This is a genomic window from Nonomuraea sp. NPDC050394 (assembly GCF_044459065.1).
GTDB lineage: Bacteria > Actinomycetota > Actinomycetes > Streptosporangiales > Streptosporangiaceae > Nonomuraea.
Window position 1 is genome coordinate 1,062,293 of record NZ_JBITIO010000001.1, and the last position, 114,000, is coordinate 1,176,292.

General features: G+C 71.8%; 99 protein-coding genes and 1 pseudogene (2 of these 100 only partly in view). 58 read left to right on the forward strand and 42 right to left on the reverse strand.

All coding sequences use genetic code 11. The features are described 5' to 3' along the window. A protein-coding gene (locus tag ACIBKY_RS05360) for a saccharopine dehydrogenase family protein (protein ID WP_397094589.1) crosses the window boundary here: on the forward strand, window positions 1-1,129 show its 3' portion. Its footprint begins 47 nt before the window's first position; the window shows 1,129 of its 1,176 coding nt (coding positions 48-1,176); its start codon lies beyond the left edge, outside the window; its stop codon occupies window positions 1,127-1,129. Here the strand turns inward: ACIBKY_RS05360 and ACIBKY_RS05365 are convergent. The 6 genes from ACIBKY_RS05365 to ACIBKY_RS05390 form a co-directional block, all read right to left on the reverse strand. Continuing rightward, the gene (locus ACIBKY_RS05365; protein ID WP_397094590.1) at window positions 1,116-1,958 is read right to left on the reverse strand and encodes a PaaX family transcriptional regulator C-terminal domain-containing protein; all 843 of its coding nucleotides are present in this window, start codon (window positions 1,956-1,958) and stop codon (window positions 1,116-1,118) included. The genes ACIBKY_RS05360 and ACIBKY_RS05365 overlap by 14 nt on opposite strands. Before the next feature lie 42 nt (window positions 1,959-2,000). After that, a complete protein-coding gene (locus tag ACIBKY_RS05370; RefSeq protein ID WP_397094592.1) occupies window positions 2,001-3,437 on the reverse strand; it encodes a flavin-containing monooxygenase in 1,437 nt (478 codons plus the stop codon). Between the two features lie 27 nt (window positions 3,438-3,464). Next, window positions 3,465-4,256, reverse strand: a complete 792-nt coding sequence (locus ACIBKY_RS05375) for an SAM-dependent methyltransferase (RefSeq protein WP_397094594.1) — start codon at window positions 4,254-4,256, stop codon at window positions 3,465-3,467. A 53-nt stretch (window positions 4,257-4,309) separates the two neighbouring features. Continuing rightward, window positions 4,310-4,954 carry a GPP34 family phosphoprotein gene (locus tag ACIBKY_RS05380; RefSeq protein WP_397094596.1) on the reverse strand — a complete coding sequence of 215 codons (645 nt, stop codon included), beginning with the start codon at window positions 4,952-4,954 and terminating at the stop codon, window positions 4,310-4,312. Further along, window positions 4,951-6,336, reverse strand: a complete 1,386-nt coding sequence (locus ACIBKY_RS05385; RefSeq protein ID WP_397094598.1) for an APC family permease — start codon at window positions 6,334-6,336, stop codon at window positions 4,951-4,953. Before ACIBKY_RS05385 ends, ACIBKY_RS05380 begins: the two co-directional genes overlap by 4 nt. A gap of 112 nt (window positions 6,337-6,448) precedes the next feature. Continuing rightward, window positions 6,449-7,762 (reverse strand): M14 family zinc carboxypeptidase, encoded by a 1,314-nt coding sequence (locus ACIBKY_RS05390; protein ID WP_397094599.1) that lies wholly within the window; start codon window positions 7,760-7,762, stop codon window positions 6,449-6,451. 75 nt (window positions 7,763-7,837) lie between these two features. Between ACIBKY_RS05390 and ACIBKY_RS05395 the strand changes: the two genes are divergently transcribed. The 3 genes from ACIBKY_RS05395 to ACIBKY_RS05405 are packed head-to-tail and all read left to right on the forward strand — an operon-like array spanning window position 7,838 to window position 10,785. Next, the gene (locus ACIBKY_RS05395; protein ID WP_397094601.1) at window positions 7,838-8,449 is read left to right on the forward strand and encodes a TetR/AcrR family transcriptional regulator; all 612 of its coding nucleotides are present in this window, start codon (window positions 7,838-7,840) and stop codon (window positions 8,447-8,449) included. Between the two features lie 27 nt (window positions 8,450-8,476). After that, window positions 8,477-9,901, forward strand: coding sequence for an MFS transporter (locus ACIBKY_RS05400; protein ID WP_397094602.1), 1,425 nt, complete (start codon window positions 8,477-8,479; stop codon window positions 9,899-9,901). 35 nt (window positions 9,902-9,936) lie between these two features. Beyond that, entirely contained in the window at window positions 9,937-10,785 is an 849-nt protein-coding gene (locus tag ACIBKY_RS05405; RefSeq protein WP_397094603.1) for a M55 family metallopeptidase, read from the forward strand. On the opposite strand, the gene ACIBKY_RS05410 is transcribed toward ACIBKY_RS05405, so the two are convergent. From ACIBKY_RS05410 to ACIBKY_RS05440, 7 genes are all read right to left on the reverse strand, one after another. After that, on the reverse strand, window positions 10,751-11,554 hold the full coding sequence (locus ACIBKY_RS05410; RefSeq protein ID WP_397094604.1) for an ABC transporter ATP-binding protein: 804 nt from the start codon (window positions 11,552-11,554) through the stop codon (window positions 10,751-10,753). The two genes, ACIBKY_RS05405 and ACIBKY_RS05410, sit on opposite strands and share 35 nt — an antisense overlap. After that, the gene (locus tag ACIBKY_RS05415; protein ID WP_397094606.1) at window positions 11,551-12,570 is read right to left on the reverse strand and encodes a FecCD family ABC transporter permease; all 1,020 of its coding nucleotides are present in this window, start codon (window positions 12,568-12,570) and stop codon (window positions 11,551-11,553) included. Before ACIBKY_RS05415 ends, ACIBKY_RS05410 begins: the two co-directional genes overlap by 4 nt. Then, window positions 12,567-13,571, reverse strand: coding sequence for a FecCD family ABC transporter permease (locus ACIBKY_RS05420; protein WP_397094607.1), 1,005 nt, complete (start codon window positions 13,569-13,571; stop codon window positions 12,567-12,569). The genes ACIBKY_RS05415 and ACIBKY_RS05420 overlap by 4 nt, the downstream gene beginning before the upstream one ends. Further along, entirely contained in the window at window positions 13,568-14,560 is a 993-nt protein-coding gene (locus tag ACIBKY_RS05425) for an ABC transporter substrate-binding protein (protein ID WP_397094608.1), read from the reverse strand. Before ACIBKY_RS05425 ends, ACIBKY_RS05420 begins: the two co-directional genes overlap by 4 nt. A 25-nt stretch (window positions 14,561-14,585) precedes the next feature. Further along, window positions 14,586-15,413: a siderophore-interacting protein gene (locus ACIBKY_RS05430; RefSeq protein WP_397094609.1), complete on the reverse strand. Its 828-nt coding sequence runs from the start codon at window positions 15,411-15,413 to the stop codon at window positions 14,586-14,588. Window positions 15,414-15,517: 104 nt separating this feature from the next. Beyond that, window positions 15,518-17,371 carry a trypsin-like peptidase domain-containing protein gene (locus tag ACIBKY_RS05435; RefSeq protein WP_397094611.1) on the reverse strand — a complete coding sequence of 618 codons (1,854 nt, stop codon included), beginning with the start codon at window positions 17,369-17,371 and terminating at the stop codon, window positions 15,518-15,520. Between the two features lie 103 nt (window positions 17,372-17,474). Then, on the reverse strand, window positions 17,475-18,761 hold the full coding sequence (locus tag ACIBKY_RS05440) for a C39 family peptidase (RefSeq protein WP_397094613.1): 1,287 nt from the start codon (window positions 18,759-18,761) through the stop codon (window positions 17,475-17,477). A gap of 217 nt (window positions 18,762-18,978) precedes the next feature. Here ACIBKY_RS05440 and ACIBKY_RS05445 point away from each other — a divergent pair, with 217 nt between their 5' ends. From ACIBKY_RS05445 to ACIBKY_RS05475, 7 genes are read left to right on the forward strand one after another with little or no spacing between them, the layout of a single operon-like run. Beyond that, a complete protein-coding gene (locus ACIBKY_RS05445; protein ID WP_397094615.1) occupies window positions 18,979-20,577 on the forward strand; it encodes an amidohydrolase in 1,599 nt (532 codons plus the stop codon). Window positions 20,578-20,592: 15 nt separating this feature from the next. Next, window positions 20,593-22,098: an ABC transporter substrate-binding protein gene (locus ACIBKY_RS05450; protein ID WP_397094617.1), complete on the forward strand. Its 1,506-nt coding sequence runs from the start codon at window positions 20,593-20,595 to the stop codon at window positions 22,096-22,098. After that, window positions 22,091-23,032, forward strand: coding sequence for an ABC transporter permease (locus ACIBKY_RS05455; RefSeq protein ID WP_397094619.1), 942 nt, complete (start codon window positions 22,091-22,093; stop codon window positions 23,030-23,032). Before ACIBKY_RS05450 ends, ACIBKY_RS05455 begins: the two co-directional genes overlap by 8 nt. Next, window positions 23,029-24,684: a dipeptide/oligopeptide/nickel ABC transporter permease/ATP-binding protein gene (locus ACIBKY_RS05460; protein WP_397094620.1), complete on the forward strand. Its 1,656-nt coding sequence runs from the start codon at window positions 23,029-23,031 to the stop codon at window positions 24,682-24,684. The genes ACIBKY_RS05455 and ACIBKY_RS05460 overlap by 4 nt, the downstream gene beginning before the upstream one ends. Continuing rightward, window positions 24,677-25,519 (forward strand): ATP-binding cassette domain-containing protein, encoded by an 843-nt coding sequence (locus ACIBKY_RS05465; RefSeq protein ID WP_397094622.1) that lies wholly within the window; start codon window positions 24,677-24,679, stop codon window positions 25,517-25,519. Before ACIBKY_RS05460 ends, ACIBKY_RS05465 begins: the two co-directional genes overlap by 8 nt. After that, the gene (locus tag ACIBKY_RS05470; protein ID WP_397094623.1) at window positions 25,516-26,823 is read left to right on the forward strand and encodes an amidohydrolase family protein; all 1,308 of its coding nucleotides are present in this window, start codon (window positions 25,516-25,518) and stop codon (window positions 26,821-26,823) included. The genes ACIBKY_RS05465 and ACIBKY_RS05470 overlap by 4 nt, the downstream gene beginning before the upstream one ends. Beyond that, the gene (locus tag ACIBKY_RS05475) at window positions 26,823-27,815 is read left to right on the forward strand and encodes an amidohydrolase family protein (RefSeq protein WP_397094625.1); all 993 of its coding nucleotides are present in this window, start codon (window positions 26,823-26,825) and stop codon (window positions 27,813-27,815) included. Before ACIBKY_RS05470 ends, ACIBKY_RS05475 begins: the two co-directional genes overlap by 1 nt. On the opposite strand, the gene ACIBKY_RS05480 is transcribed toward ACIBKY_RS05475, so the two are convergent. Together ACIBKY_RS05480 and ACIBKY_RS05485 are read right to left on the reverse strand one after the other, a co-directional pair. Beyond that, window positions 27,733-28,761 carry an NAD(P)H-dependent flavin oxidoreductase gene (locus ACIBKY_RS05480; RefSeq protein ID WP_397094627.1) on the reverse strand — a complete coding sequence of 343 codons (1,029 nt, stop codon included), beginning with the start codon at window positions 28,759-28,761 and terminating at the stop codon, window positions 27,733-27,735. The genes ACIBKY_RS05475 and ACIBKY_RS05480 overlap by 83 nt on opposite strands. 1 nt (window position 28,762) lies before the next feature. Beyond that, window positions 28,763-29,362, reverse strand: coding sequence for a flavodoxin family protein (locus ACIBKY_RS05485; RefSeq protein ID WP_397094629.1), 600 nt, complete (start codon window positions 29,360-29,362; stop codon window positions 28,763-28,765). A 50-nt stretch (window positions 29,363-29,412) separates the two neighbouring features. Between ACIBKY_RS05485 and ACIBKY_RS05490 the strand changes: the two genes are divergently transcribed. Continuing rightward, window positions 29,413-29,973 (forward strand): TetR/AcrR family transcriptional regulator, encoded by a 561-nt coding sequence (locus tag ACIBKY_RS05490; RefSeq protein ID WP_397094630.1) that lies wholly within the window; start codon window positions 29,413-29,415, stop codon window positions 29,971-29,973. 1 nt (window position 29,974) lies between these two features. On the opposite strand, the gene ACIBKY_RS05495 is transcribed toward ACIBKY_RS05490, so the two are convergent. Continuing rightward, a complete protein-coding gene (locus ACIBKY_RS05495) occupies window positions 29,975-30,751 on the reverse strand; it encodes an alpha/beta fold hydrolase (protein ID WP_397094631.1) in 777 nt (258 codons plus the stop codon). A 57-nt stretch (window positions 30,752-30,808) separates the two neighbouring features. Here ACIBKY_RS05495 and ACIBKY_RS05500 point away from each other — a divergent pair, with 57 nt between their 5' ends. Then, window positions 30,809-31,264 (forward strand): MarR family winged helix-turn-helix transcriptional regulator, encoded by a 456-nt coding sequence (locus ACIBKY_RS05500; protein WP_397094633.1) that lies wholly within the window; start codon window positions 30,809-30,811, stop codon window positions 31,262-31,264. Between the two features lie 184 nt (window positions 31,265-31,448). Here ACIBKY_RS05500 and ACIBKY_RS05505 read toward each other — a convergent pair whose 3' ends face one another. Next, window positions 31,449-32,972 carry a beta-N-acetylhexosaminidase gene (locus ACIBKY_RS05505; RefSeq protein ID WP_397094634.1) on the reverse strand — a complete coding sequence of 508 codons (1,524 nt, stop codon included), beginning with the start codon at window positions 32,970-32,972 and terminating at the stop codon, window positions 31,449-31,451. Window positions 32,973-33,068: 96 nt separating this feature from the next. Here ACIBKY_RS05505 and ACIBKY_RS05510 point away from each other — a divergent pair, with 96 nt between their 5' ends. Continuing rightward, a complete protein-coding gene (locus tag ACIBKY_RS05510; RefSeq protein ID WP_397094636.1) occupies window positions 33,069-33,416 on the forward strand; it encodes a DUF1801 domain-containing protein in 348 nt (115 codons plus the stop codon). 61 nt (window positions 33,417-33,477) lie between these two features. Next, window positions 33,478-34,104 (forward strand): S1 family peptidase, encoded by a 627-nt coding sequence (locus ACIBKY_RS05515; RefSeq protein WP_397094637.1) that lies wholly within the window; start codon window positions 33,478-33,480, stop codon window positions 34,102-34,104. On the opposite strand, the gene ACIBKY_RS05520 is transcribed toward ACIBKY_RS05515, so the two are convergent. The 3 genes from ACIBKY_RS05520 to ACIBKY_RS05530 form a co-directional block, all read right to left on the reverse strand. Beyond that, window positions 34,058-34,882 carry an ion transporter gene (locus ACIBKY_RS05520; protein ID WP_397094638.1) on the reverse strand — a complete coding sequence of 275 codons (825 nt, stop codon included), beginning with the start codon at window positions 34,880-34,882 and terminating at the stop codon, window positions 34,058-34,060. The two genes, ACIBKY_RS05515 and ACIBKY_RS05520, sit on opposite strands and share 47 nt — an antisense overlap. 150 nt (window positions 34,883-35,032) lie before the next feature. Continuing rightward, entirely contained in the window at window positions 35,033-36,223 is a 1,191-nt protein-coding gene (locus ACIBKY_RS05525; RefSeq protein ID WP_397094639.1) for an FAD-dependent oxidoreductase, read from the reverse strand. Between the two features lie 6 nt (window positions 36,224-36,229). Continuing rightward, entirely contained in the window at window positions 36,230-36,781 is a 552-nt protein-coding gene (locus ACIBKY_RS05530; RefSeq protein WP_397094640.1) for a TetR/AcrR family transcriptional regulator, read from the reverse strand. Between the two features lie 193 nt (window positions 36,782-36,974). Here ACIBKY_RS05530 and ACIBKY_RS05535 point away from each other — a divergent pair, with 193 nt between their 5' ends. From ACIBKY_RS05535 to ACIBKY_RS05565, 7 genes are all read left to right on the forward strand, one after another. Beyond that, the gene (locus tag ACIBKY_RS05535) at window positions 36,975-37,814 is read left to right on the forward strand and encodes a geranyl diphosphate 2-C-methyltransferase (protein WP_397094641.1); all 840 of its coding nucleotides are present in this window, start codon (window positions 36,975-36,977) and stop codon (window positions 37,812-37,814) included. A 24-nt stretch (window positions 37,815-37,838) separates the two neighbouring features. Continuing rightward, complete coding sequence (locus ACIBKY_RS05540; RefSeq protein ID WP_397094643.1) at window positions 37,839-38,984, forward strand: family 2 encapsulin nanocompartment cargo protein terpene cyclase; 1,146 nt, start codon at window positions 37,839-37,841, stop codon at window positions 38,982-38,984. Between the two features lie 153 nt (window positions 38,985-39,137). Then, window positions 39,138-39,713, forward strand: a complete 576-nt coding sequence (locus tag ACIBKY_RS05545) for a biotin transporter BioY (protein ID WP_397094644.1) — start codon at window positions 39,138-39,140, stop codon at window positions 39,711-39,713. Continuing rightward, window positions 39,704-40,927, forward strand: a complete 1,224-nt coding sequence (locus ACIBKY_RS05550) for a class I adenylate-forming enzyme family protein (protein ID WP_397094646.1) — start codon at window positions 39,704-39,706, stop codon at window positions 40,925-40,927. Before ACIBKY_RS05545 ends, ACIBKY_RS05550 begins: the two co-directional genes overlap by 10 nt. Continuing rightward, window positions 40,924-42,045 (forward strand): thiolase family protein, encoded by a 1,122-nt coding sequence (locus ACIBKY_RS05555; RefSeq protein ID WP_397094648.1) that lies wholly within the window; start codon window positions 40,924-40,926, stop codon window positions 42,043-42,045. The genes ACIBKY_RS05550 and ACIBKY_RS05555 overlap by 4 nt, the downstream gene beginning before the upstream one ends. After that, window positions 42,046-42,720 (forward strand): energy-coupling factor ABC transporter ATP-binding protein, encoded by a 675-nt coding sequence (locus ACIBKY_RS05560; protein WP_397094649.1) that lies wholly within the window; start codon window positions 42,046-42,048, stop codon window positions 42,718-42,720. Beyond that, window positions 42,717-43,268: an energy-coupling factor transporter transmembrane component T family protein gene (locus ACIBKY_RS05565; protein WP_397094651.1), complete on the forward strand. Its 552-nt coding sequence runs from the start codon at window positions 42,717-42,719 to the stop codon at window positions 43,266-43,268. The genes ACIBKY_RS05560 and ACIBKY_RS05565 overlap by 4 nt, the downstream gene beginning before the upstream one ends. Window positions 43,269-43,272: 4 nt before the next feature. On the opposite strand, the gene ACIBKY_RS05570 is transcribed toward ACIBKY_RS05565, so the two are convergent. The 3 genes from ACIBKY_RS05570 to ACIBKY_RS05580 form a co-directional block, all read right to left on the reverse strand. Beyond that, on the reverse strand, window positions 43,273-44,610 hold the full coding sequence (locus tag ACIBKY_RS05570) for a sensor histidine kinase (RefSeq protein WP_397094652.1): 1,338 nt from the start codon (window positions 44,608-44,610) through the stop codon (window positions 43,273-43,275). Window positions 44,611-44,679: 69 nt separating this feature from the next. Then, window positions 44,680-45,222 carry a dihydrofolate reductase family protein gene (locus ACIBKY_RS05575; RefSeq protein ID WP_397094654.1) on the reverse strand — a complete coding sequence of 181 codons (543 nt, stop codon included), beginning with the start codon at window positions 45,220-45,222 and terminating at the stop codon, window positions 44,680-44,682. 98 nt (window positions 45,223-45,320) lie between these two features. Then, window positions 45,321-46,124, reverse strand: a complete 804-nt coding sequence (locus ACIBKY_RS05580) for an alpha/beta fold hydrolase (protein ID WP_397094655.1) — start codon at window positions 46,122-46,124, stop codon at window positions 45,321-45,323. Window positions 46,125-46,198: 74 nt separating this feature from the next. On the opposite strand from ACIBKY_RS05580, the gene ACIBKY_RS05585 reads away from it, so the two are divergent. Next, on the forward strand, window positions 46,199-46,831 hold the full coding sequence (locus ACIBKY_RS05585) for a TetR/AcrR family transcriptional regulator (RefSeq protein ID WP_397094656.1): 633 nt from the start codon (window positions 46,199-46,201) through the stop codon (window positions 46,829-46,831). Window positions 46,832-46,867: 36 nt separating this feature from the next. Here the strand turns inward: ACIBKY_RS05585 and ACIBKY_RS05590 are convergent, their stop codons facing one another. After that, window positions 46,868-47,674, reverse strand: coding sequence for a family 1 encapsulin nanocompartment shell protein (locus ACIBKY_RS05590; RefSeq protein WP_397094658.1), 807 nt, complete (start codon window positions 47,672-47,674; stop codon window positions 46,868-46,870). Continuing rightward, a complete protein-coding gene (locus tag ACIBKY_RS05595; protein WP_397094659.1) occupies window positions 47,671-48,660 on the reverse strand; it encodes a Dyp-type peroxidase in 990 nt (329 codons plus the stop codon). The genes ACIBKY_RS05590 and ACIBKY_RS05595 overlap by 4 nt, the downstream gene beginning before the upstream one ends. A gap of 100 nt (window positions 48,661-48,760) precedes the next feature. On the opposite strand from ACIBKY_RS05595, the gene ACIBKY_RS05600 reads away from it, so the two are divergent. The 6 genes from ACIBKY_RS05600 (at window position 48,761) to ACIBKY_RS05625 (ending at window position 55,089) form a co-directional block, all read left to right on the forward strand. Next, window positions 48,761-50,143 (forward strand): MFS transporter, encoded by a 1,383-nt coding sequence (locus ACIBKY_RS05600; RefSeq protein WP_397094661.1) that lies wholly within the window; start codon window positions 48,761-48,763, stop codon window positions 50,141-50,143. A gap of 240 nt (window positions 50,144-50,383) precedes the next feature. Beyond that, window positions 50,384-51,295, forward strand: a complete 912-nt coding sequence (locus ACIBKY_RS05605; protein ID WP_397094662.1) for a hypothetical protein — start codon at window positions 50,384-50,386, stop codon at window positions 51,293-51,295. Next, window positions 51,292-52,383: a low-specificity L-threonine aldolase gene (ltaE, locus tag ACIBKY_RS05610; RefSeq protein ID WP_397094664.1), complete on the forward strand. Its 1,092-nt coding sequence runs from the start codon at window positions 51,292-51,294 to the stop codon at window positions 52,381-52,383. Before ACIBKY_RS05605 ends, ltaE begins: the two co-directional genes overlap by 4 nt. Continuing rightward, on the forward strand, window positions 52,352-53,242 hold the full coding sequence (locus ACIBKY_RS05615; protein ID WP_184975563.1) for a cupin-like domain-containing protein: 891 nt from the start codon (window positions 52,352-52,354) through the stop codon (window positions 53,240-53,242). The genes ltaE and ACIBKY_RS05615 overlap by 32 nt, the downstream gene beginning before the upstream one ends. A gap of 25 nt (window positions 53,243-53,267) precedes the next feature. After that, window positions 53,268-53,786, forward strand: coding sequence for a CGNR zinc finger domain-containing protein (locus ACIBKY_RS05620; RefSeq protein WP_397094666.1), 519 nt, complete (start codon window positions 53,268-53,270; stop codon window positions 53,784-53,786). Between the two features lie 7 nt (window positions 53,787-53,793). After that, a complete protein-coding gene (locus ACIBKY_RS05625) occupies window positions 53,794-55,089 on the forward strand; it encodes a pyridoxal phosphate-dependent aminotransferase (protein WP_397094667.1) in 1,296 nt (431 codons plus the stop codon). 117 nt (window positions 55,090-55,206) lie between these two features. Here the strand turns inward: ACIBKY_RS05625 and ACIBKY_RS05630 are convergent, their stop codons facing one another. The 3 genes from ACIBKY_RS05630 to ACIBKY_RS05640 all read right to left on the reverse strand — a co-directional run bounded on the left by ACIBKY_RS05630 (window position 55,207) and on the right by ACIBKY_RS05640 (window position 56,726). Then, on the reverse strand, window positions 55,207-55,620 hold the full coding sequence (locus tag ACIBKY_RS05630) for a hypothetical protein (protein WP_397094669.1): 414 nt from the start codon (window positions 55,618-55,620) through the stop codon (window positions 55,207-55,209). Next, window positions 55,595-56,296: a hypothetical protein gene (locus ACIBKY_RS05635; RefSeq protein ID WP_397094670.1), complete on the reverse strand. Its 702-nt coding sequence runs from the start codon at window positions 56,294-56,296 to the stop codon at window positions 55,595-55,597. The genes ACIBKY_RS05630 and ACIBKY_RS05635 overlap by 26 nt, the downstream gene beginning before the upstream one ends. Before the next feature lie 202 nt (window positions 56,297-56,498). After that, window positions 56,499-56,726 carry a hypothetical protein gene (locus ACIBKY_RS05640; protein ID WP_397094672.1) on the reverse strand — a complete coding sequence of 76 codons (228 nt, stop codon included), beginning with the start codon at window positions 56,724-56,726 and terminating at the stop codon, window positions 56,499-56,501. A 122-nt stretch (window positions 56,727-56,848) separates the two neighbouring features. Here ACIBKY_RS05640 and ACIBKY_RS05645 point away from each other — a divergent pair, with 122 nt between their 5' ends. Further along, complete coding sequence (locus ACIBKY_RS05645) at window positions 56,849-57,994, forward strand: helix-turn-helix domain-containing protein (protein ID WP_397094674.1); 1,146 nt, start codon at window positions 56,849-56,851, stop codon at window positions 57,992-57,994. Between the two features lie 307 nt (window positions 57,995-58,301). Beyond that, complete coding sequence (locus tag ACIBKY_RS05650) at window positions 58,302-58,796, forward strand: hypothetical protein (RefSeq protein ID WP_397094675.1); 495 nt, start codon at window positions 58,302-58,304, stop codon at window positions 58,794-58,796. 2 nt (window positions 58,797-58,798) lie between these two features. On the opposite strand, the gene ACIBKY_RS05655 is transcribed toward ACIBKY_RS05650, so the two are convergent. From ACIBKY_RS05655 to rplK, 4 genes are all read right to left on the reverse strand, one after another. Beyond that, complete coding sequence (locus tag ACIBKY_RS05655; protein WP_397094677.1) at window positions 58,799-59,416, reverse strand: dihydrofolate reductase family protein; 618 nt, start codon at window positions 59,414-59,416, stop codon at window positions 58,799-58,801. Next, entirely contained in the window at window positions 59,413-60,624 is a 1,212-nt protein-coding gene (locus ACIBKY_RS05660) for an RNA polymerase sigma factor (protein WP_397094678.1), read from the reverse strand. Before ACIBKY_RS05660 ends, ACIBKY_RS05655 begins: the two co-directional genes overlap by 4 nt. A gap of 6 nt (window positions 60,625-60,630) precedes the next feature. Then, window positions 60,631-60,987: a YciI family protein gene (locus tag ACIBKY_RS05665; protein ID WP_397094679.1), complete on the reverse strand. Its 357-nt coding sequence runs from the start codon at window positions 60,985-60,987 to the stop codon at window positions 60,631-60,633. 245 nt (window positions 60,988-61,232) lie between these two features. Then, window positions 61,233-61,658, reverse strand: a complete 426-nt coding sequence (rplK, locus tag ACIBKY_RS05670) for a 50S ribosomal protein L11 (RefSeq protein WP_397094681.1) — start codon at window positions 61,656-61,658, stop codon at window positions 61,233-61,235. A gap of 45 nt (window positions 61,659-61,703) precedes the next feature. Here rplK and ACIBKY_RS05675 point away from each other — a divergent pair, with 45 nt between their 5' ends. Next, window positions 61,704-62,591, forward strand: coding sequence for a MerR family transcriptional regulator (locus tag ACIBKY_RS05675; protein ID WP_397094682.1), 888 nt, complete (start codon window positions 61,704-61,706; stop codon window positions 62,589-62,591). Between the two features lie 31 nt (window positions 62,592-62,622). Here ACIBKY_RS05675 and ACIBKY_RS05680 read toward each other — a convergent pair whose 3' ends face one another. Next, complete coding sequence (locus tag ACIBKY_RS05680) at window positions 62,623-63,789, reverse strand: MFS transporter (RefSeq protein ID WP_397094684.1); 1,167 nt, start codon at window positions 63,787-63,789, stop codon at window positions 62,623-62,625. Window positions 63,790-63,893: 104 nt separating this feature from the next. Here ACIBKY_RS05680 and ACIBKY_RS05685 point away from each other — a divergent pair, with 104 nt between their 5' ends. The 13 genes from ACIBKY_RS05685 (at window position 63,894) to ACIBKY_RS05745 (ending at window position 89,204) form a co-directional block, all read left to right on the forward strand. Beyond that, window positions 63,894-64,910: a cysteine synthase family protein gene (locus tag ACIBKY_RS05685; RefSeq protein WP_397094685.1), complete on the forward strand. Its 1,017-nt coding sequence runs from the start codon at window positions 63,894-63,896 to the stop codon at window positions 64,908-64,910. After that, a complete protein-coding gene (gene argH / locus ACIBKY_RS05690) occupies window positions 64,907-66,298 on the forward strand; it encodes an argininosuccinate lyase (protein WP_397094686.1) in 1,392 nt (463 codons plus the stop codon). The genes ACIBKY_RS05685 and argH overlap by 4 nt, the downstream gene beginning before the upstream one ends. After that, complete coding sequence (locus ACIBKY_RS05695) at window positions 66,295-67,491, forward strand: ATP-grasp domain-containing protein (protein WP_397094687.1); 1,197 nt, start codon at window positions 66,295-66,297, stop codon at window positions 67,489-67,491. The genes argH and ACIBKY_RS05695 overlap by 4 nt, the downstream gene beginning before the upstream one ends. A gap of 69 nt (window positions 67,492-67,560) precedes the next feature. After that, a complete protein-coding gene (locus ACIBKY_RS05700; protein WP_397094689.1) occupies window positions 67,561-70,536 on the forward strand; it encodes an amino acid adenylation domain-containing protein in 2,976 nt (991 codons plus the stop codon). Then, window positions 70,533-70,775: a phosphopantetheine-binding protein gene (locus ACIBKY_RS05705; protein ID WP_397094691.1), complete on the forward strand. Its 243-nt coding sequence runs from the start codon at window positions 70,533-70,535 to the stop codon at window positions 70,773-70,775. The genes ACIBKY_RS05700 and ACIBKY_RS05705 overlap by 4 nt, the downstream gene beginning before the upstream one ends. A gap of 3 nt (window positions 70,776-70,778) precedes the next feature. Next, window positions 70,779-71,015 carry a phosphopantetheine-binding protein gene (locus ACIBKY_RS05710; RefSeq protein WP_397094692.1) on the forward strand — a complete coding sequence of 79 codons (237 nt, stop codon included), beginning with the start codon at window positions 70,779-70,781 and terminating at the stop codon, window positions 71,013-71,015. Continuing rightward, a complete protein-coding gene (locus tag ACIBKY_RS05715) occupies window positions 71,012-72,172 on the forward strand; it encodes an acyl-CoA dehydrogenase family protein (protein WP_397094694.1) in 1,161 nt (386 codons plus the stop codon). Before ACIBKY_RS05710 ends, ACIBKY_RS05715 begins: the two co-directional genes overlap by 4 nt. Before the next feature lie 2 nt (window positions 72,173-72,174). After that, entirely contained in the window at window positions 72,175-72,900 is a 726-nt protein-coding gene (locus ACIBKY_RS05720) for a thioesterase II family protein (RefSeq protein WP_397094695.1), read from the forward strand. Continuing rightward, a complete protein-coding gene (locus tag ACIBKY_RS05725; protein WP_397094696.1) occupies window positions 72,897-74,258 on the forward strand; it encodes an AMP-binding protein in 1,362 nt (453 codons plus the stop codon). Before ACIBKY_RS05720 ends, ACIBKY_RS05725 begins: the two co-directional genes overlap by 4 nt. Continuing rightward, complete coding sequence (locus tag ACIBKY_RS05730) at window positions 74,255-77,353, forward strand: amino acid adenylation domain-containing protein (protein WP_397094697.1); 3,099 nt, start codon at window positions 74,255-74,257, stop codon at window positions 77,351-77,353. Before ACIBKY_RS05725 ends, ACIBKY_RS05730 begins: the two co-directional genes overlap by 4 nt. Before the next feature lie 11 nt (window positions 77,354-77,364). After that, window positions 77,365-77,532, forward strand: coding sequence for an MbtH family NRPS accessory protein (locus tag ACIBKY_RS05735; protein ID WP_184966286.1), 168 nt, complete (start codon window positions 77,365-77,367; stop codon window positions 77,530-77,532). A gap of 18 nt (window positions 77,533-77,550) precedes the next feature. Beyond that, window positions 77,551-86,106, forward strand: a complete 8,556-nt coding sequence (locus ACIBKY_RS05740; RefSeq protein WP_397094699.1) for an amino acid adenylation domain-containing protein — start codon at window positions 77,551-77,553, stop codon at window positions 86,104-86,106. A gap of 194 nt (window positions 86,107-86,300) precedes the next feature. Further along, window positions 86,301-89,204 (forward strand): BTAD domain-containing putative transcriptional regulator, encoded by a 2,904-nt coding sequence (locus ACIBKY_RS05745; protein ID WP_397094701.1) that lies wholly within the window; start codon window positions 86,301-86,303, stop codon window positions 89,202-89,204. A gap of 405 nt (window positions 89,205-89,609) precedes the next feature. Here ACIBKY_RS05745 and ACIBKY_RS05750 read toward each other — a convergent pair whose 3' ends face one another. From ACIBKY_RS05750 to ACIBKY_RS05760, 3 genes are all read right to left on the reverse strand, one after another. Continuing rightward, on the reverse strand, window positions 89,610-90,218 hold the full coding sequence (locus ACIBKY_RS05750; RefSeq protein WP_397094703.1) for a cysteine hydrolase family protein: 609 nt from the start codon (window positions 90,216-90,218) through the stop codon (window positions 89,610-89,612). 188 nt (window positions 90,219-90,406) lie between these two features. Then, a complete protein-coding gene (locus tag ACIBKY_RS05755) occupies window positions 90,407-91,390 on the reverse strand; it encodes a GlxA family transcriptional regulator (protein ID WP_397094704.1) in 984 nt (327 codons plus the stop codon). A 136-nt stretch (window positions 91,391-91,526) separates the two neighbouring features. After that, the gene (locus tag ACIBKY_RS05760; RefSeq protein WP_397094705.1) at window positions 91,527-92,660 is read right to left on the reverse strand and encodes a serine hydrolase domain-containing protein; all 1,134 of its coding nucleotides are present in this window, start codon (window positions 92,658-92,660) and stop codon (window positions 91,527-91,529) included. Between the two features lie 200 nt (window positions 92,661-92,860). On the opposite strand from ACIBKY_RS05760, the gene ACIBKY_RS05765 reads away from it, so the two are divergent. Then, window positions 92,861-93,643 (forward strand): helix-turn-helix domain-containing protein, encoded by a 783-nt coding sequence (locus tag ACIBKY_RS05765; protein ID WP_397094707.1) that lies wholly within the window; start codon window positions 92,861-92,863, stop codon window positions 93,641-93,643. An 18-nt stretch (window positions 93,644-93,661) separates the two neighbouring features. Here the strand turns inward: ACIBKY_RS05765 and ACIBKY_RS05770 are convergent, their stop codons facing one another. Beyond that, on the reverse strand, window positions 93,662-94,939 hold the full coding sequence (locus ACIBKY_RS05770; protein ID WP_397094709.1) for a D-arabinono-1,4-lactone oxidase: 1,278 nt from the start codon (window positions 94,937-94,939) through the stop codon (window positions 93,662-93,664). A 175-nt stretch (window positions 94,940-95,114) separates the two neighbouring features. Here ACIBKY_RS05770 and ACIBKY_RS05775 point away from each other — a divergent pair. Next, window positions 95,115-95,410, forward strand: a pseudogene (locus tag ACIBKY_RS05775) (aldo/keto reductase); the annotation flags it as partial. 1 nt (window position 95,411) lies between these two features. On the opposite strand, the gene ACIBKY_RS05780 reads toward ACIBKY_RS05775, so the two are convergent. Then, window positions 95,412-95,888, reverse strand: coding sequence for an NUDIX hydrolase (locus tag ACIBKY_RS05780; RefSeq protein WP_397094711.1), 477 nt, complete (start codon window positions 95,886-95,888; stop codon window positions 95,412-95,414). Continuing rightward, entirely contained in the window at window positions 95,860-96,492 is a 633-nt protein-coding gene (locus tag ACIBKY_RS05785; protein ID WP_397094712.1) for a TetR/AcrR family transcriptional regulator, read from the reverse strand. Before ACIBKY_RS05785 ends, ACIBKY_RS05780 begins: the two co-directional genes overlap by 29 nt. 154 nt (window positions 96,493-96,646) lie before the next feature. Here ACIBKY_RS05785 and ACIBKY_RS05790 point away from each other — a divergent pair, with 154 nt between their 5' ends. The 4 genes from ACIBKY_RS05790 to ACIBKY_RS05805 are packed head-to-tail and all read left to right on the forward strand — an operon-like array spanning window position 96,647 to window position 102,149. Beyond that, window positions 96,647-99,736 carry a bifunctional cytochrome P450/NADPH--P450 reductase gene (locus ACIBKY_RS05790; protein ID WP_397094713.1) on the forward strand — a complete coding sequence of 1,030 codons (3,090 nt, stop codon included), beginning with the start codon at window positions 96,647-96,649 and terminating at the stop codon, window positions 99,734-99,736. A 52-nt stretch (window positions 99,737-99,788) separates the two neighbouring features. Continuing rightward, window positions 99,789-100,463, forward strand: a complete 675-nt coding sequence (locus tag ACIBKY_RS05795) for a response regulator transcription factor (protein ID WP_397094714.1) — start codon at window positions 99,789-99,791, stop codon at window positions 100,461-100,463. After that, window positions 100,460-101,773 (forward strand): ATP-binding protein, encoded by a 1,314-nt coding sequence (locus tag ACIBKY_RS05800; protein ID WP_397094715.1) that lies wholly within the window; start codon window positions 100,460-100,462, stop codon window positions 101,771-101,773. Before ACIBKY_RS05795 ends, ACIBKY_RS05800 begins: the two co-directional genes overlap by 4 nt. Further along, window positions 101,757-102,149 (forward strand): VOC family protein, encoded by a 393-nt coding sequence (locus tag ACIBKY_RS05805; protein ID WP_397094716.1) that lies wholly within the window; start codon window positions 101,757-101,759, stop codon window positions 102,147-102,149. The genes ACIBKY_RS05800 and ACIBKY_RS05805 overlap by 17 nt, the downstream gene beginning before the upstream one ends. Here ACIBKY_RS05805 and ACIBKY_RS05810 read toward each other — a convergent pair. Beyond that, window positions 102,126-103,418 (reverse strand): sulfatase, encoded by a 1,293-nt coding sequence (locus ACIBKY_RS05810; RefSeq protein ID WP_397094718.1) that lies wholly within the window; start codon window positions 103,416-103,418, stop codon window positions 102,126-102,128. The genes ACIBKY_RS05805 and ACIBKY_RS05810 overlap by 24 nt on opposite strands. Before the next feature lie 105 nt (window positions 103,419-103,523). Here ACIBKY_RS05810 and ACIBKY_RS05815 point away from each other — a divergent pair, with 105 nt between their 5' ends. After that, window positions 103,524-104,321, forward strand: a complete 798-nt coding sequence (locus tag ACIBKY_RS05815) for an NAD(P)H-binding protein (RefSeq protein ID WP_397094720.1) — start codon at window positions 103,524-103,526, stop codon at window positions 104,319-104,321. A gap of 70 nt (window positions 104,322-104,391) precedes the next feature. Then, on the forward strand, window positions 104,392-104,550 hold the full coding sequence (locus tag ACIBKY_RS05820; protein WP_397094722.1) for a hypothetical protein: 159 nt from the start codon (window positions 104,392-104,394) through the stop codon (window positions 104,548-104,550). Here the strand turns inward: ACIBKY_RS05820 and ispG are convergent. Then, a complete protein-coding gene (ispG, locus tag ACIBKY_RS05825) occupies window positions 104,544-105,638 on the reverse strand; it encodes a flavodoxin-dependent (E)-4-hydroxy-3-methylbut-2-enyl-diphosphate synthase (protein WP_397094723.1) in 1,095 nt (364 codons plus the stop codon). The two genes, ACIBKY_RS05820 and ispG, sit on opposite strands and share 7 nt — an antisense overlap. Then, window positions 105,635-107,371, reverse strand: coding sequence for a 1-deoxy-D-xylulose-5-phosphate synthase (locus ACIBKY_RS05830; RefSeq protein WP_397094724.1), 1,737 nt, complete (start codon window positions 107,369-107,371; stop codon window positions 105,635-105,637). The genes ispG and ACIBKY_RS05830 overlap by 4 nt, the downstream gene beginning before the upstream one ends. 164 nt (window positions 107,372-107,535) lie before the next feature. Between ACIBKY_RS05830 and ACIBKY_RS05835 the strand changes: the two genes are divergently transcribed. The 5 genes in view from ACIBKY_RS05835 to ACIBKY_RS05855 are tightly spaced (each overlapping or abutting the next) and all read left to right on the forward strand, a layout consistent with a single transcriptional unit that may run on beyond the window. Further along, window positions 107,536-108,591 carry a polyprenyl synthetase family protein gene (locus tag ACIBKY_RS05835; RefSeq protein WP_397094726.1) on the forward strand — a complete coding sequence of 352 codons (1,056 nt, stop codon included), beginning with the start codon at window positions 107,536-107,538 and terminating at the stop codon, window positions 108,589-108,591. After that, a complete protein-coding gene (locus ACIBKY_RS05840; RefSeq protein WP_397094727.1) occupies window positions 108,588-109,541 on the forward strand; it encodes a 4-hydroxy-3-methylbut-2-enyl diphosphate reductase in 954 nt (317 codons plus the stop codon). Before ACIBKY_RS05835 ends, ACIBKY_RS05840 begins: the two co-directional genes overlap by 4 nt. Further along, on the forward strand, window positions 109,538-110,926 hold the full coding sequence (locus ACIBKY_RS05845) for a family 2B encapsulin nanocompartment shell protein (RefSeq protein ID WP_397094729.1): 1,389 nt from the start codon (window positions 109,538-109,540) through the stop codon (window positions 110,924-110,926). The genes ACIBKY_RS05840 and ACIBKY_RS05845 overlap by 4 nt, the downstream gene beginning before the upstream one ends. Then, window positions 110,926-113,076 (forward strand): germacradienol/geosmin synthase, encoded by a 2,151-nt coding sequence (locus ACIBKY_RS05850; RefSeq protein ID WP_397094730.1) that lies wholly within the window; start codon window positions 110,926-110,928, stop codon window positions 113,074-113,076. Before ACIBKY_RS05845 ends, ACIBKY_RS05850 begins: the two co-directional genes overlap by 1 nt. Beyond that, window positions 113,073-114,000, forward strand: partial view of a family 2B encapsulin nanocompartment shell protein gene (locus ACIBKY_RS05855; RefSeq protein WP_397094731.1) — the 5' portion only. Its footprint extends 401 nt past the window's final position; 928 of the gene's 1,329 nt are visible here — the first part of the coding sequence; its start codon is at window positions 113,073-113,075; the stop codon falls past the right edge of the window. The genes ACIBKY_RS05850 and ACIBKY_RS05855 overlap by 4 nt, the downstream gene beginning before the upstream one ends.

Here is a 114,000-nt window from a genome sequence, read left to right on the forward strand (position 1 = left end):
CGCGGTACGCGTGGCAGCGGGTCTCGCCGGGGTGCGGGAGATCGTCGTCGCCGACCGCGACCTGGACGCGGCACACCGGCTGGTCAAGGAGCTCGACGGCGTCCCGGCACGGCTCAGCGCCCGGCAGGTGGACGTCACCGACGCGGACGGGCTGGCCGCCGCTCTGGAAGAGGCCGACGTCGTGCTCAACACGGTCGGGCCCTACTACCGCTTCGGCCCGGCCGTCCTGCGGGCGGCGATCCTCGCCCGCACCCACTACCTCGACATCTGCGACGACTGGGAACCCACCCTGGAGATGCTCGAGTTCGACGGGCGGGCCCGCGCCGCGGGCGTGCGCGCGGTGATCGGCATGGGCGCCAGTCCCGGGGTCAGCAACCTGCTCGCGGCCCGCGCCGTGGCGGATCTCGACACCGTGACGGACCTCTACACCGCCTGGCCCGTCGACGTCCCCGGCTCCGGCGCCGAGCAGACCGAGCTGAGCGGGCCCGACGGCCGGCCGATCGCGGCCGCGGTGCACTGGATGCAGCAGATCAGCGGCACGGTCGCCGTGGTCAGCGGCGGGCAGGTCGTCCAGCGGCCGCCCATGCGGCCGGTCACGCTCGACCTGCCCGGCGGCCGGCAGGGCACCGCCTACACCGTCGGCCATCCCGAGCCCGTGACGCTGGCGCGCAGCTACCCCCTGACGGGGGAGTCGGCCAGCCTCATGGTCGTCACGCCGGGCACCGCGGCCTACCTGGACGTGCTGCGCACCGACCTCGACGAGGGCCGGCTCACCAACGAGAGCGCCGCCGCCGCCCTGGCCAAGCCCACCACGCGGCGGGCCATGCGGGCGGCCATGCGGGCGTTCGGCTTCAAGGCGCCGGGCTCGCTGCCGGCGTTCTTCGCCGCCGCCGTGGGCACGGCGGACGGACGGCCGCGTACCGTGCTGGCCCATCTGGCCGGTGCCGAGACGCTGATGACGGGCATGGACGAGGCCACCGGCCTGCCGGCCGCGCTGGGCCTGGCCCAGCTGCTCGACGTGGAGCGCGTGCCGGCGGGCGTGCACCCGCCGGAGACCGCGATCGACGGCGAGCGGTTCTTCGCCGACCTGGCCGGGCACACCGCGTCCGTCCGGGTCATCGTGGAGTGAGCGTGCCGTAGAGCTTGAACAGGCGGATGCCGGAGCCGATCTGCTGGTCCAGCAGCTTCCAGCAGGTCGCGGTCAGCTCGCGGGCCTGCGCTCCGGGCCAGGGCCGCGGCAGCAGTTCCGGAGGCAGGAGCGGGTCGTCCTCCATCGCGCGGGTGAACTCCGCGGCCAGCTCCACCGCGATGGTCAGCCGTTCCTGGGGGGTGAGCGGGTTCGCGCCGCGCAGCAGATCGAGCCGCGGCCGGGCGACCGCGGCGAGGCGGTCGTAGCGCCCGGCGATCTCCTCCAGCGGCCACAGGTCGCGGGCGAGGGCGACCGGGTCGTCCTGCCCGCCCCTGCGCAGGTCACGGGTGGTCAGGAAGGTGACGTGGCCGAGGACGCCCAGGCGGCGGGCGTGCTCCTCGACGTAGGGCTCCCACGCGTTGGCGCTGAGGTAGAGGCCGCCGTGCACGGGCGCCCCGCCGAGCGCGGTGATCGCCGCGCGCAGCGCGTCCCTGCCCGTCCTCGCACTCTCCGGTACGGCGAAGCCCACCAGATGCCAGGTGCCGTCCCAGGGCGCGAGCCCGGCGTCCTGCCGGTAGGCGTGGGCGACGAACTCGACGTCGAGCCCCATCGCCCGCTCGGCGCTGCCGGTGGCCCGCAGGATCGCCTTGCGCCCGCGGCCCTCCTGGACGAAGCGCTCCTCCGCGACCAGCCGCTTGATGCACAGGCGCACCTGCTGATCGGTCATGCCCAGTTGTTCCGCGGTGGCGTAGAGCTCACCCGCGTCGACGGTGAGGTCGGTGCGGACGAGCGCCTCGACGAGCATCCGGGTGGGGACGTGGACGTCCAATGCGGTGGCCCTCCAGGGGTGTGTGAGCGGGAAGAGTTTACGTCACCCGAAGATCATGCCCTTGCGGACGTCGAGGAACGCGAACTTCGCGAGGTCGGCCAGGTAGTTCTGGGTGACCAGCCACGGGTCGCGCTCGCCCTGCTGCGGGAACAGGTGCGCGGCACGCTGGACGTAGCCGGCGGTCAGGCCGAGCAGGGGCCGCCGGGCGCCGTCGCGCGGGAAGGCGGGCATCGCCGTGCTCAGGCCGTGCCGGCGCATGTGGGCGAGCAGCCGTACGACGTAGCGGGAGGACAGGTCGGTACGCAGCGTCCACGACGCGTTGGTGTAGCCGACGCAGAAAGCCAGGTTGGGCACGCCGCCGAGCATCAGCCCCCGGTAGGCGGTGGTGGCGGCGAGGTCGACCGGCTCGCCGTCCACCGCCAGCGCGATGCCGCCGAGGGGGATCAGCGACAGCCCGGTCGCGGAGACGACGACGTCGGCCGCCAGCTCCTTGCCCGACTCCAGCGCGATGCCGTCCTTGGTGAACCGGGCGATGCGGCCGGTGACCACCGACGCCCGCCCGGCGGTCACGTCGCGGAAGAGGTCACCGTTGGGCACGACGCACAGCCGCTGGTCCCACGGCTGGTAGCCGGGCGTGAAGTGCCGGTCGGCGTAGGCCGGGTCGGGCAGGAACCTGAGGAGCCCCCGGCGCAGATACCGCTTGGTCCGCTCCGGGTAGCGTCTGCTCAGCCAGTAGGTGAGCTGGCCGCGCAGCACGTTCTTGGCGCGGACGAGCGTGTGCGCGAGCCGCGCGGGCAGCAGGCGGCGCAGCGCGTCGGCGGTCCGGTCGACGTCGGGCAGCGCGCTCATGTACGTCGGGGAGCGCTGGAGCATCGTGACGTGCGCCGCCTTCCCGGCCAGCGCGGGCACGAGCGTGACGGCCGTGGCCCCGCTGCCGATCACCACGACCCGGCTGCCGGTGACGTCGAGGTCCTCCGGCCAGAACTGCGGATGCGCGAACCGGCCGCCGAAGTGCTCCACGCCGTCGAAGTCCGGCTGGTGGCCCTGCTCGTAGTCGTAGTAGCCGGCGCAGATGTAGAGGAACGCGCACGTCCAGACCCCGTCACCGGTCCGCACCGTCCACCGGCCGCGCTCGCCGGACCAGGCGGCGGAGACGACCTTGGTCCCGTAGCGGATGTGCCGGTCGATGCCGTGCTCGCGGGCGGTGTCCTCGATGTAGCGGCGGATGCTGTCGCCGTCGGCCAGCGACTTCCTGCCGCGCCACGGCTGGAAGGGGTAGCTGAGCGTGAACATGTCCGAGTCGGAGCGGACGCCGGGATAGCGGAACAGGTCCCACGTGCCACCGGGGCGGTCCCGGGCTTCGAGCACCGCGTACGTCCAGCCGCGCTCGCGCTGGAGGCGCCACGCGGCGCCGATGCCGGACAGGCCCGCTCCGATGATCAGCACGTCCACGTCTATCACATCAGAAACGGTCGTCATGAAAACGACCGTATCATGGGCGAACGTTCAAGGCTTTCGCGCCACCGCCCCATGCGCGTCGATGAACGGCGCCGCCTCGTCGTGCCACTGCGAGATGGGGGCCAGTCCCGGCTCCACCATCTCCAGGCCCTCGAAGCAGGCGGCCAGCTCCTCGAGCGAGCGTAGGTAGTAGGGGACCGCGCCGCTCTCCGCCAGCTTGTCGCTGCCCTCCGCCACGGCCTCGCCGGTGGCGGTGCCGTCCCACAGCACGAGGTAACTGCCCGAGGGCACACTGTCCATGACCCGGCCGACGATCGAGCGCATGAGCTCGAAGTCCTCGACGTACCCCAGCACGCCCATGAACATCACCGCGATGGGCTTGGTGAAGTCGAGCACGTTGTGGGCGTCGGAGACGATCAGCTCCGGCTCGTGGTAGTCGCCGTCCACGTACGCGGTGACGCCCTCCGGGGTGGTGTTGCGCAGCAGGGCGCGGGCGTGCACGAGCACCAGCGGGTCGTTGTCGACGTAGACGATGCGCGAGGCCGGATTGATCGACTGGGCGACCTCGTGGGTGTTCTGCATGGTCGGCAGGCCGGTGCCGATGTCGAGGAACTGGGAGATCCCGGCCTCGCCCGCCAGGTGGCCGACGGCGCGCACCAGGAACCCGCGTGACTGCACGGCCATCTTCACGATGTCCGGATACACCTGGGCCACCGCGTCGCCGGCGGCCCGGTCGGCCTCGAAGTTGTCCTTGCCTCCCATCCAGTAGTTCCAGATGCGGGCCGCGTGCGGGACGTCGGGCTGGATCTTCGCGGCGAGGTCGGAACGCTCGTGGTTCATGGGCGGGCTTCCTGTGAGGGGTTTCGCGTGAAGTGATCGTACGGCGGTGCCGCTCAGCGGTACACGGCCACGGCCGCCTCGCCGATCAGCGCCTCGAACAGGCCGACGAGCTCCTTCACCTGAGGCGAGTGCTCGTTGACGATGGTCCGCAGGGTCGTGGTCAGCTGGGCCGGCGACTGGCCGATGTAGAGCTCGGTGTGCACCTGCAGCGCCAGCACGAGGCCGCAGAGCGCGGCGCCGCGCGCGTCCATCTCCCGCCAGCCGCTCACCGCCGAGCGCACGTCGGTCGAGGCGCGCACGATCGAGGCCATGTCGGCCCGGTAGCGCGTGTACGGCAGCATGCCCAGCCGGCGCCCGGTCACCTCCGTCAGCAGGCCGGCGCGTACCAGTTGCCGCCTGGCCCGGTCATAGCTGTCGGCCGCGACCGTCTTGGCCCAAGTCACCGCGTCCTGCTCCGGCCGCTCGCGCAGGAACGCCCCCGCGTACGCGTCGACGACCGGGTCGCCGGTGGGGGTGCGGTCGGCGACCACCACGGCGCGGCCCTTGAGCCGGATCCGCCCGTACAGGGCCAGGTCGATCAGCACCGCCCCGGCCAGCCCGAGGGAGATGGAGGAGCGGTGGATGAGCGGCTTGCCGTTCTCGTGGTGGCACACGATGAAGAGGTCCTGGTAGAGCGGCGGCGGGACCTCCGCGCTCACACCGGCTCCTTCGTCAGCGCGCTCGGCCGCAGGGTGGGCGGACGGCCGAGCAGGTAGAGGGCGCCGAGGACCACGCCGCCCACCACGAACCAGATCAGGCCGACGACCTGCGCCATCACGTTGGCGTGGATCACCACGAAGACGAGCACGCCCAGCCCGACCAGCGGCGCGATCAGGTGCGCCCACATGTTCCTGGACCGGCCGCGGATCGTGTAGTGCACGATCACCGACAGGTGCAGGACGATGAAGGCCACCAGCGCGCCCATGTTGATCAAGCTGCTGAGGAAGTCGACACCGTCCGGACGGGTGGCCATCCACAGCCCGAGGCCCACGGAGAGCGCCGAGATGAGCAGGATGGCGTTGGCGGGCACGGCGTTCTTGACCGAGATCCTGGCCAGGAACGAGGGGAGCTGCCGGTCGCGGGCCATGGCGTAGAGCAGCCGGGAGACCGCGACCTGCGCGACCAGGGTGTTGGCGATGCCCCACGAGATGGCGGTGGCCGTCGAGGTGACCTGCCTCAGCCACTCGCCGCCCGCCACCTCGGCCGAGTCGTAGAAGGCGGTGCCGCTGGCGCTGGTCAGAAGACCCTGCGGATCGGGTACGAGCAGCGCCGCCACCCAGACCTGGGTGATGAACAGCACCCCGGCCAGCAGCAGCGCGATGCGCATCGCCCGGCCCACCTGCGCGGAGCCGCCGGTGGACTCCTCGACGAGCATGCTGATCCCGTCGAAGCCGAGGAACGACAGCACCGCCACCGACACCGCGGCGAACACGATCGGCCAGGAGAAGGTGTCCGGGTTGAACAGCGGCGCCAGGCTGAACCCGCGCCCGTACCCCTGCATGAGGGCCCAGACCCCGGCGGCGAGGAACAGGGCGAGCACGGCCAGCTCAGCGACGATCATCACCTTGGTGATGGTGATCGTCATGCGGATGCCCCGCAGGTTGATGGCGGTGTTGACGGCGACGAAGAAGATCAGCCAGGCCCAGACGGGGACGCCGGGCAGGGTGGAGTTCATGGCGATCGAGGCGACCAGGTAGAGCAGGCTGGGCACCAGCAGGTAGTCCAGCAGGATCGCCCATCCGGTCATGAACCCGACGGGCGGGGCGATGCCGCGGCCGGCGTAGTTGTAGACCGATCCGGACAGCGGGAACGCCCGTACCATCTGGGCGTAGGACATGGCGGTGAACAGCAGCGCGACCACGCCGACCAGGTACGCCATGACCGGCATGCCGCCCGATCGCGAGTAGACGAGGCCGAAGATGGCGAACGGTGCGATGGGCACCATCATGACCAGGCCGTAGAAGACCAGGTCGGCGAGCCCTACCCCGCGGCGTAACTCCTGCTGGTAACCGAAACGGTCGATGCCGGCCTGGGGGTCCACAACAGCCTCCTCGCTGCTGGTCTTACGTAGTTGTGTGATCCTTCCGTAGCGCTGGGTCGCCACGCAAGGCGAATCGACCCGGTTTGCCCTCACAGAACCTCGACAACCTCGGTCATCCGGGGTGCTTGGCGGCCTCCGCGGCCAGCAGCGCGGCGCCGAGTTGAACGGCGACCAGCGTGCGGATCGGGATCGGGGTGGCGGTGAACCCGTTGTCGGCCTCCGCGCACCAGGAGTCGAAGAGCTCCCGCATCCGGGCCCGCTCGGCGCGGATGGCCGGGGTCGGGTTGCCCGCCGCGAGCTCGGCGTCCAGCAGCCGCAGCATGGTGCCGCCGTAGCGCAGCCGCATGCTGTGCTTGAGCTGCTCGTTGCCGACGACCTCGGCGACCGTGGCCGGCCGGTCGGCGCCGGGGAAGCCCTCCCACTCGGAGACGAAGGCGTCGTGGGTGGCGAGGAAGTCCTCCAGGGCACGCCGGAACGGCGAGGCCACCGTCAGGTCGTCCTTGACGGCTGCCATGGACTTTCCCAGTGCGGCGATCAGCTCCCGCTGTCCGGCGAGGAAGCCCGCGATGGAGTCGCTGTACACCTGTTCGGTCGGTGTCTGGTCGGAGACCGCCGGATCGGCCCAGTAGGGCAGCTCGGTCACGAGGTGCAGCGCGCCGAACCGGTCCGCGTAGTCGGCGCTGCCGCCGCCGGTGCCGTAGATCGGGCCCAGCTCGGCGCCGCGCGGGGTGATGTAGGCGGCCGGGCCGATCTGCCTGGCGCTCGGGATCTCCGGCGGGCCCATGTGCAGCGGCAGGCCCTGGCCGGAGGCGATGGCGGCGAGCTTTCCGGCCAGGCCGGGGACCTCGCGGCTGAGGTAGTAGAAGGCGCCCTGGAGCTCGCCGTTGTGCAGGGAGTAGACGAAGGCCGGCTTCACCTCGTCCATCAGCCGCATCAGCGCCTCGGTCTCCGGCAGCGTGCGGTCGAAGGTGTAGCCGTCGCCGGTCAGCGGGAACGTCCATTCGACCTGGTCGGCCTCACATGGGCGGTAGAAGTGCTCGGCGTACGCCCGCCGGTCGCCGGGCCGCGCGTACCAGCCTTCGTTGAGCCGGGCGCCGTCCGGGTCGACGCAGGGGATGAGGTGCCAGCGGTAGCCGAACTCCTCGCGCAGCCAGGCGTCGTCGATGAGCCGGCGCAGCAGGTTGCTCACGGTGAGGGAGCCGATGGGCTCGTTGGGGTGGGGGCCGCCGATGATGACCGCGTCGCGGGGGCCGGCGCCGATCGTGGCCACGCGGAGCGGTTCGCCCAGGCGGGAGGTGCCGATGTGGCGCAGCCGTACCAGGTCGGGGTGGGTGGCGGCGAGGTGGTCGAGCTCGGCGTGCATCTGGTCCACGGACGGGAAAGCGGCGTGGTCGGGCACCTGGTTCATGTACGCGTCGACGTTCATGCACGCAAAGATAATCTGGATTATCCTAATAATCTAGATTATCGTTTCGCTCGACTCGACTCCGGGAGACTCGACATGCGACTGACCAGGGCGGAAAGCAAGGCCGCGAACAAGCGCGCGCTGATCGACGCCGCACGGGAGGTCGTCGGCAGGGACGGCGCGCGGGCGAAACTGGAGGAGATCGCGCAGCTCGCCGGGCTCACGACCGGCGCCGTCTACTCGCTGTTCGGCGGGAAGGACGGGCTGATGGTCGCGATGATCGACGACTACACCGGCCCGCTCGACCGGCGGCCGGTCGAGCGGATCCCGCCGGACCGCCCGCTCGAGGACGTCGTGGACGTCATCGCCCGGCAGTTCTGGCGGATGTCGGCCGATCCGCAGGCCGCGGGACTGCTGCTGTTCGAGGTCCGCGTGCTGGAGCTCGTGCTGAACGACGCGAACCTGCTGGCCAAGCTCAACGCCGCGGTCAACACCTCCGAGGGCGACCTGGTACGCCACCTCGCCGGCCGTGAGCACGACGGCGTGCCCGTCACGGCGGAGCAGGCCGTACGCCTGGCCCGCGCACTCAAGGCGCTGCTGTCCGGGCTCGGTCAGGCCGTCATCCTCGGCGTCCACGACAGCTCGGAGGAGTTCTTCGCCGGCGCCGCGCGCTCCCTGGTGACCTCCAGGGTGCTCGGCCCGGCATAGCCAGGCCACCCCCCGAAAGGCAGGACCATGTCCAGATCCGGCTTCGGCATCATCGGCCCTCCGGTGCTGTTCATCGGCATCTTCCAGCTGCTGGAGACGATGCTCTCGCCCGCGCTCCCGCTCATCCAGAGGGAGCTGTCCGCCTCACCCGGCGAGATCGCGTGGATCTTCACCGGCGGGCTGATCAGCTCGGCGATCAGCACGCCGATCTCCGGCCGCCTGGCCGACATGTACGACAAGCGGACCGTCCTGCTCATCCTGATGGCGATCACCAGCGCCGGCGCCCTCATCTCGGGCCTGGCGCCCAACGTGCAGGTGCTGATCGCCGGCCAGGCCGTACAGGGCGTCTGGCTGGGCGTGCTGCCGCTGACCGTCGGGCTGTTCCGCGACACCCTCACACCCGAGCAGGGCGCCACCGGCAACGGCCTGGTCATCGGCACGGCCGCGCTCGCCGGCGCGATCGGCCTGATCCTTTCCGGGCCGCTCATCGCCGCGCTCGGTTACCGGAGCCTGTTCTTCCTGACCCTGGGCGGCGCGCTGGCGGCCGCGATCTGGGCCTGGATCGCCGTGCCCGCCACGGCCCGCGCCGCCCGCGGCCGCGTCGACTGGCCGGGCGGGCTGCTGCTCGGCGGCGGGATCGCCCTGCTCATGCTGGGCCTGACCACCTCGTCGAGCTGGGGCTGGACCGATCCGGTCGCGCTCGCCCTGTTCGCCGCCGCGGCCCTGACGCTGGGGCTGTGGGCGTTCGCCGAGCTGCGCAGCGAGGACCCGCTCGTGGACCTGCGCCTGCTGGCCGGGCGTTCTTCCGCCGGAGTGACCGCGATGGGGTTCGTGTTCGGCTTCGCCTCCTTCGGGCTGATGGTCGCGCTGCCGATGATGCTGGCGCTGCCCGCGGACACCGGCTACGGCATGGGCGCCGACACCCTGGGGATCGGGCTCTACATGTTCCCGCTGGGTGTGGCGGGCACCGTGATCGCGCCGCTGGTCGGGCCGATGACGCGGCTGCTCGGGCGGCGTCCCGTGCTGGTGCTCGGCGCCGTCCTGGTCTCCGTGGGCACGGCCATGCTCGCCTTCTGGCACGGCTCCCCGTGGGAGATCGTCGCCGGGGTGACCGTCACCGGGCTGGGCGGCGGCATCGGGCTCACCGCGGTGCTCAACGTCGTGGCCGCCGACGTGCCCGGGGAACGGGCGGCCGGCGTCAGCGGCGTGGTCTTCGTCGCCAAGAGCATCGGTGGCACCTTCGGGGCGCAGGTGGGCGCCATGGTGCTGGCCGGTGGCAGTGTGGCCGGGATCCCTGCCGAGAGCGGCTTCGTGTCCACCTACCTGCTGTCCGCGCTGCTCGGGCTGCTCGCCGTGGGCGCCGCCTTCGTGATCCCCGGTGCTGTTCGGTACGCCGAAGCCGCGCGCGAAGGTTCGGCCAACGCGCCAAAGCCCGCCACCTCCCAGGAATGACACGCTGCGACAGCGGCCAACGAAAGGAGCAGTCAGTGCGGGTCTACATCTCCATCGACATGGAGGGCATTTCCGGCATCGCGACCATGGACCAGATCGTCCGCGGCGGCCACGGCTATCCCCGCTCGCAGCGCCTGATGACCGCCGAGGCCAACGCCGCGATCGAGGGCGCGTTCGAGGCGGGCGCCGACAGCGTCCTGATCAACGACAGCCACGGCACCATGGACAACCTGCTGCACGAGGAGCTCGACCCCCGCGCCCGGCTGATCTTCGGCACGCCCAAGCTGGACTGCATGGCCGAGGGCATCTCGGCCGAGCACGACGTGGCCATGTTCCTCGGCTACCACGCCGCCGCCGGCTCGCCGGGTGTGCTCTCCCACACCTACTCCTCACACTTCTACGAGGTGCGGCTCAACGGCAGCCTGGTCTCGGAGGCCGAGGTCAACGCGCTGCAGGCGGCCGCGGTCGGCGTCCCGATCGGGTTGCTCACCGGTGACGACGTCATCTGCGGCGTCGCGGAGAAGGCCTTCCCCGGCGTACGCACCGTCGCGGTCAAGGTGGCGCACGGGCACACCGCGGCCGACAGCCTGTCCCCGTCCGAAGCCAGGCGGCAGATCCGGGAGGCGGCGGCGGCGACCGTACGCGGGGCGGGAGACCTGGCGCCGCTCCGCATGCCCGACGTGCTGGAACTGGAGATCGACATGCCGAGCACGCCCGCGGCGGAGCTGGGCGCGCTGATCCCGGGCGTGCGCAGGATCGCCGACAAGACGCTCGCCGGCACCTTCACCACGCCCGCCGAACTGCTCGGCTGCGTGAGCGTCTGCTACCACCTCGCCGCCGACGCGATGATCAGCCGGATGGCCCTGTTCGGCCGTCGAGCGTAGGCACGACCATCGGCGTGCCGGTCACCGGGTCCGGCACGACCACGGCGGGCAGGTCGAAGACGTCCTTGATCAGCGCGGCGTCCACCACGTCGGCCGCCGCGCCCTCGGCGACGACCCGCCCGTCCTTCATCGCGATCAGATGGTCGGCGAACCGGCACGCCTGGTTGATGTCGTGCAGCACGGCGACGACCGTGCGGCCCTCGTCCCGCAGCCGCGAGAGCAGCGCCAGCAGCCGGTACTGGTGCGCGATGTCCAGAAACGAGGTCGGCTCGTCGAGCAGCAGGTACGGCGTGCGCTGCGCGAGCACCATGGCCACCCACACCCGCTGCCGCTGCCCGCCCGACAACTCGTTCACCGGCCGGTCGGCCAGGCCGTCCACGCCCGCGGTCGTCATGGCCTCGCTGACCGCGCTCTCGTCCTCCGCCGACCACAGCGACAACATCGGCTGGTGCGGGAAGCGCCCGCGCCCGATGAGCTGCCTGACCCTGATGTCCTCCGGCGCCAGCGGATCCTGGGGCAGGAACCCGAGCGAGCGCGCCAGCGCCTTGGCCGCGTAGGACCCGACGTCCCGCTCATCGAGCAGCACGTTTCCTTCGGCCGGGCGCAGCAGCCGCACGAGCGCCCGCAGCAGGGTCGACTTCCCGCACGCGTTGGCGCCCACGATCGCGGTGAACGCGCCGTCGGGGACGTCCAGGCTCAACCGGGTCGAGACCACCCGGTCGGCGTAGCGCAGCTCCAGGTTCTGGGCCCGCAGACGCACCTCGGTCACGTTCGCCTCACCTCCTTGGCCAGCAGCCAGATCAGATAGCAGCCGCCGATCGCGGTGGTGACGACACCGACCGGCAGGGATTCGGGGGCCAGCAGCATCTGCGCGGCCAGGTCGGCGCCCTGCAGCAGGACGGCGCCGGTGAGCGCGGCCGGCAGGAGCGGAACCCCGGCCGCTCCCGCCAGCCGGCGCCCGATCTGGGGAGCGGCCAGCGCGATGAACACGATCGGCCCGGCCACCGAGGTGACCGTCGCGGTGCACCCGACGCCGACCAGCACCAGGAGCAGCCGCAGCCGGCCCAGCCCGACGCCGGTGGCGCTCGCGACCGCCTCGCCCAGCGCCGCCTGGTGCATCGTGTGCGACCAGGCCGCCATCAGCGCAAGCAGCACCCCGATGATCGCGAAGGGAACCGGCAGGTCGGCCCAGTCGACGCCGTTCAGCGAACCCGAGCTCCAGCCCACGGCCGCGATGGCGACCTCCAGCTCGGCGCGCAACACGATCCACGAGTTGAAGGCGGTCACGATCGCGCTGACCGCGATCCCGATCACGACCAGGCGCAGCCCCGACAGCCCGCCGCCCGATGACAGCAGGTAGATCATGGCGGCCACGGCCAGCCCGCCGATCACCGAGCTCGTCGCGAGCACGACGGAGCCGCCGGAGAACACGGTGAGCGCGACCAGCGCGCCGGTGTAGGCGCCGGCGTCGAGGCCGATCACGTCGGGACTGCCCATGGGGTTGCGGGTGAGGTTCTGGAAGATCGCCCCGGCCACGCCGAGCGCCAGGCCGAAGACCATGCCGGCCAGCACCCGGGGCAGCCGCCAGTCCCTGATCACCACCACGGACTCGCCCTGCCCGCCGAGCGCGGCCAGCACCTCGCCGGGCGTCGCCCACGAGGCGCCGTAGCACAGGCCGAGCAGCCCGGCCCCGAGCATCAGGGCGGCCAGCGCCGCCGACAGCGCCAGCGTCCGGCGCTCGACCCGGACCGACCGCCCGGCCGCGCGCAGCACGACGACGCTCACAGCGTCCCCGCCCCGTAGCGCCGCACAGCCCAGATGAGCACCGGGCCGCCGAGGAAGGCGGTCACGATCGCCACCGGCACCTCGCCCGTCGGCAGCAGCACCCGCGAACCCATGTCGGAGACCAGCAGCAGGATCGGCCCGAGCAATGCCGAGTACGCGGTCAGCCACGGGACAGAACCCCTGGCCAGCGGGCGGACCACATGCGGCACGATCAGGCCGACGAACAGGATCGGCCCGGCCGCGGCGGTGGCCGCCCCGGCCAGCACGGTGATGCACAGGAGCGCGGCCAGCCGTACCCGGGTGACGCTCGCGCCGAGGGTGCGCGCGACCGTCTCGCCGAGCGCGACCGCGTTGAGCGGACGGCTGAGCAGCAGCGCCCCGGCGACGGCGAGGACGATCAGCACCAGCGTGAGCGCGAACGGGTCCTTCTCTCGGCCGGCCAGCGAGCCGATCGACCAGAACCGGAAGTGGTCGAAGACGTCGGGCAGCATCAGCCGCAGTCCGAGCGACAGCCCGGCCAGCACCGCGCTCAGCGCGACGCCGGTGAGCACGAGGCGCAGCGGCGACGCGCGCCCCACCGAGTACACCAGCACCGCGGCCAGCGCCGCGCCGCCGCCGGACAGGACGAGCTCCGAGGCGGGCGTGGTGGCCAGGCCGAGCGCGGTGCCCACGGTCATCGCGAAGCCGGCCCCGGCGGTGACGCCGAGGACGCCCGGCTCGGCGAGCGGGTTGCGCGACAACGTCTGGATGAGCACGCCCGCCACCGCCAGCGCGGCGCCGACGCCCACGCCGAGCAGCGCGCGGGGCAGCCGGACGTCGCGCACGATCGAGTGGTCGGGCGAGCCGTCGAAGGCGAACAGCGCGCGCACCACCTCGGCGGGCGCGACGGCGTGGGCGCCGATGCCGACGCTGACGACGGCGACCAGCGCGAGCAGGGCCACCCCGGCGACGAGCACCGCGCCGCGCCCGGTGAGCGTCCCGGCGCGTGCGGCGAGCGTCATTGCGCGGCCAGCGGCGCCAGCGACTTGTCGAGCGCGTCCAGGGTGAGCAGCGCCTGGCCGTAGGTGGCGGCCTCGGTGTAGCGGACGGCGAAGGCCTTGCCCGCCTTCACCGCGGGCAGCTTCTTCCACAGCTCGGAGTCGAGCACGTACTGGACGGCCTGCAGCGGCGCGCCGTCCGGGCCGACCGAGTAGGTGACCGCTTCGGCCTCGGCGAGCGCCGTGGGCAGTTCCTCGATCGAGGGGTACTCGCTCACGTCCTTGCTGCCGCCGCCCTTCACCTTCACCTGGCCGTAGTAGGCGGCGCCGATGTCGTTGGCGATGTTGGTGCCCCACGACTTGTCGAACTCGCGCTGGAAGGTGCCCTTGCCGACCTCTCCGTACGCGCCGACGTGGGCGAGCTTCAGCCCCGGCAGGACCTTCTCGTACTTCTTCCTGAGCTCGGCGGCCTTGGCCTCGTAGGTCGTCTTGGCGGTGTCGAAGCCCTCCAGCGCGCCCGCGGCGTCGGCCTGGCGCTGCGACAGCTCCCGCCAGGCCGAGGGGACCGTCGGCCCGATCGCCACGACGGGCGCGATCGACTGCAGGCGCTTGAGGTCGACGTCGGCCAGCACCGGCGTCGGCACGCCGATGACGATGAGGTCGGGCTTGGCGTTGGCGATCGCCTCGTAGTTGGTCTCGGCCGCGGTGTCCCCGGCGACCTTCGGCAGCTTGTCGTAGGCGGCGCGGGTCTTGGCGTCCATGAGCGGCACGCCCCGCTTCCACGTCGAGATTCCCGTGAGCGGCGCCCCCGCCTCGATCAGCACGGGTACGGCATAGCCGGTCGCGACCACGCGCTGCGGGTCGGCGGGGATGGTGATGTCGCCGTTGGCGGCCTTGAAGACGCGGGTGGCGGTCTTGGCGGCGGGCGGCTGGCTCCCGGTGTTCGACGCGCAGCCCGCGGTGGCCACGGCGAGTACGAGCATGACGGAGCCGAGCGTGCGGCCAGTAGACATGGGGGTTTCCTTATAGGTGGGTGGATCAGTGCTCGTGGTCGTCGTAGTCGGCGGCGCCGCGTTTCCAGTAGCCGGTGATGTCCTGGTCGTCGGCGCCGAGCTTGAGGTGGTCGCGGACCCAGCGGCGCAGCGGCTTCAGCGTCTCGGCCTCGCCCGCCATCCAGGCGAAGACCCGCTCGCCCTCGGGCACCGCCACCTCCTGGACGGCCCGCGCGAGGTCGCCGTTGCGCAGCCAGCGGACCTCGACGCCCGCAGGCGCGGTCAGCTCGATCTCCTCGCCGGCGTCGGCGACCTCGATGAAGGCCCATCCGGCGGCGGTTCCCGGCAGTTCCTCCAGCCAGCGGGCGATCGCGGGCAGCGCCGTGAGGTCGCCGGCGAGCAGGTACCGGTCGTAGGAGTGGGGCACGATCAGCCCGCCGGGCGGGCCGGCGACGTGGGCGGTCGCGCCGGGGGCGGCGTTCCGCGCCCAGTCGGCGGCCACGCCCCTGCCGTGCAGGGCGAAGTCGAGGTCGAGTTCGCCGGCCGCCCGGTCGTAGCGGCGCACCGTGTACTTGCGGGTGGTGGGGAACGGGCGCGGCCAGCTCAGCATGAGCCCGTCGGGCTCTGGCAGCCGCAGGGAGCCGTCGGTCTCGGGGAAGATCAGGCGTACGTGCTCGTCGGGGGAGTGGGCCTCGAACCCGGCCAGGCCGGGGCCGCCCAGGGTCACCCGGATGAGCCCGCTGCCGACCATGGCGGTGCGCAGGACCTCGACCTCGCGGATCCGGATCGGGTAGGCCACCTTGCGGGCGATCGTTCCCGCCCTGACCTCCGCGATACTCTCCAGGTACCGCTCACGGTCATCGATCCGCTTCACGAGTTCCGTCCCTTCTGGGTGATTTAGGCAAGGCTAACCTAATCACATGGAAGGGAAGGGCCGCGCCCGGGGGCAGGCCGGGCGCGGCCGTCGAGCGGGATCGGTCAGGGAGCGTCGTAGCCGAGGGAGTAGGCGCCGGCGCCGCTGTAGGCGTGGACGCGGTAGCGGTAGTACCCGGCGGTGCCGGTGTACGTGAGCGTCTCGTCCGGGCCCGAGGTGGCGCCCTGGGCGACGGCGGCCCAGCTGGAGCCGTTCCACTTCTGCAGGTACAGGTCGTAGTCGGTGCCCGCGGGACCGTCCAGGCAGGCGCGGTGGGGGCCGGTCGTCGTCGTCTGGAAGTACTGGCCGTCAGGCTGGTACTGGCTGGCGCCGCTGGTCAGCGACCCGGTCTTGTTCGTCTCGTAGCCCGGACACCCCGTCGGCGGACCGCTGCCGAGCGTCAGGGTGAACGTCGCCGAGCGGGTCACCGAGGCGCCCGTGCCCACGACGGTGATCGTGTAGCTGCCCGTCGGCGCCTGCGCGGTGGTGGAGAGCGTCAACGTCGAGGACGCGCCGGCCTGGATGACCGAGGGCGAGAACGACGCGGTGACGCCCGACGGCTGGCCGGCGGCCGTGAGCGTGATCTGCTGCGCGCTGCCTCCGGTCACCGCGCTGGACACGGTCGAGGTGGCCGTCTGGCCCGGCTGTACGGTGGCCGAGGACGGGGAGAGGGCCAGCGAGAAGTCGTTGCCTCCGGTGGGCGGGTTGTTGTCGATCATGCCGGAGATCTCGTTGTAGACCTCGGTGATCCTGGTGCCCCAGTTGGGGCAGCCGCCCAGGTGGTGCAGGGCGATCACCTTGTGGCTGGAGGCGGCCAGCACCGGCGAGCCGGAGTTGCCGCCGGAGGTGTCGCAGCGGTAGCCGGTGTTGACGCCGGAGGACACCACGTCGATCTTGCAGGTGGCGCCGCCCTGGGTCTCCTCGAACAACGACAGCCGCTTGGGCCGCGCGTCGCCGTGGCCGGGGATGTAGATCCGCTCGCCGGCCACGGGCGGGCGCGGGTCGAGGTACAGCGTTCCGAACTGCTGGATGGCGGCGAAGTCGGCGACGCTGAAGAGGGTGTAGTCGAGGGCGTTGAGCACGCTGGTCTTGAGGAACTGCCCGCCGGCCACCTTGGTGCCGGCCCGCGGGTCGTTGCCGCCGCAGGTCGCGCACTGGTAGTCGAACTGGAACTCGCTGGCGGCCAGGTCGGCGGCGTTCTCCATGCAGTGGTTGTTGGTCAGCATGCGGTTGGTGTTGCCGACCCGCCACGCGGTGCAGTGGCCCAGGCCGTCGAGGAGCTGGCGGGCGACCGCGTTGCCCCTGGCGTACTCGGTGGGGTGGCTGTCGCGGTAGCAGACGACGTCGCGCCGGGCGTCGGTGCCGCAGACCGAGAAGCTCTTGGGTGTGCGCGCGGCGGCTTCGTCGCCGGTGAAGCCGCGGTAGTAGCGGTCGATGACGGCGCCGTAGCCCTGCCGGGTGAGCCGCGCGGCCGAGCGCCGGCCGGTGGTGTGCAGGGTGATCACGGCCGTGTCGCCGTCGATGGACAGGGCGGCGAAGCCCGGCGTGCCGTGGACGGTGTGCCCGGAGCCGCGGGTGCCGCCGCCGAGCGTCGGGTCGCCGTAGTAGGTGTGGACCTCACGGCGGTCGGGGCCGGCGACGGTGACGTAGTCGCCGGGGACGAGCTTGAGCGCGGCGAAATGGACCTTGATGTAGCTCGACCCGGGCCGCCTGATCTGGGTCGAGCGCTCCGTCGCGCCGTAGCGCAACGTGAGGTCGGCAGCGTGCTGCTCGCCGGCGGGGGTGACCGGGTCTGCCTGCTGCGGGGCCGGTGGTGGAGTGGTCGCTGCCTGCTGCTGGGGTACGGCTGCCGCGGCCGGAGCGGCCGTCGCGAGGATCGCGGCCAAGGCCACGATCGCAGTCCAGGGCTTGTGACTCATGCCAATGACACCTCCGCCTGGGGGGAAGACGGTTGGCCGAGGCTAACCCCGCATGTGCTACGTACCGGTATCCGTCATCGGTACTGAACCTGCGTCCGGCCGGTCACCAGTTGGCGGGCAGGCCGGGGGTGCGGGCGGGCAGGCGGTGGCCGGGCGGGCGGATCACGTAGACGACGCCCGCGCTGCTGGAGCTGCGTAGCCAGACGTTCTCGAAGGCGGCACGGGGGTAGACCCGGCGCGCGTCGTCGTTCGTCGGCGCGTTGGCCGGGTCGTTGACGATCACGTCGCCGGCCCGGGTGAAGCCGATGACGACGAACAGGTGACCGTCGGTCCCGTACCCGGCGCCGGGCAGCTCTTCCTTCTTGAACGACTGCGAGGTGATCACCGGGATCCCGGCCTTGATGAACCGCTCAAGCTCCGTCAGCGACCGCAGCCGGGTGACGAACCCGTCGAGCCCGTACCGCCCCGCGTAGGCGGTGTTGAACGGCCAGTTCCCCGCCCCCTCGTAGGCCAGGTCGTAGACGTACCGGGCGGCGTAGTCGACCTCGGGGCTCGGGTCGCCCGGATCGACCCAGGCCAGGTCGGCGGCGCTCGGTCCCTTGCGCCAGTAGCCCAGCACCATCGCGGTCGAGGTGGGGCTGCACCACGCCTGGCCGCCGCCGTCCCACTCGGGGTAGTGGCCGAGGTGGATGCCCTGCGAGCGCCGCGGCACCTTGAGCTCGACGCCCCACGCCCCGCCGCCGGGGCTGACGGGCACGCTCGCCCGGTACGGCACCGCCGACGCCATCGCCCCCAGGGTCCGCACGACGGGCCCGCCCGTCTGGCCGGGTTTGCGGTGCAACGTGACCCGGAGCTGGTAGGAGTCGACCGGCCGGCCCTTCGCGGCGGCGAACGTGTCGACGTTGACGGTGCCGTCCGCGTCGGCCTGGCCGGGTACGGAGGTGCGGCGGATGTCGGCGTCGCCGTAGGCCCAGCGGCCGAGGACGTACCACTTGGTGTCGGGTGACGTGCCGCGCAGTTCGATCTGGATCCAGGTGCCCGCGGGGGTGCCGGCGGTCCAGGAGCCGATCAGCTCGGTGGCGCCGAATCCGACCCGGGTGTCGCGGCTGGTCCAGCGGGCGTACTCCCAGCTCGCGCCGCCGTACTCGATCACGCCGGCGGGTGCGGCGAAGGTCAGGGCGGCGCCGGTGGCGACGCCCTCGGAGGTGCCCGCGCGAAGGGCCGCCCGCTGGTAGACCACCGGGGGAGGTTGCGCGCCCGTGCCCGCGCCCGCGCCCGTGCCGGCGGCCGCGTGGAGCGGCGCGGGGATCGGGGCCAGGAACAGGGTCAGGAGCAGGGTCAGGAGCAGGGTCAGGAGCAGGGTCACCGGCAGCACGGCCAGCTTGCGCATTGGGCCTCACCTCAGGCGGAAGGTAACACCGCAAATACCGCGTTCGCATCGGATGAGTTACGTATGCGATGGAGATTGCGCAATCGATTTCGCTGAAGAAACGCACTGTCGGAAGGGGGTAACAGTCAGATTTTCGGCTACTTTAGAGCAAACGATTGACATCCTCTCGCTTCACATGGACACTCAGCCGCAACGTCGGTGTGAAGGGACCTCCGAGTTGGCTGCTTCGGACCTGCTGTTGATGAACGCCCTGGTGACCACGCTCGCCGAGGACGGAAGGACGCCTGCCGAGGCCTCCGCCGTGCTCATCAGGGACGGACGCGTGACATACGTCGGAGAGGACGCGGTCGCCAGAACGATGGCCGGCCCGGCGGTCCCCGTGATCGACGCCGGGCGGCGCAGGGTGGTGCCCGGCCTTATCGACGGGCACACCCACTTCGTCCGCGCCGGACTGACCTGGAACGACGAGGTCCGGTGGGGCGGCGAGCCCACCCTCGCCGGAGCCCTGGAACGGATCGCCGAGGCCGCCGCGGTCCGCCCGCCCGGCACCTGGATCAAGGTCATCGGCGGCTGGCATCCCGGGCAGTTCGCCGAGCGCAGGGCGCCCACGCGCGAGGAACTGGACCGCGCCGCCCCCGACCATCCCGTCTTCGTCCAGCTGGGCTACTCGTGGGGCCTGCTCGGCACCGCCGCCCTGCGCGAGGTGGACCTGGGCAAGGCGGCCGCCGAGGGTCTCGACGCCGGCGCCGTCGACCCGGCCGGCGTGCTGCGCGGCATGGCGGCGATGCGCTGGCTGTACTGGCAGCTGCCCGTACCCTCCCCGGAGGAGCAGGTGGCCTCCACGGCCGCCGCCTCCCTCGCCTTCAGCGCCGCCGGGATCACCGGGCTCATCGACGGCGGCGGCGCCAACACCGGCCCCGACGTGTACGCCGCCCTCTACGAGACCTGGCGGCGCGGGCTGCTCACCGTCCGGGTGCGCACCACCGTGCACGCCTCGCGCCCGCATGCCGAGCCGGAGGAACTGCCCGGCTACCTGCGCTATCTCGCGCCGGGCTTCGGCGACGACATGCTCAGGGTCCTCGGCATGGGCGAGATCATCCACTACAACGTGCACGACGGCTTCTCCCGCAGCCCCGACCTGTCGGAAGGCTCGCTCGAAGCCCTGTACACGACCTTCGCCGACTGCGCCCGCCGCCGCTGGCCGGTCCAGATCCACGCCATCAGGGCCGACACCATCGAGGCGATCGTGGGCCTGTGGGAGCGGCTGGACGCCGAGATCCCGCTCGCGCCGCTGCGCTGGGCGATCGTGCACGGCGAGGGCATGAGCCGGGCGACGGTCGGGCGGGTGGCCAGGCTCGGCGTCGGCGTGCTCGTGCCGGCCATGCTCAGGTTCGAGGGCGAGGAGCTGATCGAGGCGTGGGGTGAGGAGGCGGTGCGCCAGGCGCCGCCGTTGCGGGCCCTGCTCGACGCGGGCGTGCCGGTCGGCGGGGGGACCGACGCGATGCGGGTGGCCTCCTACCGGCCCTTCACCGCCATGCACTGGTACGTCTCCGGCCGCGAGATCGGCGGAAGGCGGATCAGGGCGGCGGACAACCTGCTCACCCGTGCCGAGGCGCTGCGCATCTGCACCGGCGGCAGCGCCTGGTTCAGCTTCGAGGAACACCAGCGCGGACGGCTGGAGCCGGGCCTGCGCGGCGACCTGGTGGTGCTCGACAAGGACTACTTCACCGTGCCAGAGGACGAGATCCCCGGAATCGGCGCCGAGCTGACCGTGGTCGGCGGCGTCGCGGTCTGGGCCGGTCCCGCGTTCCGTTAGAGAAGGAGAGCCGTCATGTCCCACCGCAAGCTCGTCGCGGCGGCACTCGTGGCCGCGGCGATCACCGCGTGCTCGGCCCAGAACACCGGCCCGTCCACCGCTCCCGCCGCGGCGGCCGGAGGAACGCTCAGGTTCGGCGTGGGCTTCACGCTCGACGACTGGGAGCCGTTCAACAAGCCGAACAACACCTACGTCTCCGCCGTCTTCGAGCAGCTCGTCGAACAGGCGCCGGACGGCATCGAACTGCTGCCCAGGCTCGCGACCTCGTGGAAGGCGACGGGCGAGCAGGTGGAGTTCACGCTCAGGACCGGTGTCGTCTTCCACGACGGCACGCCGTTCGACGCGCAGGCCGTCAAGGCCAACCTGGAGCGGATCCGCGACAGCATGACCGAGTTCGCGACGATCATGAAGCCGGTCGAGGAGATCCTCACCCCCGACGCCTCGCACGTGGTGCTCAAGCTGAAGCGCCCCGCCCCGGCGCTGCCCGCGCAGCTGGCCAGGACGGGCGGCTACATGCTGAGCCCCAAGACCATCAAGGACGGCACGTTCAAGACCCGGCCCGCCGGAACCGGCCCGTGGAAGTACAACGCCGCCCAGTCGATCCGCGACTCCAAGGTCGTGCTCGACTTCTTCGACAAGTACTACGAGCCGGACAAGGTCGGCCCGCGCCGCCTGGAGATCCACACGATCGCCGACGACGACAGCGGCTACAACGCGCTGGTCACCGGCCAGGTGGACGTCGTCTCGGTGGCCGCGCAGTACAAGAAGCGCGCCGAGACCCAGGGCCTGAAGTCGCTGTGGTACCCCGGCCTGCGCTACCACTTCCTGTTCTTCGACCGCAAGGACACCTTCGCCGACCCCCGCGTACGGCAGGCCGTCTGCCATTCCCTGGACACCAAGGCCCTGCTCGACGGCCAGTTCGAGGGCCTGGGCGAGAGCTACCCGCAGCGCTTCAGCGAGGGCCAGCCCGGCTACAACCCCCAGGTACGCGGCTACACCCGTGACGTGACCAAGGCCCGCGCCCTGCTGGCGGACAGCGGCAAGAAGGACGTGAGCTTCACCTTCCCCGTCTTCCCCGGCACCGAGCTGCTGGGCGAGCTCGTCCGCAGCCAGCTGGCCGAATCCGGGATCACGGTCAAGGTGGAGAAGATGTCGATCCCGCAGTACTTCTCCACCTTCGACCGGTACCCCGCGGCGTACAACACCAGCAACAGCGAGAGCACCGGCCCACTCGACTACTACGCCTACAGGTTCGCCCCGGACGGCGGCGGCAACCCCTACAAGACCGGCTCCCCGGAGCTGGAGAAGCTGGCCGAGCAGGCGCTGTCCGGCGGCACGGACGCCGAGCGGGAGGACCTGTACCGGCGGATGACCCAGATCATCCACGACCAGGCACTTGACTGCGGCTTCTTCAGCCGTCCGATCACCTTCATCTGGGACCCGCGCAAGGTGGACAACATCGTGCCGACCCGGTTCGAGCCGTCGGTCTTCCGCTACAAGGAAGCCCGCATCCATGCGTAAGCTCATCCTCTCCCGGCTGGCCGCCCTGCCACCGATGCTGCTGCTGGTGTCGGTCGTGGTGTTCCTGCTGACCCGGGTCGGGGTCGACCCGACCCGGCAGATGCTGGGCGAAGGGGCGAGCGAGGCGCAGCGGGCGCTGCTGCGCCATCAGCTGGGCTACGACCGGCCGCTGGTGGTGCAGTTCGGGTCGTGGCTGGGCCAGGTGTTCAGGGGCGATCTCGGAACCTCGTTCTTCACCCAGCAGCCGATCGTGTCCAGTCTCGCCGAGCGGCTGCCGGTCACGCTGGCGATGGTGGCCGGCGGCACGCTGCTGGCGATCGCCGTCGGCGTGCCCGCGGGCGTCTGGGGCGCGCTGCGCGCGGGCTCGGCGATCGACCGGCTGATCACCGCGGTCACCTCCGCAGGGCTGGCCATGCCCGGGTTCTGGCTGGCGCTGCTGCTCATGCTCTTCTTCGCGGTGGAGCTGCGCTGGTTCCCGGTGCTCGGGTTCACCCGGTTCGCCGACGGGCCCGGCATGTGGGCGTACGGGCTGGTGCTGCCGTGCGTGGCGCTGGGGCTGCACTCGGCCGCGGTGATCGCCCGGCAGACCAGGGGCGCCATGGCCGAGACGCTGCGCGCGCCGTACGTGCGGGCGCTGCGCGCGGTCGGCACGCCACGCCGCAGGATCGTCTACCGCTACGCGTTGCGCAACTCCATGGTGCCGATCCTGACCGCGGTGGGCCACGAGGTCGTCGTGCTGCTCGCGGTCAGCTTCGTGGTCGAGCGCGTCTTCGCCATCCCCGGCACGGGCACGCTGATCCTGGACGCGGTGGTGCGCAACGACGTGCCCGTGCTGCAGGGCGGGATCGTGCTGGTCGCCTGCCTCGTGGTGCTGATCAACCTGGCCGTCGACATCGGCTACGGGCTGCTCGACCCGAAGGCGAGGCCGCAGTGAGCGCCCTGTCCCGGCTGCTCCGGCAGCCCGCCACGCTCGTCTGCCTGGCGTTTCTGCTGCTCCTGGTCCTGGCCGCGGTGGCCGCGCCGTGGCTGGCGCCGTACGACCCGTCGGCCGTGAACGTCACGGGCAGGCTGGAAGGGCCGGGCGCCGTGCACTGGCTGGGCACCGACGAGCTGGGCCGCGACCAGCTCTCCCGGCTCATCTACGGCACCAGGATCGCGCTGCGCGCCTCGGTGCAGGCGGTGGGCCTGGCCCTCCTGCTCGGCGTGCCCGCAGGGCTGGTCATCGGCTACTTCGGCGGCTGGTGGGACCGGGTGGCCATGCGCGTGGTGGACGCGGTCAGCTCCATCCCGGCGCTGCTGCTGGCGTTCGGCGTCATCGCGCTGCTCGGGCGCGGCCTGACCAACGCGATGCTGGGCGTCAGCGTCATCTTCGCCATCCAGTTGCTCCGGCTGACCCGCGGCATGGTGCTGGCCGAGCGCGAGCTGCCGTACGTGGACGCGGCCCGCGTGCTCGGGCTGTCCGCCCCGCGCATCATGTTCGGCCAGATCCTGCCCAACGTGGCCGGGCCGCTGATCGTGCAGTCCTCCATCTACCTCGGCTTCGCGCAGCTCTTCGAGGCCATGCTCAGCTTCCTTGGGCTCGGCGTGGACGTCGGCGACGCCTCGTGGGGGCAGATGCTGGACCGCTCGCGGGCCTACGTGGGCGACCAGCCGTGGCTGCCGGTCTTCCCCGGCCTCGCCATCATGCTCACGGTGCTGGCGTTCAACCTGATCGGGGACGGCCTGCGCGAGGCCATGAGCGGGGCGCGGGCACCGGCGCCCTCCTGGAAGCCGCCGCCGGTCCGGGTCGTGCCCGCCGTACCCACGCGGGCGCTGCTCTCGGTGCGCTCGCTGAGCGTCGCCTTCCCCGGAGCGGCCACCGTGGTCGAGGACGTGAGCTTCGACATCGCGCAAGGTGAGGTCTTCGGCCTCGTCGGCGAGTCGGGCTCGGGCAAGACGATGACCGCGCTCGCGCTGGCCGGCCTCCTGCCACCTCCGGGCGCGGTGACCGAAGGCAGCGTACGGCTGGCCGGCCGCGAGCTCCTCGGCCTGCCCGACAACGAGCTCGCCACCCTGCGCGGCCCGGAGATCGGCATGATCTTCCAGGACCCGCAGTCCGCGCTGTCACCGGTGCACACCATCGGCAGGCAGCTCATCGAGCCGCTGCGCACCCACGAGGGCCTGTCCCGCAAGGCCGCCCTCGACCGGGCCGCCGAGCTGCTCACCCTGGTCGGCGTGCCGGACGCCCGCCGCAGGCTCGGCGACCACCCCCACCAGTTCTCCGGCGGCATGGCCCAGCGCGTGGTCATCGCCAGGGCGCTGGCCGCGGGCCCCCGGCTCCTCATCGCCGACGAGCCCACCACGGCGCTCGACGTGACCGTGCAGTGCCAGGTGCTCGACCTCCTGCTCGACCTGCGCGAACGGTTCGGCATGACGATCCTGCTCATCACCCACGACCTGGGCGTGGTGGCCGACGTGTGCGACCGGGTCGCGGTCATGCGCGCGGGCAGGATCGTGGAGCAGGCGCCGGTCGGGGGACTGTTCACCGCGCCGGAACACCCCTACACCGCCGCCCTGCTGGCCGCCTCCGGAGGTGCCCATGCCTGACCGGCCGCTCCTGCGGGTGGAGAACCTGCGGGTGAGCTACGAGACGGGCCGCACCCTGTGGACGGCCCGCCGCTTCGACGCGGTGAAGGACGTCAGCTTCTCCGTCGCCGCAGGGGAGACGTTCGGCCTGGTCGGCGAGTCGGGCAGCGGCAAGAGCACCACGGGCAGGGCGGTGCTCAGACTGGTGCGCCCGGCCGCCGGGACGATCGAGTTCGACGGCCACGACCTGGGCGCGTTCGGCGCGCGTACGCCCCGCTGGTACCGGCAGGCCGTCCAGGTCGTCTTCCAGGACCCGCTGGCCTCCCTCAACCCCCGGCACCAGGTGGCCAAGACGCTGACACTTGCCCTGCGCGCGGGCAACGACGGCGGCACCGGCGGCGTGGACGAGCTCCTCGACCAGGTCGGGCTGGCCCGCGAACTCGGCCGACGCTACCCGGCGGAGCTGTCCGGCGGCCAGCGCCAGCGGGTGGCGATCGCGCGGGCGCTGGCCGTACGGCCCCGCCTGGTCATCTGCGACGAGGCCGTCAGCGCCCTCGACGTCTCCACCCAGAGCCAGATCATCGAACTGCTGCTCAAGCTGCAGCGCGAACTCTCGCTGAGCCTGCTGTTCATCTCCCACGACCTGGCGGTGGTCCGGCGGATCAGCCACCAGGTCGGCGTGATGCACCTGGGCAGCCTGGTTGAGCAGGGCGGCGCGGAAGAGGTCTACCGGCGGCCCCGCCACCCGTACACCCGCATGTTGCTGGAATCGGCGCCGGTGCCCGACCCCGTCGTCCAGCGGGAGCGGCGCGCCCGCAGGCGCGCGCCGCGCGAACTCACGGAAGAGGAAGCATGACGATCCTGATCAGGGGCGGACACCTGCTGACCATGGACGACGCCATCGGCGACGTGCCCGGCGGCGACCTGCTCATCGACGGCTCGACCATCGTCTCCGCGGGGCCGGCCGACCCCGCCGCGCAGGCGGAGGAGGTGATCGACGCGACCGGGATGATCGTGCTGCCCGGCTTCGTGGACACCCACATCCACCTGTGGCAGACGGTGCTGCGCGGGCTGGCCTCGGAGCTGTGGCACGGCGAGTACTTCACCTCGGTGCTGCCCTACCGCTCCAGGTTCCGCCCGGAGGACGTGTACGCGGGCGGCTTCGCCGGCGGCAGGGAACTGCTCGGCAACGGGGTCACCACCGCGCTCGACTTCTGCCACTGCATCGCGACGCCGCGGCACTCCGACATGGCCGTTGCCGGGCTGATCGACTCCGGCATCCGCGGTGTGCACGGCTACAGCCTGCGTGACAAGCCGCCCGGCCACTTCACCTCCCACGACCAGCGGCTCGCGGACGCCGTACGTGTGCAGGAAGCCATCGGGCACGACCGGGTCTCGCTCATGCTGGCGCTCAGCGACCTGGAGACCGTCGACCTCGCGACCAGCGCCAAGGAGGTGGCCTTCGCCCGGGAGCGGGGGCTGCGGATGACGATCCACTCCAACTACGCGGGGCAGATCACCGCGATGCACGAGGCGGGGCTGCTCGGGCCCGACCTCGTGCCGGTGCACGGCAACGTCGTCACCGACGAGGAGATCAGGATGCTGGCCGACGCCGACGCCACCCTGTCCTCCACCCCGGCGGTCGAGATCGGCCTCGGCTCCTCGTTCTCGATCGTGCGCAGGGCCGTGAAGCTCGGGCTGCGGGTCGGCTGGGGCTGCGACATCGTCACCTACACCGACGCCGACCTGCTCGGCCAGATGCGCCTCGGCTACCAGCTCACCTGCTACCTCGACAGCGAGGAGGAGCGCTCGCAGGGCCGCGACGGGCGCCGCCGTCCCGGCGTCCCGACGCTGACGGCGCGCGAGGTGCTGCGGATGGCCACCGTGAACGGCGCGCGGGCCCTCGGCCTGTCCGCCCGGATCGGCAGCCTCACCCCCGGCAAGGAGGCCGACGTCATCCTGGTGAAGGGGGGCTCGCTGGCCGACCCGGCCGCCCACGTGCTCATGCAGTGCAACGGACGGGACGTGGACACCGTCCTGGTGGCGGGTGAGGTGCGCAAGCGGGGCGGGCGGCACGTCGGGCTCGACCCGGAACGGCCCGGCGTGCTGGTCGACGCCGCCCGCGCGCACGTGCTCGCCGAGTTCCCCAGCCACGACTGATGCGCGTCGACTTCCACGCCCACCTGTGGACCGACGACTACCTCGACCTGCTCGACTCCTACGGCCGCGCCGCCACGGCCGTCCAGCGCGGCACGGGAGCCGGCACGTCCCGTGCCGAAATGGCCGCGCGCCTCTCGCTCATGGACGCGGCCGGCATCGACGTGCAGGTGTTGTCGGCGACCCCGCAGGCCGCCGACTTCGCCGATCCGGCCCACGCGCTGACCGCCGCCCGCCACGTCAACGACCTGTACGCCAGGACCGTGCGGCAGTGGCCGGACCGCTTCGCCATGCTGGCCGCCCTCCCGCTCCCGCACGCCGGCCTGGCCGCGGCCGAGCTGGAGCGGGCCATGGACGAGCTGGGCGCGGTGGGCGTCGCGATCAACTCCGCCGCGCTCGGGCACGCCTCGCTCCTTCCCGTGTACGCCGAGCTCGACCGGCGCGGCGCCGTCCTGTTCGTGCACCCGGCGGGGGAGTTCGCGGCCGACCCCAGGCTGAGGTGGGCGGTCGGCGCGCCGGTCGAGGACACGGTGGCGGCCATGCGGCTCATCGTCGACGGCGTCCCGCTCCGCCATCCGGGGATGCGCATCGTCGTCCCGCACCTCGGCGGGGCGCTGGCGATGCTGGCCGAGCGGGCCGACCACCAGGTGTCCGGGCTGCCGGAGCCGCCCAGCGTCACGGCCCGCCGGATGTTCTACGACACCGTCTCCCACGGCCACGTGCCGGCCCTGCGCGCTGCCGCGCGGACGTTCGGCGCCGACCGGCTGGTCCTGGGGACGGACTTCCCGTTCCTGAAGGGGAAGCTGTTCACCGGCGCGGTCTCCTACCTGGCGGAGGGGCTGAACGCGCAGGAGGTGGAGCAGGTCACCCGGCGGACCCCGTCGAGCTTGCTGAGGCGCGGCCGAGCCGGGCTCAGTCCGTGGTCAGGGCGGTCAGGACTTCGCGAGCCCTTGCCGGGCGGGCCAGCGGGGCCGCCTGGCCCGCCCACAGGTTGACCAGGCCGGGCAGACCCCTGGCCGCTGCTTCCCGGCGGATCGGGAGCATCAGGGCGTTCTGCACCGGGTAGGGCGGGACGTCCTGTTCGTGGGGCTCCATCTCGCGCAGGAAGCGGTTGGGGATGGCGCGGGCCGTACGGCCGGAGAACAGGCGCGTCAGGACGGTCATCCGCGCGTCCGGCCCGAGCAGCGCCTCCTTGTGCGTACGGCTCGCGCCCGACTCCTCGGCGGCCAGGAAGGCGGTGCCGACCTGCACACCGTCGGCCCCGAGCGCGAGCGCGGCGCGCACCCCGCGGCGGTCGGCGATGCCTCCGGCGGCGATCACCGGGATGTCCACGGCATCGGCCACCTGCGGCACCAGGGAGAACGTGCCCACCAGCGACTCGCGCACCGGCCGCAGGAACGCGCCCCGGTGGCCGCCCGCGTCGCTGCCCGAGGCGACGACGGCGTCCAGCCCCGCCTCGCGCAGGGCCACCGCCTCCTCGACGGTCGTCGCGGTGCCGATCGTGACGACGCCCGCCCGCCTGGCCCCCTCCAGAACCCAGGCGGGCGGCACGCCCATCACGAAGCTGATCACCGGCGGCGCCGCCGCGAGCAACGCCTCCGCCTGCTCGGCGAAGCCGGGATGATCCGCCCGTGCGGGCGGATCGACCCCCAGCTCCTCGTAGTACCGCCGCAGCCGCTCCACGTCCGCAGGTACGGCCCGCAGCCCCTCCTCCTCCGCCAGCGGCACCCACAGGTTGACCGCGAACGGCCGCCCGGTGGCCGCCTTCAGTTCGCCGACCAGCGTCACGAGCTCGTCGGCGCCGAGGATGTGCCCGCCGTAGGACCCGAGCCCGCCGCTCTCCGACACCGCCGCGGCCAGCGCGACCGACGACAGCCCGCCGCCGAACGGCCCCTGCACGACCGGATGCTCGATGCCCAGCAACTCCTGGAGCCTGCCCATGTCAGGCCACCGCCCGCTCGTGCCGTCCGCGGGCGAACTGGGCGGCGGTCGTGGCCACGCGCCGCCCGAGGTGCTCGGCGGTGCGCAGGTCGGACTCCATCGGCGCCGCGTCGGGGCCCAGGTCGGAGGGCGACTGCGCCATCGCGCCGAGGAAGCCGCCGAGCCGGTTGAGGTCCTGCGGGGAGCCGCCGGAGGTGTAGAGCCAGCCGGGCGGCAGCCCGAGCGTCACCCAGTGCATGCCGTGCTGGGCGCCGAACAGCGCGAGGGAGGTCAGGGTGTTGAGCTTGTCGCCGTTGACGCCGGCGGAGTTGGTGAAGCCCGCGCCGATCTTGTCCCGCCAGCCCATCTCGCTCCAGACCTTCACGCTGGCCTCGGCGAAGGCCTGGAAGGTCGCCGACTGGCTGCCCATGTACGTGGGGGTGCCGAAGATGATCGCGTCCGCGCCGGCCAGGGCCCGCCAGAGCGCTTCGTCCAGGACACTCACGTCGCGCAGGTCGGCGCGGGCGCCGTTGACGGAGTCCACTCCGGTGGCCACGGCGCGGGCCTGGCGGGCGGTGTGGCCGTAGCCGCTGTGGTAGGCGATCGCCACTGTTGTCATCATGAGACGGACACTAGACGACCGGTCAACTATTTTTCAAGTAGACTTCTCGCATGGGACGACAGAGCGACGCTCGCGAACGCCTCCTCGGCGCGGCCTGCCGGCTGATCCACAGCCGGGGCTACTCCAGCATCGGCGTGGCCGAGATCTGCGCGGAGGCCGACGTGCGGAAGGGCAGCTTCTACCACTTCTTCGACTCCAAACAGGCGCTCACGCTGGAGGTCATCGACGCCCACTGGGCCGGTCAGCGCACCTCCTGGCAGGCGATCCTGACCGCGGCGGCCCCGGCCGGGGACCGGCTCGAACGCCTCTTCCGCTCCCAGGCCGACGCCCAGCGCCAGACCAAGCAGAGCACCGGCGTGGTCAACGGCTGCCTGCTCGCCAACCTCGCTCTGGAGCTCAGCAACCAGGACGAGACGGTCAGGACCCGGCTGCGGCAGATCTTCGACGAGCAGGTGGAACTGGTCAGGACCGCCCTCGGCCCGTCGGGCTCGCCGGAGACCGCCCGTGCGATGGTCGCCCAGCTGGAGGGCATGGTGCTGTTCGCCAAGCTCGGCAACGACCCGTCGCTCCTGGACGGCGTCTGGACTCAGGCCAGGCTGCTGCTGTCCTGACTCAGAGGAAGTCGGCGAGGATCCGGTTGTAGGCCGCCGGCCGTTCCATGTTGGGGTGGTGCGCGGCGCCGTCGATCGTGACCGCGCGGCCGTGCGGGACGCTCGCGGCGAGCCGTTCCGCCATCCCCACGAGGTCGGGCGAGTCGAGGGCCCCGCTGATCGCGAGCACCGGGACCTCGATCTTGGCCGCGCGCTCCCAGGTGTCGCGCACGGGCACGAGCGGATTGGGCTCGCCCGCGGTGTGCTTCGACATGGTGCTCCTGGCCATCGCGCGCAGCCGCCGGGCGACCTCCGGGTCGAGGCCGTCGGGCCCGAGGTGCGGACCGGCGGACAGCGTCATGAACCCCTCGACGGAGCCGCACAGATCCCCCGCGCCCATCACGGCCTGCCACGCCGTCCACTCCCGGACGGTCCACGGATCGGAGTAGTACGGCTCGCTCGTCCCGGCCCCGCTGACCACCACCGCGCTGACCAGGTCGGGATGCTCGATCGCGGTGTCGACCGCGATGCCCGCGCCCATGGAGACGCCGGCCAGCACGGCGGGCCAGGCGCCGAGGTGCCGCAGCAGCGCCGCGAGGTCGTCGGTCTGCCGGTACGGCTCCGCCGCGTTGGCCGAGCGCCCGTGCCCCCGGGCGTCCGGCGCGATGACGCGATGACCGGCGGCGAAGACCGGAATCTGGTCGTCCCACATGTGGTGGTCGAGGAAGCCGCCGTGCAACAGGACGAGCGGGCGGCCACCGCGGTCACTGCCCTGGTCGGTCCAGAAGATGTCATTCATGACACCTAAGGTGTCATTTCTGCATGAGAATGACAACTCAGGTGTCATTATGGTGGGGTGAGTGAGACAGAGAGGGCCGAGCGGCTCGTGGCGGTGTTCGACCTCGTCGGCCCGCTGTACCGGCGGGCCTGGCGCCAGGTGGAGCAGGACGCGCCCGTCGAAGGGCTGACGGTGGGGCTGCGGGCCGTGCTCAGCATGCTCAGGCGGAACGGCCCGGCGACCGTCCCCCAGCTCGGCAGGACGCTGGCACTCAGCCGCCAGTTCGTCCAGCGCACCATCAACGACGGCGCCGCTCTCGGTCTGGTCGAGTCCGTGCCCAACCCGGCGCACAAGAAGTCCTCGCTCATCCGGCTCACCGGGCGGGGCGCCGCCGCCGTCGACGCCCTGGTCGGCCGCGAGCGCGCGGTCCTGCGCGAGGTGGGCCGCGACCTCACCGACGACGACGTCGAAGCATGCGTCCGCGTCCTCGCCCGCCTCCTGCACCACCTCGACGAGGCGGTCCCGCCCCACTGACACCCCGCACCCCATCACCCAGCCGACACCGCGGCGCATCACCCCCCGGCCGCCGCCCCCTCGCCCTCCGGCCGCCCGATCCTCGCCCTCTGGCCGCTGCCCAGTTGCGCCTGGGTGCCCGGCGTGGCGGCGGGTGGTGGAGAGTGGCGGTCGTGGTCTGTGCTGTGGCTTGTGTGTGGGGTGGTTATTTGGCCATGTGCCAGGTCTTGCGGGGTTTGTTGTGCATGCGGCCGGGGATTCCGGGGCGTCGCTGCCAGGGGAGCGGGCCGGTTGGTGGGCGGTAGGCGACGCCCAGCGCGTCCAGGCGGGCGTAGTGGGCGGCGCGCATCCGGCGCTCGAAGCCGGCGAAGTCGCGCTCGTCCGGCCCCGGCAGCGGCGACCAGGCCACCTCGGCCAGCGCCGCCAGCCTGGGGAAGGCCTGGTAGTCCACGCGCCCCCGGTTCTCGGCGACCTCGGTCCAGAGGTTGGCCTGGGCGCCGATCACCCGGGCCGCGTGCGGCGTACCGGCCAGGCGGGGTGGCACGGGCTCGAAGCGGTAGACGTCCTCCAGCGTGTGCACCCAGCCGAACGGCACCGGTTCGTCCTCGCCCGCCGCCTGCGCGTGGTCCAGGTACACCTCCTGCTGCGGGCACATCACCACGTCGTGCCCGGCCTCGGCGGCGGCGATGCCACCGGCGTACCAGCGCCAGCACATGACGGCCGCGCCCTCGGCCAGGCCGCCCTGCGCGATCTCGTCCCACCCGATGAGGCGGCGCCCGCGCGCGGCGAGGAACCGGTCGAAGTGCCGCACGATCCAGGACTGCAGCTCGTCCTCCCCGGCCAGCCCGAGCTCCCTGACGCGCGCCTGGGCCGTGGCCGACGCGCGCCACTGGTCCTTGACGCACTCGTCGCCGCCGAGGTGCACGAACCGGCTCGGGAAGATCTCCAGCACCTCGTCGAGAACGTTCTCGTAGAAACGCAGGACGGCGTCGGTGGGGGCCAGCACGTTGGGGTTGATCAGCCAGTCGCCGAGCACCTCCAGGGCGGAGGTGTCGATCACGTCGGTGTTGCCCAGCTCGGGATAGGAGGCGATCGCCGCCTGCGAATGGCCGGGAAGGTCGATCTCGGGGACGACGGTGACGTGGCGCCCGGCCGCGTACGCCACGATCTCCCGCAGATCGTCCTGGGTGTAGAAGCCGCCGTGCGGGCGTTCGTCCCACGTGACCGGCTCGCCCCATCCGATCCGCGTCCGCCGCCGCCACGCCCCGATCTCGGTGAGCCGCGGATAGCGCCGGATCTGGACCCGCCACCCCTGATCATCGGTGAGGTGCAGATGAAGGACATTGAGCTTGTGTACGGCCAGCAGATCGACATACCTCAGCACGTCATCCTTGGGCAGGAAATGCCGGGCGACATCCAGCATGAACCCCCGCCAGGCGAACCGCGGCGCATCCTCGACCACCAGGTACGGAACGTCGGCGGGCACCGCCTCGATCGCCGCCCGCCGGAACGCGTCCGGCCCCCGAAGCTGCCGCAACGTCTGCCGCCCCCAGAACACCCCGGCCGGATCGCCCCCCACGATCTCCGCCCCGAGCGCGGACGTGCTCAGCCGGTACGCCTCCGCCCCGAGCCCCGGATCCACCCGCGTCCGCACGTCCCCGCCCAGCGGCCCTGCCTCGCCCTGCCAGTCGACCCGCACGGGCGCGGGGACTAAGTTCACCTCGGTCACCCGCCCATTGTCCGCCCTGACGGACCGGGCTCCCGCGTTCCCTGTCACATCGTTCGATCGACGCGTAGATGTCAGCAACCTGAAGGGAACACCGAGATGACCGTCAACGACTACTCCGCCAAGCTCGACCAGCCGCTGCGTGAGATCGCGGAGAGGCTCCAGGCCCTGATCGACGCCGCGATGCCCCAGACCGGCGCGGTCTGGCACGGGCACCCGGTCTGGAGCCTCGGGGGCGCGCCCGGCAAGACGCCGGTCGCGTTCTTCAAGGCCTACAAGAACTACGTCACCTTCGGCCTGTGGCGCGGCCAGGAGATCGAGGACCCGTCGGGCCGGCTGACGGCCGCCAACCGGCAGATGGCGGTGGTCAAGATCCAGGGCGCCGAGGAGATCGACGAGGAGCTGTTCGCCTCCTGGATCGGGGCGGCCCGCGCGCTTGAGGCATAACACGGGCGTCATAGCTGGTTGCGCATTGTTGGAGGCGGGCGGCCGCCGTACCGTCGAAGGCATGGCATTACGGAGCATCACCGTGAGCCTTCTGCTGGGCTTGGGGCTCATCAGCGCGCCGGCGGCCTACAGCGTCCGCGGTGGCGACGCGTTCTATGCCGGGCCGACGCGCTGCACGATCGGCGCGTCCGTCCAGGGCGGCTATGTGACCACCGGCGACTGCGGGCCCGCGGGCACCGCCGTGACCGGGCTGAACCGGGTGGCCCAGGGCACCATCCAGGCGGTGGTCTTCCCCGGCAAGAACATGGGCTGGGTCCGGGTGAACGCGAACTGGACTCCACGCGGCGTGGTCAGCGACGGCCGGGGCGGCGAGATCCGGGTCGCCGGCGCGCAGCAGGCGCCGGTCGGGGCCGCGGTCTGCCGGTCGGGCGCGACCACCGGGTGGCGGTGCGGCATCATCCTGCGGCGCAACGCGTCCATCACCTTCCCGCAGGGGACCGTCCACGGGCTGATCGAGACCAACATCTGCGCGGAGCCCGGTGACCGCGGCGGGCCGCTGCTGTGGAACGGGCACATCCAGGGCATCCTGGTCGGCTCCACGGGCAACTGCGCGACCGGCGGGCGTTCGTTCTACCAGCCGATCATCCCGATCCTTCAGACGTTCGGGCTGACGCTCCTGTCGTCGTGAGCTCGCGGGTGACCAGGACGTCCAGTTTGGCGGTCAGGGCGGCGAGTTCTTCTCGCACTGCCTTCAGCTCCTTCTGGGTCTCGGCTTCGGCGGGGGAGGCCTCGGCGTCGTTCATGGCGTTCACCACTACCGCTATGAAGAGATTCAGGGCGACGAACGTGGACATGAGGATGTACGCGATGAAGAAGACCCACGCCCACGGCTTGTGATCCATGACCTCCTGGGCCACGTTGCCCCAGTCGTCACCGGTCATGATCTGGAACAACGTGAACAACGAGCGCGGCAGCTCGTCGAAGCGCTCCGGCATGATCTCGCCGAACAACTTCGTGGAGACGACCGCGGCGATGTAGATCAGCAGGACGAGCAGGCCCATGATGGAGGCCATCCCGGGCACGGCGGCCAGCAGCGCGTGCACCACGCGGCGCATGCTGGGCACCGCAGAGATCAGCCGCAGCGCCCGCAGGATCCGCAGGGCCCGCAGGATCGAGGTCGGACCGCTGGCCGGGATCAAGGAGACGACCACGATGACCGCGTCGAACCAGTTCCATGGGTCCTTGAAGAACGAGCGCCCGTTCGCGTAGAGGCGGGCGGCGATCTCGACCGTGAAGATCGCCAGTGCTATGTGGTCGATCGTGACCAGGACGCCGCCGATGTGGCGCATCAGGTAGGTGCTGGTCTCGCAGCCGATGGTGACCGCGTTGACGATGATGACCAGGATGATCGCCCTTTGGACGACCTGTCGTTCGAGAAAGGCGCGCACCTGCGCTCGCCTTGTCACCTGTACCGCTCCAGGGGGTAGGAAGACTGCCACGAAGATCATCCCAGGGGAGATCCGGCAGTGTCCGGAAATCAGGCGATATGCGGGTTGGCAGTCTTCACGCCTCAATAGCGCGTGCGAAACGCCCCAGCAGCGCGCGTGTGAAACGGCTCAGGATCGGATGTGCTCCGGTCGTACGCCCAGCCCGACGAAGCGGCCCATCAGGTGGCGCAACGGCGGCAGGGACCGGAACAGCGAGAAGACCGCGGGCACGTGCTCCGTGGTGTCGTCCGACAGCCGCCTGGGATACAGGTCGCGCAGGATCGTCGTCTGGAACGCCTGCGTGACCCTGGCCGGGAACTGCCTGCGTGCCTGCACCGCCGCCAGCACCCGCTCGGGGGGCGGCCCGGAACGGCGCAGCGCGGGACCGACCAGGTTGGCGGTCGCCACCGCGTCCTGCACGGCCAGGTTGATGCCGACGCCGCCGGCCGGCGACATCGCGTGGGCCGCGTCGCCGATGCACAGCAGGCCGGGCCGGTGCCAGCGGCGCAGCCGGTCGACCCGGACGGCCAGGTGGTGCACCTCGCTCCAGCCGATCTCCCCGACCCGCTCGCGCAGGCCGGGGACGAAGGCCGCGATCCGCTCGTGGAAGGCCGTCAGTCCGCTCGCCTGGAGCCGCTCGTACGCGCCGGTCGGGATCGTGTAGGCGAACTGCCAGAAATCGCCCCGGTCGATGGCGACCAGCGAGCCCCTCCCACCTTGGAAGAACGGCACCCGCTCACCCTCCCGCCGAGGCAGGCGGAACCACAGCACGTCCATGGGCGGCGAGCCCGCCAGGGGCCGCAGCCCGGCCTGGGCGCGCAGTACGGAGTGCCGGCCGTCGGCGGCGACCACCAGGTCCGCCCTGATCTCGATCGGACCCTCCTCACCCGTGGCCCGCAGACCGGCGACCCGGCCGTCCTCGACGATCAGGCCGGTCGCCTCCGTGGGCCGCATCAGCCGGAAACCGGGATAGGAGGCGGCTTTGCCGTACAGGAAGTCGAGAAGGTCCCACTGCGGCATGAACGCGATGTACGGGTGGCGCACCTTCAGCCGGGTGAAGTCGGCGAAGGTGACGCTCTGGCCGCCCATGCGTACCGCCACCTCGCTCATCTTGTTGTGCGGCAGTTTCAGGAACTCGCCGCTCCAGCCGAGCTCGGCGATGATCTCCAGCGTCGACGGGTGGACGGTGTCGCCGCGGAAGTCGCGCAGGAAGTCGGCGTGCTTCTCCAGCACGACCACCTCGACTCCCCGGCGGGCCAGCAGCAGTCCGGTCATCATGCCGGCGGGCCCGCCGCCGGCGACGAGCACTCTGGTACGCACGTCGTGTCACCTTCCCGTGGGGTAGAGCAGGCCGACCAGGGCGGGGACGTCGATCGGCGAGCCTGTGGCCCGGCTGACCGCCACCGCCGCGAACAGCGTCTTGGCGGCGGTCCCGGTGTCGTGCGGCGGCAGCTCGCCCGCCGCGACCCGGTCCGCCAGGAACGCGCCGATGAGCCGCTGCCCCTCGCCGGTCAGCTCGGCCAGCGCGGCGCGGGCGCGGGTGGCGCCGAAGAAGACCGCCACCAGCTCGGCGTTGCCCGCCAGCAGCCCGTCGAAGGCGGTGAGCAGCTCGGTCAGGACCTCCCTGGCCGGCCGCCCCGGGTGGCCGGCGGTCAGGAGCTCGCGCAGGCGCGTCATGAACCCGCGCTCCCGCAGAAGCGTCTCGACCAGCGCCTCCTTGCTGTCGAAGTACCGGTAGAGCAGCCCCGGCGTCACGCCCGCCGCCTCGGCGAGGTCCTTGACCGACGCCCCGTCCACGCCCTTGGCGGCGAACACCCGCAACGCCGCGTCGAGCAGCTGCTCACGCCGCCACTCCGCCTGTTCCCTGCGCGTCGCCATGATCTCCACATTTCATTGAATAAACGTTTACTCAACCAAATCTAGACGATCCGGTACGGCCCTGGCAAGCCGCACCTCGTTCCCTCCACCCGCCGGGAAGAAACGGTGGTTCCGGAGACCGGAACGCCACATTTCACTTTCGGTAGCCGGGAGATAACTTCGCGTCGCACTCCTTCTCAGAAAGGCAGGCTTCATGTCCGTGGTCATCACCAGCCCCTACCAGCACTCCGTGGCCGACTACTGGAACCGCGAGAAGAACGCCGTCAACCTCCGCCTCGGCGAGGTCTCCGGCACCTACCACCACCACTACGGCATCGGCGCCGTCGACTGGTCCGTGCTGGACGAGCCGGAGGAGACCCGCGAAGAGCGGATGATCGCCGAGATGCACCGGCTCGAGACCGCACAGGCCGTACTGCTGCTCGACCACCTCGGCCAGGTCCAGCCCACCGACCGGCTGCTCGACGCCGGATCGGGCCGCGGCGGCAGCAGCTTCATGGCGCACGAACGCTTCGGCTGCCGCGTGGACGGCGTCTCGATCTCGCAGAAGCAGGTCGACTTCGCCAACGAGCAGGCCCGCCTGCGCGGCGTGCAGGACAAGGTGGAGTTCCACTTTCGCAACATGCTGCAGACCGGCCTCGAACCCGGCAGCCTGAAGGGCATCTGGAACAACGAGAGCACGATGTACGTCAACCTCTCCAAGTTGTTCGCCGCCCACTCCCAGCTGCTCGCGCCCGGCGGCCGCTACGTGACCATCACCGGCTGCTACAACGACGTGTACGGGCTGCCCTCCAAGGCCGTCAGCGAGATCAACGCCCACTACGTCTGCGACATCCACCCGCGCAGCGCCTACTTCAAGGCCATGGCCGACAACCACCTCGTGCCCATCAACGTGATCGACCTGACCGAGGCGACCATCCCCTACTGGGAGCTGCGCGCGCGCTCTTCCGTGGTCACCGGCATCGAGGACGCGTTCCTGACGGCGTACAAGGACGGCAGCTTCCAGTACCTGCTCATCGCCGCCGACCGCGTCTGACCTCAGCCCAGCGAAAGGAACGTCATGCCCAACCCCTCCGCGTTCCTGCCCGGACCCACCGGGCTCGGCACCTCCGCCGCCCGCCTGTTCGCCCAACCGGCGGGCGGCCCCGCCGTACCGCAGGACCTCGGGTGTGTGCCGGGTCCACGCACCGTCAGACAGCCGCCGCTGGTGTTCACGCAGCGGCCCTGGGCCGACGGGAGCATGCCCGCGCTCTACTGCCCGCTCGCCGTGCGCGTGGACCACGCGCTCGGCGAGGTGGTCAACGAGCGGCTGGTGGAGTGGGCGGAGAAGATCGGCCTGCACGAGGGGCGCATCGAGACGTTCCGGCAGACCGGCTTCGGCCACCTGGTCACCCTCGCCCACCCCGACGTCGACGACCCCGACCGGCTGCTGCTGGCCGGGCAGATGAACGCCGCCTGGTGGGCCTGCGACGACTACTACGCCGACGAGACCGAACTCGGCGCCGACCCCGAACTGCTGGCCGGCCGGCTGGCCCTGGCGATGTCGGCCATGGACGCGCCGCCGCCGGCCGACGAGTTCGGCGAAGAGCTGGAGGCGCAGCTCAAGAGCGACCCGGTGCTGGTCTCACTGACCTCGGCCCGCGAGCACGTGGCCGTGCACTCGACGCCGTCGCAGCTCGCCCGCGTCAACCTGACGTCCTTCCAGATGTGGGTCAGCTGGAACGCCTACGGCGCCTGGCGGCAGAGTGGCCAACCCGTGGAGGCCTGGCGCTACCTGGCCGCCCGCCAGCACGACAGCTTCTACACCTCGATGACCCTGTCCGACATCGTGGGCGGCTACGAGGTGCCGGGCAACCTCTTCTACGAGGAGCGCGTGCACCGCGCCGCCATGCGGGCGGGCACCGCCGCCGTCATCGTCAACGACCTGCACTCGGCGCTCCGCGAGGCCGCCGACGAGCTGCCCGACTGCAACATCGTGCTGCTGGCGGCCGCCGAGCGCGGCTGCACCCTGCGCGAGGCGGCGGAACGCGCCGTCGCCCTGCACAACGACATCGTCGCGGCCTTCGAGGCCGACTGCGACGAGCTGCGGGCCGTACCCTCGCCCGAACTCCACCACTTCCTGTGGGCGCTCGGCGGCTGGCTGGGCGGCGGCCTCGAATGGCACGGCACCACCAACCGCTACACCACTACAGAACCCGCGGAGTAGTGGGCCGGCAGGGGTGGGAGGGTGGCAGGGGCATTGACCGGCTTCTTCTAGAGTCTGGGTGGCGCGCCACGACGACCCCACCGGTTCCTCGGGGTGGATCTTGTCGTATACCTCCATACCTGGATCGCCGGAATGTGATGTGGGATCGATGTCATGAAGAACGCGGGAGACCTGGCGAGGGTGAGCGTGTTCGCCGCGCTCATCGCCGTGCTCGGACTACCGGGCACGCTCAACGTTTTCGGCAACGCCGTGCCGATCACCCTGCAGACCTTCGGCGTCATGCTCGCCGGTGCCATTCTGGGTACCTGGCGGGCGGCGCTGGCGGTGACCGTGCTGCTCGTGCTCGTCGCGGTCGGCCTGCCGCTACTGGCGGGCGGGCGGGGCGGGCTGGGGGTGTTCGCCGCCGCCTCGGCCGGCTACCTGATCGGCTGGATCCCGGGCGCCGCCGTCACCGGCTGGATCGTGCAGCGCGGCGGGCGCAACCCGGGCATCGTACGGCTGCTGCTGGCCTGCGTCGCGGGCGGCATCGGGGTGATCTACCTGTGCGGCGTACCCGTGCAGGCGCTGGTCACCGGCATCCCCCTGGGGAAGACGATGCTGCTCAGCACGGTGTTCCTGCCCGGCGACCTGATCAAGGCGGTGCTCGCCGCCTTCGTCGCCAGGGGCGTCCAGCGGGCCTACCCCGACGCCGTGCCGGCCACCTGGCAGGAGCGGCACACGTGGCGGTAGCGGCACACGTCCTGGAGCACGCCGCGCGCGATCCCGGCCGGGTCGCGCTCGTCGGCCCGGAGGAGGAGGTCACCTACGCGGAACTGGCCGGGCGAATCAAGGCATGGGACGTGCGCGCCACCGCCGGTCCCGCCGTGATCAGCGTGAAGGACCCGGTGGCCGCCCTCACCAGGGCGCTCGCCGCCGACCTGGCCGGGATCACGCCGCTGGTCTGCGACGACCGCGCCGCCCGCCTGCTGGCGGACCTCCCACCCGCTCCTCTGGCCGAGGGCGGGTGGGCCTGTTTCACCTCCGGCAGCACCGGACGGCCGCGCGCGGTGGTCCGTACGCGGGCCTCCTGGACCGGCTCCTTCCGGCACCTCGACCGCCTATCCGGCATCGGCGCGGAAGACGTGGTGCTGATCCCGGGTCCGCTCATCACCTCCCTGTACGCCTTCGCCGCCGCCCACGCCCTGGGCACCGGCGCTACGGCGATCGTCCCCGGCCGGTGGTCCCTGGAGCACCTGGACGCCGCCACCGCGGTCCACCTGGTACCCCACCAGCTCCAGGAGGTCCTGCCCAAGCCCGCCTCCCTGCGCGTGGCCCTCGTCGGCGGCGCCGCGCTCGACCCCGCCGCCCGCGAACGCGCCCAGGCCGGCGGCCTCCGGGTGCTGTCCTACTACGGGTCGAGCGAGCTCTCCTTCGTCGCCGCCGACGCCGACGGCACCGGCATGCGCGCCTTCCCCGAGGTGGAGATCGAGGTCAGGGCGGGCGAGGTGTGGGTGCGTTCGCCCTGGGTGGCCGACGGTTACCTGGCGGGCGCCGCCGGTCCGCTGCGCCGGGACGCCGGGGGCTGGGCGACGGTCGGCGACCTGGCGGAGCCGTACCGGCCGGGCGGGGTTCTGCGGGTGCGCGGCAGGGGCGACGGCGCGATCCAGACCGGCGGCGCGACCGTCGTGCCCGAGGACGTCGAGGCGGTGCTGCGGCGGGTGCCGGGCGTGGCGGACGCGGTCGTCGTGGGCGCGCCGCACCCCGACCTGGGCGCGCTCGTGTGCGCGGTGGTCGAGGGCCCGGTACGGCGGGCCGACCTGGAAGCCGCCGCCCGCGCCGGACTGGACCGGGTACAACGGCCGAGACGCTGGTACGCGGCCGACACCCTGCCCCGCACCCCCGCCGGCAAACCGGCCAGGGCGCTGATCGCCGAGACGCTGACCGGCTTCGGGAGACTGGTGTGAGGCCGGTGGTGGTGGCCGCCCGGCGTACCCCGATCGGTACGGCGGGCCACGCCTTCAAGACGCTCACCGCCGACCGGCTCGCCGCCCCGGTGCTCGCGGCGGTGCTCGCCGACGTGCGCAAGGCGGGCGGCGGGCACCGGGACGTGGACGACGTGGTGCTCGGCAACTGCATGGGCCCCGGCGGGAACCTGGCCCGCGTCTCGGCGCTGGCCGCCGGGTTCGGGCACGAGGTGCCCGGCCTGACCGTCGACCGGCAGTGCGGCAGTGGCCTGGCCGCGATCCTGCTGGCCGGGCAGGCGGTGACCGCGGGTGAGGCGGAGTTCGTGGTCGCGGGCGGGGCCGAGAGCGCCTCGACCGCTCCGCTGCGCACGCGCCGGGGGGCGGTGCGGCCCTACGATCGGGCGCCCTTCACCCCGGACGGGCACCCGGACCCCGACATGGGACCCGCGGCCGAGGCGCTGGCACACGCCCGCGGCGTCAGCCGCGAGCGTCAGGACGCCTACGCGATCGACAGCCACGCCAAGGCGCTGGCCGGTGACTTCGCGAAAGAGATCGTCGCGGTCGGCGAGCGGGAGACCGACGAGCGGCCGCGCGTCCTGCGGGAGCGGTCGCTGGCCAGGCTGCCGGCGGCGTTCGTGCCCGGCGGCACGGTCACCGCGGGCAACTCCTCGCCGATCAGCGACGGCGCGGCGGCGGTGGCCGTCGCGGACGAGCGGCTGGGGCTGCCGGGTCTGCGGCTGGTCGCCGGTTCTGTCGTGGGATGCGACCCGGAGCTGCCCGGCTGGGGGCCGGTGCCGGCCGTACGGCGGGTGCTGCGGCGGGCGGGGGCCGAACTCGGGCAGGTGGCGGCGGTGGAGATCGTGGAGGCGTTCGCCGCGCAGGTGCTCGCGGTGACCGACGCGCTCGGCCTGGACCCCTTGGGCGCCGACCGCACGCGGGTCTGCGCCGACGGCGGCTCCCTAGCCCTCGGCCATCCGTGGGGGGCCAGCGGCGCGGTCGTGGTCACCCGCCTGTTCCACCGGCTGGTCGGCGCGGGCGCGCCGCGTGGCACGCTGGGGCTGGCGACGGCCGCGGTCGGCGGCGGTCTCGGGGTCGCGGCGTTGTTCGAGGTGGTGTAGATGATCGAGCTGAGCGGCGTCGGCGTACGGCTGGCCGAGCGCGAGGTCCTGGACGGCCTGACGCTGACCCTGCCCGAGCGGCGGATCGGCGTGGCCGGGGCCAACGGCTCCGGCAAGAGCACCTTCGCCCGCCTCCTGAACGGCCTGGCCCTGCCCACCACGGGCACCGTCCGCGTCCTGGGCATGGACACCCGCCGCGAAGCCGCCAAGATCAGGCGCCGGGTCGGCTTCCTGTTCACCGACCCCGACGCGCAGATCGTGATGCCGACGGTGGCCGAGGACGTGGCCTTCTCCCTGCGCCGCAGGGGCCTGCCGAAGGCGGAGGTGGACGCGCTGGTGGAGGAGGTGCTGTCGCGCTACGGCCTGGCCGCCCACGCCGACCACCCCGCGCACCAGCTCTCCGGCGGCCAGAAGCAACTGCTCGCCCTGTGCTCCGTGCTGGTCCTCGAACCCGACATCCTCGTCATGGACGAGCCCACCACCCTGCTCGACCTGCGCAACTCCCGCCAGGTGGCGCGCATCCTGCGTGAGCTGCCCCAGCAGCTCGTGGTCGTCAGCCACGACCTCGCGCTGCTGGCCGACTTCGACCGGGTCCTCGTGCTCGACCAGGGCAAACTCGTCGCCGACGGCCCGCCGGAGGCCGCGCTCGGCCACTACAGGGACCTGATGGCGTGACCGGTCTCAAGCTGCTCGGACTGGCCGCAGGATGCACGGTGCTGGTCCTGCTCCAGACCCCGGCGGCGCTGGCCGGCGCGGCCGCCGTCGTCCTGGTCCTGTACGCGGTGGCCCGGGTGCGCCCGGCGGCGGCCTGGGGCCAGATCCGGCCGGTGCGGTGGTTCGCGCTCGCGCTGTTCGTCACCCAGCTCCTGCTGGCCGACCTGCCAGCCGCGACGGTCACGACGACGCGCGTGGTGCTCATGGTCGCGCTGGCCGGGCTGGTCACGCTCACCACGCCCGCCTCGGTGATGCTCGCCGCCCTGGAGCGCGGGCTCGCGCCGCTGCGGCTGGTGCGGGTGGACCCGTTCCGGGTCTCGCTCATGCTCACGCTCACCCTGCGCAGTGTCCCCCTGCTCACCGACCTCGCGCGCCGGGTCAGGGAGGCGCAGCGGGCGCGCGGGGTGTCGTGGAGCGTGCGGGCCTTCGCCGTACCGCTGGTGGTGAGTGCGCTGCGGCACGCCGACGCGCTCGGCGAGGCCCTCAGCGCCCGCGGCCTGGACGACTGAGCCCCTACGGCGCCAGCGGGAAGACGGCGCGGAACTGCGCGCCGGGCTCGTGATCGGTGATGGCGAGGCTGCCCCCGTGGACCTCGGCGATCTGCCGCGACAGCGCCAGCCCGAGCCCGCTGCCGCCCTGGTCGCGCTCGCGTCCCTCCCGAAGGCGGGTGAAACGCTCGAAGACCCGCTCCCGGTCCTGCGGGGCGATGCCGTTGCCGTCGTCGGTGACGGTCAGCACCACCTCGCCGCCGTCCACGGCGACCGACAGGCCGACGCGCGAGCGGGCGTGGCGCTCGGCGTTGTCGAGCAGGTTCGTCAGCAGCCGGTCGAGCTGGATGGGGGAGCCGTCCACGAAGGCGCCGTCCGCCACGTCCGCGCGCACGCCCGCCCGCCGGGCGGCCTGTGCGCGCGCCAGCTCGCCGAGGTCCACCCGTTTCCTGTCCGGTACGGCTCCCGCGTCCAGCCTGGCCATCAGCAGCAGCTCGTCGATGATCCCCGACAGCCGGTCGACGGCGTCGAGCGAACGGGCTCCCACCTCGGGCCAGTCGGTGTCCGCCGGATCGGCGACGGCCAGCTCCAGCTGGGTGCGCAGCGCGGTGATCGGGCTGCGCAGCTCGTGTGAGGCGTCGCTGACGAAGTGGCGCTGGGTCTCGGCGGAGCGTTCGAGGCGGGTGAGGGTGTCGTTGGTGGCGGTGGCCAGGGCGGCGATCTCGTCGCCCGTCCCCGGCACGGTCACCCGCCGCCCCAGGTCACCGGCGGTGATGGTGGCGAGCTGGGTGCGGATCCGCTTGACCGGCCGCAGGGCCTGGCCGACGGCGGTCCAGGCGGCCAGGCCCACCATGAACAGCAGCGCGGGCAGGGCGACGGCGAGCGTGAAGTAGAGCAGGCGGATCGCCTGCCGGGTGGCGGAGACGTCCTCGGCGCCGTACACGGTGATCGGGCCGCTGGGGGTGGTGGTGCGCAGGAAGGCGATGTAGTACTCCTCGCTCGCCTCGGGCAGGTCCGGCCGGCCGTAGGTGGTGGTGAGGCGTTCCGGCGGCGGGGTGGGCAGGGCGGCGAACCGGTTCTGGTCGCCGGCCTGCGTCGAGGTGCCGAGGACGGCGCCGTCGGCGGCGATGACCTGAAGGAGGTCGATGCCGGGCGGGGTGGACAGGTCGGCGGGCAGGTCGCCGCGGCGGGCGTCGGCGGCCTGCGCCTGCACGGCCTGGTTCACCCGGGAGGCGAGCTGGGCTTCGAGCGTGCGGGGGATGGTCATGGCGAGGATGGCCGCGGCGGCGCCCAGCGCGATCGCGGCCGCGAACGTGGCGGCCAGCGTCACCCGGCCCCGAACGGAGCGCGGCATGACCTTCATGGGAAGATCGTTGCCGCGACCGGTTCGGGGCAAAGCCAGCAACGCTGCCGAATTCCCCCAAGCGGTGGGCTATGCCTTGGGCTTGTAGACGAGCACCTGCACGCCCGAGCTCAGCGCCGTCGACCTCACGAAGTCCAGGTGGGTGATGTCCAGGCCGTCGAACACCCGCGTGCCCTCACCGCCGATGACCGGCATGACCCAGAGGTGGTACTCGTCGACCAGCTTGTGCTCCAGCAGTGTGCGGTCGAGCTCGCCGGTGCCGTACTTCAGGATGCTCTGGCCGGGCTCCTGCTTCAGCTTGGCGACCGTCTCGGCCACGTCGCCCTCGATGAGGGTGGCGTTCCACTTGGTCTCCTTCAGGGTCCTGGAGGCCACGTACTTGGGCAGGGCGTTGATCCGCACGGCGTACTCGCCCTGGGTGGACTCCATCATCGGCCAGACCTCGGCGAAGCCCTCGTAGGTCTCCCGGCCGAGCAGCAGGGCGTCGGCGCCGAACAGCAGGTCGCGGGCATATCCCTCGTAGCTCTCGTCCCAGTAGGGAGAGCTCCACTTCTCGGGCGAGCTGATGACTCCGTCGATGGTCATGAAGGTGGATTCGATGAGCTTACGCATGTCCGGCGTCCTCTTTCGGGGTTGTTCTTCGTTCGATGAGGTAACTCTGCCGGATCGTTCTTACCGAATCTTTTCGGTCCGCCGTAACTCCGCGGAAGTCAGAGATCCCGGAGGACCTCGCGCAGCCGTACGGCGAAGCCCTCCGCGTCCTCCGTCCAGGCGACATGCCCGCCGGGGAACATCGTGGGCTCGGTGCCGATCGAGGCGGCCAGCGCCCTGGAGGCGCGGTCGCAGAGCTGGCCGGCGGAGTCCTCGCCCAGCCCGACCAGCACGCGGACCGGTCCGTCGCGCAGCGCGGCGACGTCGGGCTCCCAGCGGACGGTGCCGCGCATCATGTGCAGGTAGGAGTAGCGCTCGTCGGCGGCGTACTGGGGGTCGGGCTCGGCGGGGAACATGTGCTCCAGGGCGCCTTCCGGCAGGTGGATGTCGGCGTTCTCGAAGAAGATCGCCCATGCGGTCGCGGTGTCGCCGGCGGCGTAGGCGGCCACCATGTCCTCCATCCGGGCGTCGAGCTTCTCGCGGTCGGGCAGCTGCGTGTAGTGGGGCGGCTCGTGCGCGATCACCGCGCGTACCCGCTCGGGGTGGTCCTGGGCGAGGGCGAGCACGCTCACGGCGCCGCCGCTGCTGCCGAACACGACCGCGGGGCCCGCGTCGACCTCGGCGAGGAGCAGGGAGAGGTCCGCGGCGCGCAGGGCGGGCGTGGAGTCGCGCCCGGGGTCGTCGAGCACGCTGCGGTGGATGCCGCGGGGGTCGGTGGTCAGCACGGTGTACTCGCCGGCCAGCAGGTCGGCCAGCGGCGCGAACGCCCCGGCGTCCATCGGCGCGCCGAACAGGACGACGAGCGGTCCCTGGCCCCGCACCTCGTAGTGCAGCGTGCCGTCGGGGGTCTTCAAGGTAGTCATGTTCGTCTCCTCATCTTCGGTACTGGACGGTACAGTACTCGTCTCTGTACTGGACCGTCCAGTACTATTTCTTCATGGACAACCCCCAGCAGGACGGACGCACCGCCAGGAAGCGTCGCGCGATCGTCGACGCCGCGCGCACCCTCTTCCTGCGCAACGGCTACGCGGGCACCAGCATGGACGAGATCGCCGCGATGGCCGAGGTCTCCAAGCAGACCGTCTACAAGCACTTCGCCGACAAGCAGCGGCTGTTCACCGAGCTGATCACCCTCGACATCTCGCGGATCGAGGTCGAGGTGCACCCGCTCGAAGCCGCCATGCCCGGCACCGACGACCTGGAGCGCGACCTTCGGGAGTACGCCCGCACGCACCTGGCGGTGGTCATGCAGCCGCATCTGCTGCGCATGCGCCGCGTCCTCATCGGCGAGGCGGACCGCTTTCCCGACCTGGCGCGAGCCTGGTACGAGAACGGGCCGGTGCGGTCGAGCGCGCTGTTCGCCGGATGGTTCGAGGCGCTCGGGCGGCGCGGGCTGCTCAACGTGCCTGACCCGCTGCTCGCGGCCCAGCACTTCAACTGGCTGGTGCTGTCGATCCCGCTGAACAGGGCGATGTCCTTGCCGGTCGAGGCGGCGCTCTACGACGAGAAGGAGCTGAACCACTACGCCGACGAGGGCGTGCGCGTCTTTCTGGCCGCCTACGGCAGATGACTGGGCCTGCCGGGCGAGCGGCTCGCCGCCTGCCCGTCAACCCTGGCGCTGGGCGAGCGGGACCGCCGCCTCGCTCGTGAAGGGCAGGAACGTGAACGACTCCTGCAGGTAGAGCTTCACCGTGTCCGCGGTGTGCGACAGGTAGCCGATCGACAGGTCCTCGCCCAGGTGCAGGTCGTAGTCGCCGCCGCGGGTGGTCAGCACCAGCGCGCCGGCCAGCGCGGGCGCCCAGATGATGTCGCCGTCCACCATCCGCTCGATGTGCGAGCGCACCGGGTAGCCGTGGTCGCTGGTCTCGGTGACGCCCGTGTACGCCTCCGGGCCCAGCAGGACCGTGTACGGCCCGTCCACGCCGGCCACCCGCAGCGCACTGAGCGCCTGGGCGATCGCCTCCGGGTAGCCGGTGAACTCGGTGGGCAGCGGGATCGGGCGGTGTGAGCTGGCCGGGACGATGCCGGTGATGCCGGCGGCGCCGTACCCCTGGAAGATCGCGCGGTCCTCGGCGATGGCGAGGGCGGTCGCGGCGTCCTTGGCGGGCTGCCAGTCGGAGTCGCCGGAGCCGCGCTCGACGTCGTCGATCGCCTCACGGCTCAGCTCGAACGGCCGGCGCAACTCCACCAGCGCCGCCACACCCCGCTGCCTGGCCTCGACGCCGTCGCCGGGCGGCTGGATCCCGGTGACGTGGCCGGTGCCGACGGCCGAGCTGCCGGCGCCGGTCGGGCCATGGGTGTCGACCACGCGCCGGCCGGCGAGGTTGCGCTTGAACGTGCGGGCCACCTCCTCCTCGATCTGCGCCCAGGCGGCGTCGGAGATCGGGGCGAGCTCGCGGTGCAGGTTGTTCATGACTGCGGGACTCCTTTGAGGCTGCCGATCTCCAGAGCGCCCGGCGCCTGTGGTTCGGCCAGCCGTTCGAGCAGGTCGGGCGTCGGGACGAAGTAGGTCGAGCCGGTCAGGGCGGTGGAGAAATCCAGGATCCGGTCGTAGTTGCCGGGCGGGTCTCCGGCGAACATGTTCGTGATCATCCGGTCGAGGACGTCCGGAGTCCTGGAGTAGCCGATGAAATAGGTGCCGAACTCGCCGGCCGCCGCGTTGCCGTACGGCATGTTGTCCCGCACGATCTTCAGCTCCCTGCCGTCCTCCTCGATGACGGTCAGCGCGTTGTGGGCCCAGGTCGGCTTGGTCTGGTCGTCCAGCTCGACGTTGGCCAGCTTGGTACGGCCGATGACGCGCTCCTGGTATTCGACGGGCAGCGCGTTCCAGGCGGCCAGGTCGTGCACGTACTTCTGCACGGTGACGTACGTGCCGCCGGCGAACAGCGGGTCCTCCTCGCCGATCAGCACCGAGTCGGCGGCCAGTTCGTCCTCGGGGTTCTCCGTGCCGTCCACGAAGCCGAGCAGGTCCCGGGCGTCGAAGTAGCGGAAGCCGTGCACCTCGTCCACGCTCGACAGCGCCCCCGAGAGCCGGTCCATGACGAGCGCGGCCAGCTCGAAGCAGAGGTCCATGCGCTCGGCCCGCAGGTGCAGCAGCAGGTCGCCGGGCGTGGAGGGCGCGTGGTGGACGCCGCGCACCTCGGGCATCGGGCGCAACATGGCCGGGCGCGGCAGGTCGAACCACCGGTCCCACGCCTCGGCGCCGATGCCGAGCACGCAGGACAGGTTGCCGTCCAGGCTGCGGAAGCCGACCGTGCGCCGCAGCGCCGCCAGGTCGCCGCAGAGCGACCTGACCGCCTCCCGGGCCGCGGCGTCGTGCTTCACCGTCGCCACGGTGAAGACGGCCGCCCTGCTCAACGGCCCCAGAACCGCCTGCAGTCCATGCTGTCGTGAGCTCACCTGACGAACCTTGCCGCCCGGCGGTAAGGCCAACCTCACGGCTCAGCCAACGGAGAGAATGTCAGGTTTCCGCTGGTCTGTGGCGGACACAGGCCCCAACGTGAGACGACTGCCCGCCCTGGGCGTCTGCCTGACGGCCGCGTTCATGTCCGGTCTCGACGTGAGCATCGTCAACGTGGCGCTGCCGTCCATCCAGGAGAGCCTGCGCGCCAGCGAGGACGGCCTGCAGTGGACGCTGTCCGGGTACGCGCTCACGTTCGGGCTGCTGCTCGTGCCCGCCGGGCGGCTCGGCGACGCGCGCAGCCGGCGGGCCGTCTTCATGGTCGGCGTCGCCCTGTTCACGCTGGCCAGCACCGCGTGTGGATTCGCGCCCACGATGCCGCTGCTGATCGCCGCCCGGCTGGTACAGGGCGTCGCGGCCGGCATGCTCAACCCGCAGGTGTCCGGGCTGATCCAGCAGATGTTCCAGGGCCAGGAGCGCGGCCGGGCCTTCGGCGCGTTCGGCGCCACGATGGGCATCGCGACCGCGGCCGGGCCCACGATCGGCGGCGCGCTCGTCACCGCGTTCGGGCACGAGGAAGGCTGGCGGTGGGTGTTCCTCGTCAACCTGCCGATCGGCGTCATCCTCCTGCCGCTGGCCTGGAAGCTGCTGCCGCCCGGCGTGAAAGGGCGGCAGGAGAGCATGGACCCCGTCGGCGTGCTGCTGCTCGGGATGGGCGTGTTCGGCCTGCTCCTGCCGTTCGTGCAGCAGCACCAGTGGGAGGGGCGGGCCAAATGGCTGCTCGTGCCCGCCGCGCTGGCCGTACTGGCGCTCTTCGTCGCCTGGGAACGCCGCTACAAGCGTGAGCCGCTGATCCAGCTCGGCCTGTTCGCCAAACACTCCTACAGCCTCGGCGCCGTCATCGCCCTGTTCTACTTCGCCGGATTCACCGGCATCTTCTTCATCTACACCCTCTACCTGCAGAACGGCCTGCACTACACCCCGCTCCAGGCAGGACTGGCCATCACCCCGTTCGCCATCGGCTCCTCCCTGGCCGCCATCGCCGGCGGACGCCTGGTCGGGCGGGCCGGGCGGCTGCTCGTCGCCGTCGGCCTCGCCGTCGTCATCGCCGGACTCGCCGCCACCATCGTGGTCACCGGAATCTGGACCGGACCCGAACTCGGCTGGGCCAACGCGCCGACCCTGCTGATCGCCGGCCTCGGCAGCGGGCTCGTGATCGCGCCCAACCAGGCCATCAGCCTGTCGGAGGTGCCACCGGTCAACGGCGGCAGCGCCGCCGGCGTACTCCAGACCGGTCAGCGGCTGGGCTCCGCCTTCGGCATCGCCGCCACCGGGTCGATCTTCTTCGGCGCGCTCCACGCCGGGTGGCCCTCGGCGTTCCGGCACGGGCTCCTGGTGGTCATCGCCTTCGTCGCCGTGGCGCTCGCCGCCGCCGTCTTCGACTTGGTCCACAGCAGGAGTACGGCCCGCCGCACCGGATAGCCGGATCTTGCAACCGACCCCCCAAACCCACTTCGACCTGCGACTATCGCCGCGCGTTCGGGGCGATAGCGAAACGGTAGTGGGACGATGCCCGCCCGCTTGAGCCTGAGGCCAGTTGATCCACAGGAACCAGCCCAATACGGGTGAGGCGAAGGAGACGCAGGCCATGTTCACCGCCAAATTGACTCGGACTCTCCGGCTTCTGGTATCGCGCTCCGCCAACAACCCCTGGGAATAACGGTGTCGATCCACGTAGAGGTGCCGGCGATCTCCGAGGCGCTCGGGACCGGACAGGCGTGCGGCACCTTCGGCGAACTGCTCCAAGGCGCGCTGGCGGACCCGCAGGTGGACTTCCTGGTCACCCTGCCGATCGAGGCGGGCAGCACCGCCCGCTTCCGCTACGACCGGCGCACCACCGACATCCGGGTGGTCCCCGGAGACCGGAAGAAGGCCAGGTCGCTGGCCCGCTCGATGCTCACCGTCCGCGGCTTCCGCGGCGGTGGCGAACTCCACGTCGACACCGACCTGCCCATCGGCAAAGGTCTTGCCAGCTCCTCCGCCGACCTCGTGGCCACCGCGTGGGCCGTGGGACGGGCGCTCGGCGAACTGCCCACCCCGGGCGAGATCGAGGAGCTGATGCGGAGGATCGAGCCGTCCGACGGCGTGATGTACCCGGGCACCGTGGCCTTCCGCCACCGCGACGTACGGCTCCTCGAACACCTCGGCCACCTGCCCGACATGACCATCGTCGGCGTCGACGAGGGCGGCAGCGTCGACACGGTCGCCTTCAACCGCGGCCACCGGCGCTTCTCCGACTCCGCCCGGCAGGAGTACCAGCGGCTCCTGGACACGCTGCGCGTCGCGGTCCCCGCCGGTGACACCGCCGAGATCGGCCACGTGGCCAGCAGGAGCGCCGCCATGCACCAGCGGATGCACCCCAAGCGCATGCTCCGCGACGTCCTCGGCATCTGCGGCGCCGTCGGCGGCCTCGGTGTCGTCACCGCGCACAGCGGCACCATGCTCGGCATCCTGCTCGACGAGGCCGACCCCGACTACACCGCCAAGCTGGGGAAGGCGATCGGCGAATGCTCCGCGCTGGCCGGCGGTTCCCACCTCTTCCGCACCGCCCGCCCGGCTAGGAGGCCGATGTGAGTTCCCCCAAGCGGCGAGTCGAGCTACGCAGCGACACCTTCACCCTGCCCTCGCCGCGGATGCTGGAGGCGATGGTGGCCGCCGAACTCGGCGACGACGTCTACGGCGAGGACCCGACCGTCAACGCGCTGGAGGTCCTGGCCGCGCGGCTGCTCGGCAAGGAGGCCGCCTGCTTCATGCCCAGCGGCACCATGAGCAACCTGGCCAGCATCATGACCCACTGCCCGCGCGGCACGAAGGTCATCGTCGGCGAGGAATCCGACATCTACGTGTACGAGGCCGGCGGGGCCTCGGTGTGCGGGGGAGTGATCTACCACCCGATCCCCAACAACCTCGACGGCACGATGGACCTCGACGCCATCGCCGCCGCCTTCCCGCCCGACTCCGACGATCCGCAGTTCGCCCTGCCCGCGCTGCTCTGCCTGGAGAACCCGCAGAACCACCGGGGCGGCAAAGTGCTGCCGGCGGCGTACCTGCGCGAGGTCACGGACTTCGCCCGGGAGAACGGCCTGACCGTGCACATGGACGGCTCGCGCATCTTCAACGCCGCGCTGGCCGCCGACGTGCCCGTCGCCGAACTGGCCGGCTACGCGGACTCCGTCATGTTCTGCCTGTCCAAGGGGCTCGGCGCGCCGGTCGGCTCGATGGCCGTCGGGACCGGGCCGTTCATCCGCGACGTGCGCCGCCTGCGCAAGATGCTCGGCGGCGGGATGCGGCAGGCCGGCGTACTGGCCGCGGCCGCGATCGTCGCCCTGGAGAACAGCGGCCGGCTGGCCGAGGACCACGAGAGCGCCCGGCGGCTCGCCGACGGCCTGGAGACCATCCCCGGCATCGCGGTCGACCGCGCCGAGCCCGGCATCAACATGGTCTTCTTCCGCGTCCTCACCATGGACAACCCCACGTTCATCGCCGCCGCGCAGGCCCAGGGCGTGGCGCTGGCCGAGCTCGGCCACGGGCAGATCCGGGCCGTGACCCACTACGGAGTCGAGCCCGAGGACATCGGCTACGTGCTCGACGTGATCCGTTCGATCCTCACCGACTCCACCAGGAGGAGCCATGCCGATCACAAGCCCGTACTCGCCGGTTGACGTCCGGCCGCAGCTCTCCGCCGAGGAGTTCTACGCCGAGTACGTCAACAAGAAGCCGGTCCTGATGCCCGGTGCCCTCGCCGAGCTTCCGGCCGCCCAGCGCTGGTCGCTGCCCTACCTCGCCTCGATCGCGCCCGACCTGCCGGTACGGCTCAAGACCGGGCGCGTGGCCGAGGGCAAGACCACGACCGTCCGGCTCGACGACTACTCCAAGACGGTCACCGCCTGGGAGCAGCGTGGATCCGACGACGTGGAACGGCCCGCGTACCTGCACGACGTGCCGCTGCTCACGTTCATCCCCGAACTGCGGCAGGACCTCGAACCCTTCCCCGGCCACCTGTTCCCCGCGTTCTTCCGCGACAACTGGGCGGTCTTCCCGCAGTTCTTCGTCGGCCCCTCGCAGGCCGTCACCACGCTGCACTTCGACACCCTGCTCACCCACAACCTGTTCTTCCAGCTCGACGGCAGCAAGCGCTTCGTCATGGTCGCCAACGAGGACCGCGACCGCTGCTACACCTACAACTGGCGCTGGGCCGAGGTGAACCCGGAAGACCCCGACTACGACCGCCACCCCGACTTCCGCGGCGTGCGCGTCATGGAGGCGCACGTCCAGGCCGGCGACCTGTTCTACATGCCGCCCGGCACCCTGCACCAGGTCTCCTCGCTCAGCTCCTCGGTGTCGTTCAACATCGACTGGCACGACAAGGTCAGCGCCCTGCGCGGCATCGCCGCCGTACGCCACGGCATGCCGCGCCAGAACCTGCGCTACAACCTGCTCCTCGCCCTCGGCGTCTACGGCCGGGTGCCGCTCAAGGTGCTCATGCCGGCCCTCCGGTCGTACTTCACCTACATCTCCTAATCTTCCTTTCCGGCCGGGAGAACGCATGCTGTTCAGCCAAGACCTGATCCGCTCGCTGGCCACCGCGGTCGACCTCGTCAACACGCAACTCGTCACCGTCGCCGACCTGGTCGCGCTCATCGAGCGCCGCCAGGTCGGATACCCCGACGAGCTGACCGGGGCCGACCTCGAAGCCGTCCGCGGCTCGCGGGAGGAGTTCCACCACGTCTTCATCGCGCCCGACCAGGGCGTCGAGCGCCTCAACAAGCTGCTCGGGCGGACCAGGCTCACCCTGCGGCTGTCCGAGTACGACGGCCAGCGGCTGCGCCTGCAACACCACGCCGGGGAGGCGCCGGTGGCCGAACAACTCACCGCCGACTGCGGGCTCGCCCTCGCGTACCTGTTCGTCCAGGGCGAGCAGACGCGGCTGCGGACCTGCGCCGCCGAAGGTTGCTCCCGGGTCTTCGTGGACGCCTCACGCAACCGCTGCCGGGTGTACTGCGACAGCCGTACCTGCGGAAACCGCGCCCACGCGGCGGCACACCGAGCACGTCGCCGGACCTAGGGACGATATGAGCGCCCATGCTTTCCCGCCCTCGCCCAATCTGGCCCTCGACGAACTCGTCAACCACAGACGTCGGGCCGGGCAGCCACTGATTCACCTGGGGTTCGGCGAATCGCAGCTGCCCGTGCCCGACTTCCTCGCCGACCGGCTGCACGCCGGCGCGGCCAGGAACCGCTACGGCCAGATCGGCGGCGAGCTCGACTGCCGCGAGGCAGCCGCCGGCTACTTCACCCGCCGTGGCCTGCGCACCCACGCCGACCAGGTCGTCATGGCACCCGGCAGCAAACCCGTCCTGCTCGCCCTGATGGCGGCCCTGCCGGGAGCCGTCGTGCTGCCCCGGCCCTGCTGGGTCACCTACGAGCCACAAGCACGGCTGTTCGCACGCGAGGTCGTCGGCGTGCCCGTGCCGCCCCAGTGCGGCGGGGTACCCGACCCGGACCGGCTCGTCCCCGCGTTGCGGGCGGCACGACGAGCCGGTCTGAGACCCCGCTCCATCGTGCTCACCCTGCCCGACAACCCGACCGGCACGCACGCGCCCGCCGCCGTGGTGCGCAGGCTGGCGGAGATCGCCGACGACTGGGACCTGCTGGTCATCTCCGACGAGATCTACCGCGACATCGTGCACCCGCCAGGCGACGCGATCACCAGCCCGGCAGAGTTCATCCCCGACCGGACCGTGGTCACCTCCGGGCTGAGCAAGAGCCTGGCGCTGGGCGGATGGCGAATCGGCTTCGCCCGCTTTCCTGACACGGTGGACGGGCTGGCGCTGCAAAGCCGCGTCATCGGGCTGGCCAGCGAGATCTGGTCGTCCTTGGCCGGCCCGATGCAGGAAGTAGCCCGATACGCACTGTCTGAACCGCCGGAGCTGAGACGGCACCTGGCAGCCAGCACAAGGTTGCACGGCGCGGTGGCAGGGGCGGTACACGAAGTGATGACAGGCGCGGGCGCGGCCGGCCGCCCACCAACAGGAGGCTTCTACGTCTACCCGGACTTTGCCCCCATCCGCAGCAGACTGGCCAAGATGGGCATCCGTGACTCAGCCTCCCTGGAACGCCATCTATTGGACCGGGTAGGCGTGGCGGTCCTGGGCGGCCACCACTTCGGCGACGACCCCAAGGCGCTCCGCTTCCGCGCGGCGACCAGCATGTTGTACGGCGAGAGCGACGAGGAACGCTGGCTGGCCCTGGAAAGCACAGACCCGGTGGCCTTGCCCCACATCGAACGCATGCTGGACAACCTGACCGACGCCTTCCACACGTTGACCGGCGTATCCACCCGGCCCGCAGTGGCCGCGCTCCACTGAAAAGCACGGTGTTCCGCTTCGCTCCACGCGTTCTTCCAGTCGAGCCGGGGGCTCGACCCCGCGCCGGACCTCGCTCCGCTCGGGCTGCCCTATGAAGCGCTTTCGCCCACAGGGTGGTCAGCGGCGTGGGCGGAGCCGTTCGAGCCTGTCGGTGTGAACGGCGTCGATGAACGGTCCTGGTGTGTCAGACGCGGCGAAGACAGCGACCTGGTTGGCGATCAACCGCTCGGCGTACTCAGCGGAGGTCAGGTCTCCGCGGGTGATGACAAAGCAGCGGGCTTGATGTTCGACGACCGCATCGATCTCGGCCTGGCGGTAGCGGATGCGCTTGTCCTTCATCAGCACCGCCCAGCCCCTCCGGGCGCTTTCCTCGATCCAGCAGGCGTCGGCGACACCTTCGTCTTCGGGCACACCGTAGTGCTCGGCGAGCGTGATGAGATCCCGTCCGGCAGCGCGGAGCAAGCCGGGAACGGCCACTCGTCCCAGGCTGCGGTCGACGAAGAATTTACGCGGCTGTTCGGGTGGCGACACGGATGACGTCTTCGACCTCTTCCCTGCTCAGACCAAACTCTTCAGCGACGATGTCGACGGGCTCTCCGGCTTGGAAGAGATCAATGAGGTCTTCCAGTTTGGCGCCGCCACGCACGAGCCGGGGACGGCCGAAAGCGTGGTCCGCGTTGACGCTCACATCGGCGACGCGATACTGCGGGAGCGTGATGCCTTGGGCGTAGCCGTCGGCGGCGAAGTCGATCCGACGTAGATAGCTGGCTACGACCTCGGAGAAGACCCGTTGATTGTTACGGACGACGACCAGTTCTCGTGCCGAGTCATCGCCCACATGCTCGGCGTAGTCATAGAGAACCTCGGCACCGTCGGTGAAGAGCCGGCGACTTGCCAAGGCGTGTTCGAGACCCAACTCGCGCTGAATTTCATCGATGGCGGGACGGATCCGCTGGAGTGGAACGCCCGCTTGACGGAAGGCGGCCAGCGCGTAGCCCTCTGCCAAACCGATGAACGGCACAGACGCTTCGTGAACGCGGTCAGGTCGCCTGGCCGTGATCACCGGCCTGGCATGGACGGTCCGGCCGTCACGCTGGCGTCGCCGGTAGCCGAAGGCCCAGCTGGCGAAGGTCGATGAGGGTACGGAGAGGTAGTTCGCCGCCTCGGCTATGCCGTACAGCGGTGTTGTGAACCGGTCGACCGCCATGCCCACCCCCGATCGCCCCTCATGATGCTGCATACCCGGCGGGTGTGTCCTGAACTCCGCTCGAATTTCGATCTCTGATTCTACTGATCAGCCTGGCGCGGTCCCGGCCTTCTAGCTGATTTCCTCGCGATCGTGATGGCTCGTGTCGGCGCTGGGCGTAGGTAGCTTCTCAGCTCATCACGGCCGCCAGGGCCCGGACCGTCTATCCGGCGTGTTCGCCGCCCGGCAATAGCCGGTTCAGCGCGGTGTTCACGAGGTCGCCGAGGGCGTGGAGGTCACTGATGAGCCGTTGGCGCTCCTGGTGTTCCCACTCCATGATTGTCTGTTCGATGGTGCGGTGATTTCTGCCCAAGGTCAGGACCACGACTCGGCCTTGGTGGGTGCGACGGGCGATGGTGTTACCCACGATGTTCCACGTGTCTGCGGACATGGTCTCTCCTCGACGGTGTCGAGAGCCCATGCTGGAGAGCTGCTTTCGGTGGGGCCAGTAAGAGGATTGCCCAGAGCAATGGGGCGATGGATTCGCATTGCTCTCGGCTATACGCTCAAATCGTGGAAGCGCGCACACTCCCCGCCGCCCTCAAGGCGATCATGGAACAGCGCCAATGGACCCAAGCGCAGCTGGCCGATGCGCTCGGCGTCTCTCAGACGTGGGTTTCTCATGTGTCCAGGGGAATGAGGGACACGACCATGGGGAAGGCGATCGAGCTGCTTTCCCGGGTCGGCTGGCAGGTTCGGATGTCGCCGGAAGTGGAGGAGCCGGTGGAGCGTCGTGAATTTCTGACCGCTGCGGCGTCGGTGATATTCGTGCCGAGTGGCCGGGCAAGTGCGAATCCCTATGAGGACGCGGAGTATGTGAACACCCTTGCCGACAGTATGGCCCGTGGGCGTTATGAGCTGGGCGGCATGCCGCTGATGTCCAAGGCCCTTGGGCATGTCCACAGGGTCAGGGAACTCGTCGAGCGGGTGCGGGGAGCCCGGCTTCAGCAGGCGCTCTCCAATCTGATGTATCAGGCGACGCTGGTGCTTTATGACGCGGGAAGGCCCGGTCACGCTGAGCACACCGGCCGGGTCGCGCTTGACATGGCGGTTCTTGGTGCGGATGCGGACGGGCAGGCGCGGGCCTTTGATGCTTTGAGTCGCGTTTGTCTTGAGCGGGGAGATCATGCGAGAGGAGCTGCCTTCGCGCGAAAAGGCCTGGGGCTGCGGGATCTTTCCGCGAGCCGGGTCGCGTCGCTGAACATGCGGCTGGGGCGCTGCTTGGCGGCTGTTCCCGGGCGTGAGGATGAGGCGAGAGCGGCGCTGGACCGGGCGTTGAGTGTGAACGGGCTGGGGTCCTTCGCGGCTGCGGCCATGGTCGGCGATGTGGCCATCGGGATGGGACAGCTGGATCGGTTCGATGATGCCAATCGTCTGCTGGGAGACGCGGCGGAGAGGATCGGCCGGTGGTCGCCGTTGTTTCGGGCTCAGTATCTCGGCAGGCAGATAATCACGATGCTTCGCGCAGGCGACGTGGAGTTCGCCGGTGATCGGATGAACGAGCTGGCGCGGGCCATTCCCTTTGTCTCTTCCGCGCGGGTTAACAACCGGGTGGTGGAGATTCTGGACGCGTCGGCCAGATGGGGCCGGGTTCAGGGAATGCGGGCCGCGCGTGAACAGCTTGCCGCCGTGCGGGTGCCGGTCCCTCGATCCACCTGACATCGCGTCTGCCCGCCTGGCCGCCGTCTTGTTGAAGCGTCCCGGGTGAACCACGCAAGTCGGGACACGATTTGGCGGGTGGTCTTGTTCATGGCGAGTTCGAGTAAGGGGTAATTGGGTCTGCACCGGAATGATGGACGGCGGAGGTCGCGATTTTCCTTGGGAGATTGCTCGTTCGTGCCAGGCTCCTTGCGGATTCCTATTACGTTGGTTCGGCGCGGATGCGTTGGCGGAGGAGCGCGACTGGTATTTGAGGTGGTATGTGAGCGGACGCAGGCGTTTGCAGCGGCCGTGGGATCCGGCCTGGATGAAGATCGCTGCGCTTGCCGCCGGGGTCTCCTCGGTCGTCATTGCGATCTTGAGTTTCATGGGTGACGAGAAAGGGCGGGCGACGGTCGCGCGAGAACCGTCTCCAACGTCGTCCACGCAGCGTCATGAACCCGTGGAGGTGACCGGCTCGGCGGGTTCCGGAGGCGCGGTCCCGGATCGTTTCATCGGGACCTGGGTCGGACTGGTTGACGACGAGGACATGAAAACGCCGTTTCCGGTGGAGATTCTCCTTCGGCAGGGTGGACTGGGCCAGACCATAGGGAACGTCCACTACGAGTCGCTCAGGTGTCAGGGCGTCGTCCGGCTCTATGAAGCCTCGTCGCGAGAACTCTCGGTCCAGGAAAGCCTTTCCGTGACCACCGACATGTGCGACGAAGATCTTGTGACGCTGAGATATGAAGCGAATGGAACTCTTGGCTACAGCTATGGAGACGGGGAGGGGCGTGCGGTGTTGAGGAAGCAGGAGCCGTAGCTTCAGGCGTCGGCTCTCGCGTACCGCGGGCGGCCGGCGGGGCGGTAGATCTGGATGGTGTTCCCCTTCGGGGTGGAGCGCGATTCCACCAGGTCCAGCGCCATGTCCGGGCCGGTGCCGGGAAACAGGCGGGTGCCCTGGCCCAGGATCACGGGGCTGATGAGCAGGTTCATCTCGTCGACCAGCCGGTTGGCGAGGAGCCAGCGCAGCAGGGTGCCGCTGCCGTGCACCTGTAGTTCGCCTCCCGGCTCGGCCTTCAGGGTCGCGATGGCGCTCGCGAGGTCGGCGGACAGGACCGTGGTGCCGGGCCACGTCGCCGCGGTGAGTGTGGTCGAGGCCACGTACTTGGGCTTGGTGTTCAGGGCCACCGCGATGGGGTTGCCGCCGGGGTCGGCGGCCATCGCGCCCCAGTGGCGGGCGAAGATCTCGTAGGTCCACCGGCCGAACAGGTAGGCGCCGGCGCGCGAGTAGACCTGGTTCAGGAACGTCCCGGCTTCGTCGTCCCAGGTCGGCGCCTGCCATCCGCCGCGCTCGAACCCGCCTCTGCGGTCCTCGTCCGGCGCGCCGAGTCCCTGCATCACTCCGTCGAGGGTGAGCATCGTGGTGGTGGTGATCTTCATGATCGTGGTTCCTTTCGGGTTGACCGGGCGGCCAGGCGTGCCCGCCGGGTTCGCAGGAAGGTTCGTTCGGTGTCGTTGGTGGCCAGGGCGATGGCCTCGTCGTAGGCGGCCGCTGCCTCGGCGGTGCGGCCGAGGCGGGTGAGCAGGTCCGCGCGGGTGGCGGGCAGCAGGTGGTAGCCCGGCAGGTCCAGCTTGTCGATGGCGGCCAGCGCCGGGGCCGGCCCGTGAACCTCGGCGACGGCGACCGCGCGGTTGAGTGCCACGATCGGGGTCGGGGTGTGCAGGAGTAGCTGGTCGTAGAGGGCCAGGACCTGTGTCCAGTCGGTCGCGGGGCCGTCGGTGTGCACGGCGTTGATCGCGGCCTGCAACTGATACGGCCCCGGCCGGGCGCGGCGCAGGCACCGCCGTACCAGCTCATGGCCTTCTGCGATCAGTTCGTGGTTCCACAGCGAGCGGTCCTGCTCGGCGAGGACCACCAGCTCGCCGGAGGGTCCCACGCGAGCGGGCCGCCGGGCCTCGGTGAGCAGGAGCAGGGCCAGCAGGCCGATCGCCTCCGGTTCGTCGGGCATCAGCTCGGCCAGGGCTCTGGCCAGGCGGACGGACTCCAGGCACAGGTCGGTGCGGAGCAGCGTCCCGGTTGTGGAGGTGTAGCCCTCGTTGAAGACCAGGTAGAGCACGGTGAGTACCGAGGTCAGGCGCTCGGGGAGTGCGGCCGCCCCGGGCACCCTGTAGGGGATTCCGGCGTCGCGGATCTTCTTCTTCGCGCGGACGATCCGCTGGGCGATGGTCGCTTCCGGCACCAGGTACGCGCGGGCGATCTCCGCCACCTCCAGCCCGCCGAGCAGGCGCAGGGTGAGCGCGGTCCGGGCGAGCGGCGACAGCGCGGGGTGGCAGCAGGTGAAGATCATGCGGAGCTGGTCGTCGCGCACCGGTCCCACCTCCTCCGGTTCGTCGGGCTGGTGCAGCAGCAACGCCTGCGCGTGGCGGGCCTCGCGGGTGGATTCCCGGCGCAGGCGGTCGATCGCCCGGTTGCGGGCGGTCGTCACGATCCACGCACCGGGGTTGGGCGGCGTCTGGTCCCACTTCTGGACGGCTGTCGCGAACGCGTCCTGCACGGCCTCCTCGGCCAGCCCGATGTCACCGAGCAGGCGCGTCAGCGTGGCCACGCATCGGCCGTATTCGGCCCGGTAGACGCCGTCCAGATCCATCCGCGCTCACGTCCACTGGGCGTCCGCGAAGGGGCGCACCTCGATCGGGGACCCGCAGGCCACCGCGCACTTCTCCGCCCAGGACAGTGCCTCGTCGAGGTCGTCGCACTGGATCACCCAGAATCCGCCGAGCTGCTCCTTCGTCTCGGCGAACGGGCCGTCCGTCATCGTGGTCGTGCCGTCGGCGGGGCGTACGACCGTGCTGGCGGTCGAGGGCAGCAGGCCGCCGACGAACACCCACGAACCGGCGGACCGCATGTCGGCGGTGACCTGGTCCGTCCGGGCGAACTGCTCCTTCATCTCCTCGTCGGACGGCGTCGGCGCGCTCTCGTCGAACTGGACGGCGAGCAGGTACTTCTTCATGGCGAAACTCCTTGGAACGGATCGGCCTCTCACCTTGGCTACGAACGCGCCCGACGCCATTCGACACCATCGGGGAGAAGTTGTTGGACGCGCTTCCTGGTCTCCTACCGTCAAGGCAGGTGTTTTACCTGCGGGTACGTCCCTGCTTTTCGGTAAGCCCGGCTCCAGGGTCCGGGCCATGATCCAAGGAGACCGCACGGGCCGGCCGGAGGGGTGGTGCTCGTGCTCAGGAGGGCGCGGCGGACCTAGTCGCGGACCGTGAGGCCCATGGAGCGGGCCGTACCCGCGATGATCTTCTCGGCCTGGTCGAGGTCGGAGGTGTTGAGGTCGGGGAGCTTGGCCTGCGCGACCTCGCGGAGCTGGGCGCGGGTGATCGAGCCGCCGTTCACGTGTCCCGGGCGCGGGCTGCCGCCGTCGAGGCCGGTGACGCGGCGGATCAACGAGGCGGTGGTCGGCTGCTTGGTGGCGAACTCGAACGACCGGTCCTCGTAGACGGTGATGACCGCGGGGATCACGAAGCCGCGCCGATCCTGGGTCTGCGCGTTGTACTGCCGGCAGAACTCCATGAGGTTGATGCCGAGCGGGCCGAGGTCCTTGCCGACGCTGGCCGGGTTCGCCCCGCCGGCCTCGAGGTGCATGGTGACGACTCTGGTCACCTTGTTCTTCGCCATGTCGGGTACGCTAAAGTCTCCAGCAACTGGAGACTCAAGGGAATTATGAGCTACACGATCGGCCGCCTGGCGAAGCTGACCGGCATGCCAGTGAAGACGATCCGCTTCTACTCCGACTCGGGGGTGCTGCCCGAGCGGGAGCGGACCGCCTCCGGCTACCGGATCTACGGGGACGATGACCGGGCCCGGCTGGAACTGATCCGTACGCTGAGGGAGATCGGGGTCGATCTGGCCACGATCCGCTCGCTCGGCGACCGCCGGTTGAGAAACGTGCTCGATCTGCACCTCAAGGCCGTCGAGACCCAGCTCAAGTCGCTCCAGCGGACCAGGGCGGTGCTCAGGGCGACGCTCGGCAGGGAAGGCGATCCGGCCGAGGACGATCTGCGCAGGCTGCACGCGCTCAGCCGGGTCGGGACGGCGGAGATGGAGCTGCTGCTCGATGAGTTCGTCGACGAGGTGGGCGGCGGCATCGAGGCCCGGCACGAGTGGCTGGCCGGCATGCGCGACTGCATGCTTCCCGAACTGCCCGAGGAGCCGACCACCGCCCAGCTCGACGCCTGGCTGGAACTGGCCGATCTGCTCGCCGACGAGGACTACCGGGAGAGCCTGCGCCGCCAGAGCAAGGACTTCTGGGAGGCGGACATCGACCTGGAGGCTTGGCAGGAGACGAACGCCCAGGTCATGCGGGAGGCGCTGGCCGCGGCGCAGGGCGGTGTCGAGCCCGGCTCGCCCGAGTCGGCGGCGGTTCTCGAGCGGATCCTGATGGCCATGGGGCAGAGCCGGGAGGAGATGCTGCGCGTGTTCGACGAGCACGATCCGCGGGCGGCCAGGTTGTGGGAGCTGGTGTCGATCATCCAGGAGACGCCCTGGCCGGCGGAGCAGACGATCGCCTACGGCTGGATCGAGTCCACGCTCCGCAAGCTGGAAGGCTAGGCGTCGAGGGCGCGCTTCGCAAGCTGGCGGGCTAGGTGTCGAGGGCGCGTACGCAGGTCAGGCCGGTCAGCGCGACGAGGGCCATGACGGCGAACAGGGGGCGCAGGCCGATCTGCTGGGCGAGCAGGCCGCCCGCGATCGCCCCCAGCGGCATCGTGCCCCACGCGATCAGCCGGTAGCAGCTGTTGACCCGGCCCAGCATCGCGTCCGGGGTGATGCGCTGGCGTAGCGAGACCATGACCACGTTGGCCACCACGATGCCGATCCCGCCGACGAAGAAGCCCGCGCCGACGAGGTACGGGCTGGTGGTCGCCGCGGGGACGCCGATGAGGACCGCGCCGGCCGGCAAGGCCAGGAGGAGCGTCCGCGTACGGCCCAGCCGCCGCTCCAGCCAGGCGCCGGTCAGCGAGCCCACCAGGCTGCCCGCGGCGATGGTGCCCAGGAGCAGGCCGTACCCGGCCTCCGGCAGGCGCATCGGGCCCGTGGCGTACAGGACGAGGACGGCCGTCGTGGCGTTGCTCGCGAAGTTGAACAGGCCGGTCAGCGCCGCCAGACGGCGCAGCACCTTCTGCCGCCACAGGTAGCGCAGCCCGGCCGCCACGTCGGCGCGCAGGGTGGTGGGCTCGGCGCGCTCGACGCGGTAGGAGCCGCGTACCAGGAACAGGGCGGCCACGGCCAGCAGCCACAGGGCGGCGGGGGCGGCGAAGGCGAGCGCCGCCGAGGCCGCGGCCAGCAGGCCGGCGAGTGGCGGGCCGGCGAACTGGTTGGCGGTCAGCTCGGCGGCGAAAAGGCGGCCGTTGGCCTGGGTGAGGTGCTCGCGGGGGACGATCTGGGGGACGATCGACTGGGCCGCTGTGTCGTGGACGGTCTCGGCGGTGCCGATGAGGAAGGCGGCGCCGTACAGGAGCCAGATGGAGCCCCATCCGAGCAGGGCGGCGGCGGTCACGGCGGCGAGAAGCGCGGCGCGCGTCAGGTTGGCGGCGAGCATGGCACGGCGGCGGTCGAGACGGTCGACGAGCGCGCCGGCCGGTAGCGCGCACACGAGCCAGGGCAGGGTGACGGCGACCGCGAGGCCGGCCACGAGCGGTGGCGAGCGGGTGAACTGGACCGCGACCAGGGGCAGCGCGACCTTGAGAATGCCGTCGGCGAGGTTGGACAGGCCGGATGAGGTCCACAGCTGCCAGTAGGCGCGCGACATCGGTGCAGGGTTTCACGAAGATCGCCTGTCGTGCAATGGCCAGGCGATAGGGCGGCAATAGCGACATTTGGCGTAGTGGCCTCATCACGGGATGGAGGCCGGCCTTGACAGAAGCGACAGCGGCATACCAGAACCCCCGCCTGGTACGACTGGGACCGAACCTGTGGGCTGCGTGCTTCACGCTGATGAAGCTCATCCCGGCGCGCTACATCCTGCGCCGGGCCGCCGAGCAGGGACTGCTGACGCCGGACACGGTGATCGTGGAGACCACCTCCGGCACGTTCGGGCTGGCCCTGGCGATGCAGGCGGTGCACCTCGACCGCCGCCTCGTGCTGGTCAGCGATCCGGCGATCGACGAGCGGCTGTACCGGCGGCTCACGGATCTGGGCGCGGTCGTGGACCGGGTGCCCAAAGAGGCGGGCGACGGGCCCGGCGGGTTCCAGACGGCGCGGCTCAACCGGCTGGCCGAGGTACGCGCGGGGCTGGAGCACTCCTTCTGCCCGGAGCAGTACACGAACCCGGACAACCCACGCTCCTACGCGATCGTCTCCGAACTGCTGCGCGAGCGGCTGGGCCGGGTCGACTGCGTGGTCGGGCCCGTGGGCTCGGGCGGCTCGATGTGCGGGACCGTCACCCACCTGCGCCGGACCGACCCGCACTGCCGCGCCATCGGCGTGGACACCCACGGCAGCGTGCTGTTCGGCCAGCCCGAGGGGCACCGGGAACTGCGCGGGCTCGGCATGAGCGTGCTGCCGGCCAACCTCGACCACCGCGTCTTCGACGACGTCCACTGGTGCTCGGCGGCCGCCGCCTACCAGGCCACCCGCGAACTCCACCAGAGCCACGCCCTGTTCATGGGCCCGACCAGCGGTGCCGCGTACCTGGCCGCGCGCTGGTGGGCGCAGCAGAACCCGGAGGCGCTCACGGTCGTGATGATGCCGGACGAGGGCTACCGCTACCAGGACACCGTCTACGACGACGCCTGGCTGGCCGAGCACCGCCACGACCGGCTGCTCCTGCCCGCCGAACCCAAGATCGTCAACCTGGCCGCCGCGGCGGACGCCGCCTGGACCGGGTTCGCCTGGGGACGGCGTTCCTACGGCGAGGTCGTGGGGTCGTGAACAACGACGCCGGGCGCATACTCGGCGAGCTCGGGCTCAGGACCAGGCAGGTCGTGTACGGCACCGCCGACCCCGACGAGCTCCCGATGATCATGAAGGTGGACCGGGCCCACCTGGTGATGCTCGCCGAGCGGCGGCTCATCGGCAGGAAGGCGGCCGCGGCCCTGCTGCGCTGCCTGGAGGCCCTGACCCCCGCCGACCTGAGCGGGCGCCCGGCACCCCGCGGCACCTACCTGATGTACGAGGGATACCTGATCGAGCGGCTCGGCCCCGACGTCGGCGGCGTCCTGCAGACCGGCCGCTCGCGCAACGACCTCAAGGCCACCATCACCTCACTCCGGTGCCGCGCCTGGCTGCTGGACTTCGCCGAGCAGGCCATCCGCCTGGAGGCGATCCTGCTGGCGCGGGCCCGCGCCCACCAGCCGGTGGTCATGCCGGTGTACACGCACTTCCAGGCGGCCATGCCGATCACGTACGGCTACTACCTCCTGGGAGTGGCGCGGGCGGTGGGCAGGGAGATCGACGCGCTGGCGGCCGCGGCAGGCGGGCTGCACATCTGCCCTCTCGGGGCCTGCGCCGTCGCCGGTACGGACCTGCCCATCGACCCGTCGCGCACCGCCGGCCTGCTCGGCTACATCGACGCCAGCCGGCACGCGCTCGACGCCGTGGCCAGCCGGGACGCCGTGCTGCGCATGCTGGCCTCGGCCGCCGCGCTGAGCGTGGTGCTCAGCAGGCTGGCCACCGACCTGCAGCTGTGGAGCACGGCGGAGTTCGGCTTCATCGCCTTCCCCGACCGGCTGGTGGGAGGCAGCTCCGCCATGCCGCAGAAGCGCAACGCCTTCCTGCTGGAACACCTCAAGGCCAAGCCGGGACGGGCGATCGCCGCGTGGGCCGGGGCGGCGGCGGCCATGGCGGCGACGCCGTTCACCAACACGATCGAGGTCGGCACCGAGGCCATGGAGTGCGTCTGGCCGGGACTGGCCGCCGTCGAGCAGGCGGTGCAGCTCGCCCAGGTCGTGGTCGGCGGGGCCAGGCCCAACGCCGACCGGATGGCCGAGCGGGCGGCGGGCGGCTTCACGACCGCGACCGCGCTGGCCAACCGGATGGTCCGCGACGGCGTGCCGTTCCGCACCGCGCACCGCGAGGTCGGCGCGGCGGTGCGCGCGGCACTCGACGCGGGCACCACCTCGCTGGCGGACCTCGACCTCGCCCAGGTCGTCCGCGAGCAGGCCCACGGCGGCGGGCCGGGCGCCTTCGCCGAGCCCTACCAGCGTGCCTACGCCTCATGGGTCCGCCACCGCCGTTGGTGCCTGGACTGGCGCGACTCGCAGGCCGAGGCCGACGCCGCACTGGCGACGGCCGTGACGAGCGTGATGGAGCAGGCATGAGCTGGTTCGTGCTCGTCGAGAGCAACACCACCGGGTCCGGGCGCGTGTTCTGCGAACGCGCCCGCGAGCTGGGGCTGCGGCCGGTCGTGCTGGCCCGCGACCCCGCCCGCTACCCCTACGTGGCCGCCGACGGCATCGAGGCCAGGCGGGTCGACACCGGCGACCCCGCGGTCGTGCTGGCCGCCTGCCGCCGGCTCGGCGGCCAGGTCGCGGGGGTGACCAGCAGCTCCGAGTACCACATCGCGACCGCGGCCGAGGTGGCCGGACGCCTCGGCCTGCCGCACCCCGACCCCGGCGCCATCCGCGCCTGCCGCGACAAGGCGGTCCAGCGGGCCGTGCTGCGCGAGGCCGGAGTGCCGAGCGCCGCCTTCGCGCCCGCCCGCACGCCCGGCACCGCCGTCGCGGCCGCCCAGCGCATCGGCTTCCCCGTCGTCGTCAAGCCCGTGGCGGGATCGGGCTCGGTCGCCACCCGCCTGTGCCGGGACGCGGCCGAGGTCGAGGCGGCCACCCACCACGTCCTGAACACCGACGGGCTGCCGCCGCAGAGCGCGGTCATGGTCGAGGAATACCTGCGCGGCGCCGAATACTCGGTCGAGACCTTCGACGACCAGGTAGTCGGCGTCACGCGCAAGCACCTCGGCGCGGAGCCGTACTTCGTGGAGGTCGGGCACGACTTCCCCGCGCCGCTCGACCCGGCCGCGCGCGCCGCGGCGGGCGAGCTCGCGCACGCCGCGCTGAATGCGCTGGAGCTGTGCTGGGGTCCCGCCCACGTCGAGATCCGGTACGGCGCCGCCGGCGCGCGCATCGTCGAGGTCAACCCCCGGCTGGCCGGCGGCATGATCCCGCGCATGGTCGAGGAGGCCACCGGGATCGACCTCATCCGGCACACGGTCGCCAAGGCCGCCGGCCGCGACGAACCCCTGCGGCCCACCCGGGAACGCGCCTCCTCGATCCGGTTCCTGGTGGCCGGCGAAGAAGGCACCTTGACCGGGATCGACGGGACCGAGGACGCCGGCCGCGTGCCCGGCGTGGTCGAAGTGGGCCTCACCCGCCTGCCCGGCCAGTACCTGGTGCTGCGCCGCTCGTTCCAGGACCGGCTCTGCTACGTGATCGCGGCCGCCGACACCGGCGCCGCCGCGGCCAGGGCCGCCACGACAGGAATCCACGCACTGAAGGCACGCATCACGACATGAGCGCGATAGGGCGCCGATAGGGAGACGAAGGGCGGTCCGACCACCGTGAATACAGCGAACGGAGGAGCGGTGAAGACGGTAACGGCGCTGGTGGAAGCGCGGGTGGCGACCTCGCCCGACGCGATCGCGATCGTGGACTCGACCGGATCGACATCGTACGGCGAGCTGAACCGCCGGGCGGACGCCGTGGCGGCCCGGCTGCGCGCGAAGGGCGCCGGCCCCGGTTCGATCGTCGGCGTCCGGCTGGGCCGGTCGGCGGCGATGGTCACGGCCTGGCTCGGCGTCCTCAAGGCCGGGGCCGCCTACCTGCCCCTGGACGGCTCCTACCCCGAGGCGCGGCTGCGCTTCATGCTCGACGACTCGGGCGCCGAGCTGGTCCTTTCCGAAGCGGACGTCCTTGGGATCGACAGGCCCGAGGCCCCCGGGTCCGACGCGCCCGCAGCGCGCGTCGAGCCCGGGGACCTGGCCTACGTGATCTACACCTCCGGCTCCACGGGCCTGCCCAAGGGCGTCATGATCGAGCACCTGAGCATCGCCAACACCTTGGAGTGGTACGCCGACGTCCTGGGCGTCCGCCCGGGTGATCGGGTGGGGCAGACGGCGGCGAGCGGGTTCGACATCGCCGGCTGCGAGATCTGGGGCGCCCTCATCGCCGGCGCCGAGCTGCGCATCGCCCCGGAACAGGCCAGGAAGTCGCCAGAGGAGCTCTGCCACTGGGCCGCGGACAGCCGCCTGGACGTGCTGTTCATGGTGACCCCGCTGGCCCAGCTCGCCATCGAGCACGGCTGGCTGGACGGCTCGTCGCTGCGCGTGCTGGCCACCGGCGGCGAACGGCTGCTGGTCGCGCCGCCCCGGGGAGCCGGCTACCGCTTCCTCAACATGTACGGGCCCACCGAGACCGCCGTGGTGGCGACCTGCACCGAGGTCGCGCCGGGCGCCGAGCTGCCGCCGCCGATCGGGGCGCCGATCGCGAACACGACCGCGTACGTGCTGGACGAGGACGGCGCGCGGGTGCCGGACGGGGCCGAGGGCGAGCTGTACCTCGGCGGCGCCGGGGTCGGCCGGGGTTACCTGGGGCGGCCGGAGCTGACCGCCGAGCGCTTCGTCGTCCGCGACGGTGAGCGGCTCTACCGCACCGGCGATCTGGTGCGCCGCCTCGCCGACGGCAACCTGCGCTTCGTCGGCAGGACCGACGACCAGGTGAAGGTCCGCGGATTCCGCATCGAGCTGGGCGAGGTCGAGGCGCAGCTGCGCGCCTGTCCCGGCGTGGGCGAGGCGGCCGTGGTCGTGTGGGAGCCGGAACGCGGCTTCCCCCGCCTGGCCGGGTACGCCTGCGGTGACTTCGACGCCGCCCGGGTACGGTCGCTGCTGGCCGAACGGCTGCCCGAGCACATGGTGCCCGCGGTGATCGTGCCGATGGCGAGCCTGCCGCTGACCCCCAACCAGAAGCTCGACCGGGCCGCCCTGCCCGATCCCGCGGACCACGCCGCTGAGCCCCGCCCGGCCGCCGGGTTCGACCCCGCGCAGGCGGCGCTGGCCGAGGACTGGCGGGAGGCGTGCGGGGTCACCGCGCGCGACGCCGAGGACAGCCTGGTCGTGCTCGGCGCCGGCTCCCTGGACCTGATCATGCTGCAGGCGCGGCTGGCGGACCGGATCGGGCTGCCCGTCCCCGCGGGTCTGCTCAACCTCTCCCAGCCGCTCAAGGAGCAGGCCCGCCTGCTGGCCGGGATCGAACCCGGCGCCCCCGTGCCCGTGCGGGCCGCGCGGGCGTACGAGGGGCCGGGCAGCCTGGGGCAGGAGGCGGTCGTCTTCCTGGAGGAGCTGACCGGCAGCGGCATGGGCTACCAGTACCAGATGATCCTGGAGGGGCCCGGCACGCCGGACGTCTCCCTGCTGGAGAAGTCGCTGCTGGCGGTCCTCAGGAACCAGGCGGCGCTGAGCTGCCGCTGGCGGATCACCGCCGCGGGCCTCGAAGGCCGGCGCGAGGAGCCCGACACCGCTCCGCTCGCGCTGCACCGGGTGGACACCGACGAGGTCGAGGCCCTGGTGACCCGCCTCGTGGACCGGCCCTTCCGCTACGACGACTTCCCCCTGGTCGGCTGGGACCTCATCCTGCACCCGGGCGGCACCGTCCTGCTCCAGCGCGAGCACCACCTGATCCACGACGGCTGGTCGGTGGGCGTCTTCCTCAGCCAGCTCCAGGCCGCCTACGACGGCACGGAGCCGCGGGAGAGCCGGGTCAGCTACTTCGACTGGGCCAGGGACCAGCGCGAGTGGGCCGACGGCGACCGCAGCGCGGCGACCAGGGCCTACTGGCATGAGCGGCTGAAGGACTGGCGCCCGGACTCCGATCCGCCCGACGAGCTGCGCACCCACCTCAGCCTCCAGCCGCTCGGCGAGGAGCGCTCGGCGCTGCTGGAGTCCGCGGCCGCGCGGCTGGGCGTCACGCCGTACGCGCTGATGCTGGCGGTCTTCCGCCAGGTCACTGCGGAGAGCGTGGTCGGCGCCAGCTTCGCCAACCGCGACGTCGACACCCAGGAGCTGGTCGGCCTGTTCGTGAACGTGCTGCCGTTGGTCAGAAACCCGGGCCACGGCGAGCACCCGGCGGACGCCGCCCGCGCCGAGATGGCCCTGGTCGTCGCGGCCGACCGGCACCAGAGGCTGCCCACGCCCGAGATCCTCCGGGTGAGCGCTCCGGGCGCCAGGAGCCCGCTCTACCCGATCATGTTCAGCCAGCACGACTCGCCGCTGCCCGAGCTGAGCCTGGGCGAATGGCGGCCGCGCGTGCGCGAGCTGGGCAACGGCCGCGGCAAGACCGACCTCAACGTGATCGTCATGAACCGCGGCCTCCAGCACGGCAGAAGCACCGGCCGCCGTGACGCGAGCGCCTACGCCCTGCGCTGGGAGCACGAGCTCACTCGATTCCCCGACCACGTGGTCACCGAACTCCAGCAGCGGTTCGTCCGGCTGCTGGACCACGCCTGCGCGCACCCGGACCAGCCGTGGCCGCCCGCCGGCGACAACCGGAACGGAGAAGCCAGATGATCGAATCACAGGTCGCCGAGATCGTCCGCAAGCGCTGGTGCGAGGTCCTGGAGACCCCGCAGGTCGCGCAGGACGACGACTTCTTCCTCTCGGGCGGGCACTCGCTGCTGGCCGTACGGCTGACCGCCGCGCTGAGGGAGGACCTCGCCGTCAGGATCCCCGTCTCGGTGCTGTTCGAGTCGAAGACCCTCGAGTGCTACGCCGGCCGGGTCGCCGGCTTCGTCCTGGCGGAAACCTGAGCGATGGACGAGCTGACCACGGCCGTGCGGGCCGCATGGGAACAGAGCCTCAACGTGTCCGTCGGCGACGACGCCGACTTCTTCCGCCTCGGCGGTGACTCGATGAAGGCCATCACCATCTGCGCCAAGGTCGAGGAGTCGTGCCGGGTACGGCCCAGGCTCAGGGTGCTGTTCGACAACCCGCGCTTCGACGCCTACGTGAACGCGGTCTCCGAAATCGTGCGGGAGAAGCGGCGATGAACGACTTCGTGCCTTCGACGTCACCGGAGGAGATGCTCAAGGACCCCTGGGTCTCGCGGGCGATCCTCGCCGAGGTACTGGACTGGCTGCGCGCGCACGCGGCGGACCGGCCCGAGCCGGAGCAGCGGGCGCTGGCCCGCGCGGCCGGGGTCGCCTCCGGGCTGTTCGCGGCGGAGTTCCCCGAGAAGTACGGGGGCTGGTCGCTGCCGGAGCTGGTCGTCGCCGATCTGCGGGAGGAGGCGGCCGCCAGCGGCCTGCCGTACTCGCGGCACATCCTGTCCTGCCCGGACGGGCCGAGCAGGATCGTGCTGTGCGGCACCCCCGAGCAGCGGGAGCGGTGGCTGCGCCCGATGATCGAGGGGCGCATGCGGCGCTGCCTGGCGATGACGGAGGAGAGCGGCGGCTCGGACGTGTCGGCGATGAGCACGACCGCGACCCGCGTGCCCGGCGGCTGGGTGCTGAACGGCCGCAAGTTCATGATCAGCAACGCGGAGACCGCGGATGCCGCGGTCGTGCTGGCCAACGTCGTGGGCGAGCCGGTGGCGGGGCCGACGTTCTTCATCTTCACCACCGACGTCCCCGGCTGGCGGATCGTCCGGCGGCTGCCGGGCATGGAACCCGGCTACGACCCGTACGAGGTCGAGCTGGACGGGCTCGAGGTGGGCGAGGAGGCGGTGCTCGGCGGTCCCGGCCAGATCGGCGGCGCGAACGGCATGGCCATCGAGTGGCTGCCCTACGGCCGGGTCTCGCTGGCCGCGCGGGCGATCGGCCTGGCCCGATGGGCGCTCGGCGTCGCGCGGGCCCACGCCTCCCGGCGCAGGATCGCCGGCGGGCGGCTCAGCGACAAGCAGTACATCCGCGAGTTCATCGTCCGCTCCGACGTCAAGATCGAGGCCTCCCGCGCCCTGATCAGGCAGGCCGCCCGCGCGCTGGACGAGGGCGGGATCGCGGTGCGCGAGGCGGCGATCGCCAAGCTCCACGCCACCGAGTCGGCCTGCGAGGTCATCGACGACGCCATGCAGACGCTCGGCGGGCGCGGCTGGCTGCAGGAGTACGGGCTGGAGCGGGCCTACCGGGAGGCACGCGTCTTCCGCATGGTGGACGGCGCCTCCGAACTGCTCAAGGAGACCATCTTCCACATCCCGGGCGGAGAATGATCATGAGCGACTGGCTTCAGCCGATCCGTGAGCAGGGCAGGGACAGGTTCGTCTTCTTCCCCTCGGCCGGTTCGAGCGCCTCGGCCGCGCTGGCCCTGGCCGACGCCGTGCCCGGCGGGTGGTCGCTGTGGAGCGTGCAGTACCCGGGACGCGGCCCCCGGCTGCGCGAGCCGCAGGCCGCGTCGGTCAGGGAGATCGCGGTGGGCTGCCTGCCCGAGCTGCTGCGGGCGCCCGGCCGCCTGCTGCTGTTCGGCCACAGCTTCGGCGCCTTCGCCGCCTACGACACCGCCCAGTTGCTGGCGGCCAAGCAGCGGCCCGCCGCCGGGCTGGTGGTCTCCGGCTCGGCGGCGCCCGGCTCGCCCATGCCCGACCTGTCGCCGGAACGGCTGAGCGCCGGATCGCTGATCGCCTCGATGACCCGCCAGGGCGGCACCGCGGCCGAACTGCTCGACAACGAGGAGCTGATGGAGCTGGTGCTGCCCGCGCTGCGGGCCGATCTCGCCCTGGGCAGGCAGTACGTGGACGACCACCCGGCGCCGCTGGCCACCCCCGTGCTCGCGCTGGCCGGGCGGCACGACCCGGTGATGACCGAGGCTCACCTGGCGACCTGGCGCCGGCACACCGCCGCCTGGCTCGGCTGCGAGTCCAACGAGGGCGACCACTTCTTCTACCTGCGGGACCCGGCGGTGCTCGCCGGGGCCGTGGACCGGCATTGGCGGGCGGCATGATCTACGACCAGGTGATGAGCTGGATCAGGAAGGACCCCGACCGGGCCTGCGTGCTGGAGGGCGGCAGCGTCTACACCTGCGGCCGGATGCTCCGGGACATCGAGGCGTTCAGGACCGAGCTGGCCCGCGCGCGCGTCGGCCCCGGCGACCTCGTGGCCGTCGCCTGCGTGGGCCGGGGGCGGGCGATCGCGGGCATGCTCGCGGCCTGGTCGGCCGGCGCCGCCTACCTGCCGCTGGCCCACGGTCTGCCCAGGGCCAGGGTGCGGACGATCGTCGACACCGCCCGTCCCGCGGTCGTGCTCACCGACGACGACGGTGACGGACCGGGCTCGGGCGGCTGCCACCTGCTGGCCGATCCGGCGCCGATCGACCCCTCGACCGCGTACGTGATCTTCACCTCGGGTTCCACCGGGAAGCCGAAGGGCGTGGTCGTCAGCCATGCCGGGCTGGGCCCGATGACCCGCTGGTACAAGGAGATCACCACGCTGGAGCCGGGTGACGTGGCGGGCCAGGTCGCGCAGCTCAGCTTCGACGCCAGCGTGCTGGAGATCTGGGGCGCGCTGGCCAACGGCGCCGCGCTCGCCGTGCCCTCGCTCGACGCCGTGCTCGACCCGGTCGACTACCAGGACTTCCTGCGCGCGCACGAGGTCAGGGCGTCGTTCGTGCCGACGGGGATGGTCGCGGGCGTGCTCGACCAGGACTGGCCGGCCGACTTCCCGACCCGCATGCTGTTCACCGGCGGCGACCGGCTCACCCGGCGGACCGAACCGCGCCACCCCTTCGTCTTCTACAACATCTACGGCCCCGCCGAGTGCACGGTCGCCGCGACCTGCCAGCGGATCGGGCCGGGCGAAGGGCCGCCGCCCATCGGGCGGGCGCTGCCGTACGTGCGGGTCCGCGTCAGCGGCGACGGCGAGCTCTGGCTCGGCGGGCCCGCCCTGGCCCTCGGCTATCTCGGCGCGGGCGACGAAGCCTTCGTCCGCCACGACGGCGAGCGCTGGTACCGCACCGGCGACCTCGTCTGCGCCGACGCCGACGGCGTGCTCCACTACCTGTCGCGCGCCGACGACCAGATCCAGATCGGCGGGCGCAGGACCGAGCCGGCCGAGATCGTCCACGCCATCCTCATGCTCGCCGGACTCACGGACGCGGTCGTCTACACCCGGGAGACACCCTCGGGAGAGGTACGGCTGGCCGCCGCCGTCACCCCGGCCACCGCGAACCGGCAGGACATCCAGCGCCACCTCCAGGACCTGCTCCCCGCGTACATGATCCCGTCGGAGATCGTCGCGATGGACGCGCTCCCGCTCACCCGCCACGGCAAGATCGACGTCGACGCCCTGAGGGGAAGCCCGTGAACCACGTCCGCGTGCCCCGCGTCCAGCACCGCCTCTGGCTGGCCGACCAGCTCACCCCCGGCGACGCCGGCTATCTGGGCAGCACCTTCCTGCGCCTGCGCGGCCCCCTCGACACCGGGGCGCTGGAGCGGGCGCTCACCACGATCGTCACCCGGCACGAGGTGCTGCGCACCTCCCTGGACACCCGCGACGGCGAGCTCGCCGGAGTGCTGAGGCCGGCCGCCGGCTTCCGCCTCGACGTGCGCCCGATCGACGAGGACGACCTCGGCCCGGCGCTCGCGGCGGAGGCGGCGACGCCGCTGGACATCTCCGCCGGCCTGCCCCTGCGCGCGCTGCTCCTGCGCCTGGCGCCGGACGAGCACGTGCTCTGCCTGACCGTGCACCACCTGGCCTTCGACCGCGGCTCGGTCGGCATCCTCTACCGCGAGCTCACCGAGCTGTACGCCGGGCGCGAACTACCGCCGATTCCCCGGCAGTTCCGCGACCTGGCCGCCGCCGACGACGCCGCGTACGACGCGGGCGAACTCGCCCCGATCGTGGCGGAGCGGCGCGACGCGCTGGCCGACCTGAGCCCGTTCGAGCTGGCCCCCGACCATCCGCGGCCGCAGGTCCGCGGCGGCGAGGGAGCGCTGCGCCACGGGTTCGAGCTGCCGGAGGAGACCGCCCGCGGGCTGGCCGAGCTCGCCCGCGCCCAGGGCGCTTCCCTGTACATGGTGCTGCTGGCGGGCGTGCACGCTCTGCTCTACCGCTACAGCGGGCGGGGCGACGTCACCACCGGCGCGTCCTCATCCACCCGGCGCGAGCCGGTGATCGGCCCGTTCTTCAACATGCTCGTGCTGCCCGGCGACGTCTCGGCGAACCCGGCCTTCTCCGAGCTGGTCGGCCGCGTGCGCGACGCCGCCCTGGACGCCTACGACGGCCGGGCGCTGGCCTTCGACTCGCTCGTCACCGAGCTGCGGGTCGAGCGCGACCCGTCCAGGACGCCGCTGTTCCAGATCCTCGTGGACCTCACCGCCCCCGTCACCCTGCCCGACCTGGACGGCGTCGAGGCCGTCGAGATCCTGACCCCCGGCGGCGGCTCCAAGTACGACCTCACGATCGAGTTCCGCCGCGAGGGCGACGGCGTCGCCTACTCCGTCGAATGGGACACCGCGCTCTACGAGAGCACCACCGTCATGCGGCTCATGGCCCACCTGCGGGCGGTGCTCGACGCGGTCGCCGCCGACCCTTCGCTGCGCGTGGACGACGTGCCCGTGCTCGCCGACGCCGAGGTGCTCGGCCTGCGCGCGCATGCCGAGCCCGGCCGGGTCGAGCTGCCGGAGCGCTGCCTGCACGAGCTGTTCGCCGAGCAGGCCGCCCGCACACCCGCCGCCCCCGCCGTCCAGGACGGCGCGCACACGCTCACCTACGCCGAGCTGGAGCGCCGGGTCGACGCGATCGCCCGCGCGCTGGCCGCCCGCGGCGTCGGCGCCGACACGCCGGTCGGCGTCATGCTGGAGCGCTCGGCCGACCTCGTGGCCGTGGTCCTCGGGGTGCTGAAGGCCGGCGGCGCGTACCTGCCGATCGAGCCCGACACCCCGCCCGCCCGCGTGCGCAGGCTCCTCGACCTGGCCGGCGCGGAGATCTGCGTGGGCGCGGGCGAGGTCGCCGAGCTGCTGCTCGGCGAGGGCCCCGACCCCGATCCGGTACGGCCCGGCCACCTGTGCGCCGTCTACTTCACCTCCGGCTCGACCGGCGAGCCCAAGGGCGTGGCCTGCACCCACCGGGGCTGGGTCGGCCAGATGGCCAACCTGCAGGAGCGCTACCAGCTCGCCCCCGGCGAGGCCGTCCTGCTCAAGACGCCCCTGACCTTCGACGACGTGGCCAGGGAGATCTTCTGGCCACTCATGGCCGGCGCCCGCGTCGTGGTGCTGCCGCCCGGCCTGCACCGCGACGCGCAGGCGCTGCTGCGGGCGGCGATCGAGCACGAGGTGGTCTGGCTGCAGTTCGTGCCGAGCATGCTGGTGATGTTCCTGGACGAGGTCGGGCCGCGGGCGCGCGAGGGCCTGCACGCCCTGCGGCACGTGGTCTCCGACGGCGACCGGCTGCGGCCGGAGACCGTCGCCGCCTTCTACGACCGGCTCGGCTGCCGGCCCAGGCTCAACAACCATTGGGGCACCACCGAGGTCTCCATCGACTCCACGCACCACGTGTGCACGCCCGCCGACGCCGACGGCGGCGAGGCGGTCTGCCTCGGCCGGCCCATGGAGAACCACGAGGTGTACGTGCTGGACCACACCCTCCAGCCGGTGCCGCACGGGGCGGTCGGCGAGCTGTGCATCGGCGGGGTCGGACTGGCCCGCGGCTATGTGGGCGATCCGGGCAAGACGGCGAGGGCCTTCGTCCCCCATCCGTGGCGGGCGGGCGAGCGCGTCTACCGGACCGGCGACACCGGACGGCTGCGCCCCGACGGCTCCCTGCAGTACCGGGGCCGGCGTGACCACCAGGTGAAGGTGCGGGGGGTGCGGATCGAGCTGGGTGAGGTGGAGGCGGCTCTGCGCGCCTACCCGGGTGTGACCGACGCGGTGGTCGCCACCTGGGAACCGCTCCCCGGTGACAAACGCCTTGCCGCCTACGTGAGCTTCGACGGGCCCGCGCCCGCGGTGAGCGAGGTGCGGGCGTTCCTGGGGGAGCGGCTGGCCCCGCAGGCGGTGCCGAGCGCGATCGTGGCGCTGCCGAAGCTGCCCAGGATGCCCAGCGGCAAGGTGGACCGCAGATCGCTGCCCGAGCCGGACCCCGACACCCTGAGCGACGAGCCGTTCGTGCCGCCGCGCACGGACACCGAGCGGGCGATCGCCGAGGTGTGGGCGACCGTGCTGGGCGTGCCCAGGCTGGGCGCCAACGACGACTTCTTCGCGATGGGCGGACACTCGCTGCTGGTCACCAGGGCGGTCAACCGGATGCGGGAGGCCTTCGCCCTCGACATCCCGCTGCGCCTGGTGTTCGAGCACTCCACGGTACGCGCCGCGGCCGCCCGGCTCGAAGAGCTGATCTTCGCCGAGATCGAGGCGATGAGCGACGACGAGGCCGCCCGCCTCATGGTCGCCGAAACGTGAGGAGGCACCCCATGTACAAGGTCGTCGTCAACGACGAGGAGCAGTACTCCATCTGGCCCGCCGCCCGGGACGTCCCCGCCGGCTGGCACGAGGAGGGCACGAGCGGCACCGAGGAGGAGTGCACCGCCCACATCGAGCGGGTGTGGGTGGACATGCGCCCGCGCAGCCTGCGCACCTGAGTCCTTGAGGGAGCGACGATGAACATCGACAGCCTTTCGCCCGAGAAGCAAGCCCTGCTGCGCAGGCGCCTGCAGGGCCGGGCCGGGGGCGGCGACGGAGGCATCCCGCGCCGCCCGGCCGGCGCCGCGCCGCTCTCGCCGGTGCAGCACGCCATGTGGGTCACCAACCAGTTCTTGGACTCGAACGCGGTCTACACCGTCCCCCGGCTGCTGCGGATCCCGGGCGAACTGGATGTCGACGCGCTGCGCCGCGCCCTCGACGCCCTGGTGGAACGGCACGAGATCCTGCGCACCGTCTACCGGGGCACGCCGCCGCTGCAGGAGGTCGCCGCTGCCGGCCCGGCCGCCCTGCGCCTGACGTCGGCCGCCGACCGGGACGAGGCGCTCGCCCTGGCTCTCGCCGAGATCGCCACCCCCTTCGACCTGGCGGAGGGCCCGGTCTTCCGCGCGCTGCTCATCCGCGTGGCCGAGCCCGGGGAGCACCTGCTCGCGCTCACCACCCACCACGTCGCCTCCGACGGCTGGTCGTGCACGCTGATGGTGCGCGAGCTCGACGAGCTGTACGGCGCCGCAGTGGCCGGCCGGACCCCGTCCCTGTCCCCGCTGCCCGTCCAGTACGCCGACTACGCCCACTGGCAGGCGCGCCGCGTCGCCGAGCGCGAACCCGCCCAGCTCGCCTACTGGCGCGCCGCGCTCGACGGCGTCCCGCAGGTCCTGGAACTGCCCACCGACCGGCCCAGGCCGACGACCGAGTCGCACGCCGGCGACGCCGTCGACCTGGAGCTCGCCCCCGAACTGAGCGGCCGGGTGCGCGCCCTGGCCGCCGACCACGGCGTCACCGTGTACACCGTGCTGCTGGCCTGCTACGCGATCGTCCTGAGGCACTACTGCGGCCAGCGCAGGTTCGCGATCGGCTCGGTGCTGTCGGGGCGCAACGCCGCCGAGACCGAGGCGCTGCTCGGCCTGTTCGCCAACGCGGTGGCGCTGCCCATGGACCTGTCGGGAGAACCGGCCTTCGCGCAACTGCTGCGCCGTACGCACGAGGTGGTCCTGGGCGCCTTCGACCACCAGGACGTCACCTTCGACCAGGTGGTGGCGGCGGTGAAGGCCACCAGGTCGGCCGCGCGCAACCCCGTCTACCAGGTGCTCTACCAGTGCTTCGAGACCGGCGAGCGGGCCGGTGAGCTGCCCGCGCTGAAGGGCGAGCCGGTCGGCTTCGCCGACCCCACCGCCAAGGTGGACCTGACGCTGATCGCGGTCAACGGCGGCGCGGGCATCGAGCTGTCGCTGAACTACGCCACCGACCTGTTCACCGCCGACACCGCCCGGCGGCTGCTCGGCTACCTGGTGAACGTCGTCGAGCACGTGGCCGCGCACCCCGGCGAGCCCGTCGGGAGCGCGGCCGTCCTGGGGGACACCGAGACGCACCTGCTCACCCACACCTGGGCCGGGCCCGCCAGAGGGGAACCACCTACCGGGACGGTGGTGAGCCTCGTCCGGGCGCAGGCGGCGGCCTCGCCCGGGGCGACCGCCCTGGTGTGCGGTGAGCAGGTGTTCAGCTACCGCGAGCTGGACGCGGTCACCGACCGGCTGGCGCGCGGGCTGCTGGCGCGGGGCGTGCGGCCGGGAGACGTGGTCGGCCTGGCGCTGCCGCGGGGCGCGGAGCTGGCGCTGTCGGCGCTGGCCGTGATGAAGGCGGGCGCCGCCTATCTGGCGCTGGATCCCGCCTATCCGGCGGCGCGGCTGGCGTACATGCTGGAGGACGTCGACGCGGCGCTCGTGATCACCGACGGCCGGACGCCGGGGGTGCGCTTCGGCGATCTGGGCGCGGAGGAGGGTGAGCTGCCCGAGCCCCGGCCGGGCGATCTGGCCTACGTGGTGTACACCTCGGGGTCGACCGGGCTGCCCAAGGGGACCGACGCCACCCACGCGGCCGTGGTGAACCTGCTGCACGGCGCGCGCGAGTACCTGGGCGCGAGCCCGGACGACCGGTGGCTGCTGCTCGCCTCGATGGGCTTCGACGCCTCGACGCTGGAGCTGTACCTGCCGCTGATCTCCGGGGCGCGTGTGATCGTGGCGCCCGAGTCGGCGCGGGCCGACGGGACCGAGCAGTGCCGGGTGATCCGCGAGCACGGCGTCACCCACGTGCAGGCCACCCCGTCAGGCTGGCGGCTGCTCATGGCCGGCGACGTCGGCACCTCGCTGCGGGTCGCGCTCTACACCGCCGAGCCCATGCCCGAGACGCTGGCCACCGAGATCAGGGCGCGGGCGCGCCGGCTGGTCAACGGCTACGGGCCCACCGAGACCACCGTCCACACCACGTACGCCGACGTGCCGGCGGGCGCGCCGCCCTTCTGCATCGGCCGGCCGATCTCCGGCGCCGCCGTCTACCTGCTCGACGAGCAGTCCCGGCCGGTGCCGCGGGGCGCGCTCGGCGAGCTGTGCGTCGGCGGGCGCGGCCTCGCGCTCGGCTACCACGGACGTCCCGGGCTGACCGCGCGACGGTTCGTGCCCGACCCGTTCGGTACGCCGGGCTCGCGCATGTACCGCACCGGCGACCGGGCCAGGTTCCTGCCCGACGGGCGGCTGGAACTGCAGGGCCGGATCGACAACCAGGTGAAGATCCGCGGAAACCGGGTCGAGCCGGGCGAGGTCGAGGCCGTGCTCCTGGCCCACCCCGGCGTCAGGCAGGCGGCGGTCGTGCCGGTCGAGGGGCCGGGCGGGCTGCGGCTGGCCGGGTACGTCGTGCCGTCCGGCACGGTCGAGGTGGCTGAGCTGCGGCGGCACCTGGCCGGGGCGCTGCCCGGGTACATGGTGCCGGCGGCGCTGGCCGTACTGGAGGAGATCCCGCTCACCCCGAGCGGCAAGCTCGACCGCAAGCGGCTGCCCGCGCCCGAGGAAGGCGGGCCGGCCGACGCCGAGCCCGCCACCGACGCCGAGCGGGCGCTCGCGCGGGTGTGGGCGGACGTGCTCGGCCGCGAGGCCGTCGGCGCCGGCGACAACTTCTTCGACATCGGCGGCGACTCCGTGCTGGCCATCTACGTCGTCGCCGGGGCCCGCGCGGCCGGGCTGGAGATCACCCCGCGCCAGGTGCTGTCGCGGCAGACGTTGCGGGAACTGGCCGCCGTCGCCGTCCCCGCCGCCGCGCAGGAGGACGACGACGCGGCCGCGGAGAGCTACCCGCTCTCGCCCCTGCAGGCCGGGATGGTCTTCCACACGCTGTTCGAGCCCGAGAGCACCGACTACATCGTGCAGTTCGTCCACACCATCGACGGCGACCTGGACGTGCCCGCGCTGCGCCGCGCCTGGGAGCACGTCGTCGCGCGCCACCCCATCCTGCGCACCACGTTCGCGTGGGACGGACTGCCCGAACCCATGCAGATCGTCCACCCCTCAGCTCCGGTACGGCTGCGCGAACTCGACTGGACCGGCGTCCCCGCGCCGAAGGTCGCCGAGCGCCTGGCCGGGCACCTGGCCGAGGAGCGCGCCCGCGGCGTCGACCTGGAGAACGAGCCCCCACGCCGCTTCGACCTGATCAGGCTGGCCGACGGCACCCACCGGCTGATCTGGCACGGCCACCACGTCCTGCTGGACGGCTGGAGCGTCCGCCTGGTCCTCGACGAGGTCCGCGAGACCTACCGGAGCCTGCGCGAGACGGGCGAACCGCCCGCGCTGCCCGAGCCGATGCCGTTCAGGAAGTACATCGAGTGGGTGCGCGGCCACGACCCGGCCGCCGCCGCCGGCTACTGGCAGGCCATGCTCGCCGACGTCACCAGCCCCACCCCGCTGACGATCCTGCCGCCCGAGCGCGGCGACGGCCGCGGCGCGACCAGCCAGGACGTGGCGCTCCTGCACGAGCGGCTGCCCGCCGAGGTCACCCGGCGGCTGCGCGAGCTGGCCCGCGAGCACCGCATCACGGTCAGCGCGATCGCCCACGCCGCCTGGGGCCTGCTGCTCAGCCGGTACGCCGGCACCCGCGACGTCGTCTTCGGCTCGACCGTCTCGGGCCGCTCCGGCGGGTTGCCCGGCGTCGAGCGGACCGTCGGGCTGCTGATCAACACGCTGCCCGTGCGGGTGCGCGTGCCCGAGCGGGCCACGGTCGCCGGCTGGCTGCGCGAGGTCCACGAGCAGCTCGTGGAGCACCGCGACCACGAGCATTGCGCGCTGGTCGAGGTGCAGCGGCAGTCGCGGGTGCCCGCGGGGCAGCGGCTGTTCCAGACGATCCTCATGTTCGAGAACTTCCCCCACAAGGAGCGGGAACCCGGCGGCCTGGAGATCGCCGCGGCCCAGACCTGGGAGCAGACCGGCTACCCGCTGGTGCTGAACGTCGGCCTCAACGACGAACTGCGGCTGCGGCTGGACTACCAGCCCTCCCGGGTCACCTCGGACGGCGCCGGGCGGCTGCTCGCCCACTACCGGATGCTGCTCGAAGCGCTGGCCGCGCGGCCCGGCGCGGCACTGGCCGAGCTGGCGCCGCTGCCCGCCGGGGAGTGGCGCGCCGTGGTCGAGGACTTCAACGACACCGCGGCGCCGTACCCTCGCGAGCGCTGTCTGCACGAGCTGTTCGAGGACAGCGCCGAGCGCGCGCCCGGCGCGGTCGCGGTCGTCTCCGGCGGGCTCTCCGTCACGTACGGCGAGCTGGACGCGCGGGCCAACCGGCTCGCCCACCACCTTCGCGACCTGGGCGTGGGACCGGAGACGCTGGTCGGCATCTGCGTCGAGCGCGGCGTGGAGATGGCGGTGGCGGTGCTGGGCGTGCTCAAGGCCGGTGGCGCCTACGTGCCGCTCGACCCGGAGTACCCGGCGGAGCGGCTGGCGTTCATGCTGGCCGACACCGCGGCCCCGGTCGTGCTCACGCAGGAACGGCTGGCCGGGCGGCTGCCCGGCCACACCGGCCGGGTGGTCGTCCTCGACGGCGAGCACGACGCGGCGCGCATCGCCGCCCGCGACCCGGGCCGCCCCGGGCGCGCCGCCCGTCCCGGCAACCTGTCGTACGTCATCTACACCTCCGGCTCCACCGGGCGGCCGAAGGGCACGCTCATCCGGCACCAGGGCATCGTCAACTACATCTGGTGGATGGTGAGCGGCTTCCCCCTCGACGACGGGGACAAGGTCCTGCAACTGGCCGGGCTGAGCTTCGACATCTCCGTCTACGAGATGTTCTGGCCCTGGGCCTCCGGGGCGGCGGTCGTCCTGGCCAGGCCCGACGGCTACCGCGATCCGCACTACATCGTCCGGGTCATGACCGAGGAGAACGTCACCGCCGCGCACCTGGTGCCCTCGATGCTGCGGGCCATGCTGCCGCTCGTGGAGGACGGCGGGTTGCCGCTGCGCTGGTTGTTCGCCAGCGCCGAGGCGCTCACGACGGACGTACTGCGCGAATGGGGCAAACGCTGCCCGGACACGCGCCTGCTCAACCTCTACGGCGCCACCGAGGTGTCCGTGGACTCCACCGCGTGGGTCTGCGACCCCGCCGCCGAGCGGGTCTCGGTGGGGAAGCCGATCGCCAACACCCGCGTGTACGTGCTCGATCCCGGCGGCGATCCGGTGCCCGTCGGGGTGGCCGGGGAGGCGTACCTGGCCGGGGACAGCGTGGGCCGCGGCTACCACGGTCGGCCCGGACTGACCGCCAAGCGCTTCGTGCCCGACCCGTTCGGGCCGCCGGGCGGACGGCTCTACCGCACCGGCGACCTGGTCCGCTGGCTGCCGGAAGGGACACTGGAGTTCCTGGGGCGGCTCGACCACCAGGTGAAGATCCGCGGCTTCCGGGTCGAGCTGGGCGAGGTCGAAGCGGTCGTCGAGACGCATCCGCTGATCGACCAGGCCGTCGTGGTCGCCCGCGAGGAGGAGGGCGCGCCCAAGCGCCTCGTGGCCTACGCGGTCGCCCGCGGCCGCACGCCGACCACCTCGGAACTGCGCGCGCACGTGCAGTCCCGGCTGCCCGACTACATGGTGCCGAGCGCCTTCGTCATGCTCGCCGAGATGCCGCTCAACCCGAACACGAAGGTGGACCGGCCGGCCCTGCCCGCGCCCGACGCCGTCCGCCCCGAACTGGCCTCGGCCTTCGTGGCCCCGCGCACCGAGGTGGAGAAGATCCTCGCCGAGGCGTGGAGCGAGGTCCTGGGCGTGCCCGACGTGGGCGTCCACGACAACTTCTTCGACCTCGGCGGCGACTCGATCCTGTCCATCCAGGTCATGGTCAAGGCCCGCCGCGCCGGTCTCGCGCTGACCCCGCGGCAGATGTTCGCCGACCCCACCATCGCGGAACTCGCCCACGCCCTGGAGAGCGCCGACGTCCCCGCCGCCGCCCACGCCGAGCAGGGCACGGTCACGGGCGCGGTCCCGCTCACCCCCATCCAGCGGTGGTTCACCGCGCTCGACTGGCCGCACGACCACTACAACCAGACGGTACGGCTGCGCTGGACCGAGACCCCCGACCCCGATCGGCTGCGCGCGGCGCTGACCCGGCTCACCGCCCACCACGACGCCCTGCGGCTGCGCCTGCGCAGGTCGCCGGCCGGCTGGACCCAGCACCTCGCCGCGACCGAGGACGCCGACCTGCTCCACGAGGGCCCGGCGCTGAGCAGCGGACTCGACCTGGAGCACGGCCCGATCGTCCGCGCGCACCTGGACGGCCGCGAGCTGACCATCACCATCCACCACGTGGCCGTGGACATCGTCTCGTGGGGCATCCTGCTCGACGACCTGGCCACCGCCTACCAAGGGCTGGAACTTCCCCAGAAGACCACCTCCTTCCGGCACTGGGCCGTCAAGCTGGCCGAGCACGCGGAGTCGGCCGAGTTCGCCGCCGAGGCCGCGTACTGGCGGATGCCGCGCCCGCAGGCGGCGCCCTTCCCCGTGGACACCCCCGGCGGCGAGAACGTCGAGTCCTCCACCGCCACGGTGGTCCGCACCCTGGACGCCTCCTACACGCAGGCGTTGCTGCGCTCGGCGCACACCGCCCACCGCACCTCCGTGCACGACCTGCTGGTGACCGCGCTGGCCCAGACGGCCGCCGACCACACCGGCAGTCCCGACGTCCACATCGACCTGGAGGGACACGGGCGCGAACCGCTCTTCGACGACGTCGACCTGTCGAGGACGGTCGGCTGGTTCACCGCGCTGCACCCGCTGCACGTCCACCTGCCCGACGCCCTCGACACCGGCCGCTGCGTCAAGATCGTCCGCGAGCACCTGCACACCACGCCGCACCACGGCATCGGGCACGGCCTGGCGGTCGAGCACGAGGCGGCCCCGATCAGTTTCAACTACCACGGCCAGGTGCGCACCGCCGCCGAGACCGGGCTGTTCACCCGGATCAGGTCGGCCGCAGGCGGCGACCGCGCGCCCGCCGGGCGCCGGCCCCACCTCATCGAGATCAACGGAGCCGTGGTGGACGGCGTCTTCCAGGTCGCCTGGAACTACTCGGCCAACCTCCACCGCGAGGAGACCGTGGGCGCGCTGGCCGACCGCTTCCTCGACCGGCTGGTCGCGCTGCTCATCCCGGCCCAGGGGCACACCCCGCACGGACGCGCGTTCCTGGACCGCTTCTTCCCCGGCATCCCGGCCACGCGGCTGCGCCTGCAGCGCCACCGGGTGCCCGGCGCCGCCGTCGCGCTCGTCGCCGACGGCACGGTGGCCGAGGCGTGGGGCGAGGGTCTCGCCTCGGCCGCCACCGGGGCGCTGGTCAGGCCGGACACCGTGTTCCAGGCGGGCTCGGTGAGCAAGCACGTCACCGCGGTCGGTGTGCTCAGGCTGGCCCAGGACGGCACCGTCGACCTCGACGAGGACGTCAACCACTACCTGCGCGGCTGGCGGCTGCCGTCCGCGGGCGTGACGCTGCGCGGGCTGCTCGCCCACACCGCGGGACTCACCCCGGACGAGTTCGGCGGGCTGGGCGCCCGGCTGCCGGACGATCCGGCACCGAGTCTGCTCGACGTGCTGGACGGCCGGCCGCCCGCGGCCACCGCGCCGATCCGCGCCGAACTGGCGCCGGGCGAGCGGTACCGGTACTCGGGCAACCACTTCGTCGTCGTCGAGCAGGTGTTGTGCGACCTGACCGGCCGGCCGTTCCCCGAGCTCATGCGCGAGCTCGTCTTCGGCCCGCTCGGCATGCGCGACAGCGGCTACGGCACCGCCTTCGCCCGTTCGCTCGGCGAGCGCGCGGCGGTCGGCCACGACCAGGACGGCCGGCCGCTCGACGGCGGCTGGCGGGTCTACCCGAGCGCCACCGGCGGGCTGTGGACCAGCGCCGCCGACCTGGCCAGGGTGGCGGCGGAGATCCAGCGGGCGCACACGGGCACCGGCCGGCTGCTCGACCGGTGGGCCGCCGGGCAGTTGCTCACCCCGGCCGCCGGGGCCGCGTACGGGCTGGGCACCGTTGTCAGGGAGGTCGACGGGATCCGCTGGTTCGGGCACACCGGGGTGGCCGCCGGGTACCGCTGCTATTCGGGGATCGGCCTTGAATCGGGGGCCGGAGTGGTCCTGATGTCGAACGGAGAATCGGGAACGGACTTCGCCATCGACCTGCTCGTGGAACTCGACGCGGGATTCCACGCCTGGGCGGAACAGTAGTCAGACTTTGCCGGGTGCCACCTGCCGATTTCAGCGGGTGGCACCCGTGCCGTTATGAAGATTAACTCGTATGTTGGCATTTGTGCTGGCCGAAACCCTGCCCCCGAATCGGGGTTCTCCCCAACGTCATATTTCACGCATATAGTGACCTCTGCAGATCAACGGTAACTCGTTGTCAAGTGAGTAGGTGGGCGTTGATCCTCGAGTTTCGGGTGCTTGGGCCGCTCGAAGTATTCGCCGGAAGCAAGGTGAATATCGAGGGCCGCCGCCGCCAGATCGTGCTGGTGATGCTGTTACTCGAACCCGGCCGCGTGGTCACCACCGGCCGCCTGGTCGAGGCGCTCTACGGCGAGGAGCCCCCGAAGACCGCCGACGCCCAGGTCCAGATCTGCGTCTCCCAGCTGCGCGGCTGGTTCGGCAAGTACACCGACGCCGAGGTCATCGTCACCCACTCCGCCGGCTACCTCATCCGGGTCCCCGAAGACTGCCTCGACCTCACCCGCTTCCGCCGCCACGTCACCCGCGGCCGTGAGGCCGCACGCTCCCAGGACCTCGAAGGAGCTGTCAGCGAGTTCCGCTCCGGCCTGGCCCTGTGGCGGGGCGAGGCGCTGGAGGGCATCAACAGCCGCCGCGTCCAGGCCGCCGCCACCCGGCACAACGAGGAACGCTTCGTGGCGCTCCAAGAGTGCATCGACCTCGAACTGCGCCTGCAACGCCACCACGAGCTGCTCGGCGAGCTCAAGGAACTCGTCGCCGTCCACCCGCTGCGCGAAGAGCTGCACATGCAGCTCGCCCTCGCCCTCTACCGCGCCGACCGGCAGGTCGAAGCGCTCGAAGTGCTCAGGAACGTGCAGTACACGCTGGTCGAGGAGCACGGGCTCAGCCCCGGCGAGGAACTGCGCCAGCTCGAACAGGCCATCCTGTCGCAGGACCCCGCCCTGGCCGCGGAGCCCGTCGCCGAACCGGCGAAGATCGTGCCCCATCAGCTGCCCGCCGGGCCGTCCAACTTCGTCGGCCGCGACGAGGTCATCGCCGACGTGCGCGACCATCTCGTCAACTCGCAGCAGTTGCACAGGGCCGCCGTGGTCATGGTCACCGGGCCCGGCGGGGTGGGCAAGACGGCGCTGGCCGTACACGCCGCACACAAAGCACGCGAGGCCTTCCCCGACGGGCAGCTCTACGCCCACCTGCGCGACGCCGACGGTCACCCCGTCCCCGCCGAGCAGGTGCTCGAACGCCTGCTGCGCTCCCTCGGCGTCGCCCCCTCCGTGCTCCCGAGCGGCATCGTCGAGCTCGGCACCATGTACCGCAGCGTCATGGCCAACCGGCGGGTCCTCGTCGTGCTCGACGACGCCGCCAGCGCCCGCCAGATCCTGCCGCTGGTGCCCGCCGAGCCGCGCTGCGCCCTCCTGGTCACCAGCCGCCGCTCCGTCATCGGCCTGCACGGCGCCCACCACGTCGACCTCGACGTCTTCGACGAGGCCACCAGCCTCGAACTGCTGTCCCAGGTGATCGGCCAAGGCCGGGTCATGACCCAGCACGCCGCCGCCAGACGCCTGGCCGAAGCCTGCGGCCACCTGCCCCTCGGCCTCGGCATCGTCGCCGCCAAACTCTCCATGCGCCAGCACTGGCAGATCGACCAGATGGTACGCAGGCTCGCCGACGAACGCCGCCGCCTCGACGAGCTGATCCTCGGCGACGCCAGCGTCCGGGCGACCATCTCCATTTCCTGCCAGGAGCTCGACCCGCCGGCCGCCCGGCTGGTGTTGCTGCTCGGTGCGCTGGACGAGGTCGACTTCGGCGGCTGGATCGCCGGGCCCCTGCTCGACATGGACCCCTACGCCGCCACCGACATCCTGGAGACCCTGGTCGAGGAACGTCTCGTCGACCTGGTGGTCCGGGACGACCAGCAGGTCCGGTACCGGCTGCACGACCTCACCAGGACCTATGTGCGTGAACTGCTGGCCAGGGAGATTCCGGCGCAGGAACAGGAAGAGGCGCTGCACCGGTTGCTGCGGTGCTGGCTCCACCTGGCCGGCCGGGCACACAGGCAGGCCTACGGCGGCGACTACACCATCCTGCACTCCGCCACCGAGCCGTGGACCCTGCCGGAAGAGCTGGTCGAGAGCCTGATCGCCGACCCCATCGAATGGTTCCAGATCGAGCTCACCAATCTCGTGTCCAGCGTGCACCAGGCCGCCCGGCTCGGGCTGCACGAGCTGTGCTGGGACCTGGCCGTCACCTCGGTCACGCTGTTCGAGACCCGCTCCTACCGGCAGGCCTGGCGGGAGACACACGAAGTGGCCTGGGGTGCGGTACGGCGGGCCGGCGACAAACGCGGCGAAGCCGTCGTCCGGTACTCGCTCAGCGGGCTGGAGCTCGTCGAGCAGCGGCTGGCCGAGGCGCAGCAGAACCTCGAAGCCGCCCGTGCCTGGTTCGAGGCGAGCGGGGACGTGCATGGGCGGGGGCTGGTCCTGCGGCACCTCGCCTTCATCGAGCGCACCAAAGGGCAGTACACGGTGGCCCAGGAATGGTACGAGCAGGCCCTCGAAGACCTGCGCTCCGTGGGTGATCCGGTGGGGGAGGCGCATGTCCTGCGCAACATCGCCCAGATCCACCTGGAGTCGGGGCGGGCGGAGGAGGCGGAGCCGTACCTGCGGGAATCGCTGGCCATCTGCGTGCGTACCGGGTCCAGCCGGATCGAGGCGCAGGTACGGTTCCGGCTGGGAGAAGCGCTGCTCACGCGCGGACGGCTGGAGGCGGCCGAGGAGTCGTTCGACGCCGCGCTGCACACGGCGACCAGCATGAACGACTCCATCGGCGAGGCGTTCGCGCTCCTGGGAATCGGGCGGGTGCGCCTGGCACAGGGCGACTTGGCGGGGGCGCGGCCGTTGCTCGGCGATGCCCTGATGGCGGCGTGCCTGGGAGGAAGCCAGCAGTGCGAGGGACAGTCGCTGCTGGCGTTGGCGGAGCTGGCCCTGGCCCGCGACGAGCCGGAGATGGCGACGGTCCGGCTGGAACGGGCCGAAGCCATCTTCACGGACAGCGAGGCAAAGGTATGGCGCGCCCGAGTGGACGAGCTCCGCAGCAAGTTCTAAAGGCAAGGTGCTCCGCTTCGCTCCGCGCGTTCTGTCTAGGGCCCACCCTTTGCCCAGCTAAGTGGTTGGGCGGTTGGATCCCACCCCGGGTCAAAGGTGCTCCGCTTCGCTCCGCGCGTTCTGTTCGGGCCCGCCCGTTGCCCGGCTAGGTGGTTGGGCGGTTGGATCCCACCCCGGGTCAAAGGTGCTCCGCTTCGCTCCGCGCGTCTCCCGTCGGGCGGAGCCCGACGCCCCGCTTGCGCCGCTTTGGTTGCCCGGATGTCTGGGTCTCCTCGCAAGGAAGGATCTGCTCACCCGGCGGAAGCTCAACGCACCCGTCAGGCGCCTTCCGCACGATCCTCCGACCTGTGGCTCGGTGTGAGCGCGCAGGCCGGAGATCAGGCATTGTCGCCCCGGTGGCGGGTGTCAGATCGGGAGGGCGTCGGCGTTGGGGACCACCACGCCGAACAGGTCGCCGATCGTGGTCAGGGCGGCGGTGTGCAGGGTGCCGGCGGGCACCACCGTGTTGTCCGGGGCGGGGAGCGGGCGGGTGGCGCAGGCGTCGGCGACGATGGTGGGGCGGTAGCCGAGGTTGAAGGCTCCCTGCGCGGTGAACGTTACGCACATGTGGGTCATGAAGCCCGCCAGGATGAGGTCGGGGCCTGCGTTCAGGCCGGTCAGGACCTGCTGGAGGTCGGTCTCGTGGAAGGCGTTGGGGAACGTCTTGACCACCACCGGCTCACCGTCGCGCGGTGCGACCAGCGGGTTGATGGCGCCGATCTCGGCCCGGATGTCGTAGGGGGTGCCGGGGCCGCCGTCGTTGATGACGTGGATGACCTTCGTGCCGGTGGCGCGAGCGCGTTCGAGCAGGCGGGCTCCCGCGGTGAGGGCCTGGTCGGCGGCGGTGAGGGCCATGACTCCGGTGCTGTAGGTGTTCTGGTAGTCGATCATGATCAGGGTCGCGCCGGTCAGACGGGCCGGGTCGGTGGGCAGACCGGAGACCTGGCGGAGGGTGGGCGAAGCGGTGGTGCTCATGGTGACGTTCCTTTCGGGATTTCTGGGTGGCTTGCTGGGTGCGCCTCGGAATTTCGCGCAGGCTTACGCCGACAGAGGTGCGGGCTTGGGCCGACAGAGGTGCGGGCTTGGGTCGGTTCGGGTACGTGGCAGGGGTTCGGGTGCGCGGTGGAGGTTCGGGTACGCGGTGGGTGGGTGAGGTGGGTAGGTCAGGCGACGGTGCGGAAGCGGCGGCGGTAGGAGCCGGGGCCGGTGCCCAGGCGGCGGCGGAAGGCGCGGTGCAGGGTTTCCACTGAGCCGAAGCCGCTGTCGGCCGCCACCCGGGGCAAGGGCAGGTCGGTGGTTTCCAGTAGGCGCCGGGCCGCCTCCACGCGGGCGGCCTCGATGTAGGCGCCGGGAGTGGTGCCGGTACGTTGCCGGAACACGCGGGTGAACTGCCGCTGGCTCAGCCCCATCCGAGCCGCCATTTCGACGGCGGTGAGTTCCTCGGCCAGGTGTTCGGCGATCCACAGGCGCAGGTCGTCGATGTCGCGGCGGCCGGTGGCGGCGTGGGCCATCGGGACGCTGAACTGGCTCTGGCCGCCCTGCCGTTTGAGGTACATGACCAGTTCGCGGGCCACCGCCAGCGCGGTCTCCTCGCCGTGGTCGTCCGCGACGAGCGCGAGGGTCAGGTCCAGGCAGGCGCTGATGCCGGCGCCCGTCCACACCTGGCCGCTGGATCGTACGAAGATCGGGTCGGGGTCGACGGTCACGTTCGGATGGTCGGCGGCCAGTTGCGCGGCGGTGGACCAGTGGGTGGTGGCCGTGAGGCCCTCCAGCAGTCCGGCCTCCGCCAGAATGTGCGCGCCTACGCACACCGATGCCACGCGGCGGGCGATCGGAGCGGTTCGCCGGACCCAGGCCACCACTTCGGGGTCCGTCAGGGCCAGCGGGCCCTCTGGCGTGACGTCCACGGCGCCGGGTACCAGCAGCGTGTCCACCCGGTCTGTGACCTCGTCGAACGCCAGGTCGGCGACCAGCCTCACCCCGGCCGACGTGGTGACGTGGCCGCCTTGGGGCCCGGCCAGCAGCACCTCGTACAGGGCGCGGCCGCTGACCCGGTTGGCCAGGGCGAACACCTCGGCCGGGCCGGTGACGTCGAGCAGGTCGACGTTCGGGAAGAGCGCGATCACAACGCGGTGTGCGGTGGACATGTCCTGATTGTCACCGAATGCACGGAGTGGCCGCAACGACAGTTATCTGTCATATACGGCCATCACCGTGGGAGACACGAAGGCAGCGACATCGCGGGATTCGGCCCGCCCCGGCGCCGAGCCGCCGGGATGCGTGTCACATCCCCTTGCCGAATTCTGCCTTGACGATGTCAAAGACGATGTCCCAGGTCTTCCATTCGGTGTTGGTGTGGAGGCAGATCGCGTGGTCGCCGTCGGGGGTGGCGATGGTGCAGGTGTGGGAGCCCCAGAGGCTGCCGCCCGCGCCGCGCAGGATGAGGCCGTTGGTGATGTCCCGGTCGAACTCGAAGACGCCGAGGCCATAGCGGGCGTACGGCATCCAGTGGCCGCCTTCGGTGGAGATGGTGGTCCACATGTGGTGGTGCTGTTGTTCGGGGAGCAGGCTGCCACTGGCCAGGGCGCTGATCAGGCGGATCATGTCGGTGGTGGTGGAGACGACGTCGCCGGCCGACCAGCCGAGGGAGGTGTTGAGCTCGGTGACGTCCAGGGGCGGGGTGGCGGGGTCTTCCATCAGCGATTGCCAGTTTTCGGGGGTGACGGCGGCGGGGTCGGTGCCGTCTTTGAGGAACAGGGCGGAGTAGGCGCGGGGGTGGGGGTGGGGGTAGCCGGATTCGTCCGGGCGGCGTACGTGGGTGTGGGTGAGGGCGAGGGGGTCGATGACGGTGCGGGTGACCTCGTCGGCGTAGCTGTTGCCGGTGACCTTTTCGATGATGGCGCCGGCGAGGTAGAAGCCGCCGTTGGAGTAGGTGAAGGCGGTGCCGGGTTCGAAGACGGGGGGCTGGGAGATGGCCAGTTTCAGCAGGTCCTCGCGGGTCCATTGGTCGAGGTGGTGCCGGGCGTAGCCGGACCGGGTGGCGTAGCGGTGGCTGGCTTCGGGGGCCAGGCCGGTGGCGAACAGGCCGCTGCTGTTGCTGAGCAGGTGCCTGATGGTGATTCTGGTGCCGTCGTAGCCGTTGGTGAGGAGGCCGGGCAGGTGGTGTTCGACGGTGTCGTCGAGGGTGAGCCGGCCTTCGGCTTCGAGGGTGAGCAGCGTGGCGGCGGTGAAGGCCTTGCCGGAGCTGCCGGTGTGCAGGTGCTCGCCGGGGACGCGGGGGGCGCCGGTGGTGAGGTCGGCGACGCCGGCGGTGCCGAACCAGCTCTGGTCGCCGTGGCGGATTTCGGCGACGATGCCGGGCACGCCGTGCTCGGTGACGGCGCGGTCGAGGGCGTTCTGGACTTCGGTGTACGTCATGGTCGTGTCCTTGCCTGGTGAACCTTTGCGATGCCTCGAAAGTTACGTTGCATGCACGAAATCGTCAATCACGATTTCGCGAACTATCGTGCAAATACACAGCTAGAGCGCTTGGAATCGTTGCGTAAGAGCTGTCAATTAATGCAACGGACGCTCGCACTAAGCTAGGCTGGATCCCGATCGCCTGAGCAAGGAGCCCGATGCCCGGACAGAGGCTCACCCAGCAGGACCGCCGTCAGATCGCCGGGGGACTGCGTGACGGACTGACGTACGCCGCCATCGCCCGCGCTCTCGACCGGCCCACCTCGACCATCACCCGCGAGGTCATGCGCAACGGCGGCCCGAACGACTACCACCCCGACCAGGCCCACCGGGCCGGCAGGCAACCCGTGCGCGCCCAGGGCTCCGGCCGGTCGGCGTCGGCCAGGGCCGCCGACCTCGGTGCCCGCGATCCCCGGGTCGTGCAGCGGGTGTCCACGCACCTCACCGAGCTGCTGATACAGAGCGGCCTGCCGCAGATGATGGCCAGGGTGCTCGCCGCGCTGTTCACCACCGACAGCGGCAGCCTCACCTCGGCCGAACTCGTGCGACGCCTGGGCGTCAGCCCCGCCTCGATCTCCAAGGCGGTCGCCTACCTGGAGGAGATGGAGATCATCAAGCGCGAGCGCGACCCCCGCGGCCGCGCCGAGCGCTACGTCATGGACGACGACGTGTGGTACCAGGCCATGCTGGCCAGCGTCCGGATCAACACCCTGATCGCCGAGGCCTCGCACAGCAGCGCCCGGGCGCTCGGCGTGGACACGCCCGCCGGAACCCGGCTGGACAAACTCGGCCAGTTCCTCTTCCGGGTCAGCGACGACCTGCGCGACTCGGCGGAACACTGGCGCCACATCTACGCGCCCGACCGGCAGGACGGGCAAGAGGCACCGGCGGCGAGTTGCCAAGCTCTGCCGGATGGGCTGGGGCACCTCCGTAGGACATGAGGCCGAGGGGAAGCCGGATCAGGCGGGGAAGAGGGCGTCCACGTAGGAGTTGCGGAACTTGCCGGACGGGTCCAGCTCGCGGGCCAGCCGCCCGAACTGGGCCGCCCGCTCGTACATCGCGCTGATCTGCCGGGGTCTGGTCGTCGTGAGCTTGCCCCAGTGCGGGCGGGCGCCCAGTGGCATGAGCCGCTCCTCGACCTCGGCCAGGGCGGGCATGACCGCCGCCGCGTCGCGGATCCAGGTGAAGTGCAGGGTGACGGTGTCGCGGCCGTAGGCGGGGCTGAGCCACAGGTCGTCGCCGCGGACGGTACGCACCTCCGAGACGTGCAGCACGGGCGCCACCAGCGGGCCGATCTCCCTGATCGCCTCGAACGCCTTGCCCGCGGCCGCGCGGGGCAGGTAGTACTCCGACTGCAGTTCCTCGCCCGCGCCCGGCACGAACCCGGAGCGGAAGTGCGGCAGCCGTTCGTGCCACGGGCCCGGCACCCCGAGCTGTTCCGTGCAGGACTCGGGCGGCATGCCGGGCACCGGGTGCACCGGCCGCCCGGCGGCCCGGCCTCCCGCCCAGCCGCCTCCCGCCCAGCCGCTTTCCGGCCATCCGTCGCCGGGGCTCCCCTCGTCGAGGCGGTGCTTGAGCCACACCTCGGCCTTGCCGCCGCGCCAGTCGGTGAACGTGCTGACGCTGTAGGCCGCGCCGTACACCTCGTCGAAACGCTCGGACACCTCCTCAAGCGGCACGTCGAGCCGGACCCGCTGCGCCACGTCGAAGGCGGGCTCGACCTCCAGCGTCAGCCGGGTGACGACGCCGAGCGCGCCGAGCGCGACGACGGCGCCGGGGAAGACGGCGGGGTCGTGCTCGCGGCTCAGCTCGACCAGGTCGCCGTCAGGGCCGACGAGTTGCAGGGCGACGACGGCGGCGGCGAGGCAGCGGCGGCTGTCGCCGGAGCCGTGGGTGCCGGTCGCGCACGATCCGGCGACCGAGATGTGGGGGAGCGAGGCCAGGTTGGCCAGCGCGAATCCGGCGCGGTGCAGGTGCTCGGCGACCTCGGCGTAACGCAGGCCGGCGGCGACGGTGGCGGTCGAGCGCCCGGCGTCGATCTCCACCGTGGGCGGCAGGCCGTCCAGGCGGACCAGGTCGTGGCTGGTGTCGGCGACCAGGCTGAAGGAGTGGCCGCTGCCCAGGGCCCGTACGCGCGGCCCCGCCGCCACCACGCGGCGCAGCTCGTCGAGGGATTCCGGCCGGTGCACGCGGGCCGCGCCGAAGGTGACGTTGCCCGCCCAGTTCGTGATCGGCATGTCGGCTCCTGGTCTGGCGTCGCTCGCCCCCGCGGGTGCGACGAGCTTGCGGGGAGACGCGTCCGGCCTCGCGCACGATGGTGTCCTGGAAGCGCTGGATGGGCGGCAGAATACGGCACTTGCCGCCGTACGGCAGGGCGAACCCCACCGGTGGCGGCCCGTAGAGCCCGGGGCGGTGCAACTGCACTGCCCGCCGGCCCCGGTGTTCGACACCGGCGAGGTCTACGACGCGCTCGACACGCTCGTCCAGGAGGACCGGATCGCCGCCTACGGGGTCGCCCGGCCGGGGGTGGCCGGCGTGCAGATCATCCTCAACGCCTTCCGCCGCAAGCCGCTCGAACGCGTGCTCCCGGCGGCGCTGGCGGCCGGGGTCGCGATCATCGCGCCTACAACCGGCACGGCGCGGCGTTCGACGTGGGGGAGACGTTCTCCGGCGTCGACTACGAGAGCGGCCTGGAGGCGGCGCCCAGGTTCACCACCGCTGGTAGTCCGGCCCGCCCTCGCCGAGCAGGTGTAGGGCGTCGGCCGCGGCGGGGGAGAGCGCCGTGCCCGAAGCGTCCCCCAGGTCCGTGATCGGCAGCCAGGTCACCGCGTCCGTGGTGCCGTTCGTCTCGGTCACCGCCGCGGAGCCCGGCGCGACCTCGGCGGCGTAGAACAGGCCGACCAGGTGCCAGCTCACCCCGAGCCGCGTCACCGCGTACGTCCTGGCGGCGACCAGGCGCGCGCTGGTGAGGTCGAGGCCGGTCTCCTCGCGCAGTTCGCGGGCCAGCGCCTGTCCGGGTTGCTCGCCGGGGTCGATCCCGCCGCCCGGCAGGTGCCACGCGCCGGGCGGGAAGATCGGGGAGCTCTCCGACAACCGGGTCAGCAGCAGCCGCCCGGCCGAGGTGACGATCGCGTACGCGGAGACGCGCGTGCGTACCTCACCGTTCAAGGCGAGCGTCCGTCTCATGGCGAGCATCCGGTACGGCGAGCGCCAGCGTGGTGTCGAGCATGAGGCGCAGGGTCGACTCGCAGGCGGCGAGGTCGTAGTCGTCGGTCAGGTACCGGGTCACGATCCCGTCGAACCCGCTGAGGAAGAAGCGGGCGATCTCCTCGGCGGGCAGCGCGAGATCCTGCCCGGCGCGCGTGGCGGCGTCGGAGAGCAGGCGCGCCGCGGTGGCGTCGAGGTCGTGGGTGAACTCGGAGGCCACCTGGCGCAACACCGGGTCGCGCAGGGAGAGCATGATCAGCTCCACCAGCAGCCGGTAGCGCTCACGCTCCTCGGTCACCGTCCGCCACAGCTCGTTGACCAGTGCCGAGACCGTCTCGCCGAAGTCGGCGTCGGCGGGCATGGCGGCCCGCACGCGGGTGACCAGAGACCTGCCGAGGTCCTCCAGCACCGACCGGTAGAGCTCCTGCTTGGAGCCGAAGGTGTAGTGCACCATCGCCTGCGCGACGCCCGCTTCCGCGGCGATGGCCCTGGTGCTCCCGGCCGCGACGCCTTCGCGGGCCATGAGCCCGATCGCCGCCTCCACGATCTGCGGACGCCGCTCGGCGGCTGGAACATGAGCCATGCCCGCACCCTATCGGCTGTGACCTGCGCGAAGTTCCGGTGCTCCGGCGACGCGAAGAGGAAGGGGCACGGCTTGTTCGGGTGACTTAGTCGAGTGACAAAGTCTCGTGCTAGCCTGGCGGCGAAGACGTACACCCGCAGAAGGGAACGTTCGCGTGTCCACAGCCGAGATTCCGTCGCCGCCCGCCCTGCCGATCGTCGGCCATGCCCTGAGCACGCCGGTCGACCGGCAGATCGCCTACCTGTGCGAGCTGGCCCGCACCTGGGGCCCGATCTTCAAGCTGGGCGCCTTCGGGGAAGAGTCAGTGATCGTCACCGGTCTCGACCTCGTCACCGAACTCTGCGACGAGACCCGCTTCCGCAAGAACGTCCACCCCGACCTGGTCAACCTGCGGCCCCTGGCGGGCGACGGGCTGTTCACCGCCTACGGCGACGAGCCCAACTGGCGCAAGGCGCACGACATCCTGCTGCCGGCCTTCTCCGTCTCCGCCATGCGCGGCTACCACGCGACCATGCTCGGCGTCGCCAGGAAGCTGGTGGACTCCTGGGCGCGGGCAGGGCAGGAGCCGGTACAGGTGAGCGCGGACATGACCCGGCTGACGCTCGACACCATCGGCCTGTGCGGATTCGGCTACGACTTCGCCTCGTTCGAGAGCGCGCGGCCGCACCCGTTCATCGGCTCGCTCGTCGGCGCGCTGAAGTACGCCCAGGCCAAGGGCGCCTTCATCCCCGGCCTCGACGTCCTCTACCGCAAGCGCACCCGGCGCTTCCACGAGGACGTGCGCGCCATGGAGGAGCTGGTCGACGAGGTGATCAGGCTGCGCAGGGAGTCGGGCGACCAGAGCACCGGCGACCTGCTCGGCCGCATGCTCCACAGCACCGACCCCGAGACCGGCGAGCCGCTCGACGACCTCAACATCCGCCACCAGGTGATCACGTTCCTGATCGCCGGGCACGAGACCACCTCGGGCGCGCTCTCCTTCGCCCTGTACTACCTGGCCGGGAACCCGGCCGTGCTGGCCAAGGTCCAGGAGGAGGTGGACACGCTGTGGGGCGACGTGGACGAGCCCGACCCGTCGTACGCCGACGTGGGCAGGCTGCGCTACACCCGCCAGGTGCTAATGGAGAGCCTGCGGCTCTGGCCGACGGCCCCGGGGTTCGCGGTGGAGGCGCTGGCCGACACGGTGATCGGCGGCCGGTACGAGGTCAAGGCGGGCGAGTCGCTGTTCGTGCTGACGCCGAGCCTGCACCGCGACCCCGCCTGGGGCAGGAACGTGGAGCTGTTCGACCCCGACCGCTTCGCCCCGGAGGCACAGGACGCCCGCCCGCCGCACGCGTTCAAGGCGTTCGGCAGCGGTGAACGGGCCTGCATCGGCAGGCAGTTCGCGCTGCACGAGGCGACGCTGGTGCTGGGGCTGCTGGCGCACCGCTTCCACCTGGCCGGCGAGGCGGACTACGACCTGGAGGTCAAGGAGACCCTCACGCTGAAGCCCGACGGCTTCACGCTCCAGGTCGAACCCCGCACGGCCGCCGACCGCCGCACCCGCCCCGCGGCCACGCCGCCGGAGCCGGAGCCGGAGCCGAAGCGGGCCGCGCCGGGCTCGGCGCTCTCCATCCTGTACGGCTCCAACATGGGCACCTGCTCGGCCATCGCCCACGACCTGGCCGCCGAGGCGGAGGAACGCGGCTTCGCGGCCAAGGTCTCCTCCCTGGACGAGGCGGCGGGCACGCTGGCCGACATCCCGGTCGTCATCGTGGCCGCCTCCTACAACGGCCGCCCGACCGACGACGCGACCCGGTTCGTGGACTGGCTGGCCGCGGCGGACACGGTGCCCGCCACGCCGTACGCGGTGCTGGGGGTGGGCGACCGCAACTGGGCGGCGACCTTCCAGCGCGTCCCGAAGCTGATCGACGAACGGCTGGCGGAGACGGGCGCGATCCGCCTGGCCGAGCGGGGCGTGGTGGACGCCTCGGGCGACCTGGAAGGCGCCATCGACACCTGGTCCGCCACCCTGTGGCGAGCCCTGGACAGCTCGGGAAAGGCCTCGCCGGAGGGGCCCGCGTTCCGCCTGGAATCCGTGGTCAGGTCGCCCGCCGAAGAGCGCGCCGAGCACCACGGCGTGCGTCCCATGCGTGTGCTGCTGGCCGAGCCGCTCACCCACCCGGACGGCCGCCAGAAGCGCCACCTCCGCCTGGAACTGCCGCAGGGCGCCACCTACCGCACCGGCGACCACCTCGCCGTCCTGCCGGAGAACCCGCCGCATCTGGTCGAGCGCGCCGCCGCCCGCTTCGGCCTCGACCCCGCCCAGCCCGTACGGCTGCGCCCGGCCCGCCGTACCCGCACCCAGCTCCCCCTCGACACCCCGGTGACCGTGCGCGAACTCCTGTCAGGATTCCTGGAGCTCCAGCGCCCGGCCACCGCCCACCAGGTACGCACGCTGGCCGCCCACACCCGCTGCCCCCACACCAGGGCCGGTCTGGAAGCAGCGGACCCGGCGCGGACCACGGTCCTGGCCCTGCTGGACGAGTACCCGGCGTGCGAGCTGCCGTTCGAGGTGTTCCTGGAGCTCATGCCGCCCCTGCGCCCGCGCAACTACTCGATCTCCAGCTCCCCGCTGGCCCGCCCCGGCGCGGTGGACCTGATGGTCTCGCAGCTGAGCGGCCCGAACCGGACCGGCGCCGGATGGTTCCACGGCGTCGCGTCCAGCCACCTGGCCGAGGTCGGGCCGGGCGCCGTCGTGCAGGCGCGGGTGGTGCCCGGCCCTGCCGCCTTCCACGGCCTGTCCGACGAGCACACCCCGGCGATCCTGGTCAGCGCGGGCACCGGCCTGGCCCCGTTCCGCGCCGTCGTCATGGAGCGCCTGCACCGCCGTGCCCGCGGCACGCTGCTGTGCTACTTCGGCTGCGACGCCCCGGACCTCGACTACCTGCACCGCGCGGAGCTGGAGGAGGCCGAGGCGGCGGGCGTGGTCAGCCTGCGCCCGACGTTCAGCGAGGCTCCGGAGAACGGCCTGCGCTACGTGCAGGACCGGCTCCTGCACGAGGCGGACGAGGTGTGGCGCGTGCTGGAGGACGGCGGCCGCGTCTACGTCTGCGGCGACGGCAGCCGCATGGCACCGGCGGTGCGGGCGGCACTGGCCCGCGTCCACGGCGAGCGCACCGGCGCCGACCGGGCGGCGAGCGAGGCCTGGCTGGAGGAACTGCGCGCCGCCGAACGCTACTGCGAGGACGTATGGGAAGGCTGAAGATTGGCTGAGGGGCGTTTTGTCCGGTCCGGTGGGTTCGCATAATGGGCGGATGACCAGTTCGGCGCGGGTGATGGTGGTCGAGGACGCGGAGGCGATCCGGCTCGCCGTGCTGTCCGGGCTGGGGTCGGCGGGGTACGTGGCCCGCGGCGTGCCCGACGGCACCGGCTTCGAGCAGGAGCTCAACACCTTCCAGCCCGACCTGGTCGTGCTCGACCTCATGCTGCCGGGCCGCGACGGGTTCGCGCTGCTGGACGTGGTGCGCGGGCGCAGCGACGCCGGGGTCATCGTGCTCACCGCCAGGGACGGCGTCTCCGACCGGCTGCACGGGCTGCAGGCGGGCGCCGACGACTACGTGGTCAAGCCGTTCGAGCTGTCCGAGCTGACCGCTCGGGTCGGCGCGGTGCTCAGGCGGCTGCGCCGTACGCCGTCGACGCTGCAGATCGGCAGCCTGATCATCGACGTGGACAAGGGACTGGTCCTGCGTGACGGCCGGCCGGTCGAGCTGACCAGGACCGAGCTGCGGCTGCTCGGCCACCTCGCGCTCCACCGCGGCCAGGTGCTGAGCAAGACCCAGCTGCTCACCAGCGTCTGGGGCTACGACGCCTACGACCCCAACCTGGTCGAGGTGCACGTCAGCGCGCTGCGTCGCAAGCTCGAAAGCTCGGGCGAGCGGGTCCTGCACACCGTGCGCGGGCTCGGCTACGTCCTGGACGGACCCCGATGAGACGGTACGGCCGGCCCGCCGGCTCACTGCGCGGCCGGGTGGCAGGGGCGACCCTGCTGGTCGTCGCCGTCACACTGGTCGTGCTGCTGCTGGCCGTGGACGCGTTGTTCGGCCTGCTGGCCAGGAACCAGGCGCAGGACCGGCTCGTGGACCGCGCCCAGTTCGCCGTCCAGCTCGACCGCCGCAAGGTCATGCCGGACCGGCTGGTGCGCCGGGTCAGCGGCGCCGGCATCGAGGCGGTGCTCGTGGACCTGGCCGGCCGCCGCCACACGCTCGGCGGCTTCGCGGCCGATCTCGGCGACCTGACCCTGACCAGGCGGCTGCCGGGCGGCGGGCTGCTCACGCTCTACGCCGACACCGAGACGATCGACGGGCCGCGCACCACCCTGCGCATGCTGATGCTGGTCGCCGGCCTGCTGGCGCTGGCCGCGCTCGGCTTCGTGCTGCCCCTCGCGCTGCGGCGCGCGACCCGGCCGATGGACGACCTGGCGGGGCTGGCCAGGCAGATCGCCCAGGGGCAACGGGGCAAACGACTGGCACCGGAGCGTACCGACACCGAACTCGGCCGCACCGCCGCCGCGTTCGACTCCATGCTCGACTCGCTGGAGGGCGCGGAGCAGCAGGCCCGCGAGTCGGAGAACCGCTCACGGCAGTTCCTGGCCGACGTGGCTCACGAGCTGCGTACGCCGCTGGCGGGCATCCAGGCGACGGCGGAGGCGGTGCTCCAGGCGCCGGCCGCGATGCCGGCCGAGGAGCGCGAGCGCATGCAACTGCTGCTGGTGCGCGAGACGCGGCGGGCCGGACGCCTGGTCGACGACCTGCTCGCGCTGGCCAGGATCGACGCCGGGCTCGGCCTGCACCGCGAGCCCGTTCAGCTGCGCGCGCTGTGCGAGGCCGAGGCCGACCGGGTCATGCTGCGCGCGCCGGAGATCACCGTGGCGGTCGAGGGGGAGGAGGCCGCGGTGATCGGCGACGCCCAGCGGCTCGGCCAGATCATCGCCAACCTGCTCGACAACGCCCGCCGGCACACGCCGCCGGACGGCCTGGTCACCGTGACGGTCAAGGCCGAGGCTGGTGAGGCGGTCGTGGACGTGGCCGACACCGGCCCCGGGGTGCCGCCGTCGGCGCGCGACCTGATCTTCCACCGGTTCGTCCGCCGGGACACCACCTCGGGCGGCGCCGGGCTCGGCCTGCCGATCGCCCGCGGCCTGGCCCTGGCCCACGGCGGCACGCTGACCTGCGAGGAGTCGCCGTCGGGTGCGGTGTTCCGCCTCCGCCTGCCAGCATGGGCCGATGGCTCTGCTCCATGACATCGTGTTCGACTGCCGTCACCCCGCCGCGCAGGCGAGGTTCTGGGCGGAACTGCTCGACGACTACGCCGTGGCGCCGTACGACGAGGCCGAGCTGGAGCGTCTGCGCGCCCGCGGGCTGTCCGGCCCAGAGGAGGACCCGACGGTGCTGGTCGAAGGGCCTCCGGGGGCGCCGAGGATGTGGTTCGTCCTCGTGCCCGAGCCCAAGACGGTGAAGAACCGGGTGCACCTCGACGTCCGTGCCGCCGACGTCGAGGCCGAGGGCGCACGCCTGCGGGCACTCGGGGCCGTCGAGGTGGCCAGGCACGAGAACTGGATCGTGCTGGCCGACCCCGAGGGCAACGAGTTCTGCCTACAGCCCGCGGGCCGTGGCTAGCTGTTTGGCCAGGTCGTCGGCGCGTACCCGGTTCTCCAGCTGGTGGGGGTCCTTGCGCAGGTCGTAGTACTCGCGGAACTTCACCCCGCCGCCGCCGTCGTAATACTCGGTGTAGATGCGGGAGCCGGTGTAGACCGAGGCCCAGACGCCTGGTCCCGCCCCGTCGGGCTGGCCGTGGAACTCCAGGAACAGGTGGCTCCGCCTGCCGCCGCGCAGCAGCGACCTGCCGTCCATCCGGGTACGCGGCCGGATCCCGGCGGCGTCCAGGATGGTCGGGGCGACGTCGATGTTGGCGGCCAGGCGGTCGTCGTCCGTGCCCTTGCCGAAGCCGCCCGCCGGCCACGAGAGGTAGAACGGCACGCGGAAGGCCGGCTGGTAGGGCACGCTCTTGCCGATGTGGCCGTGGTCGGCCCAGCTGAAGCCGTTGTCGCCGATGAAGATGATCAGCGTGTCGTCGAGCTTGCCCTGCGCCACGAGCTCCGCCCTGACCGCCTTGAACAGGTCGTCCACCGACTTCAGCGTGCGTAGCTGGGCCTGGCGGACCTTCCGCCCCGCGGCCAGGTCCTGGGTGGCGTTCTGGATGTAGGGCGGCTTGTCGCTCTTGTCGGTCTCGGCCACGGCGGGGTTGCCGTCCCAGGCGGGTACGGGCAGGTTCGCGTACTTGTCCTCGGGGGTGTTCGGGCCGTGGGAGGCGTACGGCGACAGGTACATGAACCACGGCTGGTCCTGGTTGGCCTTGATGAACTCCAGCGCGTGCCGCCTGATGAGCGTGGTCGTGTAGCCGGGGCGGCGGCTCACGGTGCCGTTGACGTTCCACTGGGCGCGCCGGTAGGCGGGGCGCATGATCGCGAAGTCGTCGAAGTTCGGCGGGGCCTGGTTCAGGTCCCAGGCGTTGAGGTACTTGCCGAACAGGCCGGTCCGGTATCCGCCCGCGCGCAGGTGGCTCTGCACGGTGGTGTCCTGGTCGAGCCGGCCGGGAGCGGTGTTGTCGACGACACCGTGGTTGCGGGCGTAGCGGCCGGACATGATCGACGCGCGTGAGGGCGAGCAGAGCGGCGTGGTGACGCAGCCCTGCGAGAACGCGACTCCCTGCCCGCCGATCAGGTCGACGATCGAGGGGATCGCCCACTCGGTCTCCCTCCTGTGGTCGTCGGTGACGATCAGGAGGATGTTGGGGCGTTTCGGCTTGGCCGCGGCGGCGGGGGCGCTGGTGACCGCGGCTGCGGCAGCCGTACCTGCGATGAAGGTTCGTCTGCTGAGTTGACTCACGTCGCTGACCTCCAGAAAGCGGTGATCCGCAATTATTGGCCGCTCTTGTGGGTTGATTTCCCATCGAATGGGGCATTCCCAGCTTTCCTTAAGAAGGGGTACAGCATGAGCGAGATCCTGGTTCTGGGGGCGACGGGCTCGACGGGGCGTCGCGTGACGGACCTTCTGCGGTCCTCCGGCCATCCGGTACGGCCGGCGTCCAGGCACGGCGAGGTGCGCTTCGACTGGAACGACCGCGCCACCTGGCGGCCCGCGCTGGCCGGAGCCGACCGCATGTACGTGATGGCGCCGGACGATCTGCCGGTCGACCCGGAGTTCGTGGCGGCCGCGGTCGAGGCGGGCGTGCGCCGCGTCGTGCTGCTGTCCAGCGGCGGCATCGAGGTGATGGGCGACGAGCGGCTGATGGCCGCCGAGCGGGTGGTGCGCGGCTCCGGCGTGGAGTGGACGATCCTGCGGCCGTCGTGGTTCGACCAGAACTTCGACGAGGGCGCGATGCGCGAGGCGGTGCTCGCCGGCGAGGTCGCGGTCCCGCTGGGCGAGGCCCGCCAGGCCTTCGTGGACGCCGGTGACATCGCCGCCGTGGCGGCGGCGGCCCTGGTCGAGGACGGGCACGCGGGGCGCTCGTACGAGGTGACCGGGCCGCGCGCGCTGAACTTCGCCGAGGTGGTGGAGATCATCAGCCGGGCCTCGGGGCGGACCGTCCGCTACCTGGGCTCGGAAGCGGACTACCTGGCCGTCATGACCGGGTTCGGGCTGCCGGAGCCGGACGTGCGGGCGGAGATCGAGGCGTTCGCGGCGCTGCGTGCCGTTGGCGACGCCGTACCGACCGACGTGGTGCGGCAGGTGACGGGCCGGCCGCCCAAGTCCTTCGAGGATTTCGCGGCCGACGCGACATGGGGTTGACACCACTCCACTTGTAGTACTACGTTGACAGCACTTCAAACGAAGTGGTCTCAAACAAAGGAATCACCAGATGCGAATCAAGCTCCCCAGCTCCATCACCGGCACCACCACCGAGCAGGCCAACGGCCGCGCCACCAAGCGCGAGCACGCGGTCCGCGACATCCAGCCCACCGGCCGCGCCAACCTGTCCCGCCGGCCCACCGCCGCCCCGCGCAGGAGCTCCTACTGAGGTTGCTCCTCCGCGAGGCGCAGGGCCTCCTCGATCAGGGTCTCCACGATCCGCGACTCAGGAACGGTCTTGATCACCTTGCCCTTCACGAAGATCTGTCCCTTGCCGTTGCCCGAGGCCACGCCCAGGTCCGCTTCGCGGGCCTCGCCCGGCCCGTTCACCACGCAGCCCATGACCGCCACACGTAGCGGGAACGGGAAGCCCTCCAGCCCGGCCGACACCTCCTCGGCCAGGCGGTAGACGTCCACCTGTGCCCGTCCGCAGGACGGGCACGAGACGATCTCCAGCTTGCGCTGCCGCAGCCCCAGAGATTCGAGGATGCCGATGCCGACCTTGACCTCCTCCACCGGAGGCGCCGACAGCGAGACCCGGATCGTGTCGCCGACGCCCTCGGCCAGCAGCACCCCGAAGGCCACCGCCGACTTGACTGTCCCCTGCATCAGCGGCCCCGCCTCCGTCACGCCGAGGTGCAGCGGGTAGTCGCAGCGCGCCGCGAGGCGGCGGTAGGCGGCGATCATCACCACCGGGTCGTGGTGCTTGACCGAGATCTTGATGTCGCGGAAGCCATGCTCCTCGAACAGGGAGCACTCCCACAGCGCCGACTCCACCAGCGCCTCCGGCGTCGCCTTGCCGTGCTTCTCCAGCAGCCGGGGGTCCAGGGAGCCGGCGTTGACCCCGATCCTGATCGGGACGCCCGCGTCCGCCGCCGCCCGCGCGATCTCACCCACCCTGTCGTCGAACTTCTTGATGTTGCCCGGGTTCACCCGCACCGCCGCGCACCCGGCGTCGATGGCGGCGAAGACGTAGCGCGGCTGGAAGTGGATGTCGGCTATCACCGGGATCTGCGACTTGCGGGCGATGTCGGGGAGCGCGTCGGCGTCGTCCTGCGTCGGCACCGCCACCCGGACGATCTGGCAGCCCGCCGCTGTCAGCTCCGCGATCTGCTGCAGCGTCGCGTTGACGTCGTGGGTGGGCGTGGTGGTCATCGACTGCACGCTCACCGGCGCGCCGCCACCGACCGGCACGCCGCCCACCATCACCTGCCGCGAGACCCTCGGCCTCCTCGTCGGCATTCCGAGCTCGATCATCGGGCCAGCTCCTTCCGTACGGCATGCGCGATCCCCGAACCGGTCAGTCCCGCGTCGGCCAATAACCGCTCGCGCGAGCCGTGCGGGATGAACGCGTGGGGCAGCCCGAGATGAAGCAGCCGCGTCCCGCCCGCGCACGCCTGACCGACCGCCGCGCCCGCTCCACCGGCCACCACACCGTCCTCGACGGTCACGACCAGGGGGTGCGCGGCCGCCGCCCGGACCAGGCCGGGGGCGACGGGCAGCACCCAGCGCGGGTCGACCACCCGCACCCCCACGCCCTCCTCCGCCAGCGTCGCCGCCGCCTCCACGCACGCCTCGGCCGTCGCGCCCAGCGCGACGAGCAGCACGTCGTCGCCGGTGTTCCACAGCACGTCCAGGTCATCGGAACGTTCCACGGCGGCGAGCTCGGTGCCCGCCCCGGCCTTGGGGAAGCGCAGCACGGTCGGGCCCTCCACCGCCACGGCCTCGCCGAGCAGTTCGCGCAGCCGCCGGCCGTCGCGCGGCGCGGCCACCCGCAGGCCCGGGATCGCCGACAGGATCGCCAGGTCCCACATGCCGTGGTGGCTGGGGCCGTCGGGACCGGTGATGCCCGCCCGGTCCAGGACGATCGTGACCGGCAGCCGCTGCATGGCCACGTCCAGGAGCACCTGGTCGAAGGCGCGGTTGAGGAACGTGGCGTAGACGGCGACCACCGGGTGGAAGCCCTCCAGCGCCAGCCCGGCGGCCGACACCATCGCGTGCTGCTCGGCGATGCCCACGTCGAACATCCGCCCGGGGAAGCGCCTGCCGAACGCCTCAAGCCCGGTGGGCCCCGCCATCGCCGCGGTGATCGCGACCAGGTCGGGCCTGGCCTCGCCGAGCGCGCACAACTGCTCGGAGAAGACGTGCGTCCAGGTCCGGCCCCCGGCTGACAGCGGTCTTCCGGTACGCGGGTCGCTGGCCGGGATGGCGTGCATGTGCTCGCCCAGATCCAGCTCGGCGGGGCGGTAGCCGTACCCCTTGCGGGTCTTGCAGTGCACGACGCTGGGGCTCGGCAACGTGCGCGCGGTGCGCAGCGCGCGCTCGACGGCGGCGACGTCGTGGCCGTCGACGGGGCCGAGGTAGACGAAGCCGAGGTTCTCCAGCAGCGTGCCGAGGTTGCGGGCGCAGCCGCCGTGGGTGGGGGCGTAGGAGCGGCCGTTGTCGTTGAGCACGATGACGACCGGGCGGCCCTCGCCGTCGCTCAGGTTGTTGAGCGACTCCCAGGCCAGCCCGCCGGTCAGCGCCCCGTCGCCGACCACGGCCACCACCGCGCGGCTCTCCTCGCCCTTGAGCCTGCGGGCCTTGGCGATGCCGTCGGCGTAGGCGAGCGCGGTGGAGGCGTGGGAGTTGTCGATGTGGTCGTGCGGCGACTCCTCGCGCGAGGGGTAGCCGCTGAGTCCGCCGTGGGCGCGCAGGCTGTCGAAGTCGGCCCGCCGGCCGGTGAGCAGTTTGTGGACGTATGCCTGATGTCCGGTGTCAAACAGAAGTGTGTCCTCCGGGGAATGGAAGACGCGGTGCAAAGCAATCGTGATCTCGACCATGCCGAGGTTCGAGCCGAGATGCCCGCCCCTCGCCATGACCTTCGCGATGAGGAACTCGCGGATTTCCCGGGCCAGTGTCCCCAGGTGCGCGGCCGGAAGTAGGCGCAGGTCGCGGGGGCCGGTGATGGTTTGGAGCAGAGATTCGTCTAGGCCAGGAGGGGCCGCCATGGTCGCTCCACAAGGGTCGGCTGCGGTCGTGGTCGAATACTGGCTCCGCCGGGGGACGTCCGTGAACCGGGTGTTCCGGTCAATGGAACGACCGATTTCACTCTGGGTATTCGTGACCTAGCTTCTCGTGTGTGTCCGACGATCTCGAAAGAGGAGAACGGATCATGACGGCGGAGGTTGCGGAACCCCCCGTGGAGCCGGTCGACACGACCATCCACAGGGTCAGGACAGCGGTCGACGACCTGCTGAGCGAGTTCATCGACACCCACCCCGCTCCCGTCGCCGACCCGGAACTGGCCGAGGGCCACCGGCTCCTGCGCGAGTTCGTGGTCAAGGGCGGCAAGCGGATCAGGCCCCTGCTGTGCTACTGGGGAGCGCGCGGCGCGGGCGGCACGGACGAGGTGGCTCCCGTGGCCGCGGGCGCCGCGCTGGAGCTCTACCACGCGGGCCTGCTCATCCACGACGACATCATGGACGGCAGCGCCCTGCGCAGAGGCCGTCCCACCCTGCACCGGAGCCTGGCGCGCCCGCCGCGTCACCCCGGTGCCGAGCCTTTCGGCCACAGCGCCGCCGTCCTGCTCGGAGTCCTCGCCCAGGCCTGGGCCGACGAGCTCTTCGGCGATACGGGCGGCGCGCCCAGGCGGCTGTTCAACCGGATGCGCGCCGAGGTGATCGCCGGCCAGTACCTCGACATCCAGTCGCACCTCGACCCGGACGCCGAGCGCGCGCTCACCGTCATCCGCTACAAGACAGCCAAGTACACGGTCGAGCGGCCCCTGCAGATCGGCGGCGCGCTGGCCGGCGCCTCCCGCTCGCTCCTGGAGTCCTACTCACGCTTCGGGCTGCCGCTCGGCGAGGCGTTCCAACTGCGTGACGACGTCCTGGGCGTGTTCGGCGACCCGGGCGTCACCGGCAAGCCCGTCCTCGACGACCTGCGCGAGGGCAAGGCGACCGTCCTGATCGCGCACGCCTTCGCCGAGGCCGCCGGGCCCGCGCTGCGCCTGCTGCGCGCCTGGCACGGCAACCCCGGCCTCGACGAGAAGCGCGCCGCCGACCTGCGGCAGATCATCGTCGACACCCGAGCACTCGCCCGCGTCGAGACGATGATCGACGGCCGGGTCCGAACCGGACTTGAGGAGTTGCGGACATGCGCGATCGACCAGCACGCCCGGCAGGGGCTGACCCTGATGGCCGACCGGCTCACGCATCGCAGCGCGTGAAGCGGGTCCTGCTCGCCGCTCCGCGTGGCTACTGCGCCGGGGTGGAACGTGCCATCCGCACCGTCGAGGAGGCCCTGAAAAGGTACGGCCCGCCGGTCTACGTCCGTAAACAGATCGTCCACAACACCTTCGTGGTCGCCGACCTCACCACGAGGGGCGCGGTCTTCGTGGACGAGCTCGACGAGGTGCCCGACGGCTGCCTGGTCGTCTTCTCCGCCCACGGGGTCTCGCCCGCGGTCAAGGACACCGCGGCCGGCCGCGGCCTGCGCAGCATCGACGCCACCTGCCCGCTGGTCACCAAGGTGCACAAGGAGGCGGTCAGGTTCGCCGAGTCCGGCTACGACATCGTGCTCATCGGCCACGCGGAGCACGAGGAGGTCGAGGGCACGCTCGGCGAGGCCCCCGACCGCATGCACGTGGTCGACCCGGCCCGCCCCGACGAGCTCGACCTGCCGGCCGACCGGCCGATCAGCTGGCTGTCGCAGACCACGCTCTCGGTGGACGAGACCATGGGCGCGGTCGAACGCCTGCGTGAGCGCTATCCCCGCCTCGTCGACCCGCCCAGCGACGACATCTGCTACGCCAGCCAGAACCGCCAGGAAGCGGTCACCGCCATCGCCCCCGAGTGCGACCTGGTGATCGTGGTCGGCTCGGCCAACTCCTCCAACTCCCGGCGCCTGGTCGAGGTCGCGCTCGCCGCCGGCGCCCGTGCCGGCCACCTCGTGGACGGCGTGGCCGAGGTCGAGGAGAGCTGGCTCGACGACGTGGAGACCGTCGGCGTCAGCTCCGGCGCCTCCGTCCCCGAGCACCTCGTGGCCGAACTGCTCGGCTGGCTCGCCGAGCGCGGCTTCGCCGACGTCCAGACCGTGACGCTGGCCGAAGAAAGCCTGATCTTCTCCCTCCCGCCCGAGCTCCGTGAGCTCCGCTCCCCGATAGGTGGTGTCCTGTGACCGAATCCGTCCTGAACAACGAGAGCCCCCTCAGCCTCGGTACGAAGGCCGCGCGTAACCTGGCGACCACGACCAAGACGCAGCCGCAGATGCAGGAGATCACCTCCCGGCATCTGCTCAAGGCGCTGCCGTGGGTCGAGGTCGTCGGCGGTGCGTACCGGGTCAACCGCCGGCTCACCTACACGGTCGGGGACGGAAGGGTCACCTTCACCAACACCGGAGCGGCTGTGCGGGTGATTCCCGCGGAGTTGTGCGAGCTGCCCGCGCTGCGCGGCTATGACGATATAGACGTGCTGACCGCCCTGGCCGACCGGTTCACGCAGCGCGAGTACGAGGCCGGATCGGTGATCGTCGAGGCCGGCAGCCCGGCGACCGAGGTCGTGCTGGTGGCGCACGGCAAGGTCAGCCTGGTCGGCGAGGGCGCGTACGGCAAGCAGACCGTGCGTGGCGTGCTGGCCGACGGCGACTACTTCGGTGACAGGTCGCTGGCCGGCGAGGCGGGCACCTACGACCTGACCGTCCAGGCGGTCACCGCCTGCACCGTGCTCGCGCTGCCCAGGTCGGCCTTCGACGAGGTCGCCGACCAGACCGACGGCCTGCGCGAGCACGTCGAGGCGTGGGCCGCCGACCCCGACCGGTCGCTGAACGCCCACGGCGAGGCGGAGATCGTCCTGGCCTCCGGCCACACCGGCGAGCCGACGCTGCCCGGCACGTTCGTCGACTACGACCTGGCACCGCGCGAGTACGAGCTGAGCGTCGCCCAGACGATCCTGCGGGTGCACACCCGCGTGGCCGATCTGTACAACGAGCCGATGAACCAGACGCAGCAGCAGTTGCGGCTGACGGTGGAGGCGCTGCGCGAGCGTCAGGAGAACGAGCTGGTCAACAACCGCGAGTTCGGCCTGCTGCACAACGCCGACCTCAAGCAGCGCATCCACACGCTGACCGGCCCGCCCACCCCGGACGACTTCGACGAACTGCTCGCCCTGGTCTGGAAGAACCCGGCCGTCCTGATCGCGCACCCGCGGGCGATCGCCGCGTTCGCCCGTCAGTGCACCGAGCGGGGCATCTACCCGCAGAGCGTCGAGGTCAACGGGCAGAAGGCGCCGTCGTGGCGCGGAGTTCCGATCCTGCCGTGCAACAAGATCCCGGTCAGCGACTCCGGCCTCAGCTCGATCATGGCGATGCGGGTGGGCGAGGCGGCCCAGGGCGTCATCGGCCTGACCCGCACCGGGCTGCCGGACGAGTACGAGCCCGGCCTGTCGGTGCGCTTCATGGGCATCAACGACAAGGCCGTCATCTCCTACCTGGTCACGACCTACTACTCCGCGGCGGTGCTCGTGCCGGACGCTCTCGGCATCCTGGAGAGCGTCGAGGTGGGCTGATGGCGTATGAGCTGCCTGACTTCTACCTGCCGTATCCGCCCAGACTGAACCCGCATCTGGAGACCGCCCGCGCGCACACCCGCGCGTGGGCGGCCCGGATGGGCTTCTTCGACAACCCCGACATCTGGGGCCCCGCCGACCTGGAGGCGCACGACTACGGCCTGATGTGCGCCTACGCCCACCCCGACTGCCCGGCACAGGAGCTCGACCTCATCACCGACTGGTACGTCTGGGTGTTCTTCTTCGACGACCACTTCCTGCACGCCTTCAAGCGCACCAAGGACCTCAAGGGCGCCCAGGCCTACCTGGACCGCATCGACCTGTTCATGGACGGCGACCCGCCCGAGCCGACCAACCCGGTCGAGCTGGGCCTGAAGGACCTGTGGGCCAGGACGGTACCGGCGATGACGGACGCGTGGCGGCGCCGCTTCGTCACCGTCACCCGTGACCTCACCCAGGAGTCGATGTGGGAGCTGTTCCACATCGACTCGGGCCTGGTCTCCAACCCCATCGAGTACATCGAGGCGCGCAGGAAGGTCGGCGGCGCCCCCTGGTCGGCCTGCCTGGTCGAGCACGCGGTCGCCGCCGAACTGCCCGCCCGCCTCGCGCACACCCGGCCGGTCCGGGTGCTCACCGAGGCGTTCGCCGACGCCGTGCACCTGCGCAACGACCTGTTCTCCTACCAGCGGGAGGTGGTGGCGGAAGGCGAGCTGTCCAACTCCGTGCTGGTCTGCGAGAACTTCTTCGGCTGCGACACCCGGCGCGGCGTCGAGATCACCAACGACATGATCACCTCGCGGCTGCACCAGTTCGAGCACACGACGCTCACCGAACTGCCGGTCCTGTTCGCCGAGCACGCGGTGGCGCCGCACGAGCAGGAACGGGTGCTGCGTTACGTCAAGGGGCTGCAGGACTGGCAGGCCGGCGGCCACGCCTGGCACCTGGCCTCCAGCCGCTACACCAAGGCCCGTCGCGAGCGCGGCCCGCTCAACGTCTCGCCCGCGCACGTGAGGAGTGGCCTGCGCAACTTCACCTACCGCCCTTTCACCGAGACGACGGTACGGCTGCCGCAGTTCCCCATGCCCTTCACCGTCCGCGACAACCCGCACCTGGACCGGGCCCGCGCCCACAACGAGCGATGGTGCGTGGAGATGGGCTTCACCACCGCCCTGCCCGGCCTTCCCTCCACAGCGCTGTGGACGGAAGGCCAGGTCAAGGGGTTCGACCTGGCGCTGTGCGCCTCCGGCCTGGCACCGGAGGCCGGCGCGGAGGCGCTTGAGCTGGCGACCGACTGGCTCGCCTGGGGCACCTACGCCGACGACTACTACCCGAAGGTCTTCGGCGGCGGCCACGACCTGACCGGCGCCAAACTGTCCAACCGGCGGCTGCTCGAGCTCATGCCGGTCGACCTGGTGCCGGTGACCCTGCCGGTCAACGCGGTGGAGCGGGGGCTGGCCGACCTCTGGGCGCGTACCGCCGCACCGATCGAGGTGGCCGAGCGGCGGGCGTTGCGCGACGAGGTCGCGCGCATGCTCGCCAGCTGGGAATGGGAGGTGGCCAACCTCATCCAGAACCGGGTGCCGGACCCGGTCGACTACATCGAGATGCGCAGGCTCACGTTCGGCACCGGGCTCACGATCCGGCTGAACCGGCTCAACAGCCCGCGACCCCTGCCCGACGCCCTCTTCCGCACCCGCGAGATCCTGGCCCTGACCGGCGCGGCGGCGGACTACGCCTGCCTGGTCAACGACCTGTTCTCCGGTCAGAAGGAGATCCAGTTCGAGGGCGACCTGCACAACGCGGTGCTGGTCATGCGCAACTTCTTCGACTGCGACGTGGACGAGGCCGTGACCATCGTCACCAAGCTCCTGGCCGCCAGGATGGCCGAGTTCGAGCATGTCGCCGGCAACGACCTGCCGGCCATGCTCGACGCGCGCGGCGCCGACGAGGAATTGCGCGGCGCGGTCGCCCGCTACGTGAGCGGGCTGCAGGACTGGATGGCAGGCATCCTGCGCTGGCACGAGCGGTGCACCCGCTACACCGAGACCGAACTCCGCCGCCGCTCCGCCGTCCGCTGGACCCAGGGCCCCACCGGCCTCGGCACGGCGGTCCGCCGGATCCACTCCCTGCTACCGATGGGCGCGCCATGACAGAATCCCTGCTCAGCCTCGGGACCGCGGCGGCGCGCAAGCTCGCCACGACCACCAAGACCGTCCCGCAGATGCGGGAGATCACGCCACGCCACCTGCTGCACGTGCTGCCGTGGGTGGAGGCGGTCGGCGGCGTGTACCGGGTGAACCGGCGGCTCAACTACACCGTGGGCGACGGGCGGGTGAGCTTCACCTCGGTCGGCGCCGCCGTACAGGTGATTCCGGATGAACTACGCGAGCTGCCGTCGCTGCACGACTTCGAGGACCCGGCCGAACTGCGGGCGCTCGCCGAGCGCTTCGTCCAGCACGACCTGGTCGAGGGGCAGGAGGTACCGGACGGGCAGATCGTGCTGGTCGCGCACGGCAAGGTCGCCAGAACCGGCATCGGCGGGTACGGCCGCGCCACCGTCGTCGGCATGCTGGCCGACGGCGACCACCTGGGCGACCTGACCGGCGAGGGCGCCCAGCCGGCCAGGGCGCTGACGGCCTGCACGGTGCTGGTGCTCTCCCGGGAGGACGCCGGCCGCCTGCGCGAGCGCTCCGACAGCCTGCGCGAACACCTCGACCGCCCGGCCAGGACCGGCCCGAGCAACAAGCACGGCGAGGCCGAGATCGCCATGTCCGCCGGCCACCGGGGCGAGCCGACGCTGCCCGGCACGTACGTCGACTACGACCGCGGGCCCCGCGAGTACGAACTGAGCGTGGCCCAGACCGTGCTGCGGGTGCACACGCGGGTCGCCGACCTCTACAACGGGCCGATGGACCAGACGGAGCAGCAGTTGCGCCTGACCATCGAGGCGGTGCGCGAACGGGAGGAGCACGAGCTCGTCAACAACCGCGAGTTCGGGCTGCTGCACAACGTCGACCTCAAGCAGCGCTTCCAGACCCGCACCGGCCCGCCCACCCCGCACGACATGGACGAAC

Excerpts from the sequence above, each read along its gene's own strand:
- ACIBKY_RS05755 (WP_397094704.1), bottom strand. The coding sequence starts at position 91,390 with ATGTCCACCGCACACCGCGTTGTGATCGCGCTCTTCCCGAACGTCGAC.
- ACIBKY_RS05375 (WP_397094594.1), bottom strand. The coding sequence starts at position 4,256 with ATGAACCACGAGCGTTCCGACCTCGCCGCGAAGATCCAGCCCGACGTC.
- ACIBKY_RS05850 (WP_397094730.1), top strand. The coding sequence starts at position 110,926 with ATGGCGTATGAGCTGCCTGACTTCTACCTGCCGTATCCGCCCAGACTG.
- ACIBKY_RS05400 (WP_397094602.1), top strand. The coding sequence starts at position 8,477 with ATGTCCAGATCCGGCTTCGGCATCATCGGCCCTCCGGTGCTGTTCATC.
- ACIBKY_RS05650 (WP_397094675.1), top strand. The coding sequence starts at position 58,302 with ATGAAGATCGCTGCGCTTGCCGCCGGGGTCTCCTCGGTCGTCATTGCG.
- ACIBKY_RS05640 (WP_397094672.1), bottom strand. The coding sequence starts at position 56,726 with ATGTCCGCAGACACGTGGAACATCGTGGGTAACACCATCGCCCGTCGC.
- ACIBKY_RS05675 (WP_397094682.1), top strand. The coding sequence starts at position 61,704 with ATGAGCTACACGATCGGCCGCCTGGCGAAGCTGACCGGCATGCCAGTG.
- ACIBKY_RS05530 (WP_397094640.1), bottom strand. The coding sequence starts at position 36,781 with ATGGCGACGCGCAGGGAACAGGCGGAGTGGCGGCGTGAGCAGCTGCTC.
- ACIBKY_RS05545 (WP_397094644.1), top strand. The coding sequence starts at position 39,138 with ATGAAGAACGCGGGAGACCTGGCGAGGGTGAGCGTGTTCGCCGCGCTC.
- ACIBKY_RS05820 (WP_397094722.1), top strand. The coding sequence starts at position 104,392 with ATGCGAATCAAGCTCCCCAGCTCCATCACCGGCACCACCACCGAGCAG.
- ACIBKY_RS05735 (WP_184966286.1), top strand. The coding sequence starts at position 77,365 with ATGTACAAGGTCGTCGTCAACGACGAGGAGCAGTACTCCATCTGGCCC.
- ACIBKY_RS05725 (WP_397094696.1), top strand. The coding sequence starts at position 72,897 with ATGATCTACGACCAGGTGATGAGCTGGATCAGGAAGGACCCCGACCGG.
- ACIBKY_RS05680 (WP_397094684.1), bottom strand. The coding sequence starts at position 63,789 with ATGTCGCGCGCCTACTGGCAGCTGTGGACCTCATCCGGCCTGTCCAAC.
- ACIBKY_RS05800 (WP_397094715.1), top strand. The coding sequence starts at position 100,460 with ATGAGACGGTACGGCCGGCCCGCCGGCTCACTGCGCGGCCGGGTGGCA.
- ACIBKY_RS05795 (WP_397094714.1), top strand. The coding sequence starts at position 99,789 with ATGACCAGTTCGGCGCGGGTGATGGTGGTCGAGGACGCGGAGGCGATC.
- ACIBKY_RS05560 (WP_397094649.1), top strand. The coding sequence starts at position 42,046 with ATGATCGAGCTGAGCGGCGTCGGCGTACGGCTGGCCGAGCGCGAGGTC.
- ACIBKY_RS05470 (WP_397094623.1), top strand. The coding sequence starts at position 25,516 with ATGACGATCCTGATCAGGGGCGGACACCTGCTGACCATGGACGACGCC.
- ACIBKY_RS05585 (WP_397094656.1), top strand. The coding sequence starts at position 46,199 with ATGGACAACCCCCAGCAGGACGGACGCACCGCCAGGAAGCGTCGCGCG.
- ACIBKY_RS05770 (WP_397094709.1), bottom strand. The coding sequence starts at position 94,939 with ATGCCGATCACGAACTGGGCGGGCAACGTCACCTTCGGCGCGGCCCGC.
- ACIBKY_RS05475 (WP_397094625.1), top strand. The coding sequence starts at position 26,823 with ATGCGCGTCGACTTCCACGCCCACCTGTGGACCGACGACTACCTCGAC.
- ACIBKY_RS05835 (WP_397094726.1), top strand. The coding sequence starts at position 107,536 with ATGACGGCGGAGGTTGCGGAACCCCCCGTGGAGCCGGTCGACACGACC.
- ACIBKY_RS05635 (WP_397094670.1), bottom strand. The coding sequence starts at position 56,296 with ATGGCGGTCGACCGGTTCACAACACCGCTGTACGGCATAGCCGAGGCG.
- ACIBKY_RS05695 (WP_397094687.1), top strand. The coding sequence starts at position 66,295 with ATGAGCTGGTTCGTGCTCGTCGAGAGCAACACCACCGGGTCCGGGCGC.
- ACIBKY_RS05830 (WP_397094724.1), bottom strand. The coding sequence starts at position 107,371 with ATGGCGGCCCCTCCTGGCCTAGACGAATCTCTGCTCCAAACCATCACC.
- ACIBKY_RS05395 (WP_397094601.1), top strand. The coding sequence starts at position 7,838 with ATGCGACTGACCAGGGCGGAAAGCAAGGCCGCGAACAAGCGCGCGCTG.
- ACIBKY_RS05785 (WP_397094712.1), bottom strand. The coding sequence starts at position 96,492 with ATGGCTCATGTTCCAGCCGCCGAGCGGCGTCCGCAGATCGTGGAGGCG.
- ACIBKY_RS05660 (WP_397094678.1), bottom strand. The coding sequence starts at position 60,624 with ATGGATCTGGACGGCGTCTACCGGGCCGAATACGGCCGATGCGTGGCC.
- ACIBKY_RS05535 (WP_397094641.1), top strand. The coding sequence starts at position 36,975 with ATGTCCGTGGTCATCACCAGCCCCTACCAGCACTCCGTGGCCGACTAC.
- ACIBKY_RS05760 (WP_397094705.1), bottom strand. The coding sequence starts at position 92,660 with ATGACGTACACCGAAGTCCAGAACGCCCTCGACCGCGCCGTCACCGAG.
- ACIBKY_RS05740 (WP_397094699.1), top strand. The coding sequence starts at position 77,551 with ATGAACATCGACAGCCTTTCGCCCGAGAAGCAAGCCCTGCTGCGCAGG.
- ACIBKY_RS05780 (WP_397094711.1), bottom strand. The coding sequence starts at position 95,888 with ATGAGACGGACGCTCGCCTTGAACGGTGAGGTACGCACGCGCGTCTCC.
- ACIBKY_RS05710 (WP_397094692.1), top strand. The coding sequence starts at position 70,779 with ATGGACGAGCTGACCACGGCCGTGCGGGCCGCATGGGAACAGAGCCTC.
- ACIBKY_RS05495 (WP_397094631.1), bottom strand. The coding sequence starts at position 30,751 with ATGAATGACATCTTCTGGACCGACCAGGGCAGTGACCGCGGTGGCCGC.
- ACIBKY_RS05570 (WP_397094652.1), bottom strand. The coding sequence starts at position 44,610 with ATGAAGGTCATGCCGCGCTCCGTTCGGGGCCGGGTGACGCTGGCCGCC.
- ACIBKY_RS05625 (WP_397094667.1), top strand. The coding sequence starts at position 53,794 with ATGAGCGCCCATGCTTTCCCGCCCTCGCCCAATCTGGCCCTCGACGAA.
- ACIBKY_RS05485 (WP_397094629.1), bottom strand. The coding sequence starts at position 29,362 with ATGATGACAACAGTGGCGATCGCCTACCACAGCGGCTACGGCCACACC.
- ACIBKY_RS05510 (WP_397094636.1), top strand. The coding sequence starts at position 33,069 with ATGACCGTCAACGACTACTCCGCCAAGCTCGACCAGCCGCTGCGTGAG.
- ACIBKY_RS05455 (WP_397094619.1), top strand. The coding sequence starts at position 22,091 with ATGCGTAAGCTCATCCTCTCCCGGCTGGCCGCCCTGCCACCGATGCTG.
- ACIBKY_RS05805 (WP_397094716.1), top strand. The coding sequence starts at position 101,757 with ATGGCTCTGCTCCATGACATCGTGTTCGACTGCCGTCACCCCGCCGCG.
- ACIBKY_RS05815 (WP_397094720.1), top strand. The coding sequence starts at position 103,524 with ATGAGCGAGATCCTGGTTCTGGGGGCGACGGGCTCGACGGGGCGTCGC.
- ACIBKY_RS05665 (WP_397094679.1), bottom strand. The coding sequence starts at position 60,987 with ATGAAGAAGTACCTGCTCGCCGTCCAGTTCGACGAGAGCGCGCCGACG.
- ACIBKY_RS05715 (WP_397094694.1), top strand. The coding sequence starts at position 71,012 with ATGAACGACTTCGTGCCTTCGACGTCACCGGAGGAGATGCTCAAGGAC.
- ACIBKY_RS05390 (WP_397094599.1), bottom strand. The coding sequence starts at position 7,762 with ATGAACGTCGACGCGTACATGAACCAGGTGCCCGACCACGCCGCTTTC.
- ispG (WP_397094723.1), bottom strand. The coding sequence starts at position 105,638 with ATGATCGAGCTCGGAATGCCGACGAGGAGGCCGAGGGTCTCGCGGCAG.
- ACIBKY_RS05370 (WP_397094592.1), bottom strand. The coding sequence starts at position 3,437 with ATGACGACCGTTTCTGATGTGATAGACGTGGACGTGCTGATCATCGGA.
- ACIBKY_RS05750 (WP_397094703.1), bottom strand. The coding sequence starts at position 90,218 with ATGAGCACCACCGCTTCGCCCACCCTCCGCCAGGTCTCCGGTCTGCCC.
- ACIBKY_RS05615 (WP_184975563.1), top strand. The coding sequence starts at position 52,352 with ATGCCGATCACAAGCCCGTACTCGCCGGTTGACGTCCGGCCGCAGCTC.
- ACIBKY_RS05435 (WP_397094611.1), bottom strand. The coding sequence starts at position 17,371 with ATGAGTCACAAGCCCTGGACTGCGATCGTGGCCTTGGCCGCGATCCTC.
- ACIBKY_RS05575 (WP_397094654.1), bottom strand. The coding sequence starts at position 45,222 with ATGCGTAAGCTCATCGAATCCACCTTCATGACCATCGACGGAGTCATC.
- ACIBKY_RS05450 (WP_397094617.1), top strand. The coding sequence starts at position 20,593 with ATGTCCCACCGCAAGCTCGTCGCGGCGGCACTCGTGGCCGCGGCGATC.
- rplK (WP_397094681.1), bottom strand. The coding sequence starts at position 61,658 with ATGGCGAAGAACAAGGTGACCAGAGTCGTCACCATGCACCTCGAGGCC.
- ACIBKY_RS05620 (WP_397094666.1), top strand. The coding sequence starts at position 53,268 with ATGCTGTTCAGCCAAGACCTGATCCGCTCGCTGGCCACCGCGGTCGAC.
- ACIBKY_RS05440 (WP_397094613.1), bottom strand. The coding sequence starts at position 18,761 with ATGCGCAAGCTGGCCGTGCTGCCGGTGACCCTGCTCCTGACCCTGCTC.
- ACIBKY_RS05590 (WP_397094658.1), bottom strand. The coding sequence starts at position 47,674 with ATGAACAACCTGCACCGCGAGCTCGCCCCGATCTCCGACGCCGCCTGG.
- ACIBKY_RS05705 (WP_397094691.1), top strand. The coding sequence starts at position 70,533 with ATGATCGAATCACAGGTCGCCGAGATCGTCCGCAAGCGCTGGTGCGAG.
- ACIBKY_RS05765 (WP_397094707.1), top strand. The coding sequence starts at position 92,861 with ATGCCCGGACAGAGGCTCACCCAGCAGGACCGCCGTCAGATCGCCGGG.
- ACIBKY_RS05465 (WP_397094622.1), top strand. The coding sequence starts at position 24,677 with ATGCCTGACCGGCCGCTCCTGCGGGTGGAGAACCTGCGGGTGAGCTAC.
- ACIBKY_RS05420 (WP_397094607.1), bottom strand. The coding sequence starts at position 13,571 with ATGACGCTCGCCGCACGCGCCGGGACGCTCACCGGGCGCGGCGCGGTG.
- ACIBKY_RS05720 (WP_397094695.1), top strand. The coding sequence starts at position 72,175 with ATGAGCGACTGGCTTCAGCCGATCCGTGAGCAGGGCAGGGACAGGTTC.
- ACIBKY_RS05425 (WP_397094608.1), bottom strand. The coding sequence starts at position 14,560 with ATGTCTACTGGCCGCACGCTCGGCTCCGTCATGCTCGTACTCGCCGTG.
- ACIBKY_RS05655 (WP_397094677.1), bottom strand. The coding sequence starts at position 59,416 with ATGAAGATCACCACCACCACGATGCTCACCCTCGACGGAGTGATGCAG.
- ACIBKY_RS05540 (WP_397094643.1), top strand. The coding sequence starts at position 37,839 with ATGCCCAACCCCTCCGCGTTCCTGCCCGGACCCACCGGGCTCGGCACC.
- ACIBKY_RS05480 (WP_397094627.1), bottom strand. The coding sequence starts at position 28,761 with ATGGGCAGGCTCCAGGAGTTGCTGGGCATCGAGCATCCGGTCGTGCAG.
- ACIBKY_RS05515 (WP_397094637.1), top strand. The coding sequence starts at position 33,478 with ATGGCATTACGGAGCATCACCGTGAGCCTTCTGCTGGGCTTGGGGCTC.
- ACIBKY_RS05580 (WP_397094655.1), bottom strand. The coding sequence starts at position 46,124 with ATGACTACCTTGAAGACCCCCGACGGCACGCTGCACTACGAGGTGCGG.
- ACIBKY_RS05490 (WP_397094630.1), top strand. The coding sequence starts at position 29,413 with ATGGGACGACAGAGCGACGCTCGCGAACGCCTCCTCGGCGCGGCCTGC.